Annotated in this window: 107 protein-coding genes and 4 pseudogenes; 55 read left to right on the top strand and 56 right to left on the bottom strand. The window is 40.3% G+C overall.

Annotation, left to right across the window (positions count from 1 at the left end; translation table 11 throughout):
* The 3 genes and pseudogenes from HHA43_RS03630 to HHA43_RS03620 form a co-directional block, all read right to left on the bottom strand.
* Positions 1-353, bottom strand: a pseudogene (locus HHA43_RS03630) (transposase); the annotation flags it as partial.
* A 295-nt stretch (positions 354-648) separates the two neighbouring features.
* The gene (locus tag HHA43_RS03625; protein ID WP_168417353.1) at positions 649-813 is read right to left on the bottom strand and encodes a hypothetical protein; all 165 of its coding nucleotides are present in this window, start codon (positions 811-813) and stop codon (positions 649-651) included.
* Positions 814-1,353: 540 nt separating this feature from the next.
* A complete protein-coding gene (locus HHA43_RS03620; protein ID WP_168417354.1) occupies positions 1,354-1,584 on the bottom strand; it encodes a hypothetical protein in 231 nt (76 codons plus the stop codon).
* A 212-nt stretch (positions 1,585-1,796) separates the two neighbouring features.
* Between HHA43_RS03620 and HHA43_RS03615 the strand changes: the two genes are divergently transcribed.
* A complete protein-coding gene (locus HHA43_RS03615) occupies positions 1,797-2,294 on the top strand; it encodes a CinA family protein (protein WP_168460714.1) in 498 nt (165 codons plus the stop codon).
* Positions 2,295-2,386: 92 nt separating this feature from the next.
* On the top strand, positions 2,387-3,022 hold the full coding sequence (locus HHA43_RS03610) for an aminotransferase (protein ID WP_168460712.1): 636 nt from the start codon (positions 2,387-2,389) through the stop codon (positions 3,020-3,022).
* 124 nt (positions 3,023-3,146) lie between these two features.
* On the opposite strand, the gene prpC is transcribed toward HHA43_RS03610, so the two are convergent.
* Positions 3,147-4,283, bottom strand: a complete 1,137-nt coding sequence (gene prpC / locus HHA43_RS03605; protein ID WP_004973461.1) for a 2-methylcitrate synthase — start codon at positions 4,281-4,283, stop codon at positions 3,147-3,149.
* Positions 4,284-4,287: 4 nt separating this feature from the next.
* A complete protein-coding gene (gene prpB, locus HHA43_RS03600; RefSeq protein WP_004973459.1) occupies positions 4,288-5,172 on the bottom strand; it encodes a methylisocitrate lyase in 885 nt (294 codons plus the stop codon).
* A 336-nt stretch (positions 5,173-5,508) separates the two neighbouring features.
* Between prpB and HHA43_RS03595 the strand changes: the two genes are divergently transcribed.
* From HHA43_RS03595 to HHA43_RS03585, 3 genes are all read left to right on the top strand, one after another.
* Complete coding sequence (locus tag HHA43_RS03595; RefSeq protein WP_168417358.1) at positions 5,509-6,159, top strand: TetR/AcrR family transcriptional regulator; 651 nt, start codon at positions 5,509-5,511, stop codon at positions 6,157-6,159.
* Positions 6,160-6,270: 111 nt separating this feature from the next.
* Positions 6,271-7,191 carry an ornithine carbamoyltransferase gene (argF, locus tag HHA43_RS03590; protein WP_168460710.1) on the top strand — a complete coding sequence of 307 codons (921 nt, stop codon included), beginning with the start codon at positions 6,271-6,273 and terminating at the stop codon, positions 7,189-7,191.
* A gap of 182 nt (positions 7,192-7,373) precedes the next feature.
* Positions 7,374-7,817, top strand: a complete 444-nt coding sequence (locus tag HHA43_RS03585) for a hypothetical protein (RefSeq protein ID WP_228284146.1) — start codon at positions 7,374-7,376, stop codon at positions 7,815-7,817.
* 71 nt (positions 7,818-7,888) lie between these two features.
* Here the strand turns inward: HHA43_RS03585 and HHA43_RS03580 are convergent, their stop codons facing one another.
* The 7 genes from HHA43_RS03580 to rpiA all read right to left on the bottom strand — a co-directional run bounded on the left by HHA43_RS03580 (position 7,889) and on the right by rpiA (position 14,719).
* A complete protein-coding gene (locus tag HHA43_RS03580; RefSeq protein ID WP_168460706.1) occupies positions 7,889-8,242 on the bottom strand; it encodes a YnfA family protein in 354 nt (117 codons plus the stop codon).
* A gap of 87 nt (positions 8,243-8,329) precedes the next feature.
* A complete protein-coding gene (gene clpA / locus HHA43_RS03575; protein WP_168417362.1) occupies positions 8,330-10,606 on the bottom strand; it encodes an ATP-dependent Clp protease ATP-binding subunit ClpA in 2,277 nt (758 codons plus the stop codon).
* Between the two features lie 9 nt (positions 10,607-10,615).
* On the bottom strand, positions 10,616-11,032 hold the full coding sequence (gene clpS, locus HHA43_RS03570; protein ID WP_168417363.1) for an ATP-dependent Clp protease adapter ClpS: 417 nt from the start codon (positions 11,030-11,032) through the stop codon (positions 10,616-10,618).
* A gap of 19 nt (positions 11,033-11,051) precedes the next feature.
* Entirely contained in the window at positions 11,052-11,825 is a 774-nt protein-coding gene (locus HHA43_RS03565; protein WP_168460704.1) for a DUF6776 family protein, read from the bottom strand.
* A gap of 78 nt (positions 11,826-11,903) precedes the next feature.
* Positions 11,904-12,959: an N-acetyl-gamma-glutamyl-phosphate reductase gene (argC, locus tag HHA43_RS03560; protein ID WP_171525230.1), complete on the bottom strand. Its 1,056-nt coding sequence runs from the start codon at positions 12,957-12,959 to the stop codon at positions 11,904-11,906.
* A 196-nt stretch (positions 12,960-13,155) separates the two neighbouring features.
* Positions 13,156-13,833, bottom strand: a complete 678-nt coding sequence (locus HHA43_RS03555; RefSeq protein WP_168460720.1) for a M48 family metallopeptidase — start codon at positions 13,831-13,833, stop codon at positions 13,156-13,158.
* Between the two features lie 214 nt (positions 13,834-14,047).
* Positions 14,048-14,719: a ribose-5-phosphate isomerase RpiA gene (gene rpiA, locus HHA43_RS03550; RefSeq protein WP_168460700.1), complete on the bottom strand. Its 672-nt coding sequence runs from the start codon at positions 14,717-14,719 to the stop codon at positions 14,048-14,050.
* 106 nt (positions 14,720-14,825) lie between these two features.
* Here rpiA and ilvA point away from each other — a divergent pair, with 106 nt between their 5' ends.
* The 3 genes from ilvA to HHA43_RS03535 all read left to right on the top strand — a co-directional run bounded on the left by ilvA (position 14,826) and on the right by HHA43_RS03535 (position 18,544).
* A complete protein-coding gene (ilvA, locus tag HHA43_RS03545) occupies positions 14,826-16,364 on the top strand; it encodes a threonine ammonia-lyase, biosynthetic (protein ID WP_168417367.1) in 1,539 nt (512 codons plus the stop codon).
* A 186-nt stretch (positions 16,365-16,550) separates the two neighbouring features.
* Positions 16,551-17,207 (top strand): potassium channel family protein, encoded by a 657-nt coding sequence (locus HHA43_RS03540; protein ID WP_168460698.1) that lies wholly within the window; start codon positions 16,551-16,553, stop codon positions 17,205-17,207.
* Positions 17,204-18,544, top strand: coding sequence for a TrkH family potassium uptake protein (locus tag HHA43_RS03535; RefSeq protein ID WP_168460696.1), 1,341 nt, complete (start codon positions 17,204-17,206; stop codon positions 18,542-18,544). The genes HHA43_RS03540 and HHA43_RS03535 overlap by 4 nt, the downstream gene beginning before the upstream one ends.
* Positions 18,545-18,635: 91 nt before the next feature.
* Here the strand turns inward: HHA43_RS03535 and HHA43_RS03530 are convergent, their stop codons facing one another.
* The 3 genes from HHA43_RS03530 to HHA43_RS03520 all read right to left on the bottom strand — a co-directional run bounded on the left by HHA43_RS03530 (position 18,636) and on the right by HHA43_RS03520 (position 23,369).
* A complete protein-coding gene (locus tag HHA43_RS03530) occupies positions 18,636-19,784 on the bottom strand; it encodes a phospholipase A (RefSeq protein WP_168460694.1) in 1,149 nt (382 codons plus the stop codon).
* Between the two features lie 46 nt (positions 19,785-19,830).
* Positions 19,831-22,770: an insulinase family protein gene (locus tag HHA43_RS03525; RefSeq protein ID WP_168460692.1), complete on the bottom strand. Its 2,940-nt coding sequence runs from the start codon at positions 22,768-22,770 to the stop codon at positions 19,831-19,833.
* 149 nt (positions 22,771-22,919) lie between these two features.
* Complete coding sequence (locus tag HHA43_RS03520) at positions 22,920-23,369, bottom strand: GNAT family N-acetyltransferase (RefSeq protein ID WP_131260878.1); 450 nt, start codon at positions 23,367-23,369, stop codon at positions 22,920-22,922.
* A gap of 139 nt (positions 23,370-23,508) precedes the next feature.
* Between HHA43_RS03520 and HHA43_RS03515 the strand changes: the two genes are divergently transcribed.
* The 8 genes from HHA43_RS03515 to HHA43_RS03480 all read left to right on the top strand — a co-directional run bounded on the left by HHA43_RS03515 (position 23,509) and on the right by HHA43_RS03480 (position 29,493).
* On the top strand, positions 23,509-24,516 hold the full coding sequence (locus HHA43_RS03515) for an adenosine kinase (protein WP_168460691.1): 1,008 nt from the start codon (positions 23,509-23,511) through the stop codon (positions 24,514-24,516).
* A gap of 11 nt (positions 24,517-24,527) precedes the next feature.
* Complete coding sequence (locus HHA43_RS03510; protein WP_171525236.1) at positions 24,528-24,836, top strand: Rieske (2Fe-2S) protein; 309 nt, start codon at positions 24,528-24,530, stop codon at positions 24,834-24,836.
* Positions 24,837-24,973: 137 nt separating this feature from the next.
* Complete coding sequence (locus tag HHA43_RS03505) at positions 24,974-25,582, top strand: OB-fold-containig protein (RefSeq protein WP_168460688.1); 609 nt, start codon at positions 24,974-24,976, stop codon at positions 25,580-25,582.
* 558 nt (positions 25,583-26,140) lie between these two features.
* Positions 26,141-26,332, top strand: a complete 192-nt coding sequence (gene cydP / locus HHA43_RS03500; protein ID WP_019837291.1) for a cytochrome oxidase putative small subunit CydP — start codon at positions 26,141-26,143, stop codon at positions 26,330-26,332.
* The gene (locus HHA43_RS03495) at positions 26,332-27,912 is read left to right on the top strand and encodes a cytochrome ubiquinol oxidase subunit I (protein ID WP_168460687.1); all 1,581 of its coding nucleotides are present in this window, start codon (positions 26,332-26,334) and stop codon (positions 27,910-27,912) included. Before cydP ends, HHA43_RS03495 begins: the two co-directional genes overlap by 1 nt.
* A 2-nt stretch (positions 27,913-27,914) precedes the next feature.
* Positions 27,915-29,060, top strand: a complete 1,146-nt coding sequence (gene cydB / locus HHA43_RS03490) for a cytochrome d ubiquinol oxidase subunit II (protein ID WP_168460686.1) — start codon at positions 27,915-27,917, stop codon at positions 29,058-29,060.
* 24 nt (positions 29,061-29,084) lie between these two features.
* The gene (gene cydX, locus HHA43_RS03485; RefSeq protein ID WP_004860610.1) at positions 29,085-29,186 is read left to right on the top strand and encodes a cytochrome bd-I oxidase subunit CydX; all 102 of its coding nucleotides are present in this window, start codon (positions 29,085-29,087) and stop codon (positions 29,184-29,186) included.
* A gap of 4 nt (positions 29,187-29,190) precedes the next feature.
* On the top strand, positions 29,191-29,493 hold the full coding sequence (locus tag HHA43_RS03480; protein WP_019837288.1) for a cyd operon YbgE family protein: 303 nt from the start codon (positions 29,191-29,193) through the stop codon (positions 29,491-29,493).
* A 138-nt stretch (positions 29,494-29,631) separates the two neighbouring features.
* Here the strand turns inward: HHA43_RS03480 and aroC are convergent, their stop codons facing one another.
* The 3 genes from aroC to HHA43_RS03465 form a co-directional block, all read right to left on the bottom strand.
* Complete coding sequence (aroC, locus tag HHA43_RS03475; protein ID WP_168460685.1) at positions 29,632-30,726, bottom strand: chorismate synthase; 1,095 nt, start codon at positions 30,724-30,726, stop codon at positions 29,632-29,634.
* A 13-nt stretch (positions 30,727-30,739) separates the two neighbouring features.
* Positions 30,740-31,750, bottom strand: coding sequence for a 50S ribosomal protein L3 N(5)-glutamine methyltransferase (prmB, locus tag HHA43_RS03470; RefSeq protein ID WP_168417376.1), 1,011 nt, complete (start codon positions 31,748-31,750; stop codon positions 30,740-30,742).
* A 107-nt stretch (positions 31,751-31,857) separates the two neighbouring features.
* Positions 31,858-32,238 (bottom strand): lysozyme inhibitor LprI family protein, encoded by a 381-nt coding sequence (locus HHA43_RS03465; RefSeq protein WP_168417377.1) that lies wholly within the window; start codon positions 32,236-32,238, stop codon positions 31,858-31,860.
* A gap of 227 nt (positions 32,239-32,465) precedes the next feature.
* Here HHA43_RS03465 and HHA43_RS03460 point away from each other — a divergent pair, with 227 nt between their 5' ends.
* From HHA43_RS03460 to HHA43_RS03445, 4 genes are all read left to right on the top strand, one after another.
* Positions 32,466-32,771 carry a hypothetical protein gene (locus HHA43_RS03460; RefSeq protein WP_168460684.1) on the top strand — a complete coding sequence of 102 codons (306 nt, stop codon included), beginning with the start codon at positions 32,466-32,468 and terminating at the stop codon, positions 32,769-32,771.
* A gap of 165 nt (positions 32,772-32,936) precedes the next feature.
* Positions 32,937-34,310, top strand: a complete 1,374-nt coding sequence (locus HHA43_RS03455; protein WP_168417379.1) for an ABC1 kinase family protein — start codon at positions 32,937-32,939, stop codon at positions 34,308-34,310.
* A 282-nt stretch (positions 34,311-34,592) separates the two neighbouring features.
* Complete coding sequence (locus tag HHA43_RS03450) at positions 34,593-35,900, top strand: acyl-CoA dehydrogenase family protein (protein WP_168460683.1); 1,308 nt, start codon at positions 34,593-34,595, stop codon at positions 35,898-35,900.
* Between the two features lie 48 nt (positions 35,901-35,948).
* The gene (locus HHA43_RS03445; RefSeq protein ID WP_168460681.1) at positions 35,949-37,148 is read left to right on the top strand and encodes an acyl-CoA dehydrogenase family protein; all 1,200 of its coding nucleotides are present in this window, start codon (positions 35,949-35,951) and stop codon (positions 37,146-37,148) included.
* A 142-nt stretch (positions 37,149-37,290) separates the two neighbouring features.
* On the opposite strand, the gene HHA43_RS03440 is transcribed toward HHA43_RS03445, so the two are convergent.
* Positions 37,291-38,508, bottom strand: a complete 1,218-nt coding sequence (locus tag HHA43_RS03440) for an alkane 1-monooxygenase (RefSeq protein WP_168460680.1) — start codon at positions 38,506-38,508, stop codon at positions 37,291-37,293.
* Between the two features lie 166 nt (positions 38,509-38,674).
* Between HHA43_RS03440 and HHA43_RS03435 the strand changes: the two genes are divergently transcribed.
* Positions 38,675-39,616: an AraC family transcriptional regulator gene (locus tag HHA43_RS03435; RefSeq protein ID WP_168460679.1), complete on the top strand. Its 942-nt coding sequence runs from the start codon at positions 38,675-38,677 to the stop codon at positions 39,614-39,616.
* 17 nt (positions 39,617-39,633) lie between these two features.
* Here the strand turns inward: HHA43_RS03435 and lpxB are convergent, their stop codons facing one another.
* The gene (gene lpxB, locus HHA43_RS03430; protein ID WP_168460677.1) at positions 39,634-40,809 is read right to left on the bottom strand and encodes a lipid-A-disaccharide synthase; all 1,176 of its coding nucleotides are present in this window, start codon (positions 40,807-40,809) and stop codon (positions 39,634-39,636) included.
* Positions 40,810-41,020: 211 nt separating this feature from the next.
* Between lpxB and HHA43_RS03425 the strand changes: the two genes are divergently transcribed.
* The 3 genes from HHA43_RS03425 (at position 41,021) to HHA43_RS03415 (ending at position 43,753) form a co-directional block, all read left to right on the top strand.
* A complete protein-coding gene (locus HHA43_RS03425) occupies positions 41,021-41,908 on the top strand; it encodes a sulfite exporter TauE/SafE family protein (RefSeq protein WP_168417385.1) in 888 nt (295 codons plus the stop codon).
* Positions 41,909-42,081: 173 nt separating this feature from the next.
* Entirely contained in the window at positions 42,082-43,173 is a 1,092-nt protein-coding gene (locus HHA43_RS03420) for a 3-deoxy-7-phosphoheptulonate synthase (protein WP_216075687.1), read from the top strand.
* Between the two features lie 61 nt (positions 43,174-43,234).
* Positions 43,235-43,753, top strand: coding sequence for a fused DSP-PTPase phosphatase/NAD kinase-like protein (locus tag HHA43_RS03415; protein ID WP_168460675.1), 519 nt, complete (start codon positions 43,235-43,237; stop codon positions 43,751-43,753).
* Positions 43,754-43,778: 25 nt separating this feature from the next.
* On the opposite strand, the gene ispF is transcribed toward HHA43_RS03415, so the two are convergent.
* Positions 43,779-44,267 (bottom strand): 2-C-methyl-D-erythritol 2,4-cyclodiphosphate synthase, encoded by a 489-nt coding sequence (gene ispF, locus HHA43_RS03410; protein WP_168460674.1) that lies wholly within the window; start codon positions 44,265-44,267, stop codon positions 43,779-43,781.
* 98 nt (positions 44,268-44,365) lie between these two features.
* Here ispF and HHA43_RS03405 point away from each other — a divergent pair, with 98 nt between their 5' ends.
* Positions 44,366-45,016, top strand: coding sequence for a hypothetical protein (locus HHA43_RS03405; protein WP_168460673.1), 651 nt, complete (start codon positions 44,366-44,368; stop codon positions 45,014-45,016).
* Between the two features lie 23 nt (positions 45,017-45,039).
* Here HHA43_RS03405 and HHA43_RS03400 read toward each other — a convergent pair whose 3' ends face one another.
* The 7 genes from HHA43_RS03400 to HHA43_RS03370 all read right to left on the bottom strand — a co-directional run bounded on the left by HHA43_RS03400 (position 45,040) and on the right by HHA43_RS03370 (position 52,311).
* Positions 45,040-45,948, bottom strand: a complete 909-nt coding sequence (locus HHA43_RS03400; protein WP_168460672.1) for an AEC family transporter — start codon at positions 45,946-45,948, stop codon at positions 45,040-45,042.
* A 124-nt stretch (positions 45,949-46,072) separates the two neighbouring features.
* Positions 46,073-47,209, bottom strand: coding sequence for a rod shape-determining protein RodA (gene rodA / locus HHA43_RS03395; RefSeq protein WP_168460671.1), 1,137 nt, complete (start codon positions 47,207-47,209; stop codon positions 46,073-46,075).
* 107 nt (positions 47,210-47,316) lie between these two features.
* On the bottom strand, positions 47,317-48,048 hold the full coding sequence (gene ispD, locus HHA43_RS03390; RefSeq protein ID WP_168460670.1) for a 2-C-methyl-D-erythritol 4-phosphate cytidylyltransferase: 732 nt from the start codon (positions 48,046-48,048) through the stop codon (positions 47,317-47,319).
* Entirely contained in the window at positions 48,008-48,403 is a 396-nt protein-coding gene (locus HHA43_RS03385; protein ID WP_168460668.1) for a septum formation initiator family protein, read from the bottom strand. The genes ispD and HHA43_RS03385 overlap by 41 nt, the downstream gene beginning before the upstream one ends.
* 12 nt (positions 48,404-48,415) lie before the next feature.
* On the bottom strand, positions 48,416-49,705 hold the full coding sequence (gene eno, locus HHA43_RS03380; protein ID WP_168417394.1) for a phosphopyruvate hydratase: 1,290 nt from the start codon (positions 49,703-49,705) through the stop codon (positions 48,416-48,418).
* 76 nt (positions 49,706-49,781) lie between these two features.
* Positions 49,782-50,639 (bottom strand): 3-deoxy-8-phosphooctulonate synthase, encoded by an 858-nt coding sequence (gene kdsA / locus HHA43_RS03375; protein ID WP_168417395.1) that lies wholly within the window; start codon positions 50,637-50,639, stop codon positions 49,782-49,784.
* Between the two features lie 31 nt (positions 50,640-50,670).
* A complete protein-coding gene (locus tag HHA43_RS03370) occupies positions 50,671-52,311 on the bottom strand; it encodes a CTP synthase (protein ID WP_168460667.1) in 1,641 nt (546 codons plus the stop codon).
* A 226-nt stretch (positions 52,312-52,537) separates the two neighbouring features.
* Between HHA43_RS03370 and HHA43_RS03365 the strand changes: the two genes are divergently transcribed.
* Positions 52,538-52,951, top strand: coding sequence for an internalin (locus HHA43_RS03365; RefSeq protein ID WP_168460665.1), 414 nt, complete (start codon positions 52,538-52,540; stop codon positions 52,949-52,951).
* A 138-nt stretch (positions 52,952-53,089) separates the two neighbouring features.
* Here HHA43_RS03365 and HHA43_RS03360 read toward each other — a convergent pair whose 3' ends face one another.
* The 3 genes from HHA43_RS03360 to HHA43_RS03350 all read right to left on the bottom strand — a co-directional run bounded on the left by HHA43_RS03360 (position 53,090) and on the right by HHA43_RS03350 (position 56,858).
* Positions 53,090-54,205: a YheT family hydrolase gene (locus tag HHA43_RS03360; RefSeq protein WP_168460664.1), complete on the bottom strand. Its 1,116-nt coding sequence runs from the start codon at positions 54,203-54,205 to the stop codon at positions 53,090-53,092.
* Positions 54,206-54,295: 90 nt separating this feature from the next.
* On the bottom strand, positions 54,296-54,709 hold the full coding sequence (locus HHA43_RS03355; RefSeq protein ID WP_168460663.1) for a nuclear transport factor 2 family protein: 414 nt from the start codon (positions 54,707-54,709) through the stop codon (positions 54,296-54,298).
* Between the two features lie 124 nt (positions 54,710-54,833).
* A complete protein-coding gene (locus tag HHA43_RS03350; RefSeq protein ID WP_168460662.1) occupies positions 54,834-56,858 on the bottom strand; it encodes an NADPH-dependent 2,4-dienoyl-CoA reductase in 2,025 nt (674 codons plus the stop codon).
* A 133-nt stretch (positions 56,859-56,991) separates the two neighbouring features.
* Here HHA43_RS03350 and HHA43_RS03345 point away from each other — a divergent pair, with 133 nt between their 5' ends.
* Together HHA43_RS03345 and HHA43_RS03340 are read left to right on the top strand one after the other, a co-directional pair.
* Entirely contained in the window at positions 56,992-57,543 is a 552-nt protein-coding gene (locus tag HHA43_RS03345) for a PadR family transcriptional regulator (protein ID WP_168417401.1), read from the top strand.
* Between the two features lie 128 nt (positions 57,544-57,671).
* The gene (locus tag HHA43_RS03340; RefSeq protein ID WP_168460661.1) at positions 57,672-58,580 is read left to right on the top strand and encodes an alpha/beta fold hydrolase; all 909 of its coding nucleotides are present in this window, start codon (positions 57,672-57,674) and stop codon (positions 58,578-58,580) included.
* A 62-nt stretch (positions 58,581-58,642) separates the two neighbouring features.
* Here the strand turns inward: HHA43_RS03340 and HHA43_RS03335 are convergent, their stop codons facing one another.
* Positions 58,643-59,884, bottom strand: coding sequence for an acyl-CoA dehydrogenase (locus HHA43_RS03335; protein WP_168460660.1), 1,242 nt, complete (start codon positions 59,882-59,884; stop codon positions 58,643-58,645).
* A gap of 271 nt (positions 59,885-60,155) precedes the next feature.
* On the opposite strand from HHA43_RS03335, the gene HHA43_RS03330 reads away from it, so the two are divergent.
* The 4 genes from HHA43_RS03330 (at position 60,156) to HHA43_RS03315 (ending at position 63,048) form a co-directional block, all read left to right on the top strand.
* Positions 60,156-60,857 (top strand): SIR2 family NAD-dependent protein deacylase, encoded by a 702-nt coding sequence (locus tag HHA43_RS03330; protein ID WP_168460659.1) that lies wholly within the window; start codon positions 60,156-60,158, stop codon positions 60,855-60,857.
* Between the two features lie 157 nt (positions 60,858-61,014).
* The gene (trmA, locus tag HHA43_RS03325; RefSeq protein ID WP_168460658.1) at positions 61,015-62,097 is read left to right on the top strand and encodes a tRNA (uridine(54)-C5)-methyltransferase TrmA; all 1,083 of its coding nucleotides are present in this window, start codon (positions 61,015-61,017) and stop codon (positions 62,095-62,097) included.
* A 241-nt stretch (positions 62,098-62,338) separates the two neighbouring features.
* On the top strand, positions 62,339-62,563 hold the full coding sequence (locus tag HHA43_RS03320) for a hypothetical protein (protein WP_168417406.1): 225 nt from the start codon (positions 62,339-62,341) through the stop codon (positions 62,561-62,563).
* A gap of 236 nt (positions 62,564-62,799) precedes the next feature.
* Positions 62,800-63,048 (top strand): hypothetical protein, encoded by a 249-nt coding sequence (locus HHA43_RS03315; protein ID WP_168460657.1) that lies wholly within the window; start codon positions 62,800-62,802, stop codon positions 63,046-63,048.
* Between the two features lie 32 nt (positions 63,049-63,080).
* Here HHA43_RS03315 and HHA43_RS03310 read toward each other — a convergent pair whose 3' ends face one another.
* Entirely contained in the window at positions 63,081-63,830 is a 750-nt protein-coding gene (locus HHA43_RS03310; protein ID WP_168460655.1) for a phosphodiester glycosidase family protein, read from the bottom strand.
* A gap of 138 nt (positions 63,831-63,968) precedes the next feature.
* Here HHA43_RS03310 and HHA43_RS03305 point away from each other — a divergent pair, with 138 nt between their 5' ends.
* On the top strand, positions 63,969-64,502 hold the full coding sequence (locus HHA43_RS03305; RefSeq protein WP_168417501.1) for a lecithin retinol acyltransferase family protein: 534 nt from the start codon (positions 63,969-63,971) through the stop codon (positions 64,500-64,502).
* Between the two features lie 137 nt (positions 64,503-64,639).
* Here the strand turns inward: HHA43_RS03305 and HHA43_RS03300 are convergent, their stop codons facing one another.
* A complete protein-coding gene (locus HHA43_RS03300; protein WP_168460718.1) occupies positions 64,640-66,364 on the bottom strand; it encodes a glutamine--tRNA ligase/YqeY domain fusion protein in 1,725 nt (574 codons plus the stop codon).
* 206 nt (positions 66,365-66,570) lie between these two features.
* Here HHA43_RS03300 and HHA43_RS03295 point away from each other — a divergent pair, with 206 nt between their 5' ends.
* Together HHA43_RS03295 and HHA43_RS03290 are read left to right on the top strand one after the other, a co-directional pair.
* Entirely contained in the window at positions 66,571-67,080 is a 510-nt protein-coding gene (locus HHA43_RS03295; RefSeq protein ID WP_019837255.1) for a peptidylprolyl isomerase, read from the top strand.
* Between the two features lie 110 nt (positions 67,081-67,190).
* Positions 67,191-67,910, top strand: a complete 720-nt coding sequence (locus tag HHA43_RS03290) for a UDP-2,3-diacylglucosamine diphosphatase (RefSeq protein ID WP_168460654.1) — start codon at positions 67,191-67,193, stop codon at positions 67,908-67,910.
* Between the two features lie 55 nt (positions 67,911-67,965).
* Here the strand turns inward: HHA43_RS03290 and hpaI are convergent, their stop codons facing one another.
* Positions 67,966-68,760: a 4-hydroxy-2-oxoheptanedioate aldolase gene (hpaI, locus tag HHA43_RS03285; protein WP_168417410.1), complete on the bottom strand. Its 795-nt coding sequence runs from the start codon at positions 68,758-68,760 to the stop codon at positions 67,966-67,968.
* Between the two features lie 242 nt (positions 68,761-69,002).
* On the opposite strand from hpaI, the gene nfsB reads away from it, so the two are divergent.
* The gene (nfsB, locus tag HHA43_RS03280; protein ID WP_168460653.1) at positions 69,003-69,656 is read left to right on the top strand and encodes an oxygen-insensitive NAD(P)H nitroreductase; all 654 of its coding nucleotides are present in this window, start codon (positions 69,003-69,005) and stop codon (positions 69,654-69,656) included.
* Positions 69,657-69,960: 304 nt separating this feature from the next.
* On the opposite strand, the gene HHA43_RS03275 is transcribed toward nfsB, so the two are convergent.
* From HHA43_RS03275 to HHA43_RS03260, 4 genes are all read right to left on the bottom strand, one after another.
* On the bottom strand, positions 69,961-70,821 hold the full coding sequence (locus HHA43_RS03275) for an EamA family transporter (protein ID WP_168460716.1): 861 nt from the start codon (positions 70,819-70,821) through the stop codon (positions 69,961-69,963).
* Between the two features lie 117 nt (positions 70,822-70,938).
* Positions 70,939-71,976, bottom strand: a complete 1,038-nt coding sequence (gene fba, locus HHA43_RS03270) for a class II fructose-bisphosphate aldolase (protein ID WP_168460652.1) — start codon at positions 71,974-71,976, stop codon at positions 70,939-70,941.
* A gap of 137 nt (positions 71,977-72,113) precedes the next feature.
* On the bottom strand, positions 72,114-72,386 hold the full coding sequence (locus tag HHA43_RS03265) for a hypothetical protein (RefSeq protein WP_104852089.1): 273 nt from the start codon (positions 72,384-72,386) through the stop codon (positions 72,114-72,116).
* Positions 72,387-72,525: 139 nt separating this feature from the next.
* On the bottom strand, positions 72,526-73,713 hold the full coding sequence (locus HHA43_RS03260; protein WP_168460651.1) for a phosphoglycerate kinase: 1,188 nt from the start codon (positions 73,711-73,713) through the stop codon (positions 72,526-72,528).
* A gap of 139 nt (positions 73,714-73,852) precedes the next feature.
* Between HHA43_RS03260 and HHA43_RS03255 the strand changes: the two genes are divergently transcribed.
* The 3 genes from HHA43_RS03255 to HHA43_RS03245 all read left to right on the top strand — a co-directional run bounded on the left by HHA43_RS03255 (position 73,853) and on the right by HHA43_RS03245 (position 76,112).
* Positions 73,853-74,236 carry a DUF2237 family protein gene (locus tag HHA43_RS03255; RefSeq protein ID WP_096900874.1) on the top strand — a complete coding sequence of 128 codons (384 nt, stop codon included), beginning with the start codon at positions 73,853-73,855 and terminating at the stop codon, positions 74,234-74,236.
* A 7-nt stretch (positions 74,237-74,243) separates the two neighbouring features.
* Positions 74,244-74,837, top strand: coding sequence for a Maf family protein (locus tag HHA43_RS03250; RefSeq protein WP_168460650.1), 594 nt, complete (start codon positions 74,244-74,246; stop codon positions 74,835-74,837).
* 108 nt (positions 74,838-74,945) lie between these two features.
* Positions 74,946-76,112 (top strand): cupin domain-containing protein, encoded by a 1,167-nt coding sequence (locus HHA43_RS03245; protein ID WP_168460649.1) that lies wholly within the window; start codon positions 74,946-74,948, stop codon positions 76,110-76,112.
* A 19-nt stretch (positions 76,113-76,131) separates the two neighbouring features.
* On the opposite strand, the gene HHA43_RS03240 is transcribed toward HHA43_RS03245, so the two are convergent.
* The 6 genes from HHA43_RS03240 to HHA43_RS03215 all read right to left on the bottom strand — a co-directional run bounded on the left by HHA43_RS03240 (position 76,132) and on the right by HHA43_RS03215 (position 82,717).
* Positions 76,132-78,048 carry an ATP-binding protein gene (locus HHA43_RS03240; protein WP_168460648.1) on the bottom strand — a complete coding sequence of 639 codons (1,917 nt, stop codon included), beginning with the start codon at positions 78,046-78,048 and terminating at the stop codon, positions 76,132-76,134.
* The gene (locus HHA43_RS03235; RefSeq protein ID WP_168460647.1) at positions 78,045-78,740 is read right to left on the bottom strand and encodes a LuxR C-terminal-related transcriptional regulator; all 696 of its coding nucleotides are present in this window, start codon (positions 78,738-78,740) and stop codon (positions 78,045-78,047) included. The genes HHA43_RS03240 and HHA43_RS03235 overlap by 4 nt, the downstream gene beginning before the upstream one ends.
* A 241-nt stretch (positions 78,741-78,981) precedes the next feature.
* Positions 78,982-80,025, bottom strand: coding sequence for an alpha/beta hydrolase (locus HHA43_RS03230; protein ID WP_168417418.1), 1,044 nt, complete (start codon positions 80,023-80,025; stop codon positions 78,982-78,984).
* Positions 80,025-81,152, bottom strand: coding sequence for a YdcF family protein (locus HHA43_RS03225; RefSeq protein ID WP_168460645.1), 1,128 nt, complete (start codon positions 81,150-81,152; stop codon positions 80,025-80,027). The genes HHA43_RS03230 and HHA43_RS03225 overlap by 1 nt, the downstream gene beginning before the upstream one ends.
* A 5-nt stretch (positions 81,153-81,157) precedes the next feature.
* A complete protein-coding gene (gene murB / locus HHA43_RS03220) occupies positions 81,158-82,198 on the bottom strand; it encodes a UDP-N-acetylmuramate dehydrogenase (RefSeq protein WP_168460644.1) in 1,041 nt (346 codons plus the stop codon).
* Between the two features lie 3 nt (positions 82,199-82,201).
* Positions 82,202-82,717: a low molecular weight protein-tyrosine-phosphatase gene (locus HHA43_RS03215; RefSeq protein ID WP_168417421.1), complete on the bottom strand. Its 516-nt coding sequence runs from the start codon at positions 82,715-82,717 to the stop codon at positions 82,202-82,204.
* A gap of 118 nt (positions 82,718-82,835) precedes the next feature.
* On the opposite strand from HHA43_RS03215, the gene HHA43_RS03210 reads away from it, so the two are divergent.
* Both HHA43_RS03210 and HHA43_RS03205 read left to right on the top strand, forming a co-directional pair.
* Entirely contained in the window at positions 82,836-83,996 is a 1,161-nt protein-coding gene (locus HHA43_RS03210; protein ID WP_168460642.1) for an iron-containing alcohol dehydrogenase, read from the top strand.
* Between the two features lie 82 nt (positions 83,997-84,078).
* Positions 84,079-84,522, top strand: coding sequence for an acyl-CoA thioesterase (locus HHA43_RS03205; protein ID WP_168460640.1), 444 nt, complete (start codon positions 84,079-84,081; stop codon positions 84,520-84,522).
* A 73-nt stretch (positions 84,523-84,595) separates the two neighbouring features.
* Here HHA43_RS03205 and dnaX read toward each other — a convergent pair whose 3' ends face one another.
* The 4 genes from dnaX to HHA43_RS03185 all read right to left on the bottom strand — a co-directional run bounded on the left by dnaX (position 84,596) and on the right by HHA43_RS03185 (position 90,677).
* Positions 84,596-86,842: a DNA polymerase III subunit gamma/tau gene (gene dnaX / locus HHA43_RS03200; protein WP_168460639.1), complete on the bottom strand. Its 2,247-nt coding sequence runs from the start codon at positions 86,840-86,842 to the stop codon at positions 84,596-84,598.
* A gap of 65 nt (positions 86,843-86,907) precedes the next feature.
* Positions 86,908-88,197 carry a serine hydrolase domain-containing protein gene (locus HHA43_RS03195; RefSeq protein ID WP_168460638.1) on the bottom strand — a complete coding sequence of 430 codons (1,290 nt, stop codon included), beginning with the start codon at positions 88,195-88,197 and terminating at the stop codon, positions 86,908-86,910.
* Between the two features lie 93 nt (positions 88,198-88,290).
* Positions 88,291-89,145, bottom strand: coding sequence for a MaoC family dehydratase (locus HHA43_RS03190; RefSeq protein ID WP_168460636.1), 855 nt, complete (start codon positions 89,143-89,145; stop codon positions 88,291-88,293).
* A 140-nt stretch (positions 89,146-89,285) separates the two neighbouring features.
* Positions 89,286-90,677, bottom strand: a complete 1,392-nt coding sequence (locus HHA43_RS03185) for a 3-oxoacyl-ACP reductase (protein ID WP_168460635.1) — start codon at positions 90,675-90,677, stop codon at positions 89,286-89,288.
* 239 nt (positions 90,678-90,916) lie between these two features.
* Here HHA43_RS03185 and HHA43_RS03180 point away from each other — a divergent pair, with 239 nt between their 5' ends.
* Complete coding sequence (locus tag HHA43_RS03180; RefSeq protein ID WP_168460634.1) at positions 90,917-92,431, top strand: acetyl-CoA C-acetyltransferase; 1,515 nt, start codon at positions 90,917-90,919, stop codon at positions 92,429-92,431.
* Between the two features lie 101 nt (positions 92,432-92,532).
* Here HHA43_RS03180 and aceI read toward each other — a convergent pair whose 3' ends face one another.
* Entirely contained in the window at positions 92,533-92,961 is a 429-nt protein-coding gene (aceI, locus tag HHA43_RS03175) for a chlorhexidine efflux PACE transporter AceI (protein ID WP_168460632.1), read from the bottom strand.
* A 107-nt stretch (positions 92,962-93,068) separates the two neighbouring features.
* Between aceI and HHA43_RS03170 the strand changes: the two genes are divergently transcribed.
* From HHA43_RS03170 to HHA43_RS03155, 4 genes and pseudogenes are all read left to right on the top strand, one after another.
* Entirely contained in the window at positions 93,069-93,959 is an 891-nt protein-coding gene (locus HHA43_RS03170) for a LysR family transcriptional regulator (RefSeq protein WP_168417430.1), read from the top strand.
* Between the two features lie 89 nt (positions 93,960-94,048).
* Complete coding sequence (gene tal, locus HHA43_RS03165) at positions 94,049-95,035, top strand: transaldolase (RefSeq protein WP_168460630.1); 987 nt, start codon at positions 94,049-94,051, stop codon at positions 95,033-95,035.
* A gap of 98 nt (positions 95,036-95,133) precedes the next feature.
* Positions 95,134-95,814: a leucine efflux protein LeuE gene (gene leuE, locus HHA43_RS03160; protein ID WP_168417432.1), complete on the top strand. Its 681-nt coding sequence runs from the start codon at positions 95,134-95,136 to the stop codon at positions 95,812-95,814.
* A gap of 75 nt (positions 95,815-95,889) precedes the next feature.
* Positions 95,890-96,189, top strand: a pseudogene (locus HHA43_RS03155) (benzoate/H(+) symporter BenE family transporter); the annotation flags it as partial.
* A gap of 8 nt (positions 96,190-96,197) precedes the next feature.
* Here the strand turns inward: HHA43_RS03155 and HHA43_RS03150 are convergent.
* Entirely contained in the window at positions 96,198-96,737 is a 540-nt protein-coding gene (locus HHA43_RS03150) for an IS630 family transposase (protein ID WP_126038012.1), read from the bottom strand.
* On the bottom strand, positions 96,733-97,209 hold the full coding sequence (locus HHA43_RS03145) for a helix-turn-helix domain-containing protein (RefSeq protein ID WP_168541693.1): 477 nt from the start codon (positions 97,207-97,209) through the stop codon (positions 96,733-96,735). The genes HHA43_RS03150 and HHA43_RS03145 overlap by 5 nt, the downstream gene beginning before the upstream one ends.
* Before the next feature lie 57 nt (positions 97,210-97,266).
* Here HHA43_RS03145 and HHA43_RS03140 point away from each other — a divergent pair.
* A pseudogene (locus tag HHA43_RS03140) lies at positions 97,267-98,147 on the top strand (benzoate/H(+) symporter BenE family transporter); the annotation flags it as partial.
* A 39-nt stretch (positions 98,148-98,186) separates the two neighbouring features.
* On the opposite strand, the gene HHA43_RS03135 reads toward HHA43_RS03140, so the two are convergent.
* Positions 98,187-99,173 carry an alpha/beta hydrolase gene (locus tag HHA43_RS03135; protein ID WP_168460628.1) on the bottom strand — a complete coding sequence of 329 codons (987 nt, stop codon included), beginning with the start codon at positions 99,171-99,173 and terminating at the stop codon, positions 98,187-98,189.
* Positions 99,174-99,462: 289 nt separating this feature from the next.
* Here HHA43_RS03135 and HHA43_RS03130 point away from each other — a divergent pair, with 289 nt between their 5' ends.
* Positions 99,463-99,912 carry a universal stress protein gene (locus HHA43_RS03130; protein WP_168460626.1) on the top strand — a complete coding sequence of 150 codons (450 nt, stop codon included), beginning with the start codon at positions 99,463-99,465 and terminating at the stop codon, positions 99,910-99,912.
* 89 nt (positions 99,913-100,001) lie between these two features.
* Positions 100,002-100,448, top strand: a complete 447-nt coding sequence (locus HHA43_RS03125; protein WP_168417435.1) for a universal stress protein — start codon at positions 100,002-100,004, stop codon at positions 100,446-100,448.
* A 162-nt stretch (positions 100,449-100,610) separates the two neighbouring features.
* On the opposite strand, the gene HHA43_RS03120 is transcribed toward HHA43_RS03125, so the two are convergent.
* Both HHA43_RS03120 and gorA read right to left on the bottom strand, forming a co-directional pair.
* Positions 100,611-100,829 (bottom strand): hypothetical protein, encoded by a 219-nt coding sequence (locus HHA43_RS03120; protein ID WP_171525232.1) that lies wholly within the window; start codon positions 100,827-100,829, stop codon positions 100,611-100,613.
* A gap of 493 nt (positions 100,830-101,322) precedes the next feature.
* Positions 101,323-102,675, bottom strand: a complete 1,353-nt coding sequence (gorA, locus tag HHA43_RS03115) for a glutathione-disulfide reductase (protein WP_168417437.1) — start codon at positions 102,673-102,675, stop codon at positions 101,323-101,325.
* Between the two features lie 248 nt (positions 102,676-102,923).
* Between gorA and HHA43_RS03110 the strand changes: the two genes are divergently transcribed.
* From HHA43_RS03110 to HHA43_RS13325, 4 genes and pseudogenes are all read left to right on the top strand, one after another.
* Positions 102,924-103,136: a hypothetical protein gene (locus HHA43_RS03110; RefSeq protein WP_168417438.1), complete on the top strand. Its 213-nt coding sequence runs from the start codon at positions 102,924-102,926 to the stop codon at positions 103,134-103,136.
* Positions 103,137-103,536: 400 nt separating this feature from the next.
* Positions 103,537-105,504 (top strand): BCCT family transporter, encoded by a 1,968-nt coding sequence (locus HHA43_RS03105; protein WP_168525350.1) that lies wholly within the window; start codon positions 103,537-103,539, stop codon positions 105,502-105,504.
* Between the two features lie 136 nt (positions 105,505-105,640).
* The gene (locus tag HHA43_RS13330) at positions 105,641-105,910 is read left to right on the top strand and encodes a transposase domain-containing protein (protein WP_416240598.1); all 270 of its coding nucleotides are present in this window, start codon (positions 105,641-105,643) and stop codon (positions 105,908-105,910) included.
* Positions 105,871-106,277, top strand: a pseudogene (locus HHA43_RS13325) (transposase); the annotation flags it as partial. The gene HHA43_RS13330 and the pseudogene HHA43_RS13325, both read left to right, overlap by 40 nt.
* Positions 106,278-106,381: 104 nt before the next feature.
* Here the strand turns inward: HHA43_RS13325 and pepN are convergent.
* Positions 106,382-108,991, bottom strand: a complete 2,610-nt coding sequence (gene pepN, locus HHA43_RS03095; protein WP_168541691.1) for an aminopeptidase N — start codon at positions 108,989-108,991, stop codon at positions 106,382-106,384.
* 420 nt (positions 108,992-109,411) lie between these two features.
* Here pepN and HHA43_RS03090 point away from each other — a divergent pair, with 420 nt between their 5' ends.
* Together HHA43_RS03090 and HHA43_RS03085 are read left to right on the top strand one after the other, a co-directional pair.
* Positions 109,412-109,669: a hypothetical protein gene (locus tag HHA43_RS03090; protein ID WP_168417441.1), complete on the top strand. Its 258-nt coding sequence runs from the start codon at positions 109,412-109,414 to the stop codon at positions 109,667-109,669.
* A gap of 162 nt (positions 109,670-109,831) precedes the next feature.
* Positions 109,832-110,989 (top strand): hypothetical protein, encoded by a 1,158-nt coding sequence (locus HHA43_RS03085; protein ID WP_171525559.1) that lies wholly within the window; start codon positions 109,832-109,834, stop codon positions 110,987-110,989.
* The last annotated feature ends 191 nt before the right edge of the window (positions 110,990-111,180 follow it).

Genomic DNA, 111,180 nt, shown 5'->3' with positions numbered 1-111,180 from the left:
TACAAGCCAAACGAATACTAATGGCATGCTGGGCAACTGCCTGTTGTGCCATCTTACGCCGGCAAGATGGCTTTACCCTTGCGTAGCAGTGCTACTCATTGCCATCGCTTCCTGGATGATTTCGGCCTTTAATCGCTCTTCAGCATACATTTTTTTAGTCTGGTATTTTCTGCTTCCAGCTCTTTCAGTCGAGCCATCAATGAGGTATCCATACCGCCATATTTGGCACGCCATTTATAAAACGTGGCATTACTCATGCCATGTTCACGACAAAGGGTGGCTACAGGTGTGCCAGACTTCGCCTGTTTTAAAATGGACATGATCTGGCTGTCAGTAAATTTAGATGTTTTCATGCAGAATCTCCTGCTCGTATCTTAAGAGAAAATTCTACTTTTAGATCCTATTATTTTTAGGGGGGATTACCCCCCTCACCACCCAACCAATGCTTTTAATAATTTTCAGGCAAAAAAAATCCCACATGGGAATGTGGGAAAACTAAGAAACTACAGCAATGTTCTATTCGCTTATTTTATCGTCATTCACTTGATATTCACTGGCAGAAAATTACAATTTCTTGCTGTGTTTTAAATCAATACATACCATTCAAACATCTCAACTTTAACGCTGATGTAAGGCCATAGAGTCTGATCATGGTTTTCGATCTAACTCGACCAATCCCTGACGGGCTTCAGTAATGATCATCTGGATTTCTTCATTCTGTTTTTGCTTCTGATCAAAATATACATACACACCCAGTGAAATTCCCACAGCTAAAATGATCAGTGCCATGCTGATGATTACATTTTGATTCATTGTATTTTGCTCAATCTTTCTTAGCCATCATTATGTGATGCAAATCACATTTACAACAATAACAAAAAAGCTCAAAAGCTACAAACAAAATACAATATTGTAACTACATTATAAAAATCACTTTATAATTTAACAATATAAGAAAAACCAAAATATAACGTCTATTCAAATAATATTTTTATAAAATTCAATTATCTTTAAAAATTCTTGTAAGCATCTTGCAAACTGTACTATCGCTTTGAGTAAAGTGTAATATTTAGGACGTTGTTGCTAAAAAAGATCCTGTGGAAACTTTAAAATTCACCCTAAAATTTAAAAATATTAATAAACAAAAAGTTAGTCGTTTTTTTCAATTCAAACATCAAAATATGATTTTAGATAGACCCAAAGCATTTGGCATTTTGTTTCAGATGAACCCTATATTTCTGTAATCAAATATACCAAACTCTACAAAGAAGCGGCTCAAAGTGTGGATTTCACAATAAATACTTGTAAACCCTTCCTCAACCGCTTAGCTTCAAAACTAGACAATTGCTGTGTTTAAACCACAATAACTCTTACAATGATGGTCTGATTTTCTTCGTTTTCTTCAGTGAGCTGTAAACGCTTCTGCTCTTTGCTGATTACTCTAAATCGCATATTTTGATATTCGATAATATTTGGTATTTGATCAAAATATTGAGCATCTGCCTCAATTTCTTCCTGAAATAAAGGTGTACCCAATTGATAATCCAAACTTTTTAATACCATATATTTTACTGTTGTTTTCATGAGCACCTGCCTTATCTTACTTTTTGCTTTACTTTTATTTTTATCACCGTTTATGCCCTGATTAAACTCATAATTGTAAATTTCGCTGTATTTATATGCAGTTAAATCAGCAGTGATGAGATTAAAACCAATTTTAGATTGATGATTTTCCGCACAAGTACAGAAAATTCAGTACACTTAAATAGCTTACTCTATTCCCTTGCAGATGAATCATGCTCAAACATTGCTGTGCCTTACTTGAACAACGCCAACTAACAGTGGCTTTTATTGAAAGTGCCAGTTCTGGTTATTTATGTAGCCAATTTTCTATCTATAAAAATAGTGGTGCGAATATTTTACTCGGTGGATTGGTCAGTTACGATCCAAGCATTAAACGTGAAATCCTGAAAGTCAGCGCAGAACTAATTGATACTTATACCGCTGAATCACCCGAAGTCACTCAAGCCATGGCAATTCAGGGGCAAAAGTTATTTAGCCGTGCGGACTTTGTAGTAGCATGCACAGGTTTACTCAAACCAGGTGGCAGTGCCACACCTGAAAAGCCCGTCGGAACATTTTTTATCGCCATTCAATATCTGCAGCAGACTTATCATTACCAATATTTTTTAGAAGGTAATCCTTTACAACGTCTAGAACAATTAACCAATTTGGTTGCTCAAAACCTAATAGATTTAATCCAGCAAGATTCTAATACGCCAATGACATCTTGAAATAAACCTAAAAAGTAAACTGCATAATTCACACACTTTATTCATGGTTCAGTCGTACACTCGCTTTATGTATAAAGTGGATGATCTATGCCATGCGCTACAACGTTATTCTGTTCGTTACTGCCAGTTTATGGCTACCTAGTTTTGCTTTTGCAACTGTTGGTGGTCCACAAAATATTGAAGTTTTAGGTTTAGATCAAGCAGATCAAAAAGTCTATTTAATGCGACATTATTTAGATGGTCGTGGTCGTTTACCGCAATTGTATTACTATCAACTCAACCGTACACAAACGAATTCCAAACAGTCACCTGTAAAACTGATTGAGGTTAAATCACTGTATATCAATCCAAAAACCAAACGCATTGATTATGATCAGAACAGTCAAAAATTTGATCGTGAAATTGCTAAAATTAAAAAGCGGTTGAAACCTTTAACGCCAATCCGTGCCAGTTCTGCCAAAATTCAAATCCTTTCAAAGAAGACAGTCTACGTCGCATCCTGGTTTGATCCTGAAATTAAAGTTCCTCAATTTAGCTACACCTACCGCATACGATATGGCAAGTATAAAAGTCCTGTCCAAAAGGCAGTGGATTATAAAACAGGATTAAGTATTTCTCAGCGCTATCAAATTCCGCAACACAATAAAGTGCTAATGACCATGAAATATTTAGGTATCCCTTTTGAAACAGGTTATAGCATTGAAGACCCTGTGTTACTTTCGCCTTAAATTTGTTCAATTATTTACTGCTCAAAAAATAAGGTTCCATTCACTCAGAATGAAACCTTATTTTTAGTTTAAAAGCAGTATCACTAAACCAAAATTCTGGCTATACCGCTTTTTAGAGTGCCAATTAAGCTGCTGAACGCTCTGCAATTGGTACAACTTTGCGTAATTCAGGACCAGTATAATCTGCACTTGGACGGATAATACGGTTATCAGCGCGCTGTTCCATTACGTGAGCAGCCCAACCTGTGACACGACTCATCACAAAAATCGGGGTGAACAGTTTAGTTGCAATACCCATGAAGTGATAAGCAGACGCATGGAAGAAGTCAGCATTACAGAACAATTTCTTCTCACGCCACATCACTTCTTCACAACGTACAGATACAGGATAAAGTACAGTATCACCTACATCTTGTGCCAAACGCTCAGACCAAATTTTGATGATGCCATTACGTGGATCATTGTCTTTATAGATTGCATGACCAAAGCCCATGATCTTTTCTTTACGCTCAAGCTTACCTAGCATTTCACGCTCAGCTTCTTCTGGCGAGGTCCAGTTTTCAATCATTTCCATCGCAGCTTCATTGGCACCGCCATGCAATGGACCACGTAATGAACCAATCGCACCTGTAATACATGAATGCATGTCAGATAAAGTGGATGCGCAAACACGTGCCGTAAAGGTCGATGCGTTGAACTCATGCTCTGCGTATAAAATTAATGATACGTTCATCACTTGTTCATGCAATTCATTTGGTTTTTCACCGCGTAATAAATGCAAGAATTGTGCACCGATTGAGTCATCGTCAGTATTTTCTTCAATACGTACGCCATCGTGACTATAGCGATACCAATAGCAGATAATGGCTGGCAAAGTTGCCAAAATACGGTCTGCAACATCTTGTTGCTGTTCAAATGACTGTTCGGTTTCTAGGTTACCTAACATTGAAACACCTGTACGCATCACATCCATTGGATGTGAATCTGCAGGAATACGCTCAAGCACTTCTTTCAATGCTTGTGGCAATGCACGTAAAGATTTCAATTTTGCTTTATAGGCAGCCAATTGCTCTGAAGTAGGCAATTCACCAAAGAAAATCAGGTAAGCAACTTCTTCAAACTGGCAATTTTCTGCCAAGTCTTGTACATCATAACCACGGTAAGTTAAGCCTGCGCCACTTTTACCTACAGTTGAGAGTGAAGTTTTACCCGCCACTTGTCCGCGCAATCCTGCGCCTGTGAGTACTTTTCCTTCAGCCATTTTTTTAATTCTCCTGTTTGAACAGCTTGTCTAATGTGTTTTCAAAAGTGTGATAATCAAGGAATTCGTATAATTCTTTACGTTGCTGCATTTTGTCTAAGACATTAACTTGAGTGCCATCTTTACGAATAGATTGCATCACTTCTAAGGCAGCTTTTTGCATGGCACGTGTTGGTGAAAGTGGATACAACACCATACGAATACCCTGCTCCGCCAATTCTTCTGTGGTGTAGTATGGGGTATCACCAAATTCAGTAATGTTTGCAAGTACTGGTACACCAACTGCATCACATACTGTTTTATACATGGTAATGTCTGTCATCGCTTCAGCAAAAATTGCATCTGCACCCGCTTCCACACATGCACAAGCACGGTCAATCACCGCTTGCAAACCTTCTTTTTGCAAGGCATCTGTACGTGCCATGACTACAAAGTTTGAATCAGTTTTTGCATCAACCGCAGCTTTAATTCGATCGACCATTTCTTGCTGAGTTACAATTTCTTTGTTTGGACGATGTCCGCAACGCTTTTGTGCAACCTGATCTTCAATGTGTACTGCAGCAGCACCTGCAGCAATCATTTGTTTAATACTGCGGGCAATATTAAATGCACCACCCCAACCAGTATCAATATCCACCAATAATGGAGTATCTACACGCTCAGTAATACGACGCACATCTTCCAAGACGTTGTCTAAACTGGTCATGCCCAAGTCAGGTAAACCGTAAGAGTAATTGGCGACACCTGCGCCAGATAAATAAATGGCTTTATAGCCAACCTGCTTTGCCATCATTGCAGCATAAGCATTTACCGTGCCGATAATTTGTAATGGCTTTTCCACTTCTAAAGCTTGTCTGAATCTTAAGCCCGCAGATGTTTGTTCTGTCATCTTCCTTTCCGCTTTTCTTACTATATTTTTCGAGGTTTGAGTATATCGGGAATGCAACGCTGCGCCATGACTTTTTAGAATCTATGCTCTAAAACTTTAGTCAAATAATTCGAAATTTTATTGCACAATAAATTTTCGTGATATTGCTTATTATTTAAATTTAATAAACATAGCTTTTCTGCACACTAAATAAGCAAAATTTTGCTTATTTTGAGTGTATTTCTATTTTTTCTGAATTCAAGCACGCTGCCCATACACTTCAACACAGCACGCTGTACATAAATTTGCTATAATAACAATCTCTCCCTTTGATCATTTGCTGAAATATTATCCAATATGCAAGATATCGCTCATTTAACCCCTTTCGGTAAAGATGTCCCTCCAACAAAGCGTGGACATGAGCGATGTGTGGCGCTGCTCGTCAGTGCAACTGATCTGTTTTTAGAACGTGGCTACGATGCCGTATCTTTAGATGATATTGTGCAGCATGCTGGCGGTTCTAAAGCTTCTATTTATAAATACTTTGGCAATAAAGAAGGCTTGTTTAAGGCGATTTGTGATTATCGCCGTGACAAATTTTTTCAGGATATTCACATCCCTTTTGAACAAATAGATTCAAATTTACGTGGTTATCTAATCCAAACCTTGCTGAATTTTTATCATCATATTCTAGCGCCTGAAAATGCAGCTTTTATGCGTTTGGTTTTAGAGCAAAGTCAGCGCAACCCCGACATTGCTTTACATATCCATGAACGTGGCCCTCTACACGTGCAATTGTGCATTGCCAAAGTGCTAGAGCATGCCAGCCAACAAGGACTCATTCGCTGCGAACACCCTGTTTATTCGGCACAATTGTATTTTGGAATTTTAAGAAATTTAGAATGGCGCATTATTATGGGCATTCCAAAACAAGAAACTGAACAAGAAACAATCAATTATGTAAGTTATTGTGTAGATCGCTTTCTAGACGCCCATCAAAAAGTCTAGTTTTTTTGCAATTTCTTCATCCTATAGTATATTAGCCGATTCCCTTTTTCACTTAACCAACCAACAACTAATTGTTGTTTTTCTCATTCAGCAATTATTGTGGAGTAACGAATGGCTCTACGTCACTTTCTAACATTACGCGATTTATCGACTTTAGAACTGAATCAAATTTTGCAACGCGCCATTGAGCTTAAGCGTAAACAGCATAACAATGAAGTTTTCCAACCCTTTGTGGGCAAAGTCTTGGGAATGATTTTTGAAAAATCTAGTACCCGAACTCGTGTATCGTTTGAAGCAGGTATGAGTCAGTTTGGTGGCAGCGCAATTTTCCTATCATCACGTGACACACAGTTAGGCCGTGGTGAACTGATTGAAGATTCTGCACGTGTCATTTCAAGCATGCTTGATATAGTGATGATTCGTACTTTCGGACATGACATTGTAGAACGTTTTGCATCTTATTCAAAAGTTCCAGTGATCAATGCTTTAACGGACGATCACCACCCTTGCCAGTTACTTGCAGACATGCAAACTTACTTAGAGCATCGCGGTTCAATTGAAGGTAAAACCGTGGCTTGGATTGGTGATGGCAACAACATGTGTAACTCTTATATTGAAGCTGCGCACATGTGGGGCTTTAATTTAAAAATTGCAACGCCTAAAGGCTATGAACCTGAACAACGTTTCCTGTCTGAATTTGCACACTGTGTAGAATTAGTAGACTCTGCTGAAGATGCCGCAGTCAATGCTGACCTGATTGTGACCGATGTTTGGGCGAGTATGGGGCAGGAAGAAGAACAAAAAATCCGTGAAAAAGCCTTTGCAGACTATCAAGTCAATGAGCGCTTGATGGACTTGGCACATCCAGATTGCTTGTTTATGCATTGTTTACCTGCGCACCGTGGTGAAGAAATTTCTGAAAATATGCTAGATCATAAAAACGCTGTAGTTTGGGATGAAGCCGAAAACCGCTTGCATGCTCAAAAAGCATTGGTTGAGTTTTTATTGAACGAAAACCTCAAAAAAGACTAAACGACTTCAAAGCATTGAGTACGCTTTGATGAGTTTTGTTACAAACAGCACCAAATGGTGCTGTTTTTTATTTGGCTCGTTATAATCTAAAACGACGGTTATTTTCTAAAATTTCAAAAAGAGCCTAGATGAATAATATGATGTATAAAACACTTGCGACAATAACACTTTGCGCAGCTGCAATGCTTGCTCATAGCACAACCTATGCTAAACCTAGCGAATTAGACCAATATTTGGTTCAGCACGATATTTTAACGGTTGACTACAAAATTAAAAATGTAACAGCTTTAAAAGAAATTTTAGATGTAATTAGCGATGAAGATTCACGTACTATGCCGTATCAAGTCGATCAAAATACCGTGATTGAACAAAGTACAACTACAGACAAGCAAATTAACATTCGTGGTATGATTATTTCACCCGATTTTACTCAATTTGTAGAAAGCACGGGCTACAACAATGTTAAAAACATGATTAAACAAAACTTGATTCATAACTGCGATTCAATGTTTGAGCATCAATTTCAGCGTGTAAATCCGTATGTATTGAATTTACAACTCAGTGCAGAGAAAACACAATTTAATGTGCTATTGCCGAATAGTGAATGTAAATTTAAAACAGATTAAATAAAAATTCTATAAACATCACATCCTCATTACAGGTTTAATAGGTTGAATACTCGATAAACATTTGAGATTTAACGTATTAAACCTTGAGGTTGTAAAATAATAATCAATGCACCCAAAATGACCACCATTCCCCCGAACATATCCCAACGGGTCAAATTAACCTGATCCACATACTTTAGCCAAATCAAAGCGGTGCAAATATAGATTCCGCCATACGCTGCATAAATTCGCCCCGATGCCGCAGGATGCAAAGTAAGCAACCACACAAAAGCCGCTAAAGCCAAAACTGTTGGCACCCAAAGCCACTGCGATTTTCCCTGATTCAAAATTAAATAAGGAAAATAACAACCTAATATTTCCATCACTGCTGTTATAAAAAATAAGAGCAAGCTACTGGCAATTTTTGTGATCTGAACATCCATAAGCGACTTTACTTAAAAGTGGAATACATAAAAAATAACCCATGTTGAACATGGGTTATTTTCATTCATGATAATGCAATATAAACGTTAAGCTGGTTCAGCAGTTTGATCTTCAAATACTTCAAGTTTCAAACCAACCGCTTTACCATTCTCTTTCTTCACAGAAACAGCGACATTACCACCCTGTTCAGCCAATTCACCGAATAAAATCATTTCTGCTAATGGTTTCTTCAAGTGTTCCTGAATCAGGCGTTGCATTGGGCGCGCGCCCATCAAGCGATCATATCCATGCTCAGCCATCCATTCACGTGCATCCTGATCGACCTCAAGAATGACTTTTTTATCATCCAATTGAGCTTGTAATTCAGTCAAGAATTTATCTACTACATTTTCAATCACGGTAGTTGGTAGCGCCTTAAATTGAATCACACCATCTAAACGGTTACGGAATTCTGGCGAGAAGGCTTTTTTCATTGCTTCTTGGTTGTCATTACTGTTGTCTTGATCCATGAAACCAATGCTGACTCGTGAAATACTTTCTGCACCAATATTGGTAGTCAGTACTAAAATCACATTACGGAAATCTGACTTACGACCATTATTGTCGGTCAATGAGCCGTGATCCATAATTTGCAGCAATAAGTTAAATACATCAGGATGTGCTTTTTCAATCTCATCTAGCAACAACACACAATGCGGGTTTTTATGAATCGCATCAGTGAGTAAGCCACCCTGATCAAAGCCTACATAACCCGGAGGCGCACCAATTAAACGTGAAACCGCATGACGCTCCATATATTCAGACATATCAAAGCGTACTAATTCCACACCTAACAATTTGGCCAACTGCTTGGTCACTTCAGTTTTACCCACGCCTGTAGGGCCTGCAAAAACGAAGCTGCCGACTGGTTTGTCTGGTGTTTTTAAGCCAGCGCGTGACAGTTTAATTGCAGATGCCAAAGCTTCAATGGCTTCATCTTGCCCAAATACCACACGTTTTAAATCACGTTCTAAATGTTCAAGTACGCTCTTGTCATCTTTAGATACAGTTTTAGGTGGGATACGTGCAATTTTCGACACGATATCTTCAATGTTTTCAACTGTGATTAAAGTGTCATCCTGCTCGGCTCTTAAACGGCGCTGTGCACCCGCTTCATCAATCACATCAATGGCTTTGTCTGGCAAGAAACGGTCATTGATAAATTTAGCCGATAGCTCTACCGCAGACACCAAGGCTTTATCGTCATATTTTACATGGTGAAATTCTTCAAATTTCGATTTTAAACCACGTAAAATATCAACCGTTTCTGAAATTGAAGGTTCATTGACATCAATTTTTTGGAAACGGCGTGACAGCGCATGATCTTTTTCAAATACCTGACGATATTCTTGGAATGTAGTCGAGCCAATACAGCGTAGAGTGCCATTTGCCAACGCAGGTTTAATTAAGTTTGACGCATCCATAGTGCTGCCCATGCTCGAGCCTGCACCAATAATCATGTGAATTTCATCAATAAATAAAATCGCATCAGGTTTCTTTTTCAAGGCATTTAATAGTTGTTTTAAACGCTTTTCAAAATCACCACGATATTTCGTTCCTGCAACCAAAGCACCAATATCTAAGCTATACACTTCTGCATTGGCCAATGGTGCTGGTGCTTTACCATTCACAATCAACCAAGCCAAACCTTCGGCAATGGAAGTTTTACCCACGCCTGGGTCGCCTACCAACAATGGGTTATTTTTACGACGACGACACAAAATTTGTGCAGCACGCTCAATTTCTTTTTCGCGACCAATTAAAGGATCAGTTTTACCCTTTTGAGCTTCAGTATTTAAATTCAGCGTGTAAAGCTCAAGCGGGCCTGCATTGGCAGAGCTTGAACTTTCACCATCTAACTCTTCAATTTCTTCTTCAGCTTGTGTTTCATCTTTACGGGTCCCGTGTGATAGGTATTGCGTTAAAGTCAAACGGTTAATTTGATGACGTTTAAGCAAATACACCGCAAATGAATCTCGCTCAGAGTACATTGCCACTAAAATATCTGCACCTTCAACGGTGCGGTCACCACCGCTAGATTGCACATGGAAAATACCACGCTGCAAAATACGGTCAAAACTTTCGGTTGGATGTGGCGCCTGATCACTATTTTCAGCAAGTTTAGGGGTATGTTGTTCTACATATTCTTCTAATTCTTTACGCAGCACCACAACGTCTGCGCCACATGCTTTTAACGCATTAACTGCAGAATCGTTATCTAATAAAGCCAATAATAAATGTTCAACCGTTAAGAACTCATGTCTCTTTTGACGAGCCATGCTAACAGCCAAACGTAATGATACTTCTAATTGACGACTGAGCATGCAACCCCCTTAATCTTTAGGCTCAATCTGACAAAGTAATGGATGACCTTGTGATCGAGCGTAATTATTGACTTGGTTCGCTTTCGTTTCCGCAATGTCCCGCGGATAGACCCCTGCGACACCTTTTCCTTCATAATGTACAGTTAGCATTACTTGGGTGGCTTGGTCAAGATTCATTGCAAAGTATTGTTGTAAAATTTCAATTACAAAGTCCATTGGGGTGTAATCATCGTTCATTAAAACGACAGCATACAAAGGTGGGCGCTTTAATTGTGGTGGTGCAGTCTGAACTGCAATGTCGCCATCATCTTCATGCCCTTCATCATCCACCGCCAAACGTGGGCTTAAATGCCAATCGACATAGCCAGATTGATGAAAATTATTTTTAATTTCGTTTAAACAAATAGATCGTTTCTGGGTTCGCATAAGTTTTACATATCACACATTATTGAGCACTGGCTTCTGCTTGTGGAATTTCAGCAATAAATGCTGAATCGGCTTCCACAGCTTTGCCCTTACTCCAACTGAAACGCTTGATGACAGGCGTTGAGCCATTGACACGGACTTCAATAAAATCTGGATTAAAGCCTTTTGGCATTGTCCAGCGTCCCGTTAAACGCTCATAATTATCAAAATTAAAATTACTGTCTTCCATTGGAATAACCAATACTTCTGTGCCCTGAATTAAACGCAACTCGACTGTACCGCTTGCACGGCGTTTATTTGGGCTGACTTGTACTAAATCGACCTGATATTCATAGGCATTTTCAGGTAAAGGTTTTACCCCTAAATTCTGTACAGTCAGACTCAAACCTCCACGCTGACGCAATACTTCACGATAGATCGCACTCATTCCCTCAGTACGTTGCTTATCTTCAGTCGCTTGCGTAAATGCTTCGTATAAGTCATTCGAGTTACTCACCGCAACATCACGCTCTTGCACTGCAGCATTTAAACTTTTATTTAGGCTTTCTAAACGGGTTTTCTGTTCCTGAACCACTTCAACCAGTTGTTCAGCATCAGCATCATAACCCACCACTGTTAAGCCTTGACGATGTCCAACTGAATATCCTAAAAAACCACTGCCTAAAATTAAAATTGCAGCACCAATCGCTAAAGGCGCATTTGTTTCAAGAAATGGCTTTTTTTCTGGTGGTGGCGCAGATGGTGTCGTGGTTGAATTCGACTGTGACGTGGTTTCAGTATCAGAGTTATGCATCGTCATCTCTTGTTTTGATTCATTCAAAACACACATTTAAATCGAAATCTAAATGTGTGTGAAGTTGAAAAACGTGTTTTATGGTAATAAACCAATCACCTCAAGTCCTGCGTTTTCAGCAAAACCAAACATCAGGTTCATATTTTGTACGGCTTGCCCTGCTGCACCTTTCACCAAGTTGTCTTGTGCAACCAAAAGTACCAATTTTTTTGGTTGAGGTTTATACAACGCAATACGCAACTGGTTGGCGCCACGTACTGAACGTGTTTCTGGTGAACTGTTGGCTGGCATTACATCTACAAATTGCTCATTGGCATAAAACTGCTCATACAAGCTTTGTAAATCTGCTGCATCGCCAGCATCAGTCAAATCTACATAAATGGTGCTGAGCATACCGCGAATCATCGGCACTAAATGCGGTACAAATAATATGTGATTGAACACATTTTTTTGACCCGAAATATTTTCTAGTGCTTCTACAATTTCAGGATGATGGCGATGCCCCGCAACACCATAGGCTTTAAAGTTATCTGCATTTTCAGAGTAAATCATGCCCAGACTGGCTTTACGGCCTGCACCAGATACACCTGATTTTGCATCAATAATAATGCTTTCAGGTTTCACTAAAGCTTCAGCTTGTTTAAACAATGGTGCTAAACCAAGCTGTACCGTGGTTGGATAACAACCAGGGTTACCAATCACTTGCGCTTGTTTAATTTGTTCACGGTTAAGTTCAGATAAACCATAAACCGAATCTTTTAAAATTTCTGGGCAGGCATGCTGCATGCCATACCATTTTTCAAATTGTGCTAAATCCTGCAAACGGAAATCTGCAGCAAGATCGACCACTTTTGTATTGGCGGCAACAAGTTCCGCAGCATGTTGCATAGCAACACCATGCGGCGTAGCAAAGAACACTACATCGCACTGTTTTAATTCTTCGATGTTTAAATCGGAATAGCAAAGGTCAGTATGTCCACGTAGACTTGGGAACATATCATCTACACGGCGACCCGCTTCTGTACGTGAAGTCAGTACATTTACTTTTACATTTGGGTGTCGTAGCAAAAGACGCAATAATTCAACGCCTGTATAACCTGTACCACCGACAATACCAACTGAAATCACGTGCATTACCTCAATTCAAAAGCATGTTTAAGCTAACGCTATAGTATGACAGGAAGTTTTGGTTTTCTAAACTGTTTTACTTGGGTTTTAAGGCTTTTCTTTATTCTGTTGATTTTATATTGAAAAATACATTTAATTATAAACAATACGCCCAACACCTCTTCATTACAGCACAGCCATGTAATGTACGTGTTGGCTTTTTTTATTCATACCACCACCAAGGCAAATGTGTTGTTTTCAGCTGTTTACGGTGTTGCAAATAGTGCGCATCATGCCGCTGCACCTCTGCCCAAAACTTCGCACTATGATCAAAATGCCGTGTATGTGCCAACTCATGCACACTCACATAACGCACAATCTGTTTAGGAAATAAAACCAAAGCACTATTTAGCATTATATGCTGTTGCGCACTACAACTGCCCCAACGCGTTTTGGGCTGACGAACCGCACACTGTTTAAACGGAAAATCTGTTTCATTGCTCACCGTTTGCAAGTATGCAGGCAACATCTGTTTGGCATAAGCAATCACAAAAGCTTTTAAATATGCTGCGGGCTGGCGGTCACTAATAAAAAGACAATGCAGTTTTAAATCTAAAATAAAACTGTGTTTTTGGATTTGATAACGAATATTTAAAGGCTCAGCCAAATCAAAAAGTGACAACTGATTTGGCAATTCACGCTGAACAAGTCCTTGCTGCGCCTGTTGTTTATGCCAAGCATCTATCATCCACTGTTCAGATTGCTGCAAGAAATCCTGAATTTGTCGCTGGGTACAATGCTTTGGCACAGTTAAACGAATTTGATGCGGTTCGACACGTAAACGTAAACGTGTTGCTCTTGCATGTGGTGTGATTTGAATTTCAGGTAAGCTGGAAATCATATTTTTATTAGTATTTGAATTATCTTTACTCAAGCAAATACTCTACTCTCAGTGATTTTGATGATTTATAAAGATTCGGTCTTGGTTGTAAAATGTTTGTCGTAAAATGAATATTGAAAAGTTCCCTTTCCTTACAAAGAAAAGGAAACTTTCATTAGAGAAAAATATAAATCAAAACTCAATTTACATAACGGTTTATATAAATTTATATGCCTTAAACTGCGGTACGCTCTTCAATACCGTTATTGGTTGCAACAATCGCAATATTGGCTTTATTAATCGCAAAAATACCGTTAGTCACGACACCAGGAATATCATTCAGCGTTTTCTCTAATTCCAACGCATTCAAAATATTCAGGTTATATACATCTAAAATCACGTTGCCGTTATCGGTCACTACACCTTCACGGTAAGCAGGGTCACCACCTAAAGCCACAACTTTACGTGCTACCGCAGAACGTGCCATTGGAATCACTTCAATTGGCAATGGGAACTCACGCCCTAACTGCTCTACCCATTTAGAATCATCTACAATACAAATAAACTTACGTGCAATAGATGCCACAATTTTTTCACGGGTCAACGCCGCACCACCGCCCTTGATCATGTGCATGTGACGATCAATTTCATCTGCACCATCGACATACGCATCTAGGCTGCCTACAGAATTCATATCTACAACTTCAATACCAAGCTTTTTTAAACGCTCAGCCGTCGCTTCTGAACTTGCCACTGCAGCCTCAAGTTGCAATTCAGGCAATAAATCGATCAGGAAGTTCACCGTACTGCCTGTTCCCACCCCTAAAATTCCGCCTTTAGGCAAATGTTTTAAAGCTGCTTTTGCAGCGGCTTGCTTCTTTTCATCTTGGGTAGCATACAGACTCATGACTTCACTCAACTATTTTTGACATTTATTGCCGATTTTACAGCGCAAATGTGCAGGGGTTTGTTACAATAACCCCTTATTTTAAACTGTTAGATGGAAGATTAACATGCTGTCTCGTTTGGTTCGACAAATTTTACAAGCAACAGTCTACGATGTTGCAATCGAAACCCCACTCGAAGCAGCGCCACGAATTAGCGAAAAACTAAATAATAACATCCGCTTTAAACGTGAAGACTTACAACCCGTATTCTCTTTTAAATTACGTGGTGCCTACAACCGCATCAGTCAATTACCCAAAGAGCAACTTGCACGAGGTGTGATTACCGCTTCTGCTGGCAACCATGCACAAGGTGTAGCTCTGTCTGGGCAAAAATTGGGTATTCGTGCCATTATCGTCATGCCTAAGACCACACCCGATATTAAAGTACAAGCGGTGAAACGCTTAGGCGGTGAAGTGGTGTTACATGGCGACTCTTTTGATGTTGCCAATAAATATGCAATTCAGCGTGCCAAAGACGAAGGCATGACTTTTATTCCACCGTATGACGATGAATTGGTCATGGCAGGTCAAGGCACCATTGCCAATGAAATTTTACGTCAATGGCGTGATGTAGAATATGTCTTCGTTGCTGTTGGTGGGGGCGGTTTAATTGCTGGTGTTGCGGCGTATTTGGGGGATGTTGCACCACATGTCAAAGTCATACCTGTAGAATATGATGAATCGGCTTGTTTAAAAGCCGCATTTGAAGCCAATGAACGTGTGATTTTACCGCAAGTGGGTTTATTTGCCGATGGTACTGCCGTCGCACAAATTGGTGAAAAACCATTTGAAGTGCTGCAACTGCAAAAATCAGATCAATCTGGGCCAATTGTTGAGCGCGATGTCGTTTTGGTAAATACCGATGAAATCTGTGCCGCAATTAAAGATACCTTTGATGAAAACCGTAGTATTGTTGAACCTTCAGGTGCAATGGCATTGGCAGGTATCAAAAAATACGTCGAGCAGCATCAACTGCAAAATAAAAATATTGTGTCCATTGTATGTGGCGCCAATATGAACTTTGACCGCTTGCGCTACATTGCTGAACGCACTGAACTGGGCGAACATAAAGAAGCAATTTTTGCGGTGACCATTCCTGAAGAAAAAGGCGCTTTCCTCAACTTCTGCCGTGCACTACAAGGCCGCAACATCACTGAGTTTAACTACCGTGCCAGTGATGCCACAGCTGCACAGGTCTTTGTCGGCATTAGCTTAAAATCAGGTGAAAAAGAACGCCACGACATTTATGAGTTACTTAAAACTCAGTACGATGTAGATGATTTATCTGATGATGAAGTTGCCAAACTGCATATTCGTTATTTGGTAGGCGGTCATGCCGATATTGAAAATGAGCGTTTATTCCGTGTGGAATTCCCTGAACGTCCAGGCGCGTTACTCACCTTCTTAGAACGCTTAGGCCCAACACACAACATTACCTTGTTCCACTACCGTAACCACGGTGCAGCAGAAGGTCGTGTATTGGTTGGTTTAGAAGCATCGGATGCCAAACAGAACCCAGATGGTTTAATTGAAACGTTGGAAAATATCACTTATCCATACGCAGAAATTACCAATAACTTAGGCTATCAACGCTTCTTAAAATAATTTGCTGATTTGTTCCCATCTACAAAAAAACCGCTGATTCAGGCGGTTTTTTAGTCATAATGCTACAGTGTGACACAAGGAATTATTTTAAAATATTCATCTCTGTTGAGCGTATTTAAAATACGCAGCTTCAGGCAAAATAAATCACAGCTCACGTACAATAAAACACTTTTTCAGGATAATGCTATGGCGCAATTTGCAGTCATTGGTTTAGGCAGCTTTGGTGCCACGGTTGCTACGCAACTGGTCAAGTTAAACCACGATGTTATTGGCATAGACAGCAATAAAAAATTTGTAGAAAACATTGCCGATCAAATTACCCATGCGGTCATTGCTGATGCCACTGATGAGCACGTTTTAGAAGAATTGAACATTCAAAATTGTGATGCTGTGGTTGTCGCAATTGGTGAAGATATTGAAGCCAGTATTTTATGTGTTCTCAATTTAAAGAATATGGGCATCACTAAAATATACGTGAAAGCCAAAAGTAAAGCACATACCATGATTTTAACCCATTTAGGTGTTACCAAAATTATTCACCCAGAAGAAGATATGGGCGTGCGGATTGCACAATCGCTAAGCTATCCTATGGTGAGTCGCTATATGAGCCTGAATGACGACCATTTCATTGTAAAAGTAAAAATTAAAGACAACTTGCACGGCACACGTATTCAGAGTCTGATGTCACATGCCCCAGAAGTTAAACTTTTATTGTTCAAACGTGCTGAAACCATTTTCTATACACTTGAATCCAATTTAATGCTACAAACTGGTGACATTTTGGTTGTTGAAGGGCGACTTGAACCGCTCAAACGCTTATCTAAACAATTTAAATCAGAATGAAAACATCATCTAAGCTCCCTGTAAAAACGGTCAATTTAAGCCCGCCTAGCCTTTTAGCGCTAGGCTTTTTAAGCTTTATCTGTATTGGTACCATTCTGCTGAAATTACCTATTTCACATCATGGTGATATGACATGGATTAACGCCCTATTTACTGCAACTTCTGCAGTAACCATTACAGGACTATCTGTGGTCAATATTGGTGATGCTTATACCGTATTTGGGCAAATGGTCATTATGTTGCTTTTACAATGTGGTGGCTTAGGTTTTATGACCTTTGCAATTTTAGCGGTTTTAAGTTTGTCCGCTAAAATTGGACTCAAACAACAAATTATGGCGCAAGACACGATTGGGCAAACCAATCTGTCTAAAGTAGCAATGACCATTAAAGGTGTATTGCTGTATTCACTGTTTTTTGAAGGCATTGGCACACTAATTCTAACGATCGCTTGGATGCAGGATTACCCTTTTCAAGATGCCTTTTTCTATGCTGCTTTTTATAGTGTGTCTGCATTTAATAATGGCGGCTTTTCATTATTTCCCAATAGCTTAATGAGCTTTGCAGATCAGTATTTGATTACACTTACCATTAGTATGCTCTATATTATTGGCGGTGTAGGCTTTGTGGTACTCATGGATATTAAACGAGCCAAACGCTGGAAAACACTTTCACCCAATAGCAAACTCATTCTTTCTACTATTGCAGGATTAAACCTCGTCGCATTTTTGCTGATTTGGGCCATTGAAGCCAGCAATCCGCATACCCTTGCTGCGATGAGTATTGGCGACCAAGCCCTCAATGCTTGGTTCCATGCCACCGTGCCGCGTTCATCTGGCTTCAACAGTTTAGATATGACCAGCATGCAAAATGCCAGCACCCTACTCACCATGTTGCTGATGTTTATTGGTGGCGGTTCGCTCAGTACCGCAGGTGGCATTAAAGTGGGTACATTTATTATTGTCGTTTTAAGTGTGATCAGCTTTTTAAGACGCTCAGATGAAGTTCGTGTATTTAATCATGCCGTACCTGAACGGACGACTTTTAAAGCATTGGCTGTGGTCAGCATTACAGGAATGTTGATTACAATCGGTATCTTCAGCCTACTTCTATTTGAACCTAAGCAAAATTTTTTGGATTTACTTTTTGAAGTGGTTTCTGCTGCCTGCACGGTAGGTTTATCTCGTGGTGTCACAGGCGAATTACAACCTGCCAGTTTAATTGTATTAATGCTGCTGATGTTTGCAGGACGTCTAGGGCCTCTGACCTTGGCCTATTTAATTGCGACACCACAAAAAAGCCGTCTTAAACACCCTAATGCAGATATTCAGGTTGGATAAAACAAACACATGCGATAGAAAAATAAACGCCAATCTTCAAGATTGGCGTTTTAAATTCAGTTAAAAACGTTTTTAAATCAATGCTAGGTCATTAAAACCAATTCATTAATGAAACACCTAAACCCACATAGGTTGCACGGTGATTATAGTCAATCAAGCTTTCTCCATAACCATCGAACAATTGGAAATGACCACGTAACTTACCACTAATCGGGAAAACCCAATCAAACTGTGCCGCACCGTGTGAGTCATCACCACCTTTTAGGCTATGACGTAACATCAAAGAAAAGTCATGCTCTTTCCAACGATAAAATGCCAACATGTCACCACGCCCGATATAGTTTTTAATATCTGGGTTGTTGTCATCAGCGCGGTCTTCTTCAATGCGATACCAAGGACGCAACATCAAAGCAAAATTGTCTTTTTCAAAACCAAGATTGAAAATTACTCGATTCCAGCTACGTGACAAAGGGTCTGAACGACCATTGGACTGATGATTCAGCGTCAGCCCCATCAAACGCCCATGTAAACCAAAAAGCTGATAATTGGTACGGAACATTAAACTGGCTTCAGGCTCATAATTGGTTTCACGAAACGGACGTGACTCATCACCATTGTAAACTTGCCAGCGAGAAGACTGGGTATATCCTAACCAGACATCTCCATTATTCCCTAACAAGTTCTCTACCGCTTTGGTTTTTAAAGAAAGCTGAAATTTACTTTCCATTGAAGTGAGATTCTGCTCCTCACCCAATTGCACTGTGTTTTGCTCATTTAAACTTTGAGGACGTTCATTTTTATCACTGGTCCAAAAGCCGGGCATTAAAAACACAGGCTGATAAGCACGTAAATTCCATGTACCCAACTTACTGTCTGCCGAAAGTTCCCAACGCTTATCCAGCAAAGAAACATTTGGATCCAGTTTAGGTGCATCAAAAGAAAATAAATTGCTTACGCTTACTGCAATTTTTTCTGTCACCGTTTCGGGTTCAGGCGCTAGTGCCTGAGCAGCTTGACGTTCGCTGATCAACGCTGTTTTTTCTGCTTCAGGAATTTTAAATAAAGCATCATAACAAGCCAGACGATCAGCATTCGCCTCAAGAGCCACACATGCTTCAGGTGTTGCAGGTGCAATCAGTGTTGCTGGGTCTTGTGCATAGCTGTTTGCCACAAACACTGTGCTGAGTGTACTTACACTCAGCATTAGTGTTGTACGTTCAAAGGTTTTGAACGCGCTCATAGGTCACCCCAATGGTTTAGTTTTTATTTTGATTTCATTTAAAGCTTTAGTTCACTTGTTTGATTTCAAAACCAAGTGCTATTAACGCTTCACGTTTTGCTACAGGCGCAACCACAGCTTTAGAAACCAGCTGCTGACGTAAATACTGCTCTGCAACACGTTTTAAGTCGTCTAAAGTTACCGCCAGCAAACGCTCACGTAATACGGTACGGAAGGCAGGTGTGCGTGCGTGTAACAAAGCATAACATGCAGTAATCGCTTCACCCGCAGGCGAACCCGGCTTATCCATACTGGCAATTAAGCCTAAAATCGCTTCCTCAAGCTGATGTGGCAATTGCTCTGCGTCCAATAACCAATCAATACTCGCTTCAAAGTCTGCAAACGTTTCAGCTAAACGTGGGTCACGATAACTATAGAAACGGAATGAGCAAGCATTGCCATCATAACTTGCACCACCACCGTAAGCACCGCCTTTCTCACGAATTGCACTATGCAAGAAGCCATTACGCAAGTATGCAGCCAATACCATTAATGGTGCAGCATCAGGGTGTGAAACTTCTACAGCAGGATATGCCGCAGCACAGAATTGCACATTGGCCTGAATCAACCATGCCTGATCTTGTGTAGATTGATCGACATCTACTTGGGTTAATGTGGCTGTGTTTTCAGCAACAGTGAGTTTATCCCAAACTTCTTGGATTTCTTCAACCAAACGATCTGATTGATGCTCTTCACATACCAATAAGAACTGTTTTGGTGCTTGCAACAATTTATTGTGAATCAACTGCAATTCAGCAATTAATTTGGCATATTCGGCTTCATCTTTTTCAATTTTTCCGACCAAATCTGCCAACCAGTTTAATGCACCTAAACCTGTATTGTTGTAATCACGCTGCGCTAAAGCACTATGCTGACGTCCCGCAATTTGCATAGCATAACTATGCCCTGAACCCGACAAACGTGACTGCCAACGGGTTTTACGTTGTTGTAACAGCTCAATAATGCGGTCTTTTTCATCAAAGCGTAATTGTTCAAATGCAAGTTTTAGCAGACGAATCGCTTCTAAATTATTCACTAAAGACTTGGTGGTTAAAGTAAGCCATGCGCTAATCTGATTTTTGTCATCCACTTTAGAACGTAACGATGCGCCCATGCCCAAACCACCACTAACTGCGGTTTGGAGTTGTTGCAATTCTAAATAATTGTATTCTCCCGCTCCGACTTCGCCCATTAAAATAGATAACAAGTTAAAGTATGGCGACTGTACAATTTCATCTGGAATTTGTATCAACACTTGTTGATAGTAAATACCATTGGTACCTGCATGATATAAATTTAACGGATAATCAATGCGGTTACTGATAATTTCACGTAGTTCGCCTTGTACAATATGCAAAGCAGCTGGCACATCTTCCAAACCAACTTTTGGCAACAAGTTTAAATCATCTGGGGTGTCTTGACGGACTTTTAAAGCTTCTGTTTGCGCTACAATTTCGGCTTTCTGCTCTTCAGTCAATTGTGCAGCAATCTCTGCCAAACGTGCTTTTTCAAGTGCAGCATCTTTGGCCGATTTTTCTGCATCAGGCACCAACGTCATTTGTACCCGATGCGGGTTATCAATTAAATGCGTTTGAATTAACTGTGACAACCACATTGGGTCTTTGAGTTCTTCTTTAACCTGTTCAATTGCAGAATCTACATCCCAAACTTGAATTGGGTCATTGTGGTGAATGGCACTGCTCAAGCCATTTAAAATCAAGCTCAAACCGTACGGCATGCCATCGCCATTAATTTCACGCTGATGCAATTCAATCTGATGTAAAATTGCATCGACCAAAGCAGTATCTACAGGTTTTGCAGCAACGTCTTGTAAAACCTTTAATACACCTGCCTGAAATTCGGCTGCATGTTCAGGGTTTGAACCTTGCACACCACAGAAGAATGTCATTTCAAAATTGGAGTCATCCACACCCATCAACGGGCCTGTCGATTGTGCATGCGCCCAAGTTTCTAAATAATGGCGTAATGGTGCAGCAGAGTTTTCAAGCAAAACACCTTCAACTAAACGCATCCCCAAACGCAATTTAATATCACTGGCTTCAGGCAATAACCACGCTAAGACATGGTAAGTTTTATCCTTCAGCTCTTCTGCATCAACAGCATAAGTTTCTGTAACTGCAACAGGCGCAGCAAGGCGACGTTCTGGCTTAGAATACAGCGTTTGCCCCTGCTCAAATTTCGCCAAGGCCAATTGTTCAAACTGTTCCTGTAAATCGTATGCAGGCGTATTACCAAACGTCATAAATACCGCATTACTTGGATGATAATGCGACTTATAAAAATCGACTAACTCCTGATAACTTAAATCTGGAATGTCTTTCGGGTCGCCGCCTGAGTTGTAGTGATAGGTGGTCTCAGGGAATAAATGATAAGCCAATTGATGATACAACTGATCGGATGGCGAGCTCATTGCCCCCTTCATTTCATTAAAAACCACGCCTTTATAAACAGGCTCACCATTTTCTAGCTCAATGCGAATACCTTCTTGTGCAAAATCCAAAGGATTTAAATTGGCTGCAAAAGCTGCATCCATATATACCGAAAGTAAGTTTTGAAAATCTTTTTTGTTTTGTGTCGCAAATGGATACGCCGTCCAGTCTGCAGCGGTAAATGCGTTCATAAAGGTGTTTAATGAACGACGAATCATTAAAAAGAACGGGTCACGTACAGGAAATTTTTCTGAACCACATAGCGCAGTATGCTCTAAAATATGCGCCTCGCCTTTGGAATCCATTGGCTGGGTGCGAAATGCAACTAGAAATACATTTTCATCATGATCTGTCGCCAAGTGATAATGCACCGCACCTGTAACTTTATGTTTATATTCAGACACTAAAATGTCTAAGGCTTCAACATGGTGTTGACGTACCAACTGAAACGCAGGATGTACAGTCTGGGAAATGGTTTCAGTGACATCTACAGTCATGTGATCTCCTAAATAAGCAAATAAAAAAACTAAAGCCATTATAGCTTTAGTTCTCCCTATAATTCACGTTGAAAACCCGACTAAATTGATTGAAATTTGCAAAGTATCAACAAAGTGCAGCACAAGTCGGGTTTTGCTACTGCAAAAAACTAAATCAGGTATTTAAAATAACTATAGTTTGGATGATTCTCAACATACACATAATTTTGTTTTTGATAGAAATGTGCTGCAGACTTAGTATCTGTATTCAGGCACAGCGCAGAGAAATTGGCACGTGCTTTTTTCTCTAAATGTTGCAATAACTGCTTACCCACACCATGTTTACGGTAATTTGGTAAAACATAGAAACGACGAACCCGCCCGATGCGACTTTCAATATCTTGCTCATTCCACTGCTGGTTTAAGCCACCGCAAGCAACCAATTGTTCGCCATCATAAACAAACAGTAAGAATTCACCAGGCTGATCAAAGCGGTTTTTGCCACTTTCCCATTCTTCAATTAAACGATGGACAAAATCAAAGCCTTCCTGAGCAGCATGTTTTGCCAAAGTCTGTATTTGCGCTGGTAATTCCTGTGCTTCTTTAATTTCGATGTTCATCTAACCTTCCTGATAACTCTGCTAAACCCCTATTTTCCATCAATATCATTCATTCAACTGAATTTTATTCATGAAACTACAGCAATCCTGAGCATTGGTGTAAACTTAGCGTTTTTAATTTTGACTGTGATTTAAAGACATGGCAACTGTTGACCTTTTTGCAATTGGTAATGCATTAATTGACCAAGAATTTCAAGTCTCGGATGACTTCCTCATTCAACATAGCTTGCAAAAAGGTACTATGCAATTAACCGATGGTGAAACACAAGCAAATTTATACAACAACTTAATTAAAACGCAAAGACATAAAGGCCAAGCTTCGGGCGGTTCTGCAGCAAATACAACAGTAGCATTCAGTGCTTTGGGCGGACAAGCATTCTATGCATGTCGCGTTGGAAATGATGAATTAGGTGACATTTACCTCAAAGGTCTTAATGAAGCAGGTATTCACACCACCACTAAGTCAGTCAGTGAGGGTGTTACAGGCACTTGTATGGTTTTGGTCAGTGAAGATTCTGAACGCACCATGCACACCTATTTGGGTATTACCGCAGAACTTTCTGCTGCACAAATTGATTTTGAACAGCTCAAGACTGCAAAATGGCTTTATATTGAAGGTTATCTATCGACTAGCGACACCGCACGTGCCGCAGTAAAACAAGCGCGCGAAATTGCTCAAGCCAATAAGGTAAAAATTGCACTGACTTTATCTGACCCTGCCATGGTGCAATATGCCCGTGCAGGTTTAGATGAGTTAGTTGATGATGGCATAGACTTGCTCTTCTGCAACCAACAAGAAGCGATGATGTACACAGGTACAGAAACAGCTGAAGCTGCGTTAGAACAGTTAAAACAAAAAAGCAAGTACATTGTCATTACATTGAGCGCACAAGGTGCCTTAATTTATGATGGTACAACCACTTTTACAGTACCAGGCCGCAAAGTAGATGCAGTAGATGCTAACGGTGCGGGCGATGCGTTTGCAGGTTCATTCTTATATGCCTTAAATGCAGGTTTCGATTTCCAAACTGCTGCCAAGCTTGCCATTCTTATTTCAAGTGAAGTCGTATCTCAATTTGGCCCTCGTCTTGAAGTTGCAGATTACGCTAAACTCTTGCACAGCATTCAGAAGGAATCTGCAGAATGAATAAAATTTGTATGATGGAAGAAATTCCAGAACGCGAAGCACGTGCTTACGACACACCGAATGGTGAGACGATTTTTATCACCCAACGTGATGGTGTGTATTATGCTTACCAAAATGTCTGCCCGCACTTACAGGTCGAACTGGAATTTTTAGAAAACCAGTTTTTAGACCGTGATCAGGAATATATTGAGTGTTCTACACATGGTGCTCTATTTGTGGTCGAAACAGGCGAATGTATTTCAGGGCCTTGTTTAGGGCAATCACTCGAAAAAGTAGAGATTAGTGTACATTCAGATGGTGGAATTTATTTGGTAGATTAAGGCAACCTTTTAGCTATAGCCAATCTACCAAAATGTGCAGATCATTTATTGCAAGACTTTTTGATAAAGTATAGATAGATGATCTGCCATCAAATTGATAATAATCACAATGAAAAATCACGATAAGAGTTTAGCGCATGCTTGAGTTTCTATACGATCTGAACTTAATGCCTTTTCACCTGAGTTTAGTGGTGTTGCTGATTCTCAGTACTGTGGAAACCATTGGTTATTATTTCAATTATCGCCCAAGCCAATTGCTAAAACGTGCTTTTTCACAGCGTATTACAACATCGCCCCTTTTAGATGTTAAATTCTCCAAAGTATTGATTTTTGTATTCTTACTGATGAATTTTAGCGTTGCAGGCTATTTCTTACAGTTTTTAATTTATTCGCAACAACAAAATTTTGTGCCCGCTTATTACATCATTATTCCTGCCCTGATCATTGCAATATTTTTTACCGTATTTATGATTCACTGCCTGGATCAGGTGATTAAACCCAAATACAGCGTAAGACAAGTCGATTTACTCGGTCGCTTGGCCACAATTTCTAGTGGCAATGCCCGACCTGGTTTTTCCGCACAAGCACGCGTTCGTGATGAATTTGGACAACTACACTATGTACAGGTTGAACCTGAATTTGGTGAGCTTGAATTTCAGGCACAAATTATTTTAATTCGTAAAAAAAAGTCACATTATCTTGCCAAAAAAATTTCAGATTCAAATAATTTATTTACACATCAATAAGCCACACAGTTATAGGCTTCAGCTCTAACAACTGAGTGATCTTGAACTATTTATCATGCATAACACTGACAATTTTAAATTCTGTACTACTTAAAATAACATCGCTATTTCATGTTATTTCTACCCAATCAGTCCAATCTACTTGGCATATAAGCATGTAAGAACGCCATATCAACAAGTATTCATTCTCCTACTGAGTCGCAAAACTGAAAGAAAAAATTCATCAAATTTTAACAAGACCATCAATATAATTACCGCCAAAAAATAGCCTTACATAAATGCTTAATTTTGTTTTATTTTTATTCATACTAATTTGGTTTGTTTTATAAAGAAATAAACATAAGTATTTTAGTCTGATTTTGAATTATTAATTACAAGTGTTTCAGTAAAGTATGAATTAATCAAAGTTAGCAATTAAAATCGACCAAAACACAAAAATAAACCATTGTTTTCAAAAGAATTAACAATATATTTTTATTTTAATTGTGCTGGCTATTTTTTTTTGTATGTTTTTGTTTAATAATATAAAACACAGTTTAAAAAACAGGCTTATAAAAAGTGAGCTTAGTACCTAAAGATTTAAATAGAAAAGTTGTTCGTGAGCTCACGGCCATTTTAATTATTAAGGTCGTGTTGCTAATGGTTATCAAAAACATTTGGTTTGATGCCCCAACGATCCCTCAAAATTTTGATTCACAAGTTGCTGAGCGTATAGCCAGCAGTCCTTCCTCAATCAAGGAGACACGTTGATGATTTCTGAAAGCGTGGTCGATCTCTCGCGGTTCCAATTCGCAATGACCGCGATGTATCACTTTATTTTTGTTCCACTGACTTTAGGTCTAGCTTTTATTCTTGCCATTATGGAAACCACGTATGTGATTTCTGGTAAAGAAATTTATAAAGATATGACTAAATTCTGGGGAAAACTCTTCGGTATTAACTTCGCTTTAGGGGTTACGACTGGTTTAACCATGGAATTCCAGTTCGGTACGAACTGGGCATATTACTCACACTACGTGGGTGATATCTTTGGTGCACCACTCGCAATTGAAGGTTTAATGGCCTTCTTCTTAGAATCAACCTTTATTGGTTTGTTCTTCTTCGGATGGGATCGCCTCTCCAAAGTACAGCACTTATGTGTCACCTGGTTAGTTGCGCTTGGCTCTAACATGTCTGCACTCTGGATTCTGGTTGCAAACGGCTGGATGCAAAACCCTGTCGGTTCAACCTTTAACTACGAAACCATGCGTATGGAACTTGTAGACTTCGGGGCATTGATTTTCAACCCTGTTGCACAGGTTAAATTTGTACACACTGTTTCAGCAGGTTATGTAACGGGTGCAATTTTCGTCTTGGCTATTTCAAGCTATTACTTATTGAAAAAACAAGACTTACCATTTGCGCGTCGTTCATTCGCTATCGCAGCAATTTTCGGTTTAGCATCTACTCTTTCTGTAATTCTTCTTGGTGATGAATCAGGTTACGAATTAGGTGATGTTCAAAAAACCAAACTCGCTGCAATCGAAGCAGAATGGGATACTCACCCTGCGCCAGCAGCGTTCACTTTATTTGGTATTCCAAATGAAGAAACGCAAACCACAGATTACGCAGTCAAAATTCCTTATGTTATGGGTATTATTGCAACGCGTTCTGTGACTGAAGAAGTGACTGGTATTAAAGACCTGATCGCAAACCATGAGTTGCGTATCCGTAACGGTATGGTTGCTTATCAACAACTTGAGCAATTACGTGCGGGCGATCAATCTCCTGAACTGAAGGCTGCATTTGACCAAACTCAAAAAGACTTGGGTTACGGTTTATTGTTGAAAAAATATACACCAAACGTTGTAGATGCAACAGACGAACAAATTAAAATGGCTGCTGCGGACACTATTCCACACGTACCAAGCTTGTTCTGGGCATTCCGTGCAATGGTTGCTTCTGGTTTCTTAATGCTATTGTTATTCGCTCTTGCAACTTTTGCTGTTGCGAAACGCAATGCTGAAAGCAAACCATGGTTATTAAAATTTGCTTTACTTGCTTTACCATTACCTTGGATTGCTGCGCAAACAGGTTGGTATGTTGCAGAAGTTGGCCGTCAACCATGGACAATTGGTGAAGTACTTCCTACACACCTTTCTGCATCTTCACTCAGCACAGGTGACGTATGGGGCTCAATCATTGCATTGGCTGCGTTCTACACCGTATTGCTGATTATTGAAATGTACTTGATGATCAAATTCTCACGTCTAGGCCCAAGCTCGCTTCATACTGGTAAATACCACTTCGAGAAACTTGAAGCTGCGAAAAAAGCCAATGAGGAGGCTTAAGCATGATCGAATATGAATTACTCAAAATCATTTGGTGGGTGCTAGTTGGTGTACTACTAATTGGCTTTGCCCTTACCGATGGCTTCGACATGGGCTCAATGGCAATCATGCCATTTGTAGGTAAAAATGACGAAGAACGCCGCGCTGCAATCAACACGATTGCACCGCACTGGGATGGTAACCAAGTTTGGTTCATTACTGCTGGTGGTGCGTTATTTGCAGCATGGCCTATGGTATATGCAACTGCATTCTCAGGCATGTACTGGGCACTACTCTTAGTCCTATTTGCCCTGTTCTTGCGTCCAGTCGGTTTTGACTACCGTTCAAAACTTGAAAACACCAAGTGGCGTACATCTTGGGACTGGGCTCTAGCTGTAGGTGGTGCAGTTCCTGCATTAGTATTCGGTGTAGCTTTTGGTAACATGTTCCTCGGTGTGCCATTTACCCTAGATGAAACTGTACGTTCAACATATACAGGTAGCTTCTTTGCGTTATTAAACCCATTCGCTCTGGTATGTGGTTTAGTGAGCTTGTCTATGCTTTGTGCGCATGGTGGTGCTTGGTTAATGCTTCGTACAGATGGTGACTTACGTGCACGCTCTGCTAAAGCAACACAAATCATGGGCATTGTGTTCCTTGTGTGTTTCTTAGGTGCAGGTGCATGGTTATACTTCGGTGGTATCGAAGGTTATACCCTTGTTACTCCATACGACACAAATGGCGTTGCGAATCCATTGGCTAAAGAAGTGCTTACCAATGGTAACCCTGGTTGGATGAATAACTACTCAACTTACCCAATCACCATGATTGCGCCAGTAATGGGCATCTTGGGCGGTATCTTGATTATTCTTGCAGCTGGTAAAGGCAAGGCAGGTTTGAGTTTTACTGGTTCATCTTTAGCGGTAATCGGTGCAATTTTAACTGCTGGTTTTGCATTGTTCCCATTCTTAATGCCTTCAAGCCTCAACCCTGTTGCAAGCTTGACTATGTGGGATGCGGTATCTAGTCAAAATACGCTAACTGTTATGACTGTAGCAGCATGTATCTTCGTACCAATTATTTTGTTGTACACCACTTGGTGTTACTACAAAATGTGGGGCGTTATCACCAACAAGCACATTAAAGATAATTCACACAGCCTTTACTAAGGCTGTGTCTAAGGAGAATAAATTATGTGGTACTTTGCATGGATTCTCGGTATTCTGATGGCATGCTTTGCAGGTGTCTTGAGTGCCCTGTATATTGAATCTCATCAAGACCTTGACGAGGAATAAATAGATGACAGACACTGCAGTGAACGCTGAAACAACAGTTCAAAAACCTAACAAAATTGCGATGGTTATTTCATGTTTATTGGCATTCCCGCTCGCAGCTGTACTACTTCTACATCCAGCAGCAATGCTGGATGCCAACGGTGAATACAGCCACCGCGCCATGATGTTTATTATGATTGGTATTTCTGGTGGCTTTGTTCATGGCGTTGGTTTCATTCCACGCTTCTGGTTTTGGAAATGGCTCTTTAGCCCGTTTGTGGCATGGCCATTGATGATTTGGGGTTATTACACTTGGTTCTTTAGTTAATTAAGTGAACATCCTTTAAAAAGAGCGTAAAATGCGCTCTTTTTATTTATTGAATGTCTGCTATGTTTCAGCATAAAAAAAGCTAAACCATTTGGTTTAGCTTTTTTTAAACTCAAAATAAAATCTTAGATCAGACCGTTATTTTGGTTCAATAGGTGCAAACGGTGCAACCACATCAGCATTTTGTGCACGATGACGCATAAAATGATCCATTAACACAATCGCAAGCATTGCTTCTGCAATTGGTGTTGCGCGCACGCCCACGCAAGGGTCATGGCGACCTTTAGTCAATACGTCTGTGTCTTCACGGTTTAGGTTAATGGTTTTACCTGGTGTGGTAATACTCGCCGTTGGTTTTAAGGCTATTGCAACACGGATATCCTGCCCGCTTGAAATCCCACCCAAAATACCACCTGCATGGTTTGCCAAAAAACCATCCGTTGTGAGCTCATCACGAGTTTCATGTCCAAACTGTTCTGCCACGGCAAAACCATCACCAATTTCTACACCTTTCACAGCGTTGATTGACATCATGGCATGTGCAATATCGGCATCTAAACGGTCAAAAACAGGTTCACCCCAACCCACAGGTACTTTTTCTGCCACAATTTCAAGCTTCGCACCGCAGCTTGTGCCTTGCTCACGCAAAGATGTTACTAAAGCTTCAAAACGTGGCACAGCATCTACATCACCACAGAAGAATGGATTATTGGGTACTTCATTCCAATCCAGTTTTTCAGCTTTTTCTGTACCAATTTGCGTTACATGACCACGAATCACAATACCAAATTTTTCAAACAGGTATTTTTTAGCAATTGCTCCCGCAGCAACGCGCATAGCTGTTTCACGCGCACTAGAGCGACCACCACCGCGATAATCACGGAAACCGTACTTTTGGGTATAGGTATAGTCTGCATGTCCAGGGCGGAACGTTTGCGCAATGTTGCCATAATCTTTAGATTTCTGGTCAGTATTACGAATTAATAAACCAATCGACGTTCCCGTAGTTTTACCTTCAAACACGCCTGAAATAATTTCTACTTCATCGGGTTCTTTACGTTGTGTCGCAAATTTAGATGTACCAGGTTTACGGCGGTCTAAATCTTTTTGCAAATCTTCAGCAGACAGTTCAATGCCTGGTGGCACGCCATCTACAATGGCCATAAGCCCTACGCCATGAGATTCGCCACAAGTCGTTACACGGAAGAGTTGCCCAATACTATTGCCTGCCATGTCCAACGACTCCTTATGCTTGAACAGATTGAATAAATAAATCGCGGTACTGACGACATTGTGCTGCAGTCAGTGCAAAAATGCCTGATCCACCTTTTTGGAATTTAAGCCAATGTAAATCGACCGTATTGAAGTTTTGCTTCATTGCCCATTCAGAATTACCCACCTCAATCACAATCAGACCATCTTCAGTGAGGTAATCTGCAGCCTGCGCCAGCATTTTGCGCACTAAATCTAAGCCATCTTGCCCTGCTGCCAATGCCAACTCAGGTTCATGGTGAAATTCTTCAGGTAAATCTGCCATATCTTCGGCATCAACATACGGTGGGTTAGATACGATTAAATCGTACTGATTTTCTGCTGGAATTTTGGCAAATAAGTCCGATTCCAATAAAGCAATCTGATACTGCTTGTTGTGATGCTCAGTATTGATTTGAGCAACTTCCAAGGCTTCTTTAGAAATATCGGTTGCATCCACTTCTGAGTCTGGAAATGCATAAGCCAATGCAATCGCAATACACCCTGAACCCGTACACATATCTAAAATACGTTGTGGTGTTTTTGGTGCAGAATTAGCAGGTAAATTATTATCTGCTTCACGCATTTGACCATTTTCATCTAGACAATATGGCGCAAAACGATTTTCAATTAGTTCTGCAATAGGTGAACGTGGAATCAAAACACGCTCATCTACATAAAATGGTTTATTAAAGAAATAAGCCAAATTCAACAAATATGAAGTAGGTACTTTTTCGTTAATACGGCGTTCAAGCAGACTTAAAAACTCAGCCACTTCGCTTGGTAAAAGTTTGGCATCTAAAATTTCTGGGTCTGCATTCCAGTCTAAAGACATGGTTTGCAATACCAATGCAGAGCTTTCTGCAAAATAATCTTCTGTACCTTGACCTAAATGTGCATCGTATTGACGTAATGCTGTAACCCCAAAACGGATAAAATCACGAATAGTGCTTAGGTTTTCAGCAGCTTCCTGCAAATGTTCAGGGCTAATTGTCGGTCGATCCACTTAAGGCGCTCCAAGGTCTAATTTTAAAACGCTTTATAATACCCTGTTTTACTCGGTTTTATAATGTTTAAGCGCATTTCAGACAATTATTTTAAGCTGCAACTTGGCTATTTAATGCCTACAAATTGACCTTGATAATAATCCGCACGTTCTACTGTCTGTGCCAATACACATTGGCGACGTTGCATTTCTGCAAAATTGGTTTTGCCCGATAAATGGCAACGCTGTTTCACACGATTTTCCCAAAGTTGATGCTGTTGTTGAATATTTTGAGCATTGCCTGCGCTACGCTTCACGTAGGCTTTATAATGTTTTTTCAATCGTTTAACTTGAGCTTTCTGCTCTTTGTGAATACATTTTTGTGATTTATCAATGCTCCCATAAGTATTATTCATACATTGTATATAGGCCTGTGAAAAACCATTGGCCCAGACTTGGCTTGTACCTAAAGCCAGCATCCCCATTAATGTAACTGCCCAAACTTTCATGTTTTCCCCTGAGCGCCTTTTGATGCATGCGCGGTGATTCTTCAATATTTTATAATTTTGCGAAACGTAAATTGCTGTATTGATGCTACAAGATTCAGGCTCAAAATCCTATAGTCAACGCCCAGCTTTTATTGCCCAGTCAATGATATATACAGAAAAATCATTGAAAAATGTGACGTCATCCCAATAATTGAATTACTCATTTTATAGATGAATCGTTCAGCCTTATGAGCTACAAACACAATAATTTAATGGCCATGCGCCAAAGCTACTGGAATGACAACCATTCAGATGCGGTATTGATTGAAAAACAATTTTTTCAGCAAATCCTGATTGAAAACGGCATTTTTGAAAATGCGTCTATGGATGATGCCAAATATCTGTTTTTTTGCCTGCCTAGCGTGATTATTGTAAAAGGTTATGCACACGGTTTTTTACATGAATCGGTCAAAACCATGATTCTCAAATTCATTCAGGACAATAAAACCCTGTTAATGAAAAAAGCTGAAACCAAAGTACAATATCGCATGTAAAAAATTCATTTCGATGCTTTATTCTATTTTCCATGCGTTTTATAGGTTTTTTTTTGATAGGAAACTCGACGTTCAGCAAGTTGAACTTTTTTAATACGTTAAGACACGGTAATATCCGTTACAATCTAATTTTCCTGCGAATTGCTGATTTAAGGATTGATTTTAATGTCAGATCAGAACGATAAGCTTAAACAACTCAAGACTTCCTCTATGGATCGACGCTTATCCATCGCAAAAGCATCCTTACTGGCGGGAACACGCTGGGCAGCTTCCAATGCCACTTCCATGTTTTCTAGCGAAGAAGAAAAAGAACGTAAACGCAAAAAAGCCATGAAAGAGCAAGCCGACTATTTGGTGGCGGAAATTGGAAAATTAAAAGGTTCAATCGTGAAGATTGGCCAAATGATGGCGCTGTATGGCGAACACTTTTTACCTGAAGAAATCACACAAGCACTCAACACACTGAATAACCAAACTGTTGCTTTGGCATGGCCTGCAATTAAACAGCAATTACAAGCACAATTGGGTGCAAAACTAGATGATCTGACTATTGATCACGAACCCTTAGGCACAGCCTCTTTAGCGCAAGTACACCGTGCTACACGCAAGTCTGATGGTTTAGAATTGGTGCTAAAAATTCAATACCCAGGCGTTGCAGATGCAATAGACTCAGACATGAGTCTATTCAAAAACATGCTCAAATTAACCCGCATGGTTCCTCAAACCCGCGAATTTGATCAGTGGTTTGATGAAGTGCGTGAGATGATGCACCGTGAGGTGAATTATCAAATTGAAGCAGACACCACTCGTCGCTTTGCAGCACGTTTAAAAGATGATCCACGTTATATCGTGCCGCAAATTGTAGATGAGTATTGCAGTGATCAAGTGCTGTGCATGACTTTTGAACGTGGTGTGCCAATTAACAGCCCTGTGATGCTTTCCCTGCCACAAGAACGCCGTAATCTATTGGGCGAAGCTTCTTTAGAAATTGCGGTGCGTGAAGTGTTTGAATGGGGCGAAATGCAAACCGACCCGAACTTTGGCAACTACTTGGTGCGTTTGGGTAATGGTGAAGATATTCACGATAAAATTGTACTATTGGACTTCGGTGCTATCCGTCAATTTGACCAGCACTTGCTGACTGTGGCACGTAATCTGATTAAAGCAGGTTATTACCATGACCCACAAATGATGGTGAATGCTATGACAGGTTACGAGTTTTTTGACAGTATTCCTGAAAGTATTAAACCCGATATGGCCAAAGTATTTTTACTGGCCACAGAAGCCTTTAGTCACCTAGACAATAACCGTGACTTACCTGCTGGCGTAATGGATGAACACTCTCGCTATGACTGGAAAAAAAGTCAGTTACATAGCCGAGTCATGCAACAGGCATCTAAGTCTATGGCTTCACGTTACTTTAGTGTACCGCCTAAAGAATTTATGTTTATTAGCCGTAAATTCATTGGTGCCTATACATTTATGACTGTGATTGATGCAAAAACCAATGTACGCAAGATGATTCAAAAGTTTATTTAAGTGAAAAAATTTTCTGCATTCATCACAACTTGAATCATCTAACTGGATTAAATGACCTAAACGGCAGACTGGCATTTCGCTTAATTGTCATTTAGGTCAATTTTTTTGAAATTAATATTTTTCAAAAAGAAAAATAATTGTGCAATATCATTTAATTAATGCCACTTGCTGTTTAGTTTTTACCGTTTATCTTTGACAATTCTGCATGTCAGCAATGACATAGTTTTTTTATACGCTGCATGTCAGCATAAAAAAGCACTTTCTATGCAGGACAGCATAATCATGAGTCAAATGATCAATAAAGCCCAAGGATTCGGCTTAGCACTACTCACAAAAATGGCATCGAGTGACCGACTGGATCAACTCAAATTGCGCAAATGGGTCGAAAAGTCACTTTATCATTCTGCAAAAGCAGGATTTAAAACACTGGAAAGCACTCAAAAAACATTTAAACGTACCCAAAGCGTGCCACAGCAACGGTTGAAGCAGCAGTCGAAAGATTTATTTGATTTATCACTGAATGAAGAACAACAAATGCTGGTCGATGCGATGCAGCAATTTGCAACAGAGGTGATCTATCCTTTGGCTTATGAAGCAGACCTTCATGCGCAATTCCCACAACAACTTTGGCAATACAGCACAGATTTAGGCTTAAATAGCTACGCCCTACCCGAAGCCTTAGGCGGAGTGGCAACTGAGCAAAATATTGTCAGTCATCTTTTAATTGCAGAACAATTGGCGCGAGGCGATTTTAGTTTAACTGCAGGACTGCTTTCGACTTTTAGTGTAATCAATGCCATCACCCGTTGGGGTTCAGAAGCGGTTCAAAATCTTTATTTAACAGCCTTTGCTGAAGCAGAGTCTAGCGGGCTGACAATACAAGCTACATTTGCAGTGCAGGAAAATACTGCTGCTTTTAATCCGTATCAATTAAAAACCAAAGCAACCTTACAAAATGGACAGTACCTAATCACAGGTGAAAAAACGCTGGTGATTTTAGCCAAAACTGCCGATTTATTTTTAGTTAGTGCCGAGCTTGATAACAAGCCCGAAGTCTTTATCGTTCAGCGTGATGCAAGCATAAAACTGAAAGAATCACCTGCTATGGGGCTAAAAGCCTCTGAAACAGTCACTTTGAGTTTTAATCAAACCCCTGCAGAACGCTTAGGTACAGATGATTTTGACTATAGCGCCTTTTTAGATTTAGGCAATCTCATGTGGTGCGCCATGGCCTTAGGTTGCTGTGAAGCAGTTAAAAGTTATTGCATTGGCTATGCCAATGAACGCACTGCATTTGGCGAGCCAATTTCACATCGTCAAAGTGTGGCATTTATGATTGCCGACATGGCCATTGAAATTGAAGCTATGCGCATGTTGTTGCTGAATGCCGCAAGTCTTGCAGAATCAGGACAAAATTTTCATCGTGCAGCGTATTTAGCCCGACTGCTATGTGCAGAAAAATCCATGCAAATTGCCACCAATGGCGTACAAATTTTAGGTGGTCATGGCTTTACCAAAGAACACCCTGTAGAACGCTGGTATCGTGATTTACGTGCAACGGCAATTATGCATTCTGGTTTACATGCTTAATGCTGAATTCAATCAAAAATAAAGCCAAAAAATATAAGGAATACAGGCATGAATTTACAAAACCCGAAAAAATTTAAAATGCTGATTGATCAGGCACATGAAGTTGCACTCAATGTCTTGCGCCCTATTTCTAGAAAATACGATAAAGCTGAACATGCTTACCCAAAAGAACTGGATATGCTCGCTGCCTTAGTCGATGGCATGAACCAAGCGGGAGATGGCATGAATGCAGGTGCTGCAGTCAATAAACGTGGCGATACATCTACAGGCAATAAAAATGGCGTAAATATGTCTACAGCCCTCAGTATTGTAGAAATGTGTTATGGCGATACAGGTTTATTACTCAGTATGCCACGCCAAGGTTTAGGTAACTCCGCCATTGCAGCGGTTGCCAATGAAGAACAATTGCAACGCTTTCATGGGGTTTGGGCTGCTATGGCCATTACTGAACCCAACTGTGGCTCAGACTCTGCGGCCATACGAACCACAGCCCGCAAAGATGGCGATGCATATATTTTAAATGGTGAAAAAATATTTGTAACCTCTGGCGATCGTGCAGATGCAGTAGTGGTTTGGGCAACTTTAGATAAACAACTTGGACGTGCTGCGATTAAATCATTTGTGGTACCTAAAGGCACACCAGGCATGACGGTAGAACGTTTGGAGCATAAATTAGGGATCAAAGCGTCAGACACCGCCAGTATTCGCTTTGAAGATTGTCGCGTGCCTGCTAGCAATCTTTTGGGTAATGCAGAAATTGATGTTGCGAAAGGTTTTGCAGGGGTAATGGAAACTTTTGACAATACCCGCCCTTTGGTTGCAGCCATGGCTGTGGGTTGTGCCAAAGCCGCATTGGAGCGTATTCAAAAAATTTTCAAAGACCACCTAGATGAACACTATGCCACCCCATATTTACAGTGCTCACATATCGCTGCACAAATTTATAAAATGGAAGCAGAATGGGAAGCTGCACGTTTACTGATGCTCAAAGCCGCATGGATGGCAGACAATAAACAGCCTAATTCACGTGAAGCCTCCATTGCCAAAGCCAAAGCAGGCCGAATTTGTAATGACATTACTTTAAGATGTGTCGAATTGGCGGCTGCGGTAGGCTATAACGAAGATGAATTATTGGAAAAATGGGCACGTGACTCCAAAATTTTAGATATTTTTGAAGGCACGCAACAGATTCAGCAACTGATTATTGCCCGACGTGAATTAGGAAAAAGCTCAAGCGAATTGAAATAATTTTACCCATTCAGACATATAACTTTATGCAATAAAAGACAGAATTTATTCAAACATCTTGGTAAATTTCTGTCTTTTACCCTATCACGTTTTCTTATCTCAACATATTATTGAGGTAATTTTTGCTATTAAAGCAGAAAGTTTAACGGCTTAACCAACGATCAATTACCGCAAATTTCTTAAAAATACGTGCACGACGCTTAGGTTGAATATTGGCTTTGTTTAAGTCGCCCTGATAATGCTCAAACACACGCTGATCCATAATTTTAAACCACAGTGGTGGAATCAGTGCAGGCAGCAACATGCTGGCATATCCACTTGGTAATTCAGGCGCTTCATCAAAATGGCGCAGTGCCTGAAATGGCCGGGTCGGATACGCATGATGGTCAGAATGACGTTGTAATTGATATAAAAATAAATTAGTCACAATATTGTTATTGTTCCAGCTGTGTTCGGGCATGGTTCGTTCATATTTACCCTGCGCATCTTTTTGTCTGAGCAAGCCATAATGTTCAATATAATTAATCAGCTCAAATAGACTGATGCCATAAAAAGCCTGAGTGGCTAAATACGGTAAAATTCCTGTACCAAAACGTGCCAGCAATACACTATGAAAAGCAGCACTTATCCCCCAGCCTTGTAACAACTCATTCTCTTTAGACCAAAATTGTTTGCCCTTACGCTTTAAACGCTGGATTTCAATTTGAATGGCAGATTGAAACGAGCCTTTCACTGTACGTGGCCAAAACTCATAAAATGTTTCACCCATACGTGAAGATGCAGGGTCTTCAGGCGTTGCTGCACGTTTATGATGACCGTAAGGATGTTCTACCCGAAAATGATTATAGCCTGTTGGTGCTAAGGCCAAATGTGACAGCAAATGATCTATTTTTGAAGATTTATGACTGAGTTCATGTGCGGTATTTACAGCAATACCGTTCACCATGCCCATAGAAATACCCAATAAAACTTTATCAAGTAATGAAGTTTGTGGGCGTCCAACCAAATAAGCAGCATAGATATTGGTGGCATATTGCAACGGAATAAAACTTTTCACCAAACGTGAATAATACGGGTCTTGTTCAAGTCGCTTTACATCTTCATTGCTTGGATTATTCGCATCTTGACCTATTAAGGTATCAATGGTTGGAATAATGACATGTAATAATAATGGCCCACCCAACGCAAATACTTTTTTGGCAGGCTTAGGTGCAAATTGGTATCCCGCTAAAATTCCCATACCCAACACAGGTAAAAATGGGCTGATCAACCACAAATAACGCTTCTTATCGAGTTGAGTAACGCTCTTATAAGGAACATCCTGTTCCATTTTTTCCATTAAATGAAGTGGTGCGTTCATTTTCTTAGCTTCCTTCTACGCTCATCTGTCTATATAGTTGAATATCAATACAAGAATGAACAGTTGCAGACGTCCAAAAAAACTATGCAAAAGTCTTTGGCGCAAAATGCGCAATATTGTCCCGAAATCACAGGTTTTTAATTTTACGTTTGTTTATGCTTAAAATATGGATGCTTTAAGTAAGATTTTTGAAGATATACATTTACACCAGTCTGCGTATATCTATTTGAATCCGCATGGAAATTGGTCATTTCAATATCATGATCAGGGTGCCATGCTGGCTTATGTGGTGCTACAAGGGACACTGCATGTGCACTTGTCTGAAAAAACCCAATTACAAGTAGATGCAGGTGATATTGTGCTGATTCCTTCGGGTTGTAGTCATTATGCATGTGCGCAAGCCAATACACACTGGACTGAACATTTTGATATTTCAGACTTATTCCAACTTAAATCACAGCAGTCTGTTCAGTTCGGAACGGTTCATCACGAACAAGCTGAAGATGCATTTATATTGGTAATCCAGTGCCACATGGATACCACGATGGCAAAACCACTTTTAAATGCCCTACCCGAATATCTACATATTCCACATATTATGTGCAGCACAGCACCTGAATGGTTGCAAATTGGCTTACAGTTTTTAGCAGTAGAAAGTCATCAAATCCGACCTGGCCGTGACAAAATACTCGATCACTTGGTGAGTATTTTACTTATAGAATGTGTGCGGGATTATATTGCCCAGTTAGATGACTCCAATAACTGGCTTGGTGCTTTGGCACATCCCGAACTTTCCAATGCCTTAGCGGCTATTCACGGCCAACCCGAACAGGCTTGGACTGTGGAAAGCCTAGCAGAACAATGCTGTATGTCCCGCTCTAAATTTGCCAACTTATTTAATCAGTTAATTGGCGAGCCACCTTTGGCCTACTTACAACAACATCGTCTGCGTTTGGCATCAAATTATTTGCAGCAAGGCCAACTGTCGATACAACAAATAGCACATCGTGTGGGTTATTCTTCAGAAACCGCATTTAGCCAGACATTTAAAAAGCAGTTTGAACTGACGCCTAGCCAATATCGACAGCAATTTCAAACCACTCTATAAATAATTATGCGAATAACTTAGTGATCCAAAATTGCCAAAATTGCTTGGGCTGGGTCTTCGCTATTGTCTGACAGCAATTGTTTATGCATGGTCATGTGCTGCATGGCTTGAATCTGTGCAGCTTCAATATTCATTAGCTTTTCAATTTCAGAAGCCAAGCGTTCAGGCGTTGCATCATCCTGAATTAATTCCTGAATGACCTTTTTACCTGCAATAATATTCGGTAATGAATAATACGGAATTTGGACCAACAATTTTGCAATCCAGTAGGTAATACGGTTGAGCTTATAAAAAGTCACCATAGGACGGTGCAGCAACATCGCTTCCAAAGTCGCCGTTCCCGAAGCCAGTGCAATAATATTGGATGCATTCATGACCTGACGTCCAATTTTTGACTCCGTACCACGATTTTCCATAATCTTGATTTTGGCTTGTAATACTAGCGGATAAGACTGCAACAGATTTTCAATTTGTTGTTTGCGTGCGTCATTAATGGCAGGAATCAAAAAAATATACTGTGGATGTTTTTGGCTTAAAATTTGAGCTGCATCTAACACCAAAGGTCCTAAACGTTCAATTTCACCACGTCTACTACCTGGCAATAAGGCAATATGTGCCTGAGTGTCATCTAAACCCAATTCCTGCTTCGCTGCTGTAATTGGATTATCTAGACTTAACTGGCTCGCAAGTGGATGCCCAACAAAAGCAGCAGGCACATTCCATTTTTTAAAAAAGGCTTTTTCAAATGGAAATAGACACAACACCAAATCTATACTGGCTTTTATGCCATGTACCCGACCTTGACGCCATGCCCACACCGAAGGACTAACGTATTGTACCGTTTTAATGGGTAGGTTTTTTTGTTTTAAACTTTTAGAAAGACGTAAATTAAAATCGGGGGCATCGACACCTACAAAAACATCGACTGGGTTGTTACTCCATTGTTCGACTAGACCATCGCGCACCGCAAATAGTTTTTTTAGGTCTTTGAGTACTTCAACTATGCCCATCACCGATAAAGTATCCATCGGATAATAGCTTTTAAAGCCTTCTGCAATCATTTGAGGCCCACCAATGCCTTCAAACTCTGCATCAATGCCTTGCTCACGAAAACGTCGCATAAGTTGTGCACCCAAAGTATCTCCCGATACTTCTCCCACAACGATACCAATTTTAAGTTTCCGATTTTGCAAAGGTTTTTCCTCTAAATTTTAATTTATATCACTTAGGGCATTTTAGCATAGCCACTGTATTTTGTAAGAAATAGAAATTTTAGATGACTATTTTCCTGAAACAGCCAAATTCACTATATCTGTTTTAAGAATAAGTAAATCATTAATCAAGACAACAGCTTATTTGCAAAAGTCATACTATATCCACGTTTTTTATGTTCGGCAGCTTTTCATGGTTGGTCCTATTGAGTTTATTTTAGCGGGTGTATTGGTTGGCTTCTGCGTTGGTGTCACTGGCGTTGGAGGTGGTTCACTCATGACTCCTATTCTGATCAGCCTGTTTAAAATTGAACCGCACATTGCCATTGGGACAGACCTACTTTATGCCGCGATTTCAAAATTTTGTGGTTCTTTGGTGCATGCAAAAAAAATGAATATCGTCTGGCCTATTGTAATTTGGCTTGCTGTAGGCAGTATTCCAGCATCTTTTGCCACACATTGGGTATTGGAAAATTACTTAAGCCAATCTACTCATTATAAAATGGTGCTGACCGTTGTTCTTGGCTTTATGTTGACTTTAACAGGCATCTCAATAGTATTCCGTAGCCAAATCGAAACTTTTTTTAATAAATACAGAAAACAAGAATTACCTGACATGACTCAGGATTTAGAAAAAGTCAAACTTCAGGCTGCAGATAAGCGCGCACTGATTGTGATTATGGGCATTGTACTTGGGGTATTTGTCACACTTTCCTCAGTCGGTGCTGGTGCTTTTGGCATTATGGCTTTGGTGTTGATGTTTCCAAACCTACCAATGATTCGTATTATCGGCTCAGATGTCGTGCATGCAGTACTGCTAACCTTAGTTGCAGGCCTAGGACACATGAGTTCAGGCAATGTCGATTTCAATTTATTGATTTGGTTGCTGGTCGGTTCAATTCCAGCCATTGTGGTTGGTACTTTGCTCAGTTCCCGTTTACCTGAAAAAGTTATTCGTAAAGTTTTAGGAATTACCCTATTTGTGATTGGGATTAACTTTATGGTCAATCCTGTCAAATCTAAGCCTGTAAGTACACCTGAAACAGCAGCTGTGATTTCTGAAGCACAATCCAAGCAATAATTAACAAACTAAGTTTGAATATGCTTTTACTAAAATGGGCAGTTTAATTTATCTGCCCGATTCATCACTTATTTTTTAAAGAAGTATTCATCTTTTTATAACAAAATACAGTGAAATTCATGTTATATTCAGACTATTAAACAATCTTTTGTATGATCAAACCAGTGACGGCAATGAATACTTTACAGTCTAATCCTCTTACACAATCAGACATCGATGACGTGAATATTAAAAGTATTCAGCCACTCGTGACTCCTGCAGAATTAAAAACTGAGTTACCTTTGACTGAAACTGCTTATCAAACCGTTCTTCATGGTCGTGAAACTATCCGCAATATTTTAGATGGTAAAGACAAGCGTCTATTTGTGGTCATTGGCCCATGTTCTATTCACGATCCTGTTGCTGCACACGAATATGCAGATCGTTTGAAAGTTTTAAGCGAAAAAGTAAAAGACTCTCTTTACATTGTCATGCGTGTCTATTTTGAAAAACCACGTACTACTGTGGGCTGGAAAGGCTTAATTAACGATCCAGACATGAATGACTCTTTCAATATTGAAAAAGGCTTACGTCTTGGTCGTAAACTTTTACTTGAGCTAAATGAAAAAGGCTTACCATGTGCAACCGAAGCACTTGATCCAAACTCACCACAGTATTATCAAGATTTAATTTCTTGGTCTGCAATTGGTGCACGTACCACAGAAAGCCAAACACACCGTGAAATGTCTTCAGGTCTTTCATCTCCTGTTGGTTTTAAAAATGGTACAGATGGCGGTTTAACAGTTGCAACCAACGCTATGCAATCGGTAAAACATGGTCATAGCTTCTTAGGCCTGAATGATCAAGGTCAAGTTTCTGTAATTCGTACCAGCGGCAACCAATATGCGCATGTGGTTTTACGAGGTGGCAATGGCAAACCTAACTACGATGCTGGCTCTGTTGCAGAAGCTGAAAATGCTTTAACTAAAGCCAAAGTTAGCACCAAAATCATGATTGACACCAGTCATGCCAACTCCAACAAAGACCCATTCTTACAACCGCTGGTATTAAAAAATATTACCGAGCAAATTGTTGATGGTAACAAGTCTATTGTAGGCATTATGGTCGAAAGTCACCTTAAAGGTGGTCGTCAAGATATTCCTGCAAACTTATGCGATTTAGAGTATGGTAAATCTGTGACTGATGGTTGTATCGACTGGGAAACCACAGAAAAAGCATTACTTGAAATGCATGAAGCATTAAAAGATGTTTTAGCAAATCGTTAAGATTTAAAAAACGCCATCTTCATGATGGCGTTTCTATTTGTTGCATAGGAAATGACTCGCCATGAATGAACTTGAAACTCAACTTAGCCAAATTAAAAAATTCCAGTTTGTTCATGAACGCCTGTTTACTTCAGGTCAACTTACCGCAGACGAATTAAAACTGATTAAAGAGTACGGCATTGGCACAGTAATTAATTTGGCTGAAAGTGATGCCGAACACACCCTTCCCCATGAGGATAAAATTTGTCTAGATATTGGACTCAACTATATTCAGTTGCCAATTTCACTGGAAACACCATCTTCAGATCAGTGCTTATTGTTTTTAGATTTACTGGATCATTTACTGGAAAGCCAAATGGTCTGGGTTCACTGTAGCAACAATAATCACGCCAGTAGTTTGATGTATGTATATCGCCAATATTTTATGGATATGGATATTGCCACAGCACAAGACTTCTTACATGACATTTGGAAACCCAATGAAACGTGGACAGGTTTAATTCACGCAGTATCTTTACAGCTTCAAGGTCGTAAAGCCACTCAAGACTTACAGCAGGCTTTAGAATCTGCTGAAACTTGATTCGCCTCAGCAGATATCTTCATTTTTATTTAGTATGTGAAATTAGCACTGTTGCAGTTGCTAAAATACCTTCCTGACGTCCAGTAAAACCGAGTTTTTCGGTAGTTGTGGCTTTAATACTAATTTGTGTTACTTCCACATCCAACACATCGGCAATACTTTGGCGCATTTCCAAAGTGTGCGTAGCAAGTTTTGGACGCTCACAAGCCACCGTAATATCGGCATTATTCAGTTTATAACCACGGTCTAAAATCAGTTGGTACACATGTTTAAGCAGCTCTCGGCTATCTGCACCTTTATAATTCGGGTCTGTATCTGGAAAGTGCTGACCAATATCTCCTAAGGCCAATGCACCTAACAGCGCATCACACAGCGCATGCAACACCACATCACCATCTGAATGTGCTTTTAAACCTTGTGTATGCGGAATTTGAACACCTGCAAGCGTCACAAAATCCCCTGCTTCAAAGGCATGAACATCTAATCCTTGTCCAATTCGAATATGTGCAACCATGTTCAACTCCTGTAGAAATAAATCATTGAAATCTTGTATTCATACTTTCGATTTCGCTATAGTTAGACTAGCGCAACATAGTGAAAGTATAAGCGATCATGCTGTTGAAATCTGAAATTTATCTTATCAAAAACTTAGGCACACTGCTGCTATTTGGCTGTTTATATTCATCTTTCTCTTATGCTCAAGGGATTGATTGTTCTACTGCTGCCCAAACAAAGCTCAGCAAAGTGTGCAATGATGATTTTTCAGAATTACGTGAAAAATTAAATGATCAACATTTAACTGCATATTTGATGAGTGATGCGCCAATTCGCCTTATAGAAGACACTCAACAGTTGTGGATGCAACGCCTACAGCAATGTAAAAGTTTAAATTGTTATACCCAACAATTTGATGTACGTATCGATCAACTGAATTTTTTTACCTCTATGAATCAGAGCATGACCCAGCATTATTTAAAATATGAAAATGGTAAATTTGCTGCACAGCCTGTGCATTTACAGATTCATCAACTCAGTAAAAATAGCATTAAAATTGAAGGACTTGCTTATCGCAATCCGAACAATCGACTCGAATCGCAAAGTATTGCTTTTTTAGCCTACACCACACCTGAACAAAAAACAGAAATTACTGACAATGAACATGATTGCAGCTATCAATTTGACTATTCTAAAGCGATATTAAAAATACACACTCGCCAAAAAGGCTGTGAGCGCTTTGCAGGAATATACCGTTTATATGATTAAGTCTGTTTAAGCCTTTTCTATATTCAGATTAACCACCACAACACGAATGGTAAGCTTAAAGCTGCACACACTGTTTGTAGGCTAATGACCGTTGCCATCATCCGACTATCCCCACCCAAAACCTGTGTTAGAACATAAGCCGCAGATGCTGTCGGTAAAGCAAAAAACAAGACCAGTATTTGTGTTTCTAAAACAGGGAGTTTTAAGCCCCAACAAACAAGCCATGCCAAAGCAGGCATAAAGAGCAAACGACCAACGACATTTAACCCCAAAGGCATTAAGTCTCTCTGCAAACCATTAAACTGTAATGCTGCACCCACACACATCAGTCCCAACGGTAAACTGCATAAAGCAATTTGTCGAATAAAATGCTCTGCACCAACCCACAAACTCAGTCCTGATATATTAAATAAACCACCAACTATACAGCCTAAAATCAGTGGGTTTTTCATCAATGCATATAAAATTTGCTGTGGCTGTAAAGTCTTGGTATCACTCAAAGCAAGTACCGACAATACATTGACCAATGGAATGCAAAACACCAGAATAATTGCAAACAGTGCCATGCCCTGCGCTTGAAACAATGCTGCGACTAATGCTAAACCAATATAGGTATTGAAGCGCACCATGCTTTGCATATACACCCCAAAGCGTGCCGCAGGTGTCTTAAAATAATGCCGTAAAGCGTACAACAGAGAACTTGCCAATGTGACCACGATACCCACCACAAACATAATTTGTGCGATTGATTTCGCTTCAATGTGTGCTGTGGCAAGGTTTAAAAACAGCATGCTTGGAAATAAAATATAATAATTTAATTTCTCAGCACCTTTCCAGAATGGTTCATCCAGTACGTGAATACGCTTCAATGCATAGCCCAATGCAATTAAAGCAATTAAGGGGAACAGTGCAATAAAAATTAACTGGGTCATGATGTACTCGGTGTGCCACTGATCTGCTTAAATTTTATAGAGAACGTCTGTTAAGCTTCGGCTATTTCAGTAGTTTATAAGATGATGAAGAACTATATCCACTCCACCTTAATTTAGTTCAATATCAACGATGGGTATGAATTGACATCACAATGCCCATACTGGCAAGCATGGAAATCACAGCTGTACCACCATAGCTCATCAGCGGCAATGGGTCACCCGTAACAGGTAAAATACCACTCACCATCCCCGAGTTTAAAAATACAAAGAAAAAGAAAGTCAACCCAACTGTACCTGCATACAAACGGCCAAAGTTATGGAAACAGTTCATCCCTATCATTAAGCAGCGTAAAATAATGGCAGCAAACAAACTGAACAGTAAAAATACACCTATAAATCCAAATTCTTCGGCATAGGTCGACATAATAAAGTCAGTATGATGTTCAGGTAAGTAACCTAAGTGTGACTGGGTTCCTTCCAAATAGCCCTTGCCTGTAAAACCACCTGAGCCAATTGCAATTTTTGACTGAATAATATTCCAGCCTGCACCCAAGGCATCAGATTCAGGATCAAACAAGGTCAAGACTCTTTTCTTTTGGTATTCCTGTAAAAAGAACATCCAAAGCAAAGGTGCAGCAACAGCCAAAGCCCCAATTGCGCCTAGAATCAAACGCCACGACATTCCACTTAAAAATAAAGCAAATACACCTGGAATAATCAGGCCAATATTTAAATCAGGTTGTAAAGCAACAAGGACAAAAGGAATCATCATCAACACCAAGGCGACAATGATATGAATAAATTTAGGCGGAAAAGCACGACGAGAAAAATACCACGCCATCATTAAAGGCATAGCAAATTTCATAAACTCACTGGGCTGCATGCTGCCAATTCCGGGCAAGCTAATCCAGCGTTTTGCGCCCATACGGGTTTCACCAATGAGCAGAACAAGCCCCAGCATGACCACAGCAAACATATAAAAATACGGACTAGCCGCCTGATACACTTTCGGTGGAATTTGCGCAAGAATGATCATAGCCACAAAACCAATCCCAAAACTAGTGGCTTGGCGTAAAACCATCCCCATGTCTTGTGCTGTGGCACTATACACCACCATTAAACCTAGAATCGCATTTAGAATTAAAAAGCATAGCAGCCACGGATCTAAATGTAGTTTAGTCCAACGTGAGGAATCATTTTTAATGCTTCTACCATCACGTAATGAGTGACGTAAAAAACGATACTGCTGCGATGGATTCATACGGCTCAAAGGTTTTAAATAGACAGAACGGACAATTATAGAAGCAAAGCTGCACAGAGTGAATCATTAAACTATAATCGCTGAAATTTCCACTTTATCTTGTGGTTTTACAGGGCTTGTTGTTGTGCAGATAAAATTAAACGTGCAAGTTCCAAGTCATCAGGATAGGTGATTTTAATATTATCAGAACGCCCCTGTACGACATTGACTGCATACCCCATAGCTTCTAAAGCACTGGCTTCATCCGTAATAGTATGTTGTTGCTCCAAAGCAGATTCGATTGCACTTTTAAGCACACTTAGTTTTGCAATTTGAGGAGTTTGCGCCTGCCAAAGATAGTCGCGGCTGACTGTTTTTTCAATTTGAGGTGCATATGCAACGCGCTTTAAGGTATCTCGCACAGGAATAGCTAAAATTGCACTTTGATCTGTGTCTTGTGCAGTCTGATATAGCTGTTCTAGACAAACAGTCGTGACACAAGGTCGTGCTGCATCATGCACCAAGACCCAATCATCTGCATGTGCAATTTCAGCCAAATAACGTAATGCATTCAACACAGAGTCTACTCGCTCGGCGCCACCTAAGCAAAAATGTGCTTTTTCTCTTTGGGCCAAGTTTAGGTTTTGTGCTACATCATCTGCTTGACCTATAGCCAAAACATAGCCCGCCAACGGTAAATGATTTAAACGTGCAATACTATGTTCTAAGACAGTTTGATCTTGTATGGTTTGATATTGTTTTAATTCAGTTTTAGAAAAACGGCTACCTGAACCCGCTGCGGGAATAATCGCCCAAAGTTTAGGGTGTTGTGGCGGTTGCTGCGGGTTGTTGTGATTCATTGGTACGTAAATCTACAGTTGAATTGGGTTGAATATAAATGGGTTTATATTGTGTGCTAATGGTGCTCATTTGCACAAATGTTTCATGTGGCTTAATCAAGCCTAAATCTAAACGGGCATGCTCTTCTATGGCTTCTACCCCATTTTTTAAGTCATAGACTTCTGCTGCAAGTACACGATTGCGTTCTTTGAGATCTTGATTTAATTCTGTTTGTTGTTGGATTTTTTCTGTCAGTGCAGCATGGTCCTGGTAACCACCCTCACCAAACCAATATAAATATTGAAACCCTGCGATCAAAAAGATCGCAAGGCCCAACAATGCTTTACTCGCTTTGGAGTCAAATACATTTAACATGCACAATGTCGCTTAGTTCAAACCTTTGAATTCAGCTTTACCGCGATATGCAGCTTTGGTCAATTCTTCAATACGAAGTAATTGGTTGTATTTTGCTACACGGTCAGAACGGCATAATGAACCTGTTTTGATTTGACCCGCTGCAGTACCCACTGCAAGATCTGCAATTGTAGAGTCTTCAGTTTCGCCTGAACGGTGTGAAATAACAGTGGTATAACCATTTGCTTTAGCAAGATAAATAGCATCAAGCGTTTCAGTTAAAGTACCGATTTGATTGTATTTAATCAGAATAGAGTTAGCAACTTTCTCATTAATACCACGTTGTAAGATTTTTGGATTGGTCACAAATAGGTCGTCACCTACCAATTGAATCTTGTCACCCAAAATAGACGTCAAGTAAGACCAACCTTCCCAATCAGATTCATCCAAACCATCTTCAATTGAGATAATTGGATATTGGTTGACCAAACCTGCTAAATAGTCAGAAAATTCATTGCTTGAGAATGCTTTATTGCCTTCACCTGCAAGAATATATTGACCATTTTTGTAGAATTCTGAAGATGCACAGTCAAGCGCAAGCATCATATCAGAACCAGCTTTGTAACCCGTTTTCTCAATTGCTTCAAGAATAACAGTAATTGCTTCTTCGTTTGAACGTAAGTTCGGCGCGAAACCACCTTCATCACCTACTGCAGTATTCAAACCTTGTTTTTTCAATACAGATTTCAACGAATGGAATACTTCTGCACCTGCACGTAATGCTTCAGAGAATGAAGTGAAGCCTACTGGCTCAATCATAAACTCTTGGATATCTACGTTGTTGTCTGCATGAGAACCACCATTTAAGATGTTCATCATTGGTACAGGCATAGTCAAAATTGTTTGACCACGTAAATCTGCGATGTATTGGAAAAGAGGAATTTTCTTTTCGTCTGCAGCAGCACGTGCAGCAGCCAAAGATACTGCTAGTGTAGCGTTTGCACCTAGTTTTTCTTTGTTTTCAGTACCATCAAGCGCGATCATGGTGTTGTCGATGTCTTTTTGTTCAAACACAGACTTACCTACTAACGCATCACGGATTAGCGTGTTCACGTTGTTGACTGCAGTTTTAACACCTTTACCCAAGTAACGTGCTTGATCGCCATCACGAAGTTCTAGAGCTTCACGAGAACCAGTTGAAGCACCTGATGGTGCACATGCACGGCCAACTACGCCAGATGCTAAGATTACGTCTGCTTCGATGGTTGGGTTACCACGAGAGTCCAAAATTTCACGTGCACGAATGTCAACGATTTGGCTCATGAACAATTCCTCAGTTGATTAATAACAAGATGCTTTTGATCGCATCAATGAGTCTATAATTTAATATACGTCTAACTTAGTGTGTATCTAGCTTTTTGAAACCTTTAACCAAGGTATCCAATTCTTTGAGCTGTGCCAAGAACGGCTCAAGCTGTGAGAGACGCAAGGCACAAGGTCCATCACATTTTGCCTGCTCAGGATCAGGATGCGCTTCTAGGAATAAACCAGCCAAGCCTGTTGCCATGCCTGCACGTGCCAAAGTGGTAATTTGTGCACGGCGACCACCTGCTGAATCTGCGCGACCACCAGGGGTTTGCAAGGCATGGGTTACATCAAAGAACACAGGAACATTCATTTCTTTCATGATGTCAAAGCCAAGCATATCTACAACCAAGTTGTTGTAACCAAATGCTGAGCCACGCTCACAAAGAATGAGTTTGTCATTCCCTGCTTCCAAACACTTATGCAAAATATGACGCATTTCGTGTGGCGCAAGGAATTGTGCTTTTTTAATGTTGATAATGGCTTGAGTTTTCGCCATCGCTTCAACCAAATCGGTCTGGCGACTTAAAAATGCAGGAAGTTGAATAATGTCAGCTACTTCTGCCACAGGTGCAGCCTGATATGGCTCATGCACATCGGTGATAATTGGCACATTAAAATGCTTTTTAATGTCAGCCAGCCATTCAATGCCTTTTTCCAAGCCTGGGCCACGAAACGAGTTCAGGCTTGAGCGGTTGGCTTTATCAAAACTGGCTTTGAACACATACGGGATATCTAAGCGTTTGCAAATATCCACATAGGTTTCAGCAATTTCAAAAGCAAGGTCTTTGGACTCAAGGACATTCATGCCGCCAAACAATACAAATGGCAAATGGTTCGCCATTTGTATATCACCTAAACGGACAATTTCCTGTGGTTTTAATAGTGACATTTAAACTTCCTAGTCTATTCCTAAAGCCATCTTATTTGTTTTTTTGATGCTGTTGCTTCGCTGCACCAATAAAGCCTGCAAACAATGGGTGTCCATCACGTGGCGAACTGGTAAATTCCGGGTGGAATTGTACCGCAATAAACCATGGGTGTTGCGGAATTTCCACAGTTTCAACCAAGTGCTGAATTGGTGAATAACCCGAAATTTTTAGACCTGCTTCTTCAAGCACTGGAATATAACGGTTATTCATCTCATAACGGTGGCGGTGACGCTCAACAATTTCATTAGAACCGTACACTTGTGCAGTCTTTGTGCCTTCTACCAATTCAGATTTTTGTGCACCTAAACGCATTGTGCCGCCTAAATCAGAATCAACAGAACGCTGTTGTACTTCGCCGCGCTCATCTAACCATTCAGTAATCAAACCAATGAGTGGTGACTTGGTTGAACGGTTAAATTCTGTTGAGCTTGCATCGGTAATACCGGCCACGTTACGTGCATATTCAATCACAGCCAACTGCATACCTAAACAGATACCCAAGAAAGGTACACCGTTTTCACGTGCATACTGGATTGCCTGCATTTTACCTTCAGTACCACGCTCACCAAAGCCGCCTGGTACTAAAATCGCATCTGCATCTTTCAGTACAGTGCGTACATCTTGGCTTTCTAGTTCTTCAGCATTAACGTAGTCAATTTCAACTTTGACACGGTTTTGAATACCCGCATGCAGCAATGCTTCGTTTACAGATTTGTAAGCATCTGGCAGTTCAACATATTTACCCACCATCGCCACACGAACGCTGTACTCTGGGTTCAATAATGCTTCAACTACGTTGTCCCAATCAGATAAATCTGCTTCAGGAAGATCATTGAAACCAAAACGCTCACAAATTAAATCATCAACGTCTTGCTCATAGAAAGTACGTGGAATTTGATAAATGGTTTTGGCATCTTTACACACCACCACCGCACGTGCTTCCACATTCGTAAACAGTGCAATTTTACGGGTCGTGTCAGCATCGACATCATGTTCTGTACGACAGATCAGAATGTCTGGTTGAATACCAATAGACAATAATTCTTTAACAGAGTGCTGAGTTGGCTTGGTTTTCAACTCTGCAGCAGATTTGATATATGGCAATAATGTCAAGTGCATTAGCATAGTGCGCTTATGACCTAATTCTACCATAAGTTGACGTACAGATTCCATGAATGGGAGAGATTCAATGTCACCTACTGTACCGCCAATTTCTACGATTGCGACATCGTAGCCTTCGCCTGCGCGAAGTACACGTTCTTTAATGTTGTCGGTAATATGCGGAATTACCTGAACTGTGCCGCCCAAGTAATCACCACGACGTTCTTTGTTTAAAACGTCTTGGTAAACACGACCTGAAGTAAAGTTATTTAACTTGGTCATTTTCGCACGACGCAAGAAACGTTCGTAATAACCCAAATCTAAGTCAGTTTCAGCACCATCCTCTGTGACAAAAACTTCACCATGTTGGAAAGGACTCATTGTCCCTGGATCGACATTAATGTATGGATCCATTTTGACCATGGTTACTTTCAAACCACGGGCTTCTAAAAGTGCAGCAACTGAAGCAGCTGAAATACCTTTACCTAGTGATGAAACTACACCACCAGTCACGAAAATAAAATGGGTCATTGGGTTTCTCGTACAATCGAGCCTAAATAGGCCTACAATGTTGCGCAATTTTACTTTACTCTGCACCAATAAAGCAAAGTCATTCCGCATCAATTCATAGAACAATAAACAATTGGTTATTCTATCAGCATTTCCAATAAAAAATTAGAACTTCTTGAGAGGATTTTCATCTGTCATTTTATTGCTATAATACGCTCGTCTATCCGATCTTTTATTTTGTGCGATTATGAATAAGAAACTTTTAATCTGTGGTGCAATTGCAACGGCGTTGTTGGTAACTGCATGTGTTAAAAAAGAACAGCCAAAGCAAGATGAGCAAGAGCAAGTTGAAGTTCAAACTGAACAAACCACTGAAACTGCTCAATTTGAACCACTAGAACCTGTAGAAAGCATTGAAGATGCTGAACCAGAAATGCCTGCACATGTAGAAGTAGAACGTACTGAAACAGCGAATACTACGACTGAAATTCGCCGTGAAACACCTGCACAACCTGCTGCCGCACCTGCTCCAAGAGCTGAAGCACCTGTTGCAGAAGACAAGCCAACTCAGGCACGTCCAAGCAATACATCTGGCACACAATCTGAAGATGATGCAGTTGCCGCTGCCATTGCTGCTGCAACCCCAGCACTTGAGAACTAAGACATATTCAAGTTTGAAAGTGTAGACTACAAATCAAGTCCATTTAAATTTTGAACTAAGTCCAATGTTAAAAACCCAGTACATCTTGTTGATGGCTGGGTTTTTTAATGGGTTGAATTACTGCGCTATATCAGATGATCAATGAATTGGGTTAGGTCGTGGCAATTCTGACTGTACTTTAAAATAATTAGCAATCAGACGTGACGCCCATGATTTGGTAAACCCAATACCTTCATAAAAACCACAATGGCTACCTTTACGGGTAGTCACCACCATAATATTTGGCATGTTTTGAATGGTTTCTTTATAAGGATCAAAGTTCTTAATATGACATACAGGATCATCTTCCGCATTTAAAACCATGAGTGGAATTTTGACATTCTCAAACACATAAATTGGATTAATTGCCTGCGTATAGCTGTCGTAATCTTCAAATCCTGCCAATTCAAAATAGGCTTTTTCAAACTCCGCCAAAGTGGTTGCACTTAAAACTTGCGACAAAGATTTCACATTTTGCCAAATGTGCTGATGCGGCTGAATAAAAAATTTGAGCAGCTTTTTGGTCATCACCTTACTGTAAAAAGGATGCACATGCTGAAAGCCTGACTCCGTGTTATATCCTGGGCAGAGTGCAAATGCCGCCTTAAACGGGGCTTGCTCCCCTTCTTCACCCAAGTAACGTACCAGCAAACCGGTGCCTGCCGATGAACCAACAGCATATAATTCTGATTGTGGAAATTGCTGCTGAATAAATTCGATTTGTTCACGCAAATCATGGGTTGAACCAAATAGATTAATTTGCGGTACAGGCATCGGTAAATTGCCATGCCCACGGCGTAGACATAAAGCAATCCGCCATTGGGTTTGTTGGTGTAAATCTCGCACCAATTCACGCATACTTTCTAAAGACCCAGTAATAGTATGCATCAACACAATTGTAGGTGTATCTACAGGCAGGTCATAACCGACCCAAGCCACTGCGGTGACACCACCATCCTGCATAGTTAGTTGATCGACCCGATCATACTGCTGGCGAATGGTTTTCTTTTTAATTAAATCAAAATATAAAAGATGCGCATGTGTGTTAGATAACCACGGCGTCGGACGGTATTTTTCTTTCAGTTGTGGCAATTTATCTAGCACCCGACGGATTTCTCCATGCGGGTGATAATACAAGGTAGGTAAGTCTGCGCCTGTAACTTGATCTAATACAGCTTGTGTAATTTGCGCTATTTTTTGTAATGTAGACATCATTTTACTCCCAAGCAATACATGTATTTTTAAGCATGTCCACCCGAAAACCGATTTCTAAAACAAACCACACTGCCATACACACGCATTATTTTACTTTTCGGCTGGCATAAAGGCCGCCATACGCTGTCCCATTTGTACAGCTAAAGCCTCTAAACCACTTTTCGGGCGAATCATTACTTCAAAATCCACAATTTGTCCTTGTGTATTAAACTGGATCATATCAATCCCTTTTAACTTCTTATCTCCCACATTGGCAGAAAATTCAAGTACAACATTGCAACCATCTTGTGAATAAAATTCACGGTGATAAGTAAAGTTTTCAAAGACCTGTATTACATTGGTCAAAATAAAAAATACAACTTGTTTGCCCGCATAAGGTTGATAGGCAACAGGAGAACGAAATACCACTTCATCTGCCAGTAGCTCACTTAAAATAGACATATCACGGTTTTGCAGCATTTCATGCCAACGCTGCACGGCTTGTTGTGTTGTTTCCAGACTCATTATGATTTCCTTATAAATTTGAATATTTCAATCTATAAAATAAAAATTTTGTTCCGAAGGAGCTGACGCTTTATACTGCCCCACTCCTAAAAAGAACCAAGCAAATATAAAGCGCTAAAATTGTCTAGATTGTTGCGGCCAATTCAGCACCCTGACGAATCGCACGTTTAGCATCCAACTCGCCTGCTTCTTTGGCGCCACCAATTAAATGCACGTTTTTACCTGCTGCTTGTAATTGCTCGTACATCGCAGTGTAAGACTCCTGCCCTGCACAAATCACCACATGATCTACTTCTAGCACAGTACTTTGACCATTCACGGTAACGTGTAAGCCCTGATCATCAATTAGGTCATAGCTTGCACCTGCAATCATATTCACGTTACGGTTTTTTAAACCTGTACGATGAATCCAGCCTGTGGTTTTGCCCAAGCCTGCACCCACTGACGATGCTTTACGTTGCAGCAAATAAATTTGACGCGGTGAAGCTTCTACATTAGCTTTTTTAAGTCCACCAACCTGCGCATAATTGGTATCAATCCCCCATTCATCATAGAATTTTTCAGGGTTTAAACTGCCACTTTCACCTTCATGGCTTAAATATTCCGCAGTATCAAAACCAATACCACCTGCACCAATAATTGCGACTCGTTGCCCTACAGGTTTACGCTCTTTCAGCACCTCAATATATGACAATACTTTAGGATGATCGATGCCTGGAATATCAAGCTGGCGTGGTGTTACCCCAGTTGCTACTACAATTTCATCAAATGAAGAATTTTCTAGTTGCTCAAAAGTCGCAGGATGATTCAGTTGCAATTTAATATTCGGTTGCAACTCGATTTGACGCTTGAAATAGCGCAAAGTTTCATAAAACTCTTCTTTGCCCGGAATGGTTTTGGCAATATTGAATTGTCCACCAATTTGGTTAGATGCTTCAAAAATGGTGACCTGATGACCTCGTTCTGCAGCATAGGTCGCAAAGCTTAAACCCGCAGGCCCAGCGCCAATCACCGCAATATTTTTAGTTTGAGTCGCTTCTTTAAAAATCAGTTCTGTTTCATGGCAAGCACGTGGATTAACCAAACATGAAGCAATTTTCATAGAGAAAATATGGTCTAAACAGGCTTGGTTACATCCAATACAAGTATTAATTTCATCACTACGTCCTTGCTCTGCTTTTTGTACAAAGAACGCATCGGCTAGCATTGGACGTGCCATAGACACCATATCGGCATGTCCTGCTGCCAATACGTATTCTGCCATTTCTGGGGTATTAATACGGTTTGAGGTAATTAAAGGTACTTTAACCAAGCCTTTTAATTTTTCTGTGACCCATGTAAAGGCTGCACGCGGTACTTTTGTGGCAATGGTTGGAATACGTGCTTCATGCCAGCCGATTCCTGTATTGATAATAGTCGCACCAGCCTCTTCAATCGCTTGTGCCAATTGCACCACTTCTTCAAAGCTTGAACCGCCTTCGACCAAGTCCAGCATTGACAAGCGGTAAATAATAATGAAATTTTCACCAACTTCAGCACGGGTACGTTTTACGATTTCAATTGGAAAACGGATGCGGTTTTCATAACTACCGCCCCATTCATCATCACGGTGGTTAGTACGTGCAGCAATAAATTCGTTAATTAAATACCCTTCCGAGCCCATGATTTCGACACCATCATAACCTGCGTATTGTGCCAATTTGGCACAGTTCACAAAGTCTGCAATGGTTTGCTGTACTTCTGCCGAAGTTAAAGCATGTGGTTTACTTGGGTTAATCGGCGCCTGAATTGCAGAAGGTGCAACAATATCAGGCTGATAAGAATAACGCCCTGTATGTAAAATCTGTAAGGCAATTTTGCCGCCTGCATCATGCACAGCCTGTGTCACTACTTTGTGTTTTTCTGCTTCTTGACGGGTGTCGAGTTTATTGCCGCCTGCAAAGGTTAATCCAGCATCATTGGGTGAAATACCGCCTGTAACAATCAGCCCCACTCCACCTTTGGCACGCTCTGCATAAAAAGCTGCCATGCGTTCGTATCCACCCGGTGCTTCTTCAAGCCCCACGTGCATAGACCCCATTAAGACTCGATTTTTTAAAGTGGTAAAGCCTAAATCTAAAGGCGCAAGTAAGTATGGATAGCTAGACATAGAATCTCCCTGCTGGCAAAAATGCTGGCTGTTTTATGCTTAATGCAACTTGTTGCATACTTTTATATTCTAGATTTGATTTTTATGCAACATGTTGCATAATTAAAGCTGAAAAAATAAAGTTGTTCTGTTTATGTCGCTCGCTCACGTTTTATTGACCAGTCTGATTGAAAAACCCAGTAATGGCATTGAATTGGCACGCCGTTTTGACCGCTCTATGGGCTTTTTCTGGAATGCGACTCATCAACAAATTTACCGCGAACTAAATAGCATGCTAAAAAAAGGCTGGATTTCCACCCTTGAAGATGAAGATTCCAGTAGTCGCAGTAAAACCTATCAAGTAGAAGCTTTAGGGCGACAGGAATTGGCAAACTGGATGGTCGAACAAAGTCCGCCTGCACAATTACGTGAAGAACTGATGGTGCGTTTACGTGCCGAAGCTCAACTTGGTGGCAACAGTGTATTGCCTGAACTAGAGCGCCATTTGGTATTACACAAAGCCAAGTTACATACTTATCAACAAATTTTTTCCAAAGATTTTCGCCAAGCACCAGCTAACAACCGCACCCTATATATTCATAAAATGATTTTACAGCTCGGAATAGATCAAGAAATTGGCTGGATTGAATGGTTGGAAAAGGTCATTCCTGAACTTAAAAAATTTGATGCTGATAACTCACATTAAATGCAGATTTTTGGAATGATGAGTAATCCTTTGAATTATTAAATTAAAGCCAATCACCATACAGAAATGATCAGGCTATGCTATAAAGAATAACGCATCTTTAACCACAACCATGCAAGGAAATGCTGATGCCTTTTTACCGCATGCCCGATGGCGAAGCCCTATTTGTACGTGAATTTGGTCAAGGTGAGCCTGTGGTTGTACTTTCAGGTTTGGGCATGCACAGTTGGCAATGGTTGCCGTTTCTATATCAACATAAAAAGCAGTATCGCTTCATTATTCCAGACTGGCGTGGTTTTGGCGGTTCAGATCAATGTGCTGTTCCAGCGTTAGATGCCATTTCTAGTCATTGGCAAGATTTAAACAGCTTGATTCAACAGCAAAACCTACAACAGTTTAAACTGATTGGTTACTCGATGGGCGCAACCACAGCCATGCATGGCATGCAATATGGGCAACTGGGTTCGCGTTTAAACAGCTATTTGCAAATTGACCAAGCACCTAAAATTGAGGTAGATGAAAACTGGCCCTATGGTTTATTTGGTGATAAACATCAGCAATTTAAAGCATTATTAATTCATCTGTCCGAGTTTTTACATCAGCATGCTGAATATACCCATATTCAGCAAATGGATGTATTGCAACGTAAAAACTTGGTGGAACTCTGGCTACAATTTATTGAGCTACAAGCCAGCAATAAAATTAGTCCTTTTTTATTTAAACTGGCGGTTAAGCGCCCTGTTTTGCAACGTTATATTTTACCTACGCAACGCCTAGATTATTTACGTTGGTATATCGACAATTATTTACACCATCAAGAAGATTACCGCGACGCATTGAGTCGGCTCAGTTGCCCAACCCTGTTTTTTACAGGGGCACAATCAACCCTCTATGCGGCTGAGGGGCAACGCCAAGTGATGGAGCGTATGCCAAATGCTAAACAGGTACTATTTCACCAATCGGGGCATACGCCTTTATTAACTGAGCCACTGAAATTCAGTCAGGAAATTGCCCAGTTTTTAAAGCTAAATCCCTAAAATAAAAACCGTGGAAAATGTATTGCGACATTTTCCACCGTAGTTTCGCTCCACAGTACACCTTAATTTGCAAAAGCGGCAATACCTGTTTGCGCACGCCCTAAAATCAAGGCATGCACATCATGCGTTCCTTCATAGGTATTCACCACTTCCAAGTTGACCAAATGCCGTGCTACGCCATATTCATCGCTAATACCATTACCACCTAACATATCACGCGCCATCCGTGCAATCTCCAACGCTTTACCACAGTTGTTACGCTTAATCAGTGATGTTCCTTCAAGTGAAGCAATGCCTTCATCTTTCATACGACCAAAACGCAGTGCAATCTGTAAACCCAGCGCAATTTCAGTTTGCATATCGGCAAGTTTCTTTTGAATTAGTTGATTTGCTGCCAAAGGACGCCCAAACTGGATCCGATCCATTGTGTATTGATGTGCAGTATGCCAACAGAATTCAGCCGCCCCCATAGCACCCCATGCAATACCATAACGTGCACTGTTCAAACAGATGAATGGCCCTTTTAAACCACGTACGTGTGGTAAAAGATTCTCTTCAGGTACAAATACATCATCCATGACAATTTCACCAGTAATTGAGGCACGCAAACCGACTTTGCCATGAATGGTCGGAGTTGAAAGCCCCTGCCAACCTTTTTCCAAAATAAAGCCACGAATATCGCCCACCTGCCCATCTGCAGACACTTCTTTTGCCCACACCACAAATACATTGGCAATTGGGCTGTTGGTAATCCACATTTTTGCACCCTGCAAACGGTAACCCCCTGCAACTTTATGTGCACGGCTATTCATGCTGCCAGGGTCAGAGCCAAAATCGGGTTCAGTCAGACCAAAACAACCAACCCATTCCCCCGATGCCAATTTAGGTAAATATTTTTGCTTTTGTGCTTCACTACCAAATTCATATATCGGCACCATCACCAAAGAACTTTGCACACTTGCCATAGAGCGATAGCCTGAATCGACCCGCTCTATTTCTCGTGAAATTAGGCCGTAACTGACATAACTTAAACCTGCTCCACCATATTGTTCAGGAATGGTGGGGCCTAACAAGCCAAGCTCTCCCATTTCACGAAATATTGTGCGATCTACTGTTTCATGTCTGAACTGATCACGCACACGTGGTAGTAATTTCTCCTGACAATACGCATAGGCACTGTCACGAATCATACGCTCGGTTTCTGTCAGTTGTTGCTCCAATAAAAATGGATCTTTCCAGTCAAAATTTACTTTCTTGTTATGGCTTGTTGGCGTGTGATTAGACGGTGAATTCTGTTGTGACATGGCATCCTCTGCGCATTATTTTGTTCAAACATGGCTCATCCCTATTTTAATCTTGTATTGCGTAAAATGGTCTGAGCAATACGTTATGTTCTAACATTAAAATGCAGTAATGAGAAGAAAAATGAACCAGTATTCACTTATTAAGAAAAATTCAAGTTAATCCCGCTTTAAATATTTAGATACTTAAAACTCGTAAAAAATAAGTGCTGGATTTGTGTTTCTATTTTGAGAACTTATACTCAATTCAAATAGTCCATCATGAGAATAAAACATGCGTAAATTAGTGGTCTTTTCGGGTGCAGGTATGAGTGCTGAAAGCGGGATCAATACTTTTAGAGATAGTGATGGCTTATGGGAAAAACACCGTGTTGAAGATGTAGCTAGTCCAGAGGCGTGGGCTAAAAATCCTGCATTGGTGCAGCGCTTTTACAACGAAAGACGCAAGAACATTCTTGATGCGCAGCCCAATTTAGCACATCAGTTAATTGCTGAACTTGAAGATGATTTTGATGTGCAAGTGATCACACAAAATATTGATGATTTGCATGAACGTGCAGGCAGTTCGGAAGTTTTACATTTGCATGGCAATATCCGCTTGGCTAAAAGTTCTGGACCAAGCGCACAATACACCACCGAATTTTTCCCGATACAAGGTGACTCGCTAGATTTAGAACGTGATATTTGCCCGCAAGGCTACCCTTTACGTCCACACGTAGTTTGGTTTGGTGAAGCTGTTCCTGCGTATGGAGACGCGATTGATCTAGTTCAAGATGCTGATATTTTTATTGTGATTGGCACCAGTCTAGTGGTTTACCCTGTTGCAGGTTTGGTGCATGAAATTCCAAAGAATTGTCAGGCTTATTATATTGACCCTAAAGCTATGCAAGCCAAGCTTCCTGTACAATTTCAGCGTATCGCACTCACAGCAACAGAAGGTATGCAGCAGTTATTTAAACAATTACAGCAAAACTAAAGTAATTACACCATTTGAAATTTAATCTGTGCTAGATGTCAAAAATTTGCTTAGGCTATTTCTGACATCTGATGCATCATTTTTACAATAGTTTTAGGTATCTCATTAAAACTTTGTTACCATCACTTTTTCTCTGTGTTTGTGATGTTTACTGCATATGACCTCATCTTATCAGCAACAGCTTGATGCAAAAGTTGCCCGTATTTCTGCCCAATTTTCCGAATTTGAACCGCCTGCTTTACAAGTATTTGCATCACCTGAACAGCATTACCGTATGCGTGCAGAATTCCGAATTTGGCACACAGAAGATGACCTGTTTTATGCCATGTTTGAACGCAGTGAAGATAAACAAAAAAATGTGATTCGCATTGATGAGTTTCCAATTGCAGATCACAGCATTAACGTCTTGATGCCCAAACTTTTGACTGCAATTAAAGCCAATCCAGCATTATCTACCCGTTTATTTGAGGTGCATTTTTTAGCAACCTTAAGTGGTGAAATGTTGGTGTCATTGCTTTACCACCGTAAACTCGAACAAGATTGGGAACTTGCCGCAAAAGACCTTGCAGCTGAATTAAAAATTAAATTGATTGGCCGTAGTCGTGGGCAAAAATTTGTATTGTCGGATGAATATGTGGTTGAACAGTTACAGGTTTTTGATCGGGCTTATACTTATAAACAAATTGAAAGTAGTTTTACCCAACCCAATGCTCAGGTCTGCCAAAAAATGCTGGAATGGGCATGCACGGTAGCCAAGCATTCAGAACAAGATTTACTGGAACTATACTGTGGTAACGGCAACTTTACCCTGCCATTATCGACTCGTTTTCGTCGTGTATTAGCAACTGAACTGGCAAAATCATCTGTATATGCAGCACAATGGAATATTGAGCAAAACCAGATTGAGAATATTCAGGTGGCACGTTTATCTGCAGAGGAATTTACCCAAGCCTATAATGGCGAACGTGAATTCCGCCGTTTGCAAGAAGCTGAAATTGAAATCTCAAGTTATGATTTTGATACAGTCTTTGTCGATCCACCACGTGCAGGTATAGATGATGCGACTTTAAAATTATTACAACGATTTAAGCGTATTATTTATATTTCATGTAATCCTGACACTTTGCATGACAATTTAAAAACCTTGTGTCAAAGCCATAAAGTGACCCAATTTGCACTGTTTGATCAGTTCCCATATACCCACCATGTTGAATCTGGGGTTTTACTGGAAAAGATTTAAACAATTTGTTGCAATATTCACCCATATTTACAAGATGAGTTTTCTTAGCTTTGTAAATATAACGATGTAAATGAATCAGTTAAAGAATTACAAGCACTTTAACTGTCATAATTTCGTTAAGAAAATGCAATATCATCGAAAATTCTGCAAGTCGTTTGCTGCTTTTATCACTTAGGTCGACTTGATTTATTTTTTATATTGGCTATATTTCGATCTATGTTAGGTTGTGAATGAAGGCTCTATGAGTTTTTGGCAAAAGTTGTTCTCTGCAGAACAGCAAAACGAGCATAAAAATCAAATTGCTTGTGTTGAAAATGATTGCTCTTGCAAGACGAATGAACAACTTCTCGACGCTTTAACCAAAGCGACCGATGAAGATGTGATTATCGGAATTAAGAAGGTTCTCGCATCGCGAGGTTTTAGCCGCAAAGAGTTGAATGAACTCCAGCATCTACCATTCCAGTAATGGAATATGACAAAAAGGCATTTAGTTTAACTAAGTGCCTTTTTTAATACCAAAACTTCAATACTAAAAATCAATCTGCCAAATAATTTTGTAACGCACGCAATGCGCTAGCTTGCATAAAAATTCCATTCAGCTTAATTCTAGCCAATCTTATTTTCACAATCCTACGGTAGTATTTCTAAAAACAAACAACGCACTGCCATACCCCCAATAATTCAAATTCAGAGCATCACACCATGAAAAAAACCAAACTTGCCTGTCTTGTACTCATATCTCTCAGTTTTAGCGCATGCAGCCCAATGCCTAAAGAATGTGCTGAGACTTGGGAGAAAATGGAAAATTTTGCTAAAAAAATGGGGATTTCAGATGAACAACTCAAACAGCAGAAAAAGCAATTTGAAGATGAAGTCAAAAATATGAAGGCTGATGAGGCTGCCAAAATTTGTAGCATGCAGAACACTGCTTTAGGCTTCATTCCTCAATAGCATGAGAGCTTTAAAGCGCTTGTTCAAAACAATCACGCCCCACAAGTAGTTGAGTCGATATAGGCAAATATAGGCCCCAAGTCACGGTGTATAGCAACCTGACGCTGTAATTGTGGAATGTACGCTGTAGAAATAGAGCCATCTAAATACAAAGCGTTTGGGGTTTTCAGCTGGTCTTTAAAAAACCTAGCAAATTGATAAAAAGTCACAGGTGTATTGCTTATAACAAAATACAAACGCTGGTTTTTCATACCTACACCATTTCTAATTTTGTAAGACTGACTATCTGCAAGAAAACGTGAATTTAACTGATTGTTGATAACCAACATAGGCCCCGATTGGGTAGCATAACTTGCTGCAAAGTTTTGATCTGCATATTGCTGGGTCGTACCCAAGAAAATTTGCTGCCGATTCCAAGCCAATACACCATTTGGCTGAATCAAAAAATTCCCCCAACCTTGCTGCTGCCTGTTTAATTTCTGAATTTGTTGCCCTTGCTCAATATACAGCCCCACAGGGCGATAATTATGATGAAACATACCTGCATTCATCGCAAATTGTAATTTCTCACAAGATGCTAAAGCCTGTTGCAGCTGTGAGATTTGCTTAAACGGTTTTACATTTAGATCATTCAGATATAAGCGCAAATGCTGCAAACGACTAATCTCAACGACATCTACATCAATATGCGCATCTTTTACAGTCCATGCACGTATCCCTGCTTGCACCACAGTACTAAGCAGCAGACTACTCAGTATCATGCAGTAAAATATATTTTTCATTCTACTAGCTCCTGCCATCGCTATGTTACAAATTGTGCATATATCTGAATGGGTTATCGCATATTTACCTCAGACACAGTACACTATAAACCCTCTTCTTATTTCTTTACTCATGTTACTTTATTGGTCAAACGTACAATGCTCAAGCAGAAAACACGATTTCCTTTAGGGGCACATTTAATTGTGAAACACTTCGGCTATAGCCATCATGGTATCTATGCTGGACGTGGGCGCGTGATTCACTATTCGGGTTTTGCACATCTTTTCAAAAAGCACCCGATTGAAATGACCAGTATTGAAAAGTTTAGTCACGGCAAAGAAATTAAAGTACAAAGCTACCATGCAGCCAAATATAAAGGGCGTAAAGTGGTACGTCGTATGCGTTCCAGAATGCATGAAAATAACTATCATCTAATTATCAATAACTGCGAACACTTATGTACCTGGGCCATTACAGGTGTAGAAAGCAGCCCTCAAGTGTTTAAGATGATGGATCGTTTAACCACGATTGGTTATGTCAGTTCACTGATGAGCTACATGAACAGTATGCTGCTCACGCTCACTACCACTTGCTTTGCACTGGTTCTGTATATTAAGAAAAAACTGCGTGATAAAGCTAAAATGCAGTTACCACAAATACTGATGAAGCAGGAACAGCATAAAAACCGCTAAGTGCTTATCTTTCCAAATCGCTATTTTATGATGCTTAACACAAGTCCCAAATCTATTCGATTTCCTGCTATAAAAAAGCCCAACTTGGATTAACAAAGTTGGGCTTTTACAACATTTACTAAAATTAGAAATGTAGCTTATTTTCCAGGTTTAAAGCTGTCTTTTAAGTCTAAAATACGGTTAAACACTGGTTTTTCAGCACTGTGATCATACTGATCTGCAACGAAGTAACCTTCGCGTTCAAACTGGAAACGATCTTCAGGTTGTACTGTTGCCAAAGCAGGTTCAACAATGGCTTGAACCACGGTTAATGATTCAGGGTTTAAATTCGCCAAGAAATCATCGCCCACTTCTGGGTCAGATTCGGTAAATAAGCGATCATATAAACGGACTTCTGCTGCTACACCTTTCGTTGCAGATACCCAGTGAATCACGCCTTTCACTTTACGCCCCTCTGGGTTTTTACCCAAAGTTTCTGGGTCAATTGAACATTTCAGTTCAATCACTTCACCGCTGGCATCTTTAATCACTTCATCACATTTAATCACATAGGCGTGACGTAAACGTACTTCACCTTCTGGCACTAAACGCTTAAAACCTTTAGGTGGCACTTCTTCAAAGTCTTTACGATCAATGTAAATTTCTGATGTTAAAGGAATCGTACGCTCGCCCATATCTACATTTGGATGACGAGCATGGACTAAATCGAGTGCTTCAGGCAAGTTGGTCAAAGTCACTTTAAGCGGATTTAGCACCACCATGCCACGTGCTGCGGTATTTTCCAAAGACTGACGGATACAGTATTCAAGCATTGCTACATCCACAATACCATCCGACTTAGATACACCCACACGCTTACAGAAATCACGCAAACCTTCTGGAGTAAAACCACGACGACGCATACCCACCACAGTTGGCATACGTGGGTCATCCCAACCATTTACAAAACCACCTTCAACCAATTTACGCAATTTACGCTTTGAGGTGATGGTGTAATCGATGTTCAAACGGCTAGATTCATACTGATGCGGTACAGCCTCAGATTTCACTTTTTCTACCACCCAATCATAGAATGGACGATGGTCTTGGAACTCTAAAGTACACAATGAATGGGTAATGCCTTCAATAGCATCGGATAATGGATGCGCATAGTCATACATTGGGTACATTTTCCATTTATCGCCCGTTTGGTGATGCGATGAATGTAAAACACGATACAAAATCGGGTCACGCATGTGTACGTTTGGAGAGGCCATATCAATTTTGGCACGGAGTACTGCCTGACCTTCACCCAATTCGCCATTGCGCATTTTTTCAAATAAAGCCAAGTTCTCTGCCACAGAGGTATCACGGTATGGCGAGTTCTTGCCTGACTCTACAAAAGAACCACGGTTTAGCTTAATTTCATCTGGAGTTTGCAAATCGACATAGGCATCGCCTTGTTCAATCAACTGAACAGCCCAAGCATATAATTGATCAAAATAGCTTGAGGCGTAGCGTGGCTCGCCATTCCATTCAAAACCAAGCCATTTCACATCATTGGCAATACCATCTACATATTCTTGTTCTTCTGCATCTGGGTTGGTGTCGTCAAAACGTAAGTTACACACCCCTTGATATTCTTGTGCGATACCAAAGTTCAAGCAAATAGCTTTCACGTGACCAATATGCAAATAACCATTCGGCTCAGGCGGAAAACGTGTCACAACCTGTTGAGTGCGACCAGCCGCAATATCATCGGTAATGACTTGACGTATAAAGTCCAAGCCCGGCTGTTGTTCTTGCTGCACAGCATCGACAGAGGCATTTGAACTTGGTGTCGGGGTGTTTGGCAGAGATGCAACAACATCATTTGGCTTCATAGCAATAAAATCACTTCTAAAATAAAATTGAATTAACTGGGTTGCAAAAACTTCATCAGTGAAGCATTCATCACCCATTGGAACGCTTTTCCTTGTTTTTAACAAAGAAAATAACGTTTTTACTTGCCTTGTAGTTTACAGTTTGCTTATGCTTCTCTCAACCAAAAAACCCATGGCATTCGTGTCCATGTTTAGGAGATTACACAATGAGTTTTCCTCAAGTCGAATTAAACACCAATAAAGGTCGTATTGTTTTAGAATTGAATGCTGAAAAAGCACCAATTACAGTTGCTAACTTCTTAGAATACGTTCGTGATGGTTTTTATGACGGCGTAATTTTCCACCGTGTTATTGATGGTTTCATGATCCAAGGCGGTGGCATGGATGAGAACTTCAAAGAAAAAGCAACACGTGATGCAATTGAAAACGAAGCAGACAACGGCTTAAGCAACGATGTTGGCACAATTGCAATGGCGCGTACTCAAGCACCTCACTCTGCTTCTGCGCAATTCTTTATTAACGTTAAAAACAACTCGTTCTTAAACCACACCGGCAAAACTGCACAAGGTTGGGGCTATGCCGTATTTGGTAAAGTGGTTGAAGGCATGGACGTTGTAGATGCGATCAAAGGCGTGCGTACAGGTAACCGTGGCTACCATGCAGATGTTCCACTAGAAAATGTTGTGATTGAATCTGCAAAAATCATTTCTGAATAAACGTCTTCTCTGCTTTGTGCATCTGTTTTAAAGCATCACTTTAAAATAGCAGCATCGGCACAGCCCCTCCTGTTAGATGGGGCTGATAAGAGTACGAAAAGGAAAAGATAGTGACTTATTTGTTTATCGCAGATTTACACTTGTCACCTGATCACCCTCGACTAGTTCGGGGGTTTTTAGATTTGCTGCATGCTTATGAGCATAAAAACACCCAGCTTTACATATTGGGTGACTGGTTTAATGCATGGATTGGCGATGATTACACCGCGACATGGTTAGATGAAATCATTGTGCAGTTAAAACAATTCACCCATGCAGGTAATCAAATTTATTTTATTGTGGGCAATCGTGATTTTGCCTTAGGACAAAAATTCCTAGATCAGTTTTCTGGGCAACTCCTGCCCGATGTACACACCCTTCAAATTGGCTCACACTATATACGTATAGAACATGGCGATGCACTGTGTACCGATGATGTGTCCTATCAAAAATTCCGTAAAATTATTCGTAATCCCATCATTTTAGGCATCTTAAAGAAAACTCCGCTCGCTTTTCGGCAAAAGCTTGCACAAGGTTTCCGTAAAAAAAGCCAACAGGCCAATCAAGTCAAAAGTTATGACGTTATGGATGTAAATGCTGATGCCGTTGCACAAGCCTTACAAGATGCCGATGTGTTAATTCATGGGCATACACATCGCCCAAACATTCATAACGAACATGGTAAACCCAGAATTGTGTTGGGTGACTGGCGCAAAGATGCGGCACAGATTTTAGAAATTGAACCCTCTCAAGAATTACAAGATTGGCAACTCAGCACGTGGAAATATTAATTTCAATATCCCCATTACATACAAGTCATTTATACAAAGGGAAATTTGCTTCGAATTAATAGCCGCCTTCAGACTGAATGACTTCCGCATCCGCTTTATATTTAGCCAGTAATTCACGCAATGAATTCATCAATACGCTGGTATCTACCCCAACTGCCACGAATTCTGTGCCTAAATCCAAATATTTTTGAGTCACTTCATGCTGGGTCGATAAAATACCTGCCGCTTTACCTGCTGCGCGAATCCGCTGAATTGCATCTACCACAGCAGCTTGTACTTCTGGGTGGTTCGGATTACCTTCATAGCCCATAGTGGCTGATAAATCGACCGCACCAATAAATACACCGTCGATGCCCTCTATGTTTAAAATATCATCCAGATTTTCTAAACCAGTCACTGATTCAATCTGAATCAATAAACAAATATTTTCATGTGCTGTTGCATAATAATTTGGAATACTGTTCCAGCGCGTTGCGCGTGCTAAAGCTGCACCTACGCCTCGTACTCCTTCTGGTGGATAGCGTACTGCTTTTACCATCAATTCGGCTTGTTCAACGGTTTCGACCATTGGAATTAATAAAGTTTGTGCGCCAATATCTAACAATTGTTTAATCAGTTGCACACTGCCTATAGGCGGGCGTACCACCGCTTGTGATGGATAAGCAGCGATACTTTGCAATTGTGACAAGGTGGTTCTTAAATCACTTGGTGCATGTTCACCATCAATTAATAGCCAGTCATAGCCTGCATTGGCGGCAATTTCAGTGCCGTAAGCATCTGCCAACCCCACCCATAAACCAATTTGCTGCTGGGTTTTCAGTTTACGCTTAAAATAATTGATATATTCCATCCATACACCTTCGGGATGCACCATTTGCAACTTTATATTTAACGCCTATTTGCAATAAACAACCAATAGCAAAAACGTCTAGCATGATTAAATTTAACACTAAGTTTAAATCGCTTGATTGCACACCTCTCCGCTTTATAGCACATAAATACGGCATGGGTTCGTTCCGCTCACCTGCTCTGGCATGTTAAGATTTTTAACTAAACCTGCCAGAACAAATTACCTTTGAATGGAGATGATTCATGGATTTATTAAATATTGCTCAAACTCGCTACACAACCAAAGCGTATGATGCGAGTCGCAGCATTCCTGCAGCACAATTTGAGCGTTTATTAGAAATTCTGCGTTTAGCACCATCTTCAATTAACATTCAGCCATGGCATTTTTTTATTGCAGAGCATACCGATGCCAAACAACGCATTGCCAAAGCCTTAGTCGGTAAATATGCCTATAACGCACCAAAAGTACTGGATTCATCCCACACCATTTTGTTTTGTACTAAAGCCGACATTAGCGACCTGCATCTTGAAAATTTATTGAATCAGGATGCTGCTAGTGGACGTTTTAAAGATGAAACAGCCAAGCAAGGTCAAAAAGACAGCCGCACAGGTTATGTCGATTACTACCGCAATGAAAAAGGTGATATTCAGCGTTGGGCTGAAAACCAAACGTTTATTGCACTTGGGCAAATGCTTTTGGCTGCAGGCGTTGAAGGTATTGATGCCACACCAATTGGTGGTTTTGATGAAGCAATTTTAACGCAAGAACTGCAACTGGCTGAACAAGGACTGATTCCTTCAGTTTTACTATGCTTGGGCTATCGTAGTGAACAAGATTTTAATGCCAAGCTACCTAAATCACGCCTAGATAAAACAGAGATTTTCACGCAACTGTAAAATAAAAATGCGATAACGCTAGGGACAAAATTTGTCCCTATTTTTTGGTCTGAATTTTGCAATATCTATATAGACAGTAAGTGCTCAATCTCTATCAAAATAAAAACGAGGTGTATGATGCTTAATTTACCTGCAATGCCACTAAAACTGGAATGTAAACGCTGCAAAAAACTGTATTTACATCAAGCGATAGCCAATCATCAAACTGTATGCTGCCCAATTTGCCATAAAACGACAATGTTGCACGGTCTTGCAGAAACTGCAGATTTAGTGCGACACCCTTTCAGTTTTATATTCAGTTATTTTAAACCGTCATGGCATAAGCGAGGCAAAGTACACTAAGCACGGCAAAAATTAACCCGAGTGTGGTCGATGTTTTTAGTTTTTCTTTGAAGAACAACAAACCACTGATGACTCCAAATACCACGACTAAAATATTCATGCTGGCAAAGACAAGTGCAGGACTGTCTTTGAGCAGCATGTGGGCTTTGACATACAAAGCGATATTGGCAAAATTCAGTGCACCTAAAATTAGACCTGCACTGATATTACGCACATTGCCAATAGTTTTCTCGTGCAGCAAAATATAACCAACAGATAAAACAAATGCGCAGATAAACATCAGATTCAGGGTTACTGCAAACTGAAGCCCCAAGCCTGTGGTGTATTTAAGCAACACATCTATTAAAGCATAGCCTGCCCAGACACAAGCCAAGTATAAAATACCCTGTAATGCTTTAGAGGACTGCCCTGCAGCACGATGTGAATATAAAATACATAAGACGGCAACAATGCCTAATACTATGCCAGCAAGTTTTAATTGAGTAAATTTTTCCTGAAAAACAAAATATGCCGCAGCCAAAGACAGCACCACAGACAAACGCTGTGCAATTTCTGTTTTTAAAATTCCAGCATTGTCTAAAGACTTGGCTAGGGCTAAAAACACGCTAGGCAGTAGCACACCTAAACTAAGAATGAGCAGCCATGGTGTTTGCTGTATTGAAATATGAACTAAATTGGGTTTAAACCAATAGAAACACAAAATACTGGCACTGACATAATTCCAAGTAATCATTTGCATGGGTCTAAAGCCCTGTGTTTTGCAAACTTTCAGTAAAATAGACACCAGTACACTACAAAAAGCAGCGGCAATAATCAGTTCCATGACACGCTCGAACATTGGTTTTCAATCATTGTTTTTGTTCTTTATTCAGTTTGCTATTGCATCAGTAAAAAGCCCACAATTGTTGTGGGCTTTTATATTCTTAATGAAAATTAAGCATTATTTGTAGCGTTCAACCATTTTCTCTAAAGAAATTGGGCGAATTTTATCTGCATTGCCTGCAGTACCAAATGCTTCATAACGGTCGATACAAATTTGTTTCATTGCATCTACAGTTTTGGCAAAGAATTTACGTGGGTCAAATTCGTTTGGCTGTTCTGCCATCATACGGCGCATTGCACCTGTAGACGCTAAACGCAAATCTGTGTCGATGTTGATTTTACGCACACCATGTTTGATGGCTTCAACCAATTGCTCAACAGGTACACCATAAGTTTCTTTGATGTCGCCGCCATACTGGTTAATTACAGCCAACCACTCTTGTGGCACAGAGCTAGAACCGTGCATAACAAGGTGTGTATTTGGCAATGCTGCATGAATTTCTTTGATGCGGTCAATTGCAAGAATATCGCCTGTAGGTGGACGAGTAAACTTGTATGCACCATGCGAAGTACCCACTGCAATTGCTAAAGCATCTACATTGGTATCTGCCACAAAGCTACGTGCTTCTTCAACAGAGGTTAACAATTGAGAATGGTCAAGTACACCTTCTGCACCCACACCATCTTCTTCACCTGCCATACCTGTTTCTAGGCTGCCCAAGCAACCAATTTCACCTTCAACTGACACACCACATGCATGCGCCATTTGAACCGTACGACGAGTCACTTCTACGTTATATTCGTACGATGTTGGTGTTTTACCATCTTCACCAAGCGAACCGTCCATCATGACTGATGAAAAACCAAGTTGAATTGAACGTTGACATACGTCAGGGCTAGTACCATGGTCTTGGTGCATAACCACTGGAATATGTGGCCATTCTTCAATTGCAGCCAAAATCAGGTGACGCAAGAAAGGTGCACCTGCATATTTACGCGCACCTGCAGAAGCTTGAACAATGACAGGTGAGTTTGTTGCATCTGCGGCTAACATAATTGCGCGCATTTGTTCTAAGTTGTTGACGTTAAACGCTGGAACGCCGTATGCATGTTCGCCGGCATGATCCAAGAGCTGGCGCAATGAAATAAGAGCCATAATATCCTCCCAAATAATGCTGGTTATTCTACCCTGTGATTTGTTTCAATTCAGCAACAAATCATCTTTTTCAAAAAAAAATCCCTGCATAGCAGGGACTTTTAAACAAATTACAACAATTCTTTATTTTTCAGCACTTATTGCGCTTCAGAAGCAGCAACTTCTGTGTCTGCAGTCGCAGCATCAGCAGGTGCATTTGCAACGTCTTCAGGAATATCAGTGTTGCCTTCATCCATAACAGGTTGGTCAATCGCATCAATTGCTGCTTGTTGTTCTGGGGTTACTTGTGCGTTATCTACAACTGCAGAAGATGCATCAGTTTCAGTCGCAGGTGCACTTTCTTTTTTTGCACAAGCAGTCAAGGCTAAAGATGCAGCGATTAAAGCAGCAAGTGTTAGTTTTTGAATCATCATCATTTCCTACAGTTAGGTCATTCATTAAGACTAATTTTATTGCATATTTATGACATTTTTATGACTGTGCTATGACCCACAATAAAAAGGTTGACCGAAGTCAACCTTTTGTGCAGTTTTGTTGAATAATCAACAATTAAGCACGTTCTAATAAAACCGCAACTGCAGGTAAGGTTTTACCTTCTACAAATTCAAGGAAAGCACCACCACCTGTAGAGATATAACCAATTTTGTCTGCAACTTCGTACTTGTCAATCGCAGCGAGCGTGTCACCACCACCTGCAATCGAGAAACCTGCAGATTCAGCAATTGCCAATGAAAGTGCTTTGGTTCCTTCACCAAATTGATCTACTTCAAATACGCCCACTGGACCATTCCAAAGAATTGTTTTTGAAGTTTTTAAAATTTCTGCAAATGCTTTCGCTGTTTCAGGACCAACATCCAAAATCATGTCGTTGTCAGCAACATCTTCAACTTTTTTTACAGTGGCTTTCGCTTGAGCCAATGAGCCTAAGAAATCTTCAAAGTTGATTTCAGACGCATCAGCAACCACAACATCGGTTGGTAATGGTACTGAAACTTTTGCAGCAATTGCTTTTGCAGTGTCAATCAAATCATTTTCGCATAATGATTTGCCCACGTTATAGCCTGCTGCAGCTAAGAAGGTATTGGCAATACCGCCACCTACAATAAGTTGATCACAAATATCAGACAATGATGTCAATACATCTAACTTAGTCGATACTTTAGAACCTGCAACAATTGCCACCATTGGTTTTTCAGGTGTTTTTAAAGCACGACCTAGTGCATCCAATTCAGCGGCAAGCAATGGGCCTGCTGCTGCAACTGGTGCTAAACGTGCTACGCCTTCGGTTGATGCTTCTGCACGGTGTGCCGTACCAAAAGCATCCATCACAAATACGTCACACAATGCTGCATATTTTGCTGCAAGCTCAGGGTTGTTTTTCTTTTCACCGTGGTTAAAACGGCAGTTTTCTAATAAAACCACTTGACCCGGTGCAACTTCCACACCCTCTAAATAGTCAATGATGAGTTGGACATCTTGACCCAAAGCTTGGGTTAAATACGCAGCCACAGGCGCTAAAGATTGTTCAGCTTTTGGCTCACCTTCAACGGGACGACCTAAGTGAGAATACACCATCACTGCCGCACCTTTGGCAACAGCAGCTTGAATCGTTGGCAATGCCGCACGTAAACGTGCATCGCTGGTGATCACACCATTTTTAACAGGGACGTTTAAATCTTCACGAATAAGGACACGCTTACCTGCTAAATCGAGGTCAGTCATACGCTGAAAGTTCATGTATAGCTCACTTTATTGATATCAAAACGCCACGATTTTAAATGATTATGCAGAAAAAGGTTAGCAACTTTTGTAGAATTGCTGTTTAAAGCAAAAGTTTTGATTATGATAGAGAAAAGCCACCATCTTTCTCGCACTTATGTCTATCCATCCTGATCCGAATATCAATCGTTTAAACGTTTTGGGCGAACCTCTCGCCAGTTGTTGTTTTGACCCTATTACCGGGTATTTCCGTAACGGTTTTTGCCATACCGCCCCAACCGATTTAGGTCAGCACACCGTTTGTGCACAAATGACTTCGGAATTTTTAAATTTCTCGCAAAAAATTGGCAATGATTTAATCACGCCAGTACCTGAAGTTGGTTTTAACGGCTTACAACCAGGTGATTTCTGGTGCATTTGTGTCACCCGTTGGGTAGAAGCTTATCAAGCAGGTCAAGCGCCACCAATTAAAATTCAAGCCTGTCATCAATCAGTATTGTCTTATGTGCCTTTAGATATCTTGATGGACTATGCGGTGTGATGATCTAATGCAACATCCTCAAATTATTTTGGCTTCTGGCAGTCAAACTCGGCAACAATTGCTGGATCGCTTGCATTTAGCCTATACATCTGTCTCCCCAGATATTGATGAATCTGCGCAGGGTGAATTACATGCAGATGATTTAGCGCGACGTTTGGCTTTTGAAAAAGCACGCTGTATTGCGTTGCAACATCCTGATGCAATAGTAATAGGTTCAGATCAAGTGGCATGGCGTGAACAGCAGCCAGATGTTTTTATCGGTAAACCACTTACTTCAGAAAAAGCCATACAACAATTACACGCCAATTCAGGTCAAACCGTGTATTTCAGCACGGCACTCAGTGTGCAGCAGCAATCTACAGGCTTTGTACAGACAATTGTAGAGCATTACACCGTCAAATTTCGCAACTTAACCGATGATGAAATTGCACGATATGTTGCTCTCGAGCAACCACTGCAATGCGCAGGCAGTTTTAAATGTGAAGGTTTGGGCATTAGCTTGTTTGAAGCTATGCAAGGCAATGATCAGACCACGTTAATGGGACTACCTATGATTCAACTGTGTCGTATTTTAAGAATGCTGAATATTCAAGTCCCCTAAAGTTGACTCATTTGAATCTGCATATCAGCTAGAAATCATCTTGCCCTTTCAAGCGACAAAATAGACAATATCAAGACTCTCTATTCTCAGACTTGCTTAGGCTATTTTATGTCGCAACCTTTAGATGTTTTAGGCGGAATTACCGCAGAACAATTCCTAAGTGAATATTGGCAAAAAAAACCATTATTAGTACGCAACACACTCCCAGAAATTGCAAACCTGCTTGAACCCAGTGATGTTATGGAACTGGCACTGGAAGAAGATGTCACTGCCCGTTTAATTAAACAAAAAGATAAAGACCCAAATCAGTGGAGTGTAAAATCATCACCGCTGATTAAAGGTGATTTTCAAAAAATGCCAAAACTTTGGACACTGTTGGTGCAGGCAGTCGATCATTATTCTTTTGACTTAGCAGAACTTTGGAAAAAATTCCCTTTTATACCGCAATGGCGACGTGATGACATCATGGTGTCTTATGCCCCTAAAGGTGGTTCTGTAGGTCAGCATTTCGATTTTTATGACGTATTTTTACTGCAAGGTTATGGTCACCGTCGCTGGCAGCTTGGGCAAATGTGTGATGCAGAAACTGAGTTTGTAGCAGGACAACCACTCAAATTATTGCCTGAGATGCAGGTTAATTTTGATGAAGTACTTGCACCGGGTGATTTACTTTATGTTCCACCAGGTTTGGCGCATTATGGTGTGGCGGAAGATGATTGCCTGACTTTCTCATTTGGCTTCCGTATGCCAAATATCAGTGAAATGATGGATCGTGTGAGTGATAAATTCTCTGCCGATGAAATGTTACGTACTCCGCTACATGACATCGTCCGTGAACAAAGCACCCAGATTGGTGAAATGACCGCTGCAGAACTGGATTATTTAAAAGCAGAATTATGGGCACGCTTGCAAAATTCATCAGTTTTGGATGATGCAATTTTAAGTTTAATGTCTGAACCTAAATACCCAGAAAATATTCCTGAAGTTGATGAAATGGGTGTAGGCGACTTAGAAGAAGCGCTTGATCAGGGTTATCAGATTATGCTTGAGCCCGCCTCTCGTCTGCTTTATGCAGCACAAGCGGGGCAAATTCTGTTTTGGGCCAATGGCGAGGCAATTTGTGTCGCAGATGCATCGATCAACACGCTACAAAAAATAGCCAATGGTGAGCGCGTCTTGCTTGATGAAAACCTGTACGACCCAGATATTTTGGAAGATTTAGTACAACTTCTGAATGATTCTGTGTTAATGCTGCTTCCAGCAGAAGAAGCTTAAACGGCTTTATTCATGGACTCTAAGATGATTCATTCATCTTAGAGTTGGCTTCCTCAAAGTATAAGATGGCTTGAATTAATGTATAGCCTGGGGTTGAACTCAGTTTCAACTGCCCACCAACCCGTTCTAAACGCATTTTCATGCTGCGCATACCGATACTCATACCTTGTTCCAACACACTATTCGCTTCAAAACCAACCCCATCATCCTGAATTTTGAGCAACAACTGATTCGGTTGCATAAATTGCATCGAAACGGCTACGTTTTTGGCCTGACTATGTTTAATCACATTGGTTAAGCTTTCTTCAAGCACTCGCATTAAAGTCAGACACTGTAAAGCATTTGGTTCAATGAACCATTCATTCGGAAAATCCCATCTAGAATGAATATCCATTTCATCCATTAACTGGCTAAAACGGTGCCGCACAGGTGCAACCCAAACTTTCGGATTTTCTGGCACTTTTGAGCCAATCGAAGAGCCACTATCAATAATTTGACGTAAATCATCACGCAATAATTTCAACATCGATAAAAATTGCTGATTACTCATTTCATCCTCGTTTTGATCCACCAAAATCATTGATCGAACCAAAGATGCCCCGAGTCCATCATGTAAATCATGTGATAAATGAATACGCTCCTGTAAACGTACGTTCTCCAATTCTAAATAGTGCTTTTCCGACATACTGCGTTTTAAGTCTTCACTGACTTCAAAAACCCGAAACTCCAAATCCTGATTAAATTTTTCAATTTTTTGAATATTTCTTTTTAAACGCATACCAAGAATCAGCGCAATAAATAAAGTGATTACTGGTGAGGTATAAGGTGATAATGGCTGATATAAACTTGCAGTTTCAGCATTTCCTAAACGGACAACATCGACACAGGCAAATAAACCAATTAAGGTTAAACAAAAAATCAATAAATATAATTCTGTTTTTTTAGTTTTATAACTGAGATAAGCCAAGTAAAAATAAACCACAACCAATAACGATGCATAGCTTAAGAAAACAGTCCCTAAGACAATTTTTGCATAATCCAATGGTGTGAAAAATATACCGACAATCACCGCAATACTAAATACAAATAAACTCTCTTCAAGCACAGGAAAACGCCGATCTGCAAACCTGAGCAAATACACACTAAAACAGAGTATATACAGAATAAAGAAACTTAGATTTGCTTGAGCAGCTGCCAAGGTTGTGGGGTAAGGATAAGTTTCAGTCGTCAAAAATTGTGAAATGAAAAGTAGCCATAGCAAACAACTGAGTGCAAACCAGCCAAAACTATTATCACGGCGGATAAATAGCCAAATCACTAAACATAAAATACCCAAAGTAGCAGATAAAATGGCATTTATTTCAAATAAAGTGCGCTTATTCCATAGACTTTTTTGGTGATGCTTTATATTTTCATGCACATTATTGAATGTGATTTTGCCCAAACCTGCATTTTGAAATGCATAACCATTTACATAAACTAAAATTTGATTTTTACCCGGCTTTAAGCCAGAGGCAGGTAAAATCCAATAACGTGGCATATTCCAGCTTTTAGACAATGGTTCTTGTAAATGCTGACTCGCCCAAAGCAAATCTTTATTTAAATAAACTGCCCCAGCACTATTTAAATAATCCAAAGCAAACACAATGGGTTGATTTAAACTATGCTCACGCTCACAAAACCATTCCCAATCAATTTTATACCAGACACCACCGTTATAATTTTTCCAGCGTATATCCCAAACATCGGGTAATTTGACATTTTCCCAACCAGTTTCAGGGCTTTTATTTTGTGATGCTGTTTTAGCTGAGCTAATAGATAGCACATGCACATTACAGTGCTGATTGATTGGAGAGACAATTTGCTGCGCATAGCTTTGCCACGCACAGATCAACAGGCATATTCCGAAGGCATAGTTTAGCCAGCTGCGCATCATAAAATGCCTAGTGTTCTCGCAGTACTGACCGCTTTGGTGCGCTTGGTCACCGATAATTTACGGTAAATATGTTTGATATGGCTTTCAACGGTATAACGTGACACAAACAATTGTTCTGCAATTTCTCGATTACTTAAACCTTGTGCAACAAGATTGAGAATTTCAAGTTCACGTCCCGTTAATTGCTCATAATTACTATTAAATGCTTCTGCATCATTACGGCTTGCAGGATCGTCTGAAGCAACAGCAACTTTCTTATGAGATATTTTCGATAAAATTTCCCGTGCAATAAATGGGTCAATGGGTGCTCCACCTCTTAAAATACTGCGGATGGCAATCACGATTTCTGCATCATCACGTTCTTTTAAGACATAACCTGTCGCACCTGCTTGTATTGCGGAAAACAGGCTATCTTGCGTGCTCCATGCCGATATCACCAAAATTAATGCACTTGGGTCTCTAAAATGTAATTGTTCTATTAGTTCTTTGCCATTGCCATCTGGCAAGCCTAAATCCACCAACGCCAAAACAATCGGCTGCTCTTCTATACACTTCATGGCAGCTTTAAGATTGATGACAAAAAACAGCATGTCATCCTGATAGCCAATATCATGCAAAATTTTTCTGAGACGCGACTGAATAATAGGCTCATCTTCAACAATTAAAACCGGCACTGGTAATATCGTTTCCATTGCTGCCTTCAACCTCCCCAAAAATATAAATTCAAATATAACAATAGTTTTTCTACTAAATCCATCCCTAGAATTAAGGAGTTTTTATGGCAATGCCTGTTGTTCTATTACAATGAGCATAGCATTGAAAATGTTTAATCGGTATTTATTCCAATAAATATTGAAAATAGCCCAAGTGTCATACTGATTGCCCACACTTTTATGGGCAATTCAGCATTAGCTTGAGCAATTACACAATCGTTTAGTAATATGTTTTTGAACTATGTGCATGTAAAAATGCAGGAATTAAACCCGTTAAAGCTGCACGAATATCTGCACGCTCATTGATTAATTGATGAGAACCTTCTTCAAGCATTAATAAGGTTTGTAAGCGGAATTTACGACGGATAAATTCGATGTTGTAACGCCAGTCTACTGTTTGGTCTTGCGCGCCTTGTGCCAACCAAACAGGAATACGACATGCTGGACGCTCTTCCATTTCAAACATCCATTTAGACATCGCCAGAATCCAGTCCATACCCATCATTCTAGGCTGTAACGGGTCTTTTAAACGTACAAATCTTAAAAACTCAGGGTTATGGTTATTACGTCGGAAATGTCGTGGTACTTCACGCTTAATACGACGGATAATGCCTAAACCAACAGAGTTATGCCACCATGCAGATTTCGCAGGACGAATCAGCGGTGAAAGTAATAAAACCCGCTCTACAAATGGATTTTCACGACGTTGGGCAAACTCCAGTAGATGATGCATCCAAATTGCACCACCTGTACTTTGGCCAATACCTAACCATGGTTTTGGCAATTGATCAGCATTTTTAACATATTGATAAACTGCATGTAACACTTGTTGATAATGATCAAAGTTTTGAATATTGGCAGGTGAACCATTACTAAGACCATGCCCAGGTAAATCATAAGTTAATACACTAAAGCCTTGCTCAAGTAATTCTTTGACAATGGGCTGATAAATCCCGCTATGTTCTAAATATCCATGCAGTAAAAATACAGTGCCCTGAATTTTATCGAACTTGGTTTTAGTTAAATCAGGCTGAAAAATTTGCACGTGCAGCTTGAACAACGGCATTTGTACATAACCTTGCCAATGCTCACAATCTAGCAAATGAAAACCATAAAGCTGTCTATATGCCTGTAACTCTACACTTGGCTCAAAGGCTCGATTTAGGTTTAAAGGCTGTAAAATTTGTGGCGTGGTGTCTCGACTCGGTACAGGTAAATCGAGCTGTTTTAAAATGCTTGGATTCAAAAAAGGCAAATCAGACATTAAGGCACCTCGCGACATGCGCTAGAACCAAACAAGACATCCCGAATGGTGGCAAGCATTTCGTAATTAGCACGACGGCTGTGATCATAATTTTGTTCACTAGGACGCCATGCGGTAAGCTGGGTAGGCATTGGAGCTTCTACAGGAATGGTTTCTATACCGTTCAAGGCAAATAACCGTCGTGTACGCGGCATGTGATAACGGTCTGTAATCAAAATCACCGTAGGTGCACCACCCTTTTTTTGTAATAATAACGAACTAAAACGTGAATTTTCACAAGTATTCATACTGCGATCTTCTAATAATTTTGCATCGACTTCGTATTGTTGTAACCAGCGCTGCATATAAGGTGCTTCTACACCGCTGAGTACAATTGGCAATTGATATTGTTTTACCACCGCCAAAGTCGTTTCTAAACGCAGACGTGTATAGTGATTTACTACAATATCTTTACCATTGTCATCTAAGGTTAATCCACCACCTAACACCACTATCGCATAAGGTTTCGAGTTTTCTGGTATTTTGGGGATGTTTTGTTGATGAATCAAAGCAATATCTTTAAAAATCTCTTCATCTACAGTGTTATTTTCGGCTTCGGCAATTTTATGTGTATTTAAAAACTCAAAATATTGTTCCATTAATGCCTGATTTTCATGGCTGTCTAAATTCAGTAGAGCTTTGACATTTTCTGAAGGGTCTTCAGGTGAAATTTCTGATGCTGCTGTAGGCGCAAGCAATGGTACCTGTGGCTGATCTTGCTCTAATTCTAATTTTCTTTGATTTTGCTCTTCTACAATCAAGGCCTGTAAAGCTTGATAACGTGCCTGAATCAGAGTTAAATTTTGTGAATTTTCAGATTTAATTTCTTGTTCCATTAACTTTAAATAAGCTTGTCGGGCAATCCATAAATCTGAACCAGGTTCTAAGCTGTCTTGATCACTAAAAGCAGCCATTTGCTGACTTTTCGCCGCTACTTCATTCACTTCGACTGGCACGAAGGTATTTAAAGCTTTTACCACCATTTTTGAATAAAAAGGTGAATAGATAAAAATCATTAGACAAGCAAATAATACAAATAACACCGTCGCTATTTGTACTAGTCTGACCATCCAATGGGTATGTTTCATCTATTTTAACCTACGGGCTGATGTGCACGAATCAAACCTGTGTCATCAAATAAGACAGGTTCAGGTTCTAACAAAATACCAAAACGGCTCAATACATCATGTTGCACGGCACGATAAGTCTGCTGCACATCTGCCAAGGTAGCCTCTGCATAATTGACCAAGACCAAAGCTTGTTTATGGAACATACCGACTGCACCTAATTGTTTCCCTTTCCAGCCAGCCTGATCGATCAGCCAACCAGCGGCAATTTTAACCTGCTCATTCGGCTGCGGGTAATGGGGTAAATTCGGATATTGTTGTGTAATTTGGTCAAATTGTTGTGCAGAAATGACTGGATTTTTAAAGAAACTGCCAACATTAGGATACTCAGCAGGATTCGGCAATTTGCTTTGACGTATCTGAATGACTTGTTGCTGCAAGTTTTCAGCAGTTTGATCATCACCGACCGCAGCTTTTAAGTCACCATAATTTAATTTTAGCGCTGCGTGTTTCAGTAATTTAAAGGTCACATGCGTAATAATGTAACGATTAGGCTGATCTTTAAAAATACTGTGCCGATAAGCAAACTGACAGTCTTGCGCAGAGATAGAACAGAATTGTTGCTGATCACGGTCATAAACATGCACAGACTCTATAAACTCGCCGACTTCGACCCCATAGGCCCCAATATTTTGTACTGGTGAAGCACCGACCAAACCAGGAATTAACGCTAAATTTTGCAGACCGTAGAGTTTTTGTGTAGTTGTCCACAACACAAAATCATGCCAGACTTGCCCTGCTCCTACTTTCAATGTGACGCTTGTTGCATCTTCGCTCAGTTGTTCGATGCCCTGAATATCCATGTGCATCACCAATGCATGAATATGTTCAGGCAATAACATATTGCTGCCACCTGACAAAATTAGCACATTTAACTGTTCAGATTTGGCAAATGCCAAGGCATCTAAAATATCCTGCGTATGATGAATTTTCACATAATGCGAGGCTGTAGCATCCAAATTTAAGGTATTGAATGGTTTGAGTTGCATAGAATGTTGAATGTGCATAACTTAAACCTTAACCTTTAATTCAAATTGTTGTTGCAGCACCTGTGCCCATGCACGACTGCTTGACTCACATTGATCGAGCACACGTTCAAAACCATCGGCTTTACCATAGTACGGGTCGGGTAATTCTTGCTGAGTATAGAGAGGATCATGCTCACTCATTAAGGCAACTTCGGCACGTAAAGTACCAAATTCAGCTTTGGCACGCTGCATCAAGGCCTGAATATTGCTTAAGTTTTCCAAATCCATCGCCAGAATTAAATCAAACTCGATAAAGTCTTGAATCTGTAATTGGCGTGCACGTAAAGCAGATAGGTCATAGCCACGTTTCAACGCATGCTGCTGGCTGCGTAAGTCGGGTGCTTTACCTGGGTGATAATTACTGGTTCCTGCAGAATCTACCCAAACATTCAGTTGCTGTTCATCACAAAAATGTCGCAGTACAATTTCTGCCGTAGGTGAACGGCAAATATTTCCTAAGCAAACACATAACACCTTGTATGGCGTTTGGGATGACATAAACAACCTCAGAGCTACTTTATTTTTAAGAGCCTTATGTTAAGTTATTTATGATATGAATCCTATATCGTGACTGCACAATAATGTTGAATTAGGTATAAATAATAAGGATAAGCGTATGCAAAATTTTCAATTTCAAACCGTTGGCAACATTATTTCAGGACTTGGCTCAATTTCTGAGCTATACAATATTTTAAAAGCAAAGCCTTACCAACGCCTATTATTGGTCACCGATGCTGGGATATTACAGCAACAATTGCATCTGCCTATTTTAGAAATTTTGGAACAGCTTCAACTAGATTATGCAATTTACGCAAATGTGCAAGCAGACCCCGCAGAACAGATTGTTTTAGATGCGGTTGCCTTTGCCAAACAGCAAAAAATTGACGTGGTTTTTGGGTTTGGCGGTGGCAGCGCTATGGATGTTGCCAAAATCATTGCTGTATTGAGTCATCCTGAACAACACCAACAACTGTCAGACTTATATGGTGTGGGCAATGCTCAAGCACCACGTCTACCCTTAATTTTAGTACCCACTACTGCGGGCACAGGTTCTGAAGTGACACCTATTTCGATTGTCACCACAGGTTCGACCAGTAAAACTGGCATTATCTCGCCTATTTTATATGCCGATGTTGCTATTTTAGATGCCAATTTTACCCGCAACCTGCCTGCACAGATTACCGCAGCCACTGGGATTGATGCGATGGTACATGCCATTGAAGCCTATACCTCCAAAATCAAAAAAAATGCTTATTCAGACTTACTGGCAAAACAGGCACTGCGTTTATTGGATCAAAACTTGAAATTGGTGCTTGAAGATGGCAACAATATGCAAGCACGTCAAAACATGCTATTTGGCTCAATGTTGGCAGGACAAGCCTTTGCCAATGCTCCTGTTGCCGCAGTCCACGCACTCGCCTATCCCTTAGGTGGACATTTTCATATCTCGCATGGGCATAGCAATGCCTTAGTACTGACTGAGGTTTTAAAATTTAATGCACCTGCAGCCAAACAAGATTATGCTGAACTCATGTGCTGGTTAGACCCACGTAGTAAAGGCTGCACCGATGGACTGTGTGATTTGTTTATCGATCATTTTCAAAACCACCTTGAGCAGAGTGGCTTAACATTAAAACTCAATACACTAGGCGTACCAGAAAATATGTTAATACAACTTGCAGAAGATGCCCTGTTACAAACTCGCTTGCTACAAAATAATCCTAGAGAATTACAGGTACAGGATGCCTTAAACATTTACCAAGCCATTTATGCTTAATGGATGAAAAATTGCAACCTATCAACAACTCAACGAATCGTGTTCAGCCACCGCCACCATTAAAAAATATAGAGTTAACTTTGTGAAACCTGAAATTAAAACCCGTAATCAATACACTTTTTTCGTTCCCATTCAAACCCGCTGGGCAGACAATGACATGTATGGGCATGTCAACAATGTCACCTATTACAGCTATTTTGACAGTGCGGCCAATGCCCTATTGATTCAGAAAGCTGGTTTTGAACCCAAACGATCACCTTGCATTGGTTTAGTGGTTAGCTCCACCTGCCATTTTTTACAAGAATTGTCTTATCCCGAAGTCATTGAGGTCGGAGTCGCCATTCAAAAAATTGGGAATTCATCGTTGATTTATGATTTGGCAATTTTTAAGCATGGACAACAACAAGCCTCTGCACAAGGGCAAGTGGTGCATGTGTTTGTAGAACGAAATACACGTCAAAGTTTCCCGATTCCACAAAATATGCGTGAAGCTTTACAAGCCTATATGAGTGTAGACTCAGTCTGATCTAGAGCTAAAAATAAGGCTGGTTTGACCCAGCCATTTGATTTAAACGTTAAATTCTGCAGTTTGAGTCTGTTTATTTGAGCTGAATATTGTGCAATTCGCCTTCAAAGTTTTGCAAAAGCTCTTGCACAGCAGGCTCTTGATGTAACAAGTTTTCTGCTCGTTGATACGCTCGTTGTTTACGTTGTTGCTGCAAAACATACGGCGTGGTGTCATCTACATTTTCATATTGCACTTTAAACAGCGTTTTACTCCATTGGCTTTTTAAAGCGCCTTCCAAGGTATGTTGCAATTGCGCTAAAAGCTGTTGGTATTGCTCTGGAATATGAAAAATTGATTCACCATCAATCTGCCCAGTCATCACCCCATGCTGCGCTAGCTCTTGTACAGCTGGAGAAAGATCACTGTGTCTAAACCAATATTCCCACTTGTCTAAAGTCCACTCACCCTCTAACACCTGCGGCTGTAAGCGCAGAATATCCTGTGGCATTAACTGCGCATCACCGTTCTGTGTAGAGGTTGTATTTTGTGGCTGTGCTGCGGTGATAGCAACATCTACAGAAATATCTTGCACAGAATCAAATAAAGAGGCTTCTCCCTCATTGGTGCTTGAAGCGTCATTTGTAGAATCTTGATCAGACGGCGTTAATTCTAAAGGCTCAGGGTCTGCTAATGTTTCAACGCTAGCTAATGGCGCAACCGCATCAAAACTTTCCAGTAAAAAGTCATCCTGATTTGATGTATTGGTTGCCGCTACCGTATTCTTTTCTGCTTCGCTTTCTAAACCAAATAACGGTTCTGCTGCATTTGGGTCGAATACAATCTGTTCGGTTTGAGCTGTGTTTTTATCGCTTAATACTTCAGGTGCTGACTGTTCCACAGTACTTTCAGGCAGCGCATGCTCATGATTCTGAACCACACCACTCTGTTCATCGCCCTCAGGTTCATCATCCAAGAAGTCATCAGAAGATGGTTCTGCTATGGCAGTCTGCGCTGTGTTTTGCTCAAGGTATTCATCATCACCATATTCAAATCCATCAATATCCTGCCCAACAGCATGATGAGTTTGAATATCAGATGCTGCAACTGCGTCCAATTCAGTCGCTTGATGCATCTCAACGGCTGAATTTTGCATTACAGGCTGAGGGGCTTGCTCACTTTGAGTAACAAACTGAGTAGATTCAGGTGCTGTTTGTGCCGTATTAGGTACAGCAGAAACCAACACTTCATTAACTTGCAAAGGACGAAATGCCAGCAAACGCAGCACACACATTTCAAAACCTTGCTCTTGGGTTACTGCAATTTGTAAATCGGCACGTCCTTTACAGGCAATCTGATAATAGAGCTGAATATCCTGTGCAGAAATCAGTCCTGCAAGCTGTTGTATTTTTTGATTGATCTCAGCACTGTATTTCAGGTTCAAATCTGGCAGATATTGCATGATTGCCAGTTCGTGCAGTGTCGAAATCAATTGATCCAGCACCAAAGACACATCTAAAGCTTGCTGTCTGAATTGCAATAACAACTGACTCACACGCTGCTGCTGGTTTTGATGAATCGCTAAAATCAAATCATAAATAATGGTACGGTCAATCAGCCCCAACATGTCTTTAACATCTTGATGATGAATTTCACCCTGACCATAGGCAATTGCTTGATCAGTCAAAGACATCGCATCACGCAATGAACCTTGAGCGGATTCAGCAATCTGCCAAATCGCATCTTGCTCGGCCACAATCTGTTCTTTGGCTAAAATATCTGTTAAATGTTGCGTGATTTCGTCAATTTGCAAAGGACGCAAAGTAAATTGCAGACAACGTGAAATCACCGTGATTGGGAGTTTTTGAGGGTCTGTGGTCGCAAACAGAAACTTTACATGCTCTGGTGGTTCTTCCAGAGTTTTGAGCAAAGCATTAAATGAATGCGTAGACAGCATGTGCACTTCGTCAATCAGGTAAACTTTGAAACGACCTTGCGTCGGAGCATACGGTACGTTATCTAATAACTCACGTGTATCTTCAACTTTGGTGCGAGATGCCGCATCAATTTCGATCAAGTCAATGAAACGACCTTCGTTGACTGCTGTACAGGTTGGACACACTTCACACGGGGTTGATGTCACGCCTGTTTCACAGTTCAGGCATTTGGCCAAAATACGCGCAATCGTGGTTTTACCTACGCCGCGCGTACCTGTAAAAAGATAAGCATGGTGTAAACGACCACGTTCTAAAGCACTGGTCAATGCCCGTGATACATGGTTTTGCCCCACCAACTCATTAAAATTACGAGGACGATATTTACGCGCAAGTACCTGATACATGAATGCTCCTTTTTACAGGTCTAAGCATACTGTTTTTTTGCACAAGAGTGAACGTACAATCACGCTTAAAACCAGCCTTTACACCCTTGCAACTGCCGATCTGCACAGCGAATCGCTTCCTGACTCAACCCCCAAAGTCGATAATCACCAATTAAAGAACCTGCAGCAAAATTATGGGTATAAGCAAAGCTGAGCTGACGCTCAGGATCACACCACGCCCCTGAACCATTAAAGCCCATGTGTCCAAAACCATTTGATGCCTTACCCAAACTTAAAATACGGTGATACCCCAAACGCCAGAGCATCGGGATAGGCATAACCCGATCACGCTGTCGGTATTGTACTTGGCTTAATTGTTGAAAGATCGCAGGCTGAATGAATTGCCGCCCATCTAAAGAGCCACCCTGCGCCAACATGGCATAAATACGTGCCAAACTTTGCGCGCTAAAAACGCCATTGGCTGCAGGAATCACAGCCTGTAAACCCTCATCGCTAAAAAAGCTAAAACTTTTCATACCTTTGGGAATCATACCATCCTGAAAGTCTTGCGGATCTTGCCCACTCCAAGCAATGGCTTTATCTAAAATAGACACAGGACGCTGCACAGACTTAGATTTTGGGGATGGCGATGTTGATACCTTATTGGCTGGAGGTGTTACGGATTTTGGTTGAGTAACAGGTGTTGTTTTAAATGGACGTGCGACACGGGAAAGCTCAGATGCAGGTACACCAAAATAAGCTCCATCCAAAGCCAAAGGTTCAACCAAATATTGCTGCATCAACTCAGCCAAAGATTGCCCTGTGGCTTTTTCTAAAATTCCCCCAACAAGCCAACCAAAAGTTAGAGGTTGATAAGCCGCCTCAGTAGCCACTGCAAAACGTGGTTTAGCTTGAGCCAAAACATTCAGCATGTGTGACCAATCTGCCATTTCAGTTGCATCGGCAATGATATTGCGAATGTCATACAAACCACTTTGATGACTCAGCACATGCCTTAGCGTCATACTGGCTTTGCCATTTTGAGCAAATTCAGGCCAATACAGACAAATGGGCGTATCGTAATCGAGCAAACCCTGACTGACTAAAATATGCGCAAGTGTTGCCAACACCCCTTTCCCTGTGGAATAACACACCGATAACGTATCTGACTGCCAGTCTTCAGTCGCGGATTTCTTACCCGTCCATATATCGACAACTTTTTGACCCTGAAAATATACTGCAAGTGCCGCACCGCCTTGTTGAGTACGTGCATCTTGCAGGCGGCTAAATTGCTTGGCTAAATCTTCAAATTCAGGTGTAACCCATCCCGCATAATTTCTAGTTTGTGCAAATAGGTAATCTTTAATGTGTTGCATGTTCCCATCCATGGAATTGTTAGACACTGCGACCTAAATTTAACGCCGCAAAAAGAGAAAGCCTAAATTTACAAAATTTAGGCTTTTATCTATTTATAGCGCAGTAACTGTTCCTGTTACATGCGGTTTTTGATTTTTACTGTTACGAATCAAAAAGTCGGTATTTTTAGCTTCCTTTGCAGTTAAAAACTCAACTTTTGAAGGCAAATACATTGGGAGTTTGAACCAAACATCGGCTTCATAGGCATCTGGCAAAGTTAAGCTTGATAAAGCTTTAGCTTTACTCCACATACCGTGAGCAATGGCTTGTTTAAATCCAAATGCTTTTGCGGTAATGGCATGAATATGAATCAGGTTAAAATCACCAGAGGTTAAGGCATAACGGCGTCCCGTATTTTCAGAAACTTCCCATTCAGCCTGAACAGCATAATTAGGAGCTTTACTTTCTGCTGCTTTGCTTGCTGCTTTAGTGGTGGTTTTTTGACGAGCTAAATACGTGGTAATGCCTTCAATAACCACGTCATTTCCTACTTTTACAGTAGTGATAAAATCAAACTGCACACCTTTGTCGTGCGGTTGAAGCTCACCAAATTTACATGACAAAGTCAGCTGTTCATTCACCCCAACTTTACGACTTTGCTTGACTTGATTGCGAATGTGCACCAAACCCAAAATTGCAAAAGGAAAAGCTTCTTGCGTCATCATGTGCATTTGCAGACTTTGCGACAAAACAGCCAAGTAAATTGCTGGAATATAGCCGTTGTTTTTAAAACCTGTTACTGCGTTATAGGCTTTTAAATGCTTTTGATCGACCTTAAATGAATCCACCACATATTCAACTTGCGGCAGCACTTTTTCGCCTTTGGGCTTTTTAAAAATTAAGCTCTGAATCACTTTAGGATAGGCTAAATACGGTTTTGGAAGTTGACTAAAATGGCGAGTATTCATACTGAACCTTTGAGAAGTTTTTCTAATTTATTTAATGGAGTTCTCTCTCCCGTTGAGAGAGAGCTAGAGAGAGGGTGAATAATATATCCCCTTATCTCCCTCTCCTAAATCCTCTCCACAAGGGAGAGGACTTTAATGTGTTAAGCCCCTAACAAACTTTGACCACAGACACGAACCACGTTGCCGTTGATCCCTGTCGATGCAGATGAAGCAAAGTAAGCAATGGTTTCTGCAACATCTACAGGTAAACCACCTTGACTCATTGAGTTCATACGGCGGCCCGCTTCACGAATAGCAAATGGAATTGCAGCAGTCATTTGCGTTTCAATAAAGCCTGGAGCAACTGCGTTGATGGTAATACCGTTGTTTAGAACTGGTGCTGTAAACTTCACGACACCTACCACACCTGCTTTTGACGCTGCATAGTTAGTCTGACCTAAGTTACCCGCAATACCTGAAATTGAAGATACGCAAACAATTCGACCATTGGCATTAAAACCTTCATTTTCTAACAAGTAATCATTAACACGCTCAATTGCAGACAAGTTAATGTTAATTACCAAATCCCAAAGCTCTGGTTTCATATTCGCCAAAGTTTTGTCACGGGTAATGCCGGCATTATGCACAATAATATCCAAACCACCCTGCGCAGCAGCAGCTGATTTAATTTGCTCACCTGCATCTGCAGCAGTAATGTCAATTGCTAAAGTTGAACCACCAATTTCAGCAGCAACACGGTCTAGGTCAGCTTGCTGTTGTGGAACGTCCAGGCAAATCACATGTGCACCATCACGAGCCAATACATGGGCAATCGCTTCACCAATACCACGACTTGCACCCGTTACCACAGCAGTTTTACCTGCCAATGGTTTTGCCCAGTCTACATCAACTGTTGCAGCATTCGACACACGAATAACCTGACCTGAAACATAAGCAGAACGTGGAGAAATAGCAAAACGTAAAGTTGATTCTAGGTTTTCACCTGCGCCTTGATCGACATAAATTAAGTTAGCGGCAATGCCTTTTTTGAACTCTTTGCCAACTGACTTCACAAATCCTTCCAATGCACGCTGAGCAATGGCTTTTTTGACGCTGCCCGCAGTTTCTGGTGTTGTTCCCACCACCACCACTCGGCCAGAAGCCTGAATTTGGCGTGCAATTGGGTTAAAGAAATCATACAGTGCTTTTAATTGTTCTGAATTTTCAATACCTGAAGCATCAAATACCACAACTTTAAATTTAGACTCTTTATCGCCTGAGTTAAACGCACCTAAATTTAAGCCTACTTTTGCTGCAGCCTGTTGCAATTCTGCGTTATTGCCCGCGTAACTGTTGGCATGTACATTGGCCAATACTTGTGCAATTGCTGCAGACAAGTCGCTTGCAGGTGCTGCGCCTAAAAGTACCGCACCTTTTACCACAGGTGTTGCAGACTCAAAACGCTCTAAAAAAGTTGGGGATGGAAGACCCAAATTTTTAATAACAAATTTACCAATAGGAGATTTAGCAAATGTTTGGTATTGATCAGTCATGGTTATTATCTCTCATAAATTCATTTTTTGATGGAATACACGTTATCTTTAAACATCAATATGATGCCAAATGCCCGCATTTCAATAGCGCCACCCGTTTCTGCTAAATCATACTTGAGTTAATAATCAGATGTCTTGACCTGAATGCATTCTGCAATGTCATTGTAGTCAATTCAGCTGTCATACTATTATGCTAATGTACGCATCAAGTAGACCTTTAACATGCTTGGAAAAGCCTTATGAGCAAGACAACTCAAGAAAATCCAGCAGTGGAAAATTCTGCAACGGAAAATGTGTCAAATACATCAACTGGTACTAAACGTACAAGCAAAAGTACTAACACTGCAAGCCGTTCCAACACGAGTACGACAAAAACTACACGTACCCGCACGACCAGCCGTGCTAAAACAACTGCTTCAACGCAAACAAAAGCACCTTCTAATACTAAGACCTCTGTTCAACAGGATAAAATTATGAGCCAAAACACTGTTCGCCGCGTTGCTATTATCGGTGGTAACCGTATTCCTTTCGCACGTTCAAATGGTGCTTACTTTAGTGCATCTAATACAGATATGTTTACAGCAGCATTAAATGGCTTGGTTGAACGCTTCAATTTACAAGGTCAGCGTTTAGGTGAAGTGGTTGCTGGCGCAGTACTCAAACACAGCCGTGACTTCAATATGACCCGTGAGTGCGTACTGAATACTGCCCTTGCACCTGAAACACCTGCTTACGATTTACAACAGGCGTGCGGTACTGGTTTGCAAGCTGCATTTTTAGTCGCCAATAAAATTGCTTTGGGTCAAATTGATGTAGGTATCGCAGGTGGTGTAGATACTACTTCTGACGCACCAATTGCCTTTGGTGATGGTTTACGTAAAGCTTTGCTTGAACTCAACATTGCAAAAACAGGTAAAGACCGCTTAAAAGCATTAACTAAAATCAACGTTAAAGACCTGATGGATGCGCCACGTAATGGCGAACCACGTACTGGTTTATCTATGGGCGACCACCAAGCAATTACAACGCTTGAATGGGGCATTTCTCGTGAAGCGCAAGATGAACTCGCAGCATCTTCACATCAAAAAATGGCTGCTGCTTATGATGAAGGTTTCTTTGACGATCTCATCACACCATTCTTAGGTTTAGAGCGTGACAATAACTTACGTGCAGATTCAACTGTAGAAAAACTAGCGAAGTTAAAACCTGCTTTTGGTAAAGGTGATGCGCGTACCATGACTGCGGGTAACTCTACCCCACTTACCGATGGTGCATCATGTGTATTGCTTGCATCTGAAGAATGGGCAAAAGCCAACGGTCATGAAGTCTTAGCTTATTTGACTTTCCAAGAAACTGCAGCAGTTGATTTTGTAGGTAAAAAAGAAGGCTTGTTGATGGCGCCTGCTTATGCCGTACCACGTATGCTTGAGCGTGCGGGCTTAACTTTACAAGACTTCGATTATTACGAAATTCACGAAGCGTTTGCATCTCAAGTATTGTCTACCTTAAAAGCATGGGAAGATCCAAACTTCTGTAAAGAACGTTTAGGTTTAGAAGCACCTTTAGGTTCAATTGATCGCAGCAAACTAAACGTTAAAGGTTCATCTTTAGCGGCAGGTCACCCATTTGCAGCAACAGGTGGTCGTATTATTGCAACTGCAGCCAAACTTCTGAATCAAAAAGGTTCTGGTCGTGTATTGGTTTCAATTTGTGCCGCAGGCGGTCAAGGTGTAACAGCAATTATTGAAAAATAATTCTGTCTTAACCTGATTTAGATTCAAATAAAAGCCACTTTGCAAGTGGCTTTTTCTATTGTGTGGCACCTACTGCAACGACACAAGTAGTCGCTTCTAGTTTATGTGCGGTATTGAGGTGCATAACCTAATTTAGCCTCAATATGGTCATAGCAATATTGGAAAATAAAGGTATAGACCAAAATGCTGAGCGTCATCACCAAATCAACTAAAATCGCCTGCCCGATCGACATTTGTAAGGCATAGGCCACCATTGGAATGGTCGCGAGCATCAGTCCGCCTTCAAAACCTACGGCATGTAATACCCGTATTTTCAAGGTTCTATTGAGTTTGTGTTTGGCTTCAAACTTTTCAAAATAATGATTAAACAGCATATTCCAAAGCACCGAAGTCACTGCCATTGCAATACCTAAACCACCAGTAACTTGCATGGGCATTTCAAATACAAAACTAAGTGCCAAAGCAATAATAATTAATAAAACTACTTCATAGCTCAGCGCATGTAGCAATCTTCTTTTGGAAATTAACATGATCCCACTCAATGACGTTAAATACTGAGGAGTATTTTATGTTCATAGTTTTGAACGTTCGAGTTAGAATCTATCAATAATATTGAAAGATGAATCAAGTACCAATAATGAATATCAACCAAGATCAGCTGATTATTTTTATAACTGTCATGGAAATGGGTTCTTTTTCCGCAGCTGCACGTAAATTAAATAAAGTACCGTCTGCAGTCAGTATGTCGATAGCCAATTTAGAAATTGATTTAGACTTAAATCTGTTTGAGCGAGTTGGGCGTGAACCTATTCCCACTCCACAAGCCCAGATCTTGTATGAAAAAAGCAAACAACTGCTTATCGAAATGAAACAATGGAAGCAGCATGCTTTTGCCCTCAGCTCAGGACTCGAATCACATTTAAATATTGTGGTGGTGTCTGAATTACTACACACACGCTGGACAGATTATATTGTGCTGTTAGAACAGCAATTTCCAGAATTACAGATCAATATTTTCTCTGCCCCGCAAGAAGATGCACTACAGCTGCTCATGACCCAAGCAGCCGATTTAGCATTTATGTTTGAACGTGAACAATTACAAAGCAGTGAACAATTTGTTGAGTTAAAGCGCGAAGTTTTAGTACCTGTTGCGGCCAAACACACCGCATTGGCTGCTTTATCTCAGGTGAGTTTTGAGCAAATTGCACAGAGTCGGCAAATTGTGGTGGCCAGCCGTGATCAACAGATTAAACCTGAATTATTGTTCTCTAAACAGTATTGGCGTACCGACAATCATCACTCTGCCTGCAGCATGATTAAACAGGGTTTAGGCTGGGGTGTCCTGCCCTTAGAAATGCTAAATGAATATCCCGAATTGCAAACCGAATTGAAGATTTTGCAATTGCTCGACTTCACACCGAAATTTGAATATTTTGTCGATTTAGTCTGGAGTCGGGAAAGCCAACTGGGTGCTGCTGCTCATTTTTTGATTAATCACGTCCGAAATCTGAGAAAAACTGGCAAATAATCTATAAACTCGGCCGCTTTTGACTTGGGTTAAAAGCTGTTTGTGATATAACTGAATGTATAAGCATTAACCTAAGAACTAGATCTCGCATGACCCAGACAGCCTTACACCAATTAAAAAACTTAACCACAATTGTTGCAGACAGTAGCGACTTAGCTGCGATTGAAAAGTTTCGTCCTTTGGATGCGACCACCAACCCATCTTTAATTACTGCTGCAGCCAATCAACCTGAAAATAAAGCCTTAATTGAAGCAGCATTTGAACAAGCTAAATCAGAAAACTATACAGGCGATGCACTGGTTGAACGCAGCATTGATATTTTAACGGTCAAATTTGGTGTTGAAATTTTAAAGCTCATTGAGGGGCGTGTTTCAACGGAAGTAGATGCATCTTTGTCTTATGACACAGAAGCGACCATCGCCAAAGCCAAAGCATTATTGGCGTTATATGATGCTTATGGTATTTCTTCAGACCGTATTCTGATTAAAATTGCTTCAACGTGGGAAGGAATCCAAGCCGCAAAAGTATTGGAAGCTGAAGGAATTCATACCAATCTAACCTTATTGTTTGGTTTGCATCAAGCACATGCCTGTGCAGATGCCAAAGTCACCCTGATTTCACCATTTGTAGGTCGTATTCTAGATTGGTATAAAAAAGCTGAAAATGTCATGTATTACCCAATTGAAAAAGATCCGGGCGTACTTTCAGTGAAGAAAATTTATCAATTCTACAAACAGCATCAAGTACAGACTGAAATTATGGGGGCAAGTTTCCGTAGTGTTGATCAAGTGTTGGCTTTAGCAGGCTGTGACTTACTCACTGTTGCACCAAATTTATTGGCAGAACTTGAAGCTGATGAGCGTGAAGTACTCGCTGCATTATCTGCAGATGACATTCAAGTTCAGGCAGAACCACTTGCTGCCATTGAAAAAGAGCAATTTAAAGCACAGCTTGAAGCTGACTTAATGGCCTTTCAATTATTGCAAGGTGGGATTGATGGCTTTATTAAAGCGCGTGAGCAACTTGCCACCCTATTACGCCAGTCGTTTGGTTTAGATGTAGACATTAAAGCTTAATCTTTAAGCTAAACCACGTATCATCCATAATATTTAGTAAGCCGCTTAACCGATGTTGCTATAATCCAACATCGGTTTTTTATTGGGATGAGTTGGCAGTGTTTGGTATTACAGACCTCAGCACATTCATCATTGGCACGACATTAATTGTGCTTTTACCTGGCCCAAACTCTTTGTATGTGATGTCTGTGGCCTCACGTTTTGGCATCCGCACAGGTTATGCCGCTGCACTAGGTGTGTTCACTGGCGATCTGATTTTAATTTTATGCACGATTCTTGGGGCAGCATCTTTATTACATGCTTTTCCATGGCTATTCACCTTATTAAAAGTTGTTGGTGCGCTCTACTTAGGCTATTTAGGTATCAAACTGCTGATGGCAGCCTATAAAACATGGTTTCCAATTTTTCGAATAAAACTTGCATCATCTGCAGCTGCGCCACCTACAACGACCACGATCAGCCCCGAACAAACAGCACAGATACATCCTTATCGTACAGCCTTGATGATTAGCGTGATTAATCCTAAGGCTATTTTGTTTTATTTATCGTTTTTTGTGCAATTTGTTCATCCTCATTATGCTCACCCAATGCTCAGTTTTGCTATCTTGGCTATCGTCTTGCAAATCATTAGTATGGGATATTTATCGCTACTGATTTTCTCTGGGGTAAAATTGGCCAGCTATTTTAATCAACGCTATAAAATTGCCGCATTTTGCGTGGCTGTGATTGGGCTACTGTTCTGCGGATTTGGCTTTAGACTGGCGACATCGACCTTATAAAATTTCAAAAACACTTTTGACTACTTGTTCAAATGTGTATCATCACGCTGTAATTGAAAATAACTCTAAGAACTCATGCAAAAACTTTTAAGTGACTTTTCTGTGCCTGCAGTATTTGCTGGCTTTATTACCTTCTTGGTAGGAATCAGTGTATCTGCTGTATTGGTGATTCAAGCCGCCCAAATTCTAGGTGCAAACTCAGCACAAATCAGTTCTTGGTTTTGGGCACTCGGTTTAGGTATTGGCTTAAGTGGGCTAATTTTATCGTGGAAATTTAAATATCCTGTCGCGACATCATGGTCTACTGCGGGATTGGCACTCATTATTGCCACAGGCAGCGGATATAGTCTACATGAAGCCATTGGTGCATTTTTAAGTATCAACTAAAAAGTAAACATGTATTCATTACCAAAACCCTTTGAAATCTGCCCAACCCAACGCTCTATTTGATCTGCCTTCATTACCTTAAAATCCCGCCAGTTATACTTCATCTGCTTCCAAACCATCTCAATTCTATTCAGCTCAGGACTATACGCAGGTAGAAAATACAAAGTCGTTGAATACTCTTGTACAAGAAGCTTGCGCCAATCTACCATCTGTTTGCTGCGATGAATCGAGGCATTGTCAACAATCAACACCAAAGGAACTTGATAGCTGCGTTTCACCTGTGCTGCTACACCCATCAAATAGGCATAAAACCAGCGACTGTTAACGGACTCCTGTAGGCAACTGGTGATCAGATGACCCGTTGACAGGAGACAACCCATCACATTAACTCGCTTTAGTCTTACAGCATCAACCGCATGAACATCGCCTATCTTTGTCCATGCATAACGGTTATCTGGCGTAGCCGAAAATCCTGTTTCGTCGACATAGCCCAATACAATTTCACCACGTGCCGCTTGCTCACGTAATGCTTCAATTTGCTGTTGCGCTTGTCCAAATGCGGTCGGGTCTCTTTTTTTTCAAGCTGTGGCGGGTGCGTTTGAAGACCATGCCTGAATCTCGCAAAAACTTGCGAATAGTTTCAACAGACACGGACACACCGTGTTTTTCATGCAGTTTGACTCGGATTTGTTCTGCATTGAGTGGGCTTGTGTTGACCCACTCTAAGATTTGAGCCTGATAGTTTGATGTCAGTGTATTGGGACGGCCTGAGCGATGACCTTCTTGAATCGATTCAAACTGATGTAGCTCCCAAGGTCGGCGTTGTAGCCTTATGGTTTCTGGGATACGCTCTTGTAACGCAGCAACTTCGGCAACAGTTTTACCTTCGGAAAGCCAGAGAATAGTTTGGGCACGTTGTCTTTCACGCCAATGTGCTGCATGCTTGGTCAGGAGCATTAGTTGTGCACGCTGTTCTAAGCTGAGTGGGACGGTAACAATCCGTGGCATGTGCAAACATCGTTTAACCAAAAATGTCTTTTCGCATGTTTAGTTATTTTTGTCAACTTACTGTGCGGGATACTGACTGCAGTTTTAGGCTTCTTAGGTATTTTTGAAAAAGTACTCAATACCATTCCACAAAGTTTAACTAGCGCCATGCTGGCAGGCGTATTACTCAAGTTTGGTGTGGCGTTATTCACCAGTTTACAAGAGGCATGGGCCTTTATTCTGTGTTTATTGGCAGGCTATGTATTGGCCAAACGCTTTAGTCCACGTTATAGCTTTGTTTTAACGGTGCTAATTGGGGTAGCTTTATGCCTGGTTTTTTTTTACAGTTCCAAATCCCTAATGTGCAATGGGGACTTGCCCAACCTGTTTGGATGCAACCTGAATTCAGCTTGTCAGCGATTTTTGGCTTAGCGTTGCCCTTATTTGTAATAAACATGGCATCACAATATTTGCCAGGGCTGGCCATGATTAAAAGTTATGGCTATACCCCGCATGTACGTCATTTAATTGGCTGGACAGGTACGGCACAAGAGCTGTTTGCACCTTTTGGCTGTTTTAGCGTCAATATTGCTGCAATTAGTGCCGCAATTAGTTTGGATGATCAATCACATCCCGATTCAAGAAAGCGCTATATTGCAGGAATCAGCTGTGGCTTGTGTTATATCCTGATGGGGATTTTTGCTGCCACATTAACCAGTTTGCTAATGTCATTCCCCGCTGTTTTTATTACTGCTTTGGCTGGTATTGCCTTGTTGGGTACGATTGGACACAACATCGCCCTTGCCTTTCAAAATACCACGGAACGAGAAGCGGCATTACTGACCTTTTTATTTAGCGCCTCTGGTGTTCAATTTTTTGGTATTGGTTCAGCATTTTGGGGGCTGATTTTTGGTTTTGTGGTTTTAAGCATTTTTAAGTTTAAACATGCCAAAAACTAAATGACTGCTTTGATTATTGATTCATACCAAATACACCTATCAATCCTGATCTGTAGTACTTAGGATAAATTCCACCGTTTTCGCAAAGGTCTGCTGACTTTCTTTTTGGTGCATAAAAAATTGATATTCATGGATAAGCCATGATTTGCTCTCAGGATAAAACGCTGTGGTGACAGGAATCTTGAACTGTTGCAACGCACGTAGCATTGGCATAGATTGGGTTTCCGTTAAAAAATCTTTATTACCGCCACTAATGAAAACTGCAGGATAATCTGCAGTTAAATGCTGTATTGGGGAAATTTGCGCTAAAAACTCACTGTCCTGTTTACGCTCTCCCGTATAGGCTTGCACCAAATTATATACACCCCACTCCACAATATTCATTTCATCAGGTGCTGTTTCGACAAAAGCGTTTAAATCGTAAATTCCACAATGCAAAATTAATCCTTTGACCTGTTTTAGTTGAATAGAAGGTTTAAAGTCTGACTGTTGTGCAAACTGTGGATTACTCAGCAATGCTGCATAATGACTTGCCAAATTTGCACCAGCCGAATCACCCGCTAAATATAGTTGCTGAGGGTTAATGTGGTATTGCTGAGCATATTGAGTTAAGTGCTGTAAAGCCTGATCAATTTGTTGCAACTGAGTCGGATATGTTGCATCAGGTGCAAACTGATATTGCACGGCAACGACATTAAAACCCTGTTCTGCCAATAATTTAAAATAACCACGTGCATGTGCTTTTGAACCTGCAATCCATCCACCACCATGTATCCAAACAATGGTTGGACGCTTGGCTAAATCTGAAAATTGACTGGACTGATATAAATCAAAAGTTAAATGACTTTGGGCTGCATAGACCAAATCACGCTGAACCAATATGTCTTTGGGCGCATAACGATCCATAATTTTTTGTTGCAAACCAGTGCTAAGATTAAATGCGCTGGCAATAATGCGACTATTTTGCTGAGTCGTCTGACAAGCAGTTAAAAGCAAAGCACACAAACACACCCACAAAAATCTCAAAGCACACCCCAAGTATTTATCAAAACAAGGTTTAGTAAACTCAGGCAATTTAAGCCAATTCAGCTCAAATTAAAAGTATAGAATTTGCAATGCATCCAAGCTATAAATTAATAAACCTTTTATTAATCTGCGCCATTTTTCCTCGCTAAAATCAGTATTTATTTAACTTTTATTTACAAGGTAATTAAATGAATTATCAATAATTTTTCAGATTTTAAATTGAACCTGTAACGACTATATGCTATCTATAAGTTAACGGCGAATAATCATAATTTCTGGAGTTACCCGCATGTCTTTTCAAAATATTTTAGTTCCTGTAGATGGTTCACAAATTTCTTTTTCTGCCGTAAAACATGCTGCTGAAATTGCAAAAGCATTTGACAGTAAACTCACGCTAATTAGCTTGGTTGCCGAAGACCCATTTAATGATTCAGATTTTTATTACAACTATTCCTCTACAATCATGAAAGAATATTTTGTACAAGCGACTGCCAATGCACAAAAAGCACTACATGACGCAGATGCAATTGCACAAGAAATGGGGGTCACTGCTGAAACACGTGTAGTTGAAGGTTTGGTTTCTGCAGAAGGTGTGATTAAAACCGCTCAGGCTGCACAGGCAGATTTAATTGTGATGGGCTCACACGGTCGTAAAGGCTTCCAAAAATTATTATTGGGCAGCTTCGCAACAGATGTATTACGCCACACAGAATTACCTGTGCTTGTGATTAAAGCTTAAACCTTATAATTTCTGATCAAAACACATCAGAAAAAGATAACTTACAGATTTTCATAATTTTTAATTATAGATTTAACCAAGGATTTGCCATGACAACCTATAAACACATACTTGTACCTGTAGATGAATCACCAATGTCTTATGCTGCAGCTGAACAGGCAAGATCACTGGCTAAAGAATTAAATTGCCCTGTCACCATTATGAGTGTAATCGCTGTAGATCCATTTGTAGGGGTTGATTTCTATAAAGTAGCTCCTGCTATCACGGACTATTTCATTCAGGCAGAACAGAATGCACAAAATCGTCTTGCTGAAATTGAGCAATCGTTTAGTCGTGAAGGTATTCAGGTAGACACTAAAATTATTCGTGGTGTTGCAGCTTCTGAAGGTATTGTTCAAATTGCCAACGAAATTGGTGCAGACCTGATTATTATGGGTTCGCATGGCCGTACTGGCGTTAAAAAAATGATGTTAGGCAGCGTTGCACAGAATGTCCTCACTCAATCGCCAGTGCCTGTATTAATTGTTAAAGTTTAATAGATTGCTTGCTTTTATTTCTAAAAGCCAAAATCAAATAAAAAAATCCCGCTCAATCAATGAGCGGGATTTTTCTGGATACAAACTTTTAATATCTTTTCTAAACCACGGGGTTTGCGTGGGCAAATTTAGCAGATTTTTAGATTGAATTCAGTCTAAATCTTAATTCACACGATGTGGTAAGCGGAACATTTCGTGGATATCAGTATAAAAACTACGTCCATCTACATTCAGTTCAATTTCCTGCCCACATTCCAATAATACGTGCTTACCCACTTCCACCCATTTAAAGCCTTCACGGGTATTTTGCATTTTTTTAGAAGCGACCAAAGACACCACAATTTCACGACCATTCACTGCTTTCGCAAGCACTTTTTCCATTTTTTTCAATATTTACACCAATTCATTTACAGATAAAAGCTCACATTAAAAATGTAAGTATAATTTTTAGATACAACAAATCTCAACGCATATTAATCGCTTGCATATTAGGGTTATAAAATGCAAAACATTGAGAGATTCCCACGAGAGAATAAATATGTTTTTATTGTATAGTTACATTATAACATAGATTTAAATACTTTTCACATTATCTATAAAGTTCAGCTAAACAAATACCACATTTATTAATTAAACCTAAATTTTAGGGTTGTGATACTATATAACAAACACAATGGATGGTGTTTGATCGCACAAGCCCACTTCGGTGGGTTTTCTTATAATTAACTATAAATAATAGATACTTACACCCCTAAACACACATCATTACACATACTAAAATTATAGCGTTTGATAAAATCCAAATGTAACTTCCAATTAAAAGAGCACTGATTTTAAAATCAATGCCCTCTTTGACTTGTCACACGCTCACAGATTAGCGCATAGTCACAAATTCTTCTGCAGCAGTCGGGTGAATAGCAACGGTATTGTCAAAGTCTTGTTTGGTTGCACCCATTTTCACAGCTACGGCAAAACCTTGCAAAATTTCATCCATCCCATAGCCAATACCATGTACACCAACCACTTTTTGCTCTGCTCCAACACAGACCAATTTCATTTTAGATGCTTGACGGTGCTGAGTTACAGCCGTGTACATTGAGGTAAAAGAAGACTGATAAACTTTAACCTGATCTTGACCATATTCTGCAATGGCTTGGGCTTCGCTAAGACCTACCGTCCCAATAGGTGGATGGCTAAATACCACCGTTGCAACGTTGTTATAATCCAAATATTCATTTGGTTTTTGATTAAATAAGCGTTCTGACAGTTTACGTCCTGCAGCAACTGCAACAGGGGTTAGTTCAATTTTACCAATAATATCGCCTACAGCATAAATGCCTACCTGATTGGTATTTTGATACTGATCTACGCAAACATACCCTTTTTCATCTATTGCTACATTTGCTGCTTCAAGGTTAATTGCCTGTGTATTCGGTTTACGTCCAATCGCCCAAATCAGACAATCTACCTCATGTTGTGAGCCATCTTCCAAATGTAGCAATAAGGACTGATCGGGCTGTTGGGTGATTTTTTTCGGAATGGCCTGAGTATGTACCTGAATATGCTCATTACGCATACATTCAAGTAATGTTTCACTTAAAAAAGCATCCAAACTGCGCAGTGGTAATTGCTTACGAATGAATAAGCCAACTTCCGAGCCGAGTGCATTTAAAACACCTGCCAGCTCTACGGCAATATAACCAGAACCAATAATCGCGGTACGTTTAGGTAATTTTTCTAAAGCAAAGAAACCGTTAGAATCTATTCCTAATTCTGCACCTTCAATCTCTGGACGTGTGGGTTCAGTTCCTGTCGCAATCAGAATATGATCTGCTGTGTAGTGTTGTTGATTCACTTCTACAGTTTTTTCGTCAACAAATTTGGCAAACCCCTGAATCACATCGACATTATTTTTAGCTAAACCCGATTGATAAGAAGCGTGAATTCGCTGAATGTAGGCTTGTCGATTCTGAATGAGCGTATCCCAATTGTGGGATTTTAATTCAGCATTAAAGCCGTAATCTGGGCCATATTTTTGAATGGCATCGGCAATTTGGGCCGAATACCACATGACTTTTTTAGGTACACAGCCTACGTTTACACAGGTGCCACCTAAGTCTGCTGCTTCAATTAAAGCGCATTTTTTTCCATATTGTGCCGCACGATTCACTGAAGCAATACCGCCACTACCTGCCCCAATTACCAGATAGTCATAATGTTTAGCCATTTTATGCCTCATATTGTGTCATTAATTTGAATACTGATCTGTATTAATTCATCGCAGAAAAACAGTCGTTTTCATTCAAACTAACATACAAGTTTGTATTTCCCAAGTCAGATGAGGTGAGTAAATGTACAACACTCATAATTCCGCTTTTCATGTAAATTCCTTCTCTTACAAAACTGATTATTCACTTAAATTGCATGCATTTAAGGCTATAATATAGCTTTGCTTTTTGTATGATTGGGATAAGTGTGAAACCGCTGTTTTTTGTTTTAATTTGTACTTTTATGATTTCTGGTTGCTCCCAATCTCAACCAACACAACAAGAATTAAGCATGTTTGATGAGCTTGATGCCATCAACAGCAAAATGAATGACCTCTTATTTCGTGATTTGGATAATTACTCTGCCGAGGAGCATGAAAAGATTATTTATAAGGAATATACGCTACTTTATAAAAATTAATATGTGCCAATGGTGCTTAAAAACTCGATACAAGAATATCGACAAAATAATGAGAAAAAATTACTCTCAGAATTAAATGAAATTTACACCGAATACAAAAATGAATATCAAATTCGATGTGAGTAAGACTTATTTTAAAGCATCAAATAGTATCTGTTGAACAATGTTACCAATTTCACAATTCTTTGACTGAATCATGCAAATTAGACCAGAGCTTGACCCACGAATCATAGATTTTACTCAATGGTAAATTCAATGATACAATTCTAAAATAGTTGTTCTTCCGATAAATCAGCATCAAGAACAATCAGCTTCGGATGAATTTCCGACCTTTTTTCACTCTGCATGAAATGTTTCATTTTTTCTTTTTATTTCAACAACTACAAAATACGGGGGAATTATGCCTTCCAAAAAAACATCTTGGTTTGATAACGTCAATCCAAATGTATTTTTTAGTACCGTGATTATTATTGCTGTTTTTTTAGCTCTAGTTTTATTTATTCCAGATGCGTTCAACTTACTTACCAAACAATTAAACCAGTGGATTACCGCTTCTTTTAGCTGGTTCTATGTGCTTGCTGTTGCCATTTTTCTAATTGCACTCACCTGTATTGCCCTATCTAAAATGGGCCATATTAAATTAGGCCCAGACCATAGTGAACCCGAATACAAAAATAGCTCATGGTTTGCTATGTTGTTTACCGCAGGTATGGGGATTGGATTAATGTTTTTTGGTGTAGCTGAGCCTGTCATGCACTATGTTAGTCCACCCACTGGTACCCCTGAAACGATTCAATCTGCACAGCAATCTATGCGCATCACCTTTTTCCACTGGGGTTTACATGCATGGGCTATTTACGCTTTAGTTGGTTTAAGTCTTGCTTATTTTTCTTTTAGACATCACTTACCTTTAAAAGTACGCTCAGGTTTATATCCAATTATTGGTAAGCGAATTTATGGCCCAATTGGCGATGGGATTGATACTTTTGCAACCATAGGAACAATCTTTGGTATTGCAACCACTTTAGGCTTTGGTGTTACTCAAATTAGCTCAGGACTCAACTATTTATTTGGGCTAGAAAATAGCATTCAAACCCAAATTATTTTAATTGTTTTAGTCAGTGCACTTGCATCATTTTCAGTTTTTCTTGGACTGGATAAAGGCATTAAACGACTATCAGAACTGAATATTATTTTGGCGGTAATCCTACTTACATTTGTATTTTTCGCTAGTTCTAGCATCTATGTTTTGCAAACCACCATCCAAAATATTGGCCAATACGTTTCTAATTTATTTGCAATGACCTTTAATCTTTATGCCTATCAACCAACAGGTTGGATTGGCGGTTGGACTATCATGTATTGGGCGTGGTGGATTTCTTGGTCGCCTTTTGTAGGAATGTTTATTGCCCGTGTTTCTCGTGGACGTACCATCCGTGAATTTATTGTTGGGGTATTACTTATTCCAACTGGGTTCACATTGGTTTGGATGGGCTTTATGGGAAATGCTGCGCTATTCAGTATTCTATTTGAAAACCAAGGTAGTTTGGTGGCTGCGGTAGAAAAAGACTCCTCTGTGGCTTTATTTGAGTTTTTAAAGCACTTACCACTCTCAGGTATTTCAAGCTTACTCGCAACAATTTTAGTTTTTCTATTCTTTGTGACTTCTGCTGATTCTGGGTCTTTAATCACTGATTATTTAACAGCAAAAACTGAACATTCCCCTGCATGGCAACGTCTATTTTGGACTGCAACCATTGCTGTACTTTCTATTATTTTATTGATCGCTGGCGGTTTGGAAGCATTACAATCTGCGGTGATTATGAGTGCCCTACCATTCACGTTTATTATGCTGTTGTTATGCTTTGGGCTTATTAAAGCTTTACGTTTAGATGTGACCAAAGTTCAAGCATTACAAAGTGCTCGAATTACGCCTCGCGCCATACATAATCCAAGAAGCTGGCAACAGCGTTTAAGTTTAATTATGCATTATCCGCATAGCGAATCTGAGGTTAAAGCATATATTGAACACAATGTGCGCCAAGCATTTCAAAATTTACAACGGGAATTTCAGCGCCGTCAGCTAGATGTATCTATTGTAGAGGTCGATCATGGCTTATTACTCAAGGTCAATCATCACGATGAAATTAATTTTATTTATCAGGTGGTTGCCAATACCACTCGTGCACCAAGTTTCATGCTGCAGGATCAACATGAAGAAAATCAACAATTCTATATTGCTGAAGTGTTCTTACGTGAAGGTGGTAAAAACTACAATGTGATGGAGTGGACGCAAGAAGACTTACTTCAAGATATTCTGGAACAATATGAACGACATTTATATTTCTTAAACGTAGTGCGCAACTAAACAGTGATTCTTTTTCATTGTTTGATCATTCAAAATAAGAAAAGCCCGCACTTGCAGCAACGCTGTTTACTTAAGCATTTGAAGCGTGGCGGAGTTTGTTAGAGAATCCGATGTCAGGTTTGGCATCGGATTTTTTATGGTGTTTCAGCAGGATCTTCTCGACCTCAACGGTCTGTTTAACTTCTCGGATCTGAATACATTTACTCACAACATCCCCCTTGAGTGGGTTGAGTCTGCAGTTAAATTAAGCAGTTCGGCTACTATCCTCAGGCGACGCTTGCCCGCAGATCAGGTGCTCTGGCTGGTTCTCGGAATGGCGATTTTTCGTGATGAGCCTGTCTATGAAGTGGCAAGAAGACTAAATATTTGGCTAGACTCTATCAAGAACGCTGGGAAATCGAATTAGGTTTTCGAGATATCAAAAGCTCGATGCAGCATAATGCCATCACGCTTCGCAGCAAGACAGTACAGCTGGTTTATCAAGAGTTGTGGGGTCTGTTGCTGACCTACAATATTATCCGGCGAGAAGCGGCATGTGCAGCGGTGGCCTTTGGACGTTCACCTTCGGATATCCGTTTCAAGCCTGTATGCCAGTACATAGCCGTTCAGCTGATTGTGATGGCGAATGCCAACCCATTATGCGGCTATCGGAGCTGAGATCAGGGATAGGTAGCCTGTTTCTGGAAAGGCGTTCGAGGCCAACAACACCCCGAACGGTTAAGATGTCAAAAACCCGTTATCCAGTAGATCGAAATGCTGCCCCTCTTAAGTGAACAGCATTGCGCTCTTGCAGGCTTTTCTTATACAACTTAAATGAATTGTGCTTTTATAGACTGATGCTTGTACATCAATCCAAGCTACTCAAATATAATATCAATTAAACATCCAACATCGAATTTAAGGTCTCAACCACATTCTTGGATTTTACCACTGACTGCAACCCAACCAATGCAGCTCGTACTTGACTACGCTGTGGCTCTGCCAAGGTGTACCAACGCGACAACACTTGTAATAAACGTGCACCGACAATTGGGTTTTTCTCGTCTAAATACTTGGCTAAGTCAATAAAATGCTGAACACCGAAACTCCATGTATTCACAGGGTTGCTATTTAAACCACCACTGACTGAACGAATACGGTTAGGTGTACCCAAATCATAATCAGGATGCGCAGTTAAAACTTGAATGCTTTCAGCTGTCGCTTTTGGATGTGAAGCTTGCACCATAAACCATTGATCAAGTGCTAAAGCTTCATCTTTAAAACGTGTATAAAAATCTTCCAAAGCTGCTTTGGCTTGCGGTGCATCATTCCATACCAAGACACGCAATGCCCCTAAACGCTCAGACATATTTCGAGTTGTTTGATATTGCTGCTGTGCCAGCTCAAACGCTTCGGCATCGCCCTGACGCGCAATTAATGCCAACATGATATTTTTTAACGCACGTACACCCATCGCCTGAGAGAACTCTGGCTGCATATCAGGGTCTAACGCCAAATAGCTTTCTTTGCAGAATGTTCCCAATTCACGCGCTAAGGTATCTAACAGTGCATTACGTTGTTCCTGAATTTTTTCAGGCTGATAGTCCTGATCAATACGGCTGCCTAAGTAACCTTCTGATGGTACATCAAAAAGCCGTGAAGCTAACAACGGATCTTTTTCAATCAATGCAGGCATCGTATTTTTCATAGCTTGCAAATAAGTATCTGCCGCATAGCCATTTAACAAAATACGTTCCAACAGTGTCTGTGCCGCTTGCCACTGGTTAAAACCATTGGTTTCATATTGCATCAGGAATGCCAATTCTTCATTGGAATAATTAAATTCCAAATTCACAGGTGCTGAGAAGTTTCGTAGCAAAGAGACAATCGGTTTTGCTGTTACGCCGCTAAACTCAATATTTGCTTGCATCTGATCAAATAAATACACGCCATCTTGTACATCATTTTCAACCAAAGCATCTGAGTGCAAAGTATATCGCTCACCAGTTTCAGCATTAAATAAGGCTAACGCTACAGGAATAGGCAATGCTTTTAAGTTTGGATATTTAGCATTGCTTTTAAGACTTTGTTTCAGGTTTAAACGATAGACTTGTTTGGTTGCATCATATTCGCCTTGAACTTCTAACTTTGGTGTGCCCGGCTGATTGTACCAAGTCAAGAAATTGGATAAATCCACACCTGAACCTGCACTTAGAGCATTTACCCAATCTTCAACCGTGACCGCCTGTCCATCGTGACGACGGAAATATTCATCACTACCTTTACGGAATTTTTCTTTGCCTAACAAAGTAGACATCATGCGATTAATTTCCGCGCCTTTTTCATACACGGTTGCCGTATAGAAGTTATTAATTTCCACAAAATGGTCTGGACGTGGTGGATGTGAAAGTGGGCCAGAATCTTCAGGGAATTGATGCGCTTTTAGTACTGCTACATCATCAATACGCTGTACTGCCGCAGACTGTAAATCTTCAGAGAAAGATTGATCACGGAAAACGGTTAAACCTTCTTTCAAACATAGTTGGAACCAGTCACGACAAGTAATACGGTTCCCTGTCCAGTTATGAAAATATTCATGTGCAATGACAGACTGCACACGCATAATTGCGGCATCTGTGGTGTATTCTTCATCTGCCAACACACATGAGGTATTGAAAATATTCAGACCTTTATTTTCCATTGCGCCCATATTAAAAGCACTGGTCGCCACGATCATATAATTGTCTAAATCATACGGTAGGCCATAATGCTCTTCATCCCAACGCATAGAATGTTTCAGCGCTTGCATTGCGATCTGGCATTTTGGAATGTCTTTTTCTTCTGCATAAATTTCCAATGCAACATTACGGCCTTCTGAGGTCACATAATGGTCTTTCAATACAGCTAAGTCACCAATCACGCAGGCAAACAAATAACTCGGTTTTTTGGTAGGATCTTGCCATACCGCATAATGGCGTCCCTCGCCCGCTTCACCTGTTTCGAGCAAGTTACCATTGGCCAGTAATACAGGAAATTTTTTGTCAGCTTCGACACGTGTAGTAAATACCGACAACACATCTGGACGGTCAGGGTAAAAGGTAATTTTACGAAAACCTTCTGGCTCATTTTGGGTCACAAATAAATCTGAGCTCGCCTGATACAAACCTTCAAGTTGCGTATTACTTTCAGGGTGAATAATAACCACTGTTTCCAAAGTGAGCTGATCCGGTGCATGACTAATGGTTAATTGCTCACTATCTAACTCATAGTCACTATCAGTAAGTAACTTTCCATTTATACGAATTGATTGTAATTCAAGATCACGACCAAGTAAGACTAAATCACCCGCTGTTTGGCGTTGCATCACTAATTTAGCACTCACTTGAGTGTGTGCATCATAGACCTGAATATCTAATTCAACTGAATCGACCAAGAATGAAGGCTTTTGATAATCTTTTAAATAAATGGTCTGGTTGGCTTCCACGACTGGATTTGCTGCAATATTCATTCTGTCCTCATTCTTTGTCGCAATGCGCTTGTTTTTGTGAAGTTTGTTCGATCATACGACAACTTTCAGCATCTGTCTGTGCATAATCGCTCTAAATCATATCTGCTTATATGGGCATACACACTGAACTTTTCAATCTTGAATGGATTAATGCTGAGCAATCAATAAGGGATCATGCAGTCACTTAAACTGAATAGCTCAGAATGATACAAACGGCATATTTGTTTACAGTGGCTTAAGAGCTTATAGAAAGAAAAAAACATACATTTTTTGCATATCACTACATTTTGTGCACAGTTCTTGCTTTGATAAATATCAAACTTGGCAGCATACTTATTTCTTACTTTATGCTTGAGTTCAAGTTTGAACACAGATCAACATGACCTGTAAATCAAACAAACCGCAATGCAGAGGTGTATCATGTATTTGAAAGAACAATTGATTCGTGTAGAAAACATCAAAACCATTCACGCACTTGCACAGGCAGATATTGATCCTAAAGTTATTGCCCTTTTTATGTGCAGTGAAGGTATTGACATGCAAGCCCATGAAGTCACAGCCATTACAAATACCTACGATGCTTTGGGTACACGTAAAATTCCATCTAAAAAAGTCAAAGCGCTGATTGCAGCCAAAGCCTTAGGCGAGCAAGATGAAAGCCTACCTTGCCCTGTTTAAATTTCTTAGCTTTGCCTAATCACCTACTCACCTTTCTCCTCTATAAAAAATACGGCTAAAAAGCCGTATTTTTTATGCATTAGAAAGGCAAAGACAAGCAGCAACTTTCGTGTAGCAAGCGATGTATAATGAAGAATATTCTATACAATGAGTGTACACATCATAATGCTACAAATTCTTCAAAAACAATTAGATGAAAGCACACTATGCCCTTTGTGTCAGGCATCTATGTATTGGATTGAAGCAGAACAGTATGATCAGGAACTACATTTCCATGAATGTAGCCATTGTGAACACCGCATTTATCAAAATAGCCAGCAAAACTGCCATTGCCCGAGTTGTACCCAACAGCGCAAAAAAATCATGGCAGAAACCCGCTTACAGGAACAGCAAAAGTTTAAAAAGCAGGATGTGCCTGAGCGTGAATTAAACCAATTACGTTTTATTGATAAATTATTTTTACTCAGTATTTTAGATCAGCATGCACAAGAACATATACCGCATGAAGAATTTATAGATTGGGAAAAAATTAAGTATTTGAATATTACACCTAACTATTTTTTTCAGCACGGCATGATCAAACACTTGCTGAAAGAACAAATTCTGATTGCTAAAGATTTTGCCGAAAATGCACAACAATATTACATTAATGTCCGATTAGATGGATATTCAGAACCCAGTTTGTTCAGTATCGCCCAGCAACTCCGCAACTGGTTTTATGAAAACCTAAGCATGGGCACACCGTTTAAAACGGCAGATGAAGTTAAAGATGCGCTGTACTTATTATTGTATCAAGAAATTGTGCAGTTCATGCAGTTTTATTGTCGGACTTGGGGCATACAAATTGCGGGAAACCATAGTTTTCAAACTTTTTGCTACCGCTTACTAGACGTTCTTGCGGTTGGACAAATTTATTACTTAATCCAAACTGCACTGGAATATTTGTACCAACAAAAAGCACTTAAACCGCGCAACGAAAACTTTATTAATACCAACTTGCTAAAAAAAACCTTACAGCAGTATCGTGAACGTGCAGTAAATGAAAAATGGGAAACCTCGACACTGCCACGTCCACCTAATTTACCGTTCAGTTATATGAGCGAAATTTTGTTCTTCCGATTTTTAGGATATGACGAGCGAATTTTCTTCCAACCCGTTTGGCGTTCATGGAAAAAAATTGAAGCGCGACTTAAATTTTATTCACTCAAACGCTGCATGCATTGTGGTTCTGATGAACTGACAGTCGATTATGACGCAGAAAATTACGTATCATTATTTTGTCGTAACTGTAAACACCAAGACCATTACTTTACGCAATAAGTTGCAGCTATAAACGAGAAAGAAATGTCATCATGTGATGTCAGATTACTGCATGGCATTGAATGTTGTGTTTGTTTATAGATGCTGTTCCTTAAAATGTAGTCAAACATAGTAAAGGACTAATTCGCACTCTGTTAATGTCTTGTTGCCAAGCGTGTAACTAGAGCCTGAGTCGGTCAGTTCCGACTTGT

The organism is Acinetobacter sp. A2, assembly GCF_012371325.1.
Classification (GTDB): domain Bacteria; phylum Pseudomonadota; class Gammaproteobacteria; order Pseudomonadales; family Moraxellaceae; genus Acinetobacter.
This window is presented reverse-complemented; position numbering and strand designations above follow the sequence as displayed.

Excerpts from the sequence above, each read along its gene's own strand:
- argF (WP_168460710.1), top strand. The coding sequence starts at position 6,271 with ATGGCTCTACGTCACTTTCTAACATTACGCGATTTATCGACTTTAGAA.
- cydX (WP_004860610.1), top strand. The coding sequence starts at position 29,085 with ATGTGGTACTTTGCATGGATTCTCGGTATTCTGATGGCATGCTTTGCA.
- HHA43_RS03525 (WP_168460692.1), bottom strand. The coding sequence starts at position 22,770 with ATGACTGTAGATGTCACTGAAACCATTTCCCAGACTGTACATCCTGCG.
- HHA43_RS03235 (WP_168460647.1), bottom strand. The coding sequence starts at position 78,740 with ATGGAAACGATATTACCAGTGCCGGTTTTAATTGTTGAAGATGAGCCT.
- prpB (WP_004973459.1), bottom strand. The coding sequence starts at position 5,172 with ATGACAGAACAAACATCTGCGGGCTTAAGATTCAGACAAGCTTTAGAA.
- HHA43_RS03495 (WP_168460687.1), top strand. The coding sequence starts at position 26,332 with ATGATTTCTGAAAGCGTGGTCGATCTCTCGCGGTTCCAATTCGCAATG.
- HHA43_RS03360 (WP_168460664.1), bottom strand. The coding sequence starts at position 54,205 with ATGATGTCTACATTACAAAAAATAGCGCAAATTACACAAGCTGTATTA.
- murB (WP_168460644.1), bottom strand. The coding sequence starts at position 82,198 with ATGCACATTCAACATTCTATGCAACTCAAACCATTCAATACCTTAAAT.
- HHA43_RS03305 (WP_168417501.1), top strand. The coding sequence starts at position 63,969 with ATGCTCAAGCAGAAAACACGATTTCCTTTAGGGGCACATTTAATTGTG.
- HHA43_RS03595 (WP_168417358.1), top strand. The coding sequence starts at position 5,509 with ATGCAAGATATCGCTCATTTAACCCCTTTCGGTAAAGATGTCCCTCCA.
- HHA43_RS03565 (WP_168460704.1), bottom strand. The coding sequence starts at position 11,825 with ATGCATAACTCTGATACTGAAACCACGTCACAGTCGAATTCAACCACG.
- HHA43_RS03420 (WP_216075687.1), top strand. The coding sequence starts at position 42,082 with ATGAATACTTTACAGTCTAATCCTCTTACACAATCAGACATCGATGAC.
- HHA43_RS03440 (WP_168460680.1), bottom strand. The coding sequence starts at position 38,508 with ATGAACGCACCACTTCATTTAATGGAAAAAATGGAACAGGATGTTCCT.
- HHA43_RS03455 (WP_168417379.1), top strand. The coding sequence starts at position 32,937 with ATGTCAGATCAGAACGATAAGCTTAAACAACTCAAGACTTCCTCTATG.
- HHA43_RS03250 (WP_168460650.1), top strand. The coding sequence starts at position 74,244 with ATGCAACATCCTCAAATTATTTTGGCTTCTGGCAGTCAAACTCGGCAA.
- HHA43_RS03580 (WP_168460706.1), bottom strand. The coding sequence starts at position 8,242 with ATGGATGTTCAGATCACAAAAATTGCCAGTAGCTTGCTCTTATTTTTT.
- HHA43_RS03610 (WP_168460712.1), top strand. The coding sequence starts at position 2,387 with ATGCGCTACAACGTTATTCTGTTCGTTACTGCCAGTTTATGGCTACCT.
- trmA (WP_168460658.1), top strand. The coding sequence starts at position 61,015 with ATGACCTCATCTTATCAGCAACAGCTTGATGCAAAAGTTGCCCGTATT.
- HHA43_RS03540 (WP_168460698.1), top strand. The coding sequence starts at position 16,551 with ATGGCGCAATTTGCAGTCATTGGTTTAGGCAGCTTTGGTGCCACGGTT.
- HHA43_RS03315 (WP_168460657.1), top strand. The coding sequence starts at position 62,800 with ATGAAAAAAACCAAACTTGCCTGTCTTGTACTCATATCTCTCAGTTTT.
- HHA43_RS03195 (WP_168460638.1), bottom strand. The coding sequence starts at position 88,197 with ATGCAACACATTAAAGATTACCTATTTGCACAAACTAGAAATTATGCG.
- HHA43_RS03425 (WP_168417385.1), top strand. The coding sequence starts at position 41,021 with ATGGTTGGTCCTATTGAGTTTATTTTAGCGGGTGTATTGGTTGGCTTC.
- HHA43_RS03295 (WP_019837255.1), top strand. The coding sequence starts at position 66,571 with ATGAGTTTTCCTCAAGTCGAATTAAACACCAATAAAGGTCGTATTGTT.
- HHA43_RS03245 (WP_168460649.1), top strand. The coding sequence starts at position 74,946 with ATGTCGCAACCTTTAGATGTTTTAGGCGGAATTACCGCAGAACAATTC.
- HHA43_RS03530 (WP_168460694.1), bottom strand. The coding sequence starts at position 19,784 with ATGAGCGCGTTCAAAACCTTTGAACGTACAACACTAATGCTGAGTGTA.
- HHA43_RS03300 (WP_168460718.1), bottom strand. The coding sequence starts at position 66,364 with ATGAAGCCAAATGATGTTGTTGCATCTCTGCCAAACACCCCGACACCA.
- HHA43_RS03350 (WP_168460662.1), bottom strand. The coding sequence starts at position 56,858 with ATGTCTAGCTATCCATACTTACTTGCGCCTTTAGATTTAGGCTTTACC.
- aroC (WP_168460685.1), bottom strand. The coding sequence starts at position 30,726 with ATGGCAGGCAATAGTATTGGGCAACTCTTCCGTGTAACGACTTGTGGC.
- HHA43_RS03625 (WP_168417353.1), bottom strand. The coding sequence starts at position 813 with ATGAATCAAAATGTAATCATCAGCATGGCACTGATCATTTTAGCTGTG.
- HHA43_RS03225 (WP_168460645.1), bottom strand. The coding sequence starts at position 81,152 with ATGAAACATACCCATTGGATGGTCAGACTAGTACAAATAGCGACGGTG.
- HHA43_RS03210 (WP_168460642.1), top strand. The coding sequence starts at position 82,836 with ATGCAAAATTTTCAATTTCAAACCGTTGGCAACATTATTTCAGGACTT.
- HHA43_RS03365 (WP_168460665.1), top strand. The coding sequence starts at position 52,538 with ATGAATAAGAAACTTTTAATCTGTGGTGCAATTGCAACGGCGTTGTTG.
- kdsA (WP_168417395.1), bottom strand. The coding sequence starts at position 50,639 with ATGTCACTATTAAAACCACAGGAAATTGTCCGTTTAGGTGATATACAA.
- HHA43_RS03385 (WP_168460668.1), bottom strand. The coding sequence starts at position 48,403 with ATGTTAAATGTATTTGACTCCAAAGCGAGTAAAGCATTGTTGGGCCTT.
- fba (WP_168460652.1), bottom strand. The coding sequence starts at position 71,976 with ATGGCTCTTATTTCATTGCGCCAGCTCTTGGATCATGCCGGCGAACAT.
- HHA43_RS13330 (WP_416240598.1), top strand. The coding sequence starts at position 105,641 with ATGGTGTTTCAGCAGGATCTTCTCGACCTCAACGGTCTGTTTAACTTC.
- HHA43_RS03230 (WP_168417418.1), bottom strand. The coding sequence starts at position 80,025 with ATGTCTGATTTGCCTTTTTTGAATCCAAGCATTTTAAAACAGCTCGAT.
- HHA43_RS03620 (WP_168417354.1), bottom strand. The coding sequence starts at position 1,584 with ATGAAAACAACAGTAAAATATATGGTATTAAAAAGTTTGGATTATCAA.
- argC (WP_171525230.1), bottom strand. The coding sequence starts at position 12,959 with ATGCACGTGATTTCAGTTGGTATTGTCGGTGGTACAGGTTATACAGGC.
- HHA43_RS03260 (WP_168460651.1), bottom strand. The coding sequence starts at position 73,713 with ATGAACTTTCAGCGTATGACTGACCTCGATTTAGCAGGTAAGCGTGTC.
- ispF (WP_168460674.1), bottom strand. The coding sequence starts at position 44,267 with ATGGTTGCACATATTCGAATTGGACAAGGATTAGATGTTCATGCCTTT.
- HHA43_RS03170 (WP_168417430.1), top strand. The coding sequence starts at position 93,069 with ATGAATATCAACCAAGATCAGCTGATTATTTTTATAACTGTCATGGAA.
- HHA43_RS03255 (WP_096900874.1), top strand. The coding sequence starts at position 73,853 with ATGTCTATCCATCCTGATCCGAATATCAATCGTTTAAACGTTTTGGGC.
- HHA43_RS03415 (WP_168460675.1), top strand. The coding sequence starts at position 43,235 with ATGAATGAACTTGAAACTCAACTTAGCCAAATTAAAAAATTCCAGTTT.
- HHA43_RS03105 (WP_168525350.1), top strand. The coding sequence starts at position 103,537 with ATGCCTTCCAAAAAAACATCTTGGTTTGATAACGTCAATCCAAATGTA.
- HHA43_RS03615 (WP_168460714.1), top strand. The coding sequence starts at position 1,797 with ATGCTCAAACATTGCTGTGCCTTACTTGAACAACGCCAACTAACAGTG.
- HHA43_RS03480 (WP_019837288.1), top strand. The coding sequence starts at position 29,191 with ATGACAGACACTGCAGTGAACGCTGAAACAACAGTTCAAAAACCTAAC.
- HHA43_RS03145 (WP_168541693.1), bottom strand. The coding sequence starts at position 97,209 with ATGCCACGGATTGTTACCGTCCCACTCAGCTTAGAACAGCGTGCACAA.
- nfsB (WP_168460653.1), top strand. The coding sequence starts at position 69,003 with ATGGATTTATTAAATATTGCTCAAACTCGCTACACAACCAAAGCGTAT.
- cydB (WP_168460686.1), top strand. The coding sequence starts at position 27,915 with ATGATCGAATATGAATTACTCAAAATCATTTGGTGGGTGCTAGTTGGT.
- HHA43_RS03585 (WP_228284146.1), top strand. The coding sequence starts at position 7,374 with ATGCTTGCTCATAGCACAACCTATGCTAAACCTAGCGAATTAGACCAA.
- HHA43_RS03460 (WP_168460684.1), top strand. The coding sequence starts at position 32,466 with ATGAGCTACAAACACAATAATTTAATGGCCATGCGCCAAAGCTACTGG.
- HHA43_RS03355 (WP_168460663.1), bottom strand. The coding sequence starts at position 54,709 with ATGAGTCTGGAAACAACACAACAAGCCGTGCAGCGTTGGCATGAAATG.
- HHA43_RS03275 (WP_168460716.1), bottom strand. The coding sequence starts at position 70,821 with ATGGAACTGATTATTGCCGCTGCTTTTTGTAGTGTACTGGTGTCTATT.
- tal (WP_168460630.1), top strand. The coding sequence starts at position 94,049 with ATGACCCAGACAGCCTTACACCAATTAAAAAACTTAACCACAATTGTT.
- HHA43_RS03335 (WP_168460660.1), bottom strand. The coding sequence starts at position 59,884 with ATGTCACAACAGAATTCACCGTCTAATCACACGCCAACAAGCCATAAC.
- eno (WP_168417394.1), bottom strand. The coding sequence starts at position 49,705 with ATGAGCCAAATCGTTGACATTCGTGCACGTGAAATTTTGGACTCTCGT.
- ilvA (WP_168417367.1), top strand. The coding sequence starts at position 14,826 with ATGCTGTCTCGTTTGGTTCGACAAATTTTACAAGCAACAGTCTACGAT.
- gorA (WP_168417437.1), bottom strand. The coding sequence starts at position 102,675 with ATGGCTAAACATTATGACTATCTGGTAATTGGGGCAGGTAGTGGCGGT.
- HHA43_RS03340 (WP_168460661.1), top strand. The coding sequence starts at position 57,672 with ATGCCTTTTTACCGCATGCCCGATGGCGAAGCCCTATTTGTACGTGAA.
- HHA43_RS03330 (WP_168460659.1), top strand. The coding sequence starts at position 60,156 with ATGCGTAAATTAGTGGTCTTTTCGGGTGCAGGTATGAGTGCTGAAAGC.
- HHA43_RS03520 (WP_131260878.1), bottom strand. The coding sequence starts at position 23,369 with ATGAACATCGAAATTAAAGAAGCACAGGAATTACCAGCGCAAATACAG.
- HHA43_RS03400 (WP_168460672.1), bottom strand. The coding sequence starts at position 45,948 with ATGACCCAGTTAATTTTTATTGCACTGTTCCCCTTAATTGCTTTAATT.
- HHA43_RS03450 (WP_168460683.1), top strand. The coding sequence starts at position 34,593 with ATGAGTCAAATGATCAATAAAGCCCAAGGATTCGGCTTAGCACTACTC.
- HHA43_RS03515 (WP_168460691.1), top strand. The coding sequence starts at position 23,509 with ATGGCAACTGTTGACCTTTTTGCAATTGGTAATGCATTAATTGACCAA.
- aceI (WP_168460632.1), bottom strand. The coding sequence starts at position 92,961 with ATGTTAATTTCCAAAAGAAGATTGCTACATGCGCTGAGCTATGAAGTA.
- HHA43_RS03465 (WP_168417377.1), bottom strand. The coding sequence starts at position 32,238 with ATGAAAGTTTGGGCAGTTACATTAATGGGGATGCTGGCTTTAGGTACA.
- HHA43_RS03240 (WP_168460648.1), bottom strand. The coding sequence starts at position 78,048 with ATGATGCGCAGCTGGCTAAACTATGCCTTCGGAATATGCCTGTTGATC.
- HHA43_RS03370 (WP_168460667.1), bottom strand. The coding sequence starts at position 52,311 with ATGACCCATTTTATTTTCGTGACTGGTGGTGTAGTTTCATCACTAGGT.
- pepN (WP_168541691.1), bottom strand. The coding sequence starts at position 108,991 with ATGAATATTGCAGCAAATCCAGTCGTGGAAGCCAACCAGACCATTTAT.
- HHA43_RS03215 (WP_168417421.1), bottom strand. The coding sequence starts at position 82,717 with ATGTCATCCCAAACGCCATACAAGGTGTTATGTGTTTGCTTAGGAAAT.
- HHA43_RS03320 (WP_168417406.1), top strand. The coding sequence starts at position 62,339 with ATGAGTTTTTGGCAAAAGTTGTTCTCTGCAGAACAGCAAAACGAGCAT.
- ispD (WP_168460670.1), bottom strand. The coding sequence starts at position 48,048 with ATGAATCACAACAACCCGCAGCAACCGCCACAACACCCTAAACTTTGG.
- clpS (WP_168417363.1), bottom strand. The coding sequence starts at position 11,032 with ATGCGAACCCAGAAACGATCTATTTGTTTAAACGAAATTAAAAATAAT.
- HHA43_RS03510 (WP_171525236.1), top strand. The coding sequence starts at position 24,528 with ATGATGGAAGAAATTCCAGAACGCGAAGCACGTGCTTACGACACACCG.
- rodA (WP_168460671.1), bottom strand. The coding sequence starts at position 47,209 with ATGAATCCATCGCAGCAGTATCGTTTTTTACGTCACTCATTACGTGAT.
- HHA43_RS03505 (WP_168460688.1), top strand. The coding sequence starts at position 24,974 with ATGCTTGAGTTTCTATACGATCTGAACTTAATGCCTTTTCACCTGAGT.
- HHA43_RS03345 (WP_168417401.1), top strand. The coding sequence starts at position 56,992 with ATGTCGCTCGCTCACGTTTTATTGACCAGTCTGATTGAAAAACCCAGT.
- prpC (WP_004973461.1), bottom strand. The coding sequence starts at position 4,283 with ATGGCTGAAGGAAAAGTACTCACAGGCGCAGGATTGCGCGGACAAGTG.
- HHA43_RS03120 (WP_171525232.1), bottom strand. The coding sequence starts at position 100,829 with ATGGAAAAAGTGCTTGCGAAAGCAGTGAATGGTCGTGAAATTGTGGTG.
- HHA43_RS03555 (WP_168460720.1), bottom strand. The coding sequence starts at position 13,833 with ATGATTTCCAGCTTACCTGAAATTCAAATCACACCACATGCAAGAGCA.
- HHA43_RS03265 (WP_104852089.1), bottom strand. The coding sequence starts at position 72,386 with ATGATTCAAAAACTAACACTTGCTGCTTTAATCGCTGCATCTTTAGCC.
- HHA43_RS03190 (WP_168460636.1), bottom strand. The coding sequence starts at position 89,145 with ATGAATACTCGCCATTTTAGTCAACTTCCAAAACCGTATTTAGCCTAT.
- HHA43_RS03130 (WP_168460626.1), top strand. The coding sequence starts at position 99,463 with ATGTCTTTTCAAAATATTTTAGTTCCTGTAGATGGTTCACAAATTTCT.
- HHA43_RS03090 (WP_168417441.1), top strand. The coding sequence starts at position 109,412 with ATGTATTTGAAAGAACAATTGATTCGTGTAGAAAACATCAAAACCATT.
- HHA43_RS03180 (WP_168460634.1), top strand. The coding sequence starts at position 90,917 with ATGAGCAAGACAACTCAAGAAAATCCAGCAGTGGAAAATTCTGCAACG.
- HHA43_RS03185 (WP_168460635.1), bottom strand. The coding sequence starts at position 90,677 with ATGACTGATCAATACCAAACATTTGCTAAATCTCCTATTGGTAAATTT.
- HHA43_RS03445 (WP_168460681.1), top strand. The coding sequence starts at position 35,949 with ATGAATTTACAAAACCCGAAAAAATTTAAAATGCTGATTGATCAGGCA.
- HHA43_RS03405 (WP_168460673.1), top strand. The coding sequence starts at position 44,366 with ATGCTGTTGAAATCTGAAATTTATCTTATCAAAAACTTAGGCACACTG.
- HHA43_RS03435 (WP_168460679.1), top strand. The coding sequence starts at position 38,675 with ATGGATGCTTTAAGTAAGATTTTTGAAGATATACATTTACACCAGTCT.
- HHA43_RS03125 (WP_168417435.1), top strand. The coding sequence starts at position 100,002 with ATGACAACCTATAAACACATACTTGTACCTGTAGATGAATCACCAATG.
- dnaX (WP_168460639.1), bottom strand. The coding sequence starts at position 86,842 with ATGTATCAGGTACTTGCGCGTAAATATCGTCCTCGTAATTTTAATGAG.
- rpiA (WP_168460700.1), bottom strand. The coding sequence starts at position 14,719 with ATGAGTCTGTATGCTACCCAAGATGAAAAGAAGCAAGCCGCTGCAAAA.
- HHA43_RS03310 (WP_168460655.1), bottom strand. The coding sequence starts at position 63,830 with ATGAAAAATATATTTTACTGCATGATACTGAGTAGTCTGCTGCTTAGT.
- HHA43_RS03535 (WP_168460696.1), top strand. The coding sequence starts at position 17,204 with ATGAAAACATCATCTAAGCTCCCTGTAAAAACGGTCAATTTAAGCCCG.
- hpaI (WP_168417410.1), bottom strand. The coding sequence starts at position 68,760 with ATGGAATATATCAATTATTTTAAGCGTAAACTGAAAACCCAGCAGCAA.
- clpA (WP_168417362.1), bottom strand. The coding sequence starts at position 10,606 with ATGCTCAGTCGTCAATTAGAAGTATCATTACGTTTGGCTGTTAGCATG.